General features: G+C 36.4%; 94 protein-coding genes, 2 tRNA genes, 4 rRNA genes and 1 pseudogene (2 of these 101 running past the window's edge). 43 read left to right on the top strand and 58 right to left on the bottom strand.

All coding sequences use genetic code 11. The features are described from left to right. The 3 genes from RHO11_12760 to yciH all read left to right on the top strand — a co-directional run. Positions 1-5, top strand: the 3' portion of a protein-coding gene (locus tag RHO11_12760) for a DNA polymerase III subunit delta' C-terminal domain-containing protein (protein ID WVD61322.1). 1,015 nt of this gene lie to the left of the window's left edge; 5 of the gene's 1,020 nt are visible here — the last part of the coding sequence; its start codon lies off the left edge, out of view; the stop codon is at positions 3-5. A gap of 97 nt (positions 6-102) precedes the next feature. Further along, the gene (gene pyrF, locus RHO11_12755) at positions 103-801 is read left to right on the top strand and encodes an orotidine-5'-phosphate decarboxylase (GenBank protein WVD61321.1); all 699 of its coding nucleotides are present in this window, start codon (positions 103-105) and stop codon (positions 799-801) included. Positions 802-811: 10 nt separating this feature from the next. Continuing rightward, the gene (gene yciH / locus RHO11_12750) at positions 812-1,132 is read left to right on the top strand and encodes a stress response translation initiation inhibitor YciH (GenBank protein ID WVD61320.1); all 321 of its coding nucleotides are present in this window, start codon (positions 812-814) and stop codon (positions 1,130-1,132) included. Between the two features lie 77 nt (positions 1,133-1,209). On the opposite strand, the gene tmaR is transcribed toward yciH, so the two are convergent. The 7 genes from tmaR to RHO11_12715 all read right to left on the bottom strand — a co-directional run bounded on the left by tmaR (position 1,210) and on the right by RHO11_12715 (position 8,928). Continuing rightward, on the bottom strand, positions 1,210-1,530 hold the full coding sequence (tmaR, locus tag RHO11_12745) for a PTS system regulator TmaR (GenBank protein WVD61319.1): 321 nt from the start codon (positions 1,528-1,530) through the stop codon (positions 1,210-1,212). A gap of 114 nt (positions 1,531-1,644) precedes the next feature. Further along, positions 1,645-2,316, bottom strand: a complete 672-nt coding sequence (gene hxpB, locus RHO11_12740; GenBank protein WVD61318.1) for a hexitol phosphatase HxpB — start codon at positions 2,314-2,316, stop codon at positions 1,645-1,647. Positions 2,317-2,644: 328 nt separating this feature from the next. Beyond that, the gene (gene leuD / locus RHO11_12735) at positions 2,645-3,247 is read right to left on the bottom strand and encodes a 3-isopropylmalate dehydratase small subunit (GenBank protein ID WVD61317.1); all 603 of its coding nucleotides are present in this window, start codon (positions 3,245-3,247) and stop codon (positions 2,645-2,647) included. 11 nt (positions 3,248-3,258) lie between these two features. After that, positions 3,259-4,671 (bottom strand): 3-isopropylmalate dehydratase large subunit, encoded by a 1,413-nt coding sequence (gene leuC / locus RHO11_12730; protein WVD61316.1) that lies wholly within the window; start codon positions 4,669-4,671, stop codon positions 3,259-3,261. A gap of 71 nt (positions 4,672-4,742) precedes the next feature. After that, positions 4,743-5,822, bottom strand: coding sequence for a 3-isopropylmalate dehydrogenase (leuB, locus tag RHO11_12725; protein ID WVD61315.1), 1,080 nt, complete (start codon positions 5,820-5,822; stop codon positions 4,743-4,745). Positions 5,823-5,866: 44 nt separating this feature from the next. Then, positions 5,867-7,411 carry a 2-isopropylmalate synthase gene (gene leuA / locus RHO11_12720; protein WVD61314.1) on the bottom strand — a complete coding sequence of 515 codons (1,545 nt, stop codon included), beginning with the start codon at positions 7,409-7,411 and terminating at the stop codon, positions 5,867-5,869. 353 nt (positions 7,412-7,764) lie between these two features. Continuing rightward, complete coding sequence (locus tag RHO11_12715; GenBank protein WVD61313.1) at positions 7,765-8,928, bottom strand: hypothetical protein; 1,164 nt, start codon at positions 8,926-8,928, stop codon at positions 7,765-7,767. A gap of 505 nt (positions 8,929-9,433) precedes the next feature. Here RHO11_12715 and gmk point away from each other — a divergent pair. The 4 genes from gmk to recG all read left to right on the top strand — a co-directional run bounded on the left by gmk (position 9,434) and on the right by recG (position 14,770). After that, positions 9,434-10,105 carry a guanylate kinase gene (gmk, locus tag RHO11_12710; protein WVD61312.1) on the top strand — a complete coding sequence of 224 codons (672 nt, stop codon included), beginning with the start codon at positions 9,434-9,436 and terminating at the stop codon, positions 10,103-10,105. A gap of 137 nt (positions 10,106-10,242) precedes the next feature. Then, positions 10,243-10,533, top strand: coding sequence for a DNA-directed RNA polymerase subunit omega (rpoZ, locus tag RHO11_12705; GenBank protein ID WVD61311.1), 291 nt, complete (start codon positions 10,243-10,245; stop codon positions 10,531-10,533). 22 nt (positions 10,534-10,555) lie between these two features. After that, positions 10,556-12,679: a bifunctional GTP diphosphokinase/guanosine-3',5'-bis pyrophosphate 3'-pyrophosphohydrolase gene (gene spoT, locus RHO11_12700; protein WVD61310.1), complete on the top strand. Its 2,124-nt coding sequence runs from the start codon at positions 10,556-10,558 to the stop codon at positions 12,677-12,679. Positions 12,680-12,682: 3 nt separating this feature from the next. Then, a complete protein-coding gene (recG, locus tag RHO11_12695; protein WVD61309.1) occupies positions 12,683-14,770 on the top strand; it encodes an ATP-dependent DNA helicase RecG in 2,088 nt (695 codons plus the stop codon). A 12-nt stretch (positions 14,771-14,782) separates the two neighbouring features. Here the strand turns inward: recG and RHO11_12690 are convergent, their stop codons facing one another. The 3 genes from RHO11_12690 to RHO11_12680 are packed head-to-tail and all read right to left on the bottom strand — an operon-like array spanning position 14,783 to position 17,454. Then, positions 14,783-15,568, bottom strand: coding sequence for a TIGR03915 family putative DNA repair protein (locus RHO11_12690; protein ID WVD61308.1), 786 nt, complete (start codon positions 15,566-15,568; stop codon positions 14,783-14,785). A gap of 7 nt (positions 15,569-15,575) precedes the next feature. Then, entirely contained in the window at positions 15,576-16,838 is a 1,263-nt protein-coding gene (locus RHO11_12685) for a putative DNA modification/repair radical SAM protein (GenBank protein ID WVD61307.1), read from the bottom strand. A 55-nt stretch (positions 16,839-16,893) separates the two neighbouring features. Further along, complete coding sequence (locus tag RHO11_12680; protein ID WVD61306.1) at positions 16,894-17,454, bottom strand: helix-turn-helix transcriptional regulator; 561 nt, start codon at positions 17,452-17,454, stop codon at positions 16,894-16,896. Positions 17,455-17,934: 480 nt separating this feature from the next. Here RHO11_12680 and RHO11_12675 point away from each other — a divergent pair, with 480 nt between their 5' ends. Beyond that, complete coding sequence (locus RHO11_12675) at positions 17,935-18,375, top strand: YbhB/YbcL family Raf kinase inhibitor-like protein (protein ID WVD62903.1); 441 nt, start codon at positions 17,935-17,937, stop codon at positions 18,373-18,375. Positions 18,376-18,492: 117 nt separating this feature from the next. Here RHO11_12675 and RHO11_12670 read toward each other — a convergent pair whose 3' ends face one another. The 3 genes from RHO11_12670 to pmbA are packed head-to-tail and all read right to left on the bottom strand — an operon-like array spanning position 18,493 to position 22,796. Continuing rightward, entirely contained in the window at positions 18,493-19,695 is a 1,203-nt protein-coding gene (locus tag RHO11_12670) for a CinA family nicotinamide mononucleotide deamidase-related protein (protein ID WVD61305.1), read from the bottom strand. Then, on the bottom strand, positions 19,688-21,409 hold the full coding sequence (locus tag RHO11_12665; protein WVD61304.1) for a SulP family inorganic anion transporter: 1,722 nt from the start codon (positions 21,407-21,409) through the stop codon (positions 19,688-19,690). Before RHO11_12665 ends, RHO11_12670 begins: the two co-directional genes overlap by 8 nt. 19 nt (positions 21,410-21,428) lie before the next feature. After that, positions 21,429-22,796 carry a metalloprotease PmbA gene (gene pmbA / locus RHO11_12660; GenBank protein ID WVD61303.1) on the bottom strand — a complete coding sequence of 456 codons (1,368 nt, stop codon included), beginning with the start codon at positions 22,794-22,796 and terminating at the stop codon, positions 21,429-21,431. Between the two features lie 188 nt (positions 22,797-22,984). Here pmbA and yjgA point away from each other — a divergent pair, with 188 nt between their 5' ends. Then, positions 22,985-23,509 (top strand): ribosome biogenesis factor YjgA, encoded by a 525-nt coding sequence (gene yjgA / locus RHO11_12655; GenBank protein WVD61302.1) that lies wholly within the window; start codon positions 22,985-22,987, stop codon positions 23,507-23,509. A 57-nt stretch (positions 23,510-23,566) separates the two neighbouring features. Continuing rightward, positions 23,567-24,094 carry an inorganic diphosphatase gene (gene ppa / locus RHO11_12650; protein ID WVD61301.1) on the top strand — a complete coding sequence of 176 codons (528 nt, stop codon included), beginning with the start codon at positions 23,567-23,569 and terminating at the stop codon, positions 24,092-24,094. Between the two features lie 64 nt (positions 24,095-24,158). Here the strand turns inward: ppa and fabR are convergent, their stop codons facing one another. The 6 genes from fabR to argC all read right to left on the bottom strand — a co-directional run bounded on the left by fabR (position 24,159) and on the right by argC (position 30,582). Then, entirely contained in the window at positions 24,159-24,815 is a 657-nt protein-coding gene (gene fabR, locus RHO11_12645; protein ID WVD61300.1) for an HTH-type transcriptional repressor FabR, read from the bottom strand. Continuing rightward, complete coding sequence (oxyR, locus tag RHO11_12640; protein ID WVD61299.1) at positions 24,812-25,732, bottom strand: DNA-binding transcriptional regulator OxyR; 921 nt, start codon at positions 25,730-25,732, stop codon at positions 24,812-24,814. The genes fabR and oxyR overlap by 4 nt, the downstream gene beginning before the upstream one ends. 193 nt (positions 25,733-25,925) lie before the next feature. Then, positions 25,926-27,302, bottom strand: a complete 1,377-nt coding sequence (gene argH, locus RHO11_12635; protein WVD61298.1) for an argininosuccinate lyase — start codon at positions 27,300-27,302, stop codon at positions 25,926-25,928. Between the two features lie 103 nt (positions 27,303-27,405). Further along, positions 27,406-28,674 carry an argininosuccinate synthase gene (locus RHO11_12630; GenBank protein ID WVD61297.1) on the bottom strand — a complete coding sequence of 423 codons (1,269 nt, stop codon included), beginning with the start codon at positions 28,672-28,674 and terminating at the stop codon, positions 27,406-27,408. Positions 28,675-28,782: 108 nt separating this feature from the next. After that, positions 28,783-29,556 (bottom strand): acetylglutamate kinase, encoded by a 774-nt coding sequence (gene argB, locus RHO11_12625; GenBank protein ID WVD61296.1) that lies wholly within the window; start codon positions 29,554-29,556, stop codon positions 28,783-28,785. Between the two features lie 15 nt (positions 29,557-29,571). After that, positions 29,572-30,582, bottom strand: a complete 1,011-nt coding sequence (argC, locus tag RHO11_12620; protein ID WVD61295.1) for an N-acetyl-gamma-glutamyl-phosphate reductase — start codon at positions 30,580-30,582, stop codon at positions 29,572-29,574. Positions 30,583-30,974: 392 nt separating this feature from the next. On the opposite strand from argC, the gene RHO11_12615 reads away from it, so the two are divergent. Both RHO11_12615 and RHO11_12610 read left to right on the top strand, forming a co-directional pair. After that, positions 30,975-31,757, top strand: coding sequence for a DeoR/GlpR family DNA-binding transcription regulator (locus tag RHO11_12615; GenBank protein WVD61294.1), 783 nt, complete (start codon positions 30,975-30,977; stop codon positions 31,755-31,757). Then, positions 31,750-33,138, top strand: coding sequence for a M24 family metallopeptidase (locus tag RHO11_12610; protein ID WVD61293.1), 1,389 nt, complete (start codon positions 31,750-31,752; stop codon positions 33,136-33,138). The genes RHO11_12615 and RHO11_12610 overlap by 8 nt, the downstream gene beginning before the upstream one ends. 74 nt (positions 33,139-33,212) lie before the next feature. Here the strand turns inward: RHO11_12610 and RHO11_12605 are convergent, their stop codons facing one another. The 11 genes from RHO11_12605 to RHO11_12555 all read right to left on the bottom strand — a co-directional run bounded on the left by RHO11_12605 (position 33,213) and on the right by RHO11_12555 (position 47,386). After that, positions 33,213-35,609 (bottom strand): membrane-bound PQQ-dependent dehydrogenase, glucose/quinate/shikimate family, encoded by a 2,397-nt coding sequence (locus RHO11_12605; protein ID WVD61292.1) that lies wholly within the window; start codon positions 35,607-35,609, stop codon positions 33,213-33,215. Positions 35,610-36,151: 542 nt separating this feature from the next. Beyond that, positions 36,152-37,057, bottom strand: coding sequence for an EamA family transporter (locus RHO11_12600; GenBank protein WVD61291.1), 906 nt, complete (start codon positions 37,055-37,057; stop codon positions 36,152-36,154). Further along, positions 37,057-37,632, bottom strand: coding sequence for a TetR/AcrR family transcriptional regulator (locus RHO11_12595; protein WVD61290.1), 576 nt, complete (start codon positions 37,630-37,632; stop codon positions 37,057-37,059). The genes RHO11_12600 and RHO11_12595 overlap by 1 nt, the downstream gene beginning before the upstream one ends. A gap of 167 nt (positions 37,633-37,799) precedes the next feature. After that, a complete protein-coding gene (clpB, locus tag RHO11_12590) occupies positions 37,800-40,370 on the bottom strand; it encodes an ATP-dependent chaperone ClpB (GenBank protein WVD61289.1) in 2,571 nt (856 codons plus the stop codon). 284 nt (positions 40,371-40,654) lie between these two features. Next, positions 40,655-41,203, bottom strand: coding sequence for a citrate lyase holo-[acyl-carrier protein] synthase (gene citX, locus RHO11_12585; protein WVD61288.1), 549 nt, complete (start codon positions 41,201-41,203; stop codon positions 40,655-40,657). A gap of 87 nt (positions 41,204-41,290) precedes the next feature. Further along, positions 41,291-42,823, bottom strand: coding sequence for a citrate lyase subunit alpha (citF, locus tag RHO11_12580; protein ID WVD61287.1), 1,533 nt, complete (start codon positions 42,821-42,823; stop codon positions 41,291-41,293). Between the two features lie 13 nt (positions 42,824-42,836). Further along, positions 42,837-43,724, bottom strand: a complete 888-nt coding sequence (gene citE / locus RHO11_12575; protein WVD61286.1) for a citrate (pro-3S)-lyase subunit beta — start codon at positions 43,722-43,724, stop codon at positions 42,837-42,839. Further along, the gene (citD, locus tag RHO11_12570; protein ID WVD61285.1) at positions 43,721-44,011 is read right to left on the bottom strand and encodes a citrate lyase acyl carrier protein; all 291 of its coding nucleotides are present in this window, start codon (positions 44,009-44,011) and stop codon (positions 43,721-43,723) included. The genes citE and citD overlap by 4 nt, the downstream gene beginning before the upstream one ends. Positions 44,012-44,025: 14 nt before the next feature. Then, on the bottom strand, positions 44,026-45,060 hold the full coding sequence (citC, locus tag RHO11_12565) for a [citrate (pro-3S)-lyase] ligase (GenBank protein WVD61284.1): 1,035 nt from the start codon (positions 45,058-45,060) through the stop codon (positions 44,026-44,028). Then, entirely contained in the window at positions 45,053-45,910 is an 858-nt protein-coding gene (locus RHO11_12560; protein ID WVD61283.1) for a fumarylacetoacetate hydrolase family protein, read from the bottom strand. The genes citC and RHO11_12560 overlap by 8 nt, the downstream gene beginning before the upstream one ends. A gap of 99 nt (positions 45,911-46,009) precedes the next feature. Continuing rightward, entirely contained in the window at positions 46,010-47,386 is a 1,377-nt protein-coding gene (locus RHO11_12555; GenBank protein ID WVD61282.1) for a 2-hydroxycarboxylate transporter family protein, read from the bottom strand. Between the two features lie 171 nt (positions 47,387-47,557). Between RHO11_12555 and RHO11_12550 the strand changes: the two genes are divergently transcribed. Together RHO11_12550 and RHO11_12545 are read left to right on the top strand one after the other, a co-directional pair. Continuing rightward, entirely contained in the window at positions 47,558-49,150 is a 1,593-nt protein-coding gene (locus RHO11_12550; GenBank protein WVD61281.1) for a sensor histidine kinase, read from the top strand. A 17-nt stretch (positions 49,151-49,167) separates the two neighbouring features. Continuing rightward, complete coding sequence (locus tag RHO11_12545; GenBank protein WVD61280.1) at positions 49,168-49,902, top strand: response regulator; 735 nt, start codon at positions 49,168-49,170, stop codon at positions 49,900-49,902. Here the strand turns inward: RHO11_12545 and citG are convergent. After that, positions 49,899-50,780: a triphosphoribosyl-dephospho-CoA synthase CitG gene (gene citG, locus RHO11_12540; protein ID WVD61279.1), complete on the bottom strand. Its 882-nt coding sequence runs from the start codon at positions 50,778-50,780 to the stop codon at positions 49,899-49,901. The genes RHO11_12545 and citG overlap by 4 nt on opposite strands. A gap of 251 nt (positions 50,781-51,031) precedes the next feature. Between citG and pagP the strand changes: the two genes are divergently transcribed. After that, positions 51,032-51,604 (top strand): lipid IV(A) palmitoyltransferase PagP, encoded by a 573-nt coding sequence (gene pagP, locus RHO11_12535; protein WVD61278.1) that lies wholly within the window; start codon positions 51,032-51,034, stop codon positions 51,602-51,604. Positions 51,605-51,768: 164 nt separating this feature from the next. Here pagP and RHO11_12530 read toward each other — a convergent pair whose 3' ends face one another. Both RHO11_12530 and RHO11_12525 read right to left on the bottom strand, forming a co-directional pair. Continuing rightward, positions 51,769-53,448 (bottom strand): prophage tail fiber N-terminal domain-containing protein, encoded by a 1,680-nt coding sequence (locus RHO11_12530; GenBank protein ID WVD61277.1) that lies wholly within the window; start codon positions 53,446-53,448, stop codon positions 51,769-51,771. Between the two features lie 75 nt (positions 53,449-53,523). Beyond that, complete coding sequence (locus RHO11_12525; GenBank protein ID WVD61276.1) at positions 53,524-54,939, bottom strand: hypothetical protein; 1,416 nt, start codon at positions 54,937-54,939, stop codon at positions 53,524-53,526. A gap of 89 nt (positions 54,940-55,028) precedes the next feature. Between RHO11_12525 and RHO11_12520 the strand changes: the two genes are divergently transcribed. Together RHO11_12520 and RHO11_12515 are read left to right on the top strand one after the other, a co-directional pair. Next, the gene (locus RHO11_12520) at positions 55,029-55,322 is read left to right on the top strand and encodes a transposase (protein WVD61275.1); all 294 of its coding nucleotides are present in this window, start codon (positions 55,029-55,031) and stop codon (positions 55,320-55,322) included. Beyond that, the gene (locus tag RHO11_12515) at positions 55,319-56,176 is read left to right on the top strand and encodes an IS3 family transposase (GenBank protein ID WVD62902.1); all 858 of its coding nucleotides are present in this window, start codon (positions 55,319-55,321) and stop codon (positions 56,174-56,176) included. Before RHO11_12520 ends, RHO11_12515 begins: the two co-directional genes overlap by 4 nt. On the opposite strand, the gene RHO11_12510 is transcribed toward RHO11_12515, so the two are convergent. Both RHO11_12510 and apbC read right to left on the bottom strand, forming a co-directional pair. Then, entirely contained in the window at positions 56,173-56,556 is a 384-nt protein-coding gene (locus tag RHO11_12510) for a hypothetical protein (GenBank protein WVD61274.1), read from the bottom strand. The genes RHO11_12515 and RHO11_12510 overlap by 4 nt on opposite strands. 641 nt (positions 56,557-57,197) lie before the next feature. Beyond that, positions 57,198-58,283, bottom strand: coding sequence for an iron-sulfur cluster carrier protein ApbC (apbC, locus tag RHO11_12505; protein WVD61273.1), 1,086 nt, complete (start codon positions 58,281-58,283; stop codon positions 57,198-57,200). 183 nt (positions 58,284-58,466) lie between these two features. Here apbC and metG point away from each other — a divergent pair, with 183 nt between their 5' ends. The 3 genes from metG to RHO11_12490 all read left to right on the top strand — a co-directional run bounded on the left by metG (position 58,467) and on the right by RHO11_12490 (position 64,864). Next, the gene (gene metG, locus RHO11_12500; GenBank protein WVD61272.1) at positions 58,467-60,494 is read left to right on the top strand and encodes a methionine--tRNA ligase; all 2,028 of its coding nucleotides are present in this window, start codon (positions 58,467-58,469) and stop codon (positions 60,492-60,494) included. A 184-nt stretch (positions 60,495-60,678) separates the two neighbouring features. Next, complete coding sequence (locus tag RHO11_12495; protein WVD61271.1) at positions 60,679-63,408, top strand: DUF2339 domain-containing protein; 2,730 nt, start codon at positions 60,679-60,681, stop codon at positions 63,406-63,408. An 82-nt stretch (positions 63,409-63,490) separates the two neighbouring features. Further along, positions 63,491-64,864 carry a DUF3999 family protein gene (locus RHO11_12490; protein WVD61270.1) on the top strand — a complete coding sequence of 458 codons (1,374 nt, stop codon included), beginning with the start codon at positions 63,491-63,493 and terminating at the stop codon, positions 64,862-64,864. Between the two features lie 105 nt (positions 64,865-64,969). Here the strand turns inward: RHO11_12490 and RHO11_12485 are convergent, their stop codons facing one another. Next, positions 64,970-66,694 carry a thiamine pyrophosphate-binding protein gene (locus tag RHO11_12485; protein WVD61269.1) on the bottom strand — a complete coding sequence of 575 codons (1,725 nt, stop codon included), beginning with the start codon at positions 66,692-66,694 and terminating at the stop codon, positions 64,970-64,972. Positions 66,695-66,829: 135 nt separating this feature from the next. After that, complete coding sequence (mltA, locus tag RHO11_12480) at positions 66,830-67,945, bottom strand: murein transglycosylase A (protein WVD61268.1); 1,116 nt, start codon at positions 67,943-67,945, stop codon at positions 66,830-66,832. A 188-nt stretch (positions 67,946-68,133) separates the two neighbouring features. On the opposite strand from mltA, the gene cycA reads away from it, so the two are divergent. The 3 genes from cycA to radA all read left to right on the top strand — a co-directional run bounded on the left by cycA (position 68,134) and on the right by radA (position 72,268). After that, complete coding sequence (gene cycA, locus RHO11_12475) at positions 68,134-69,597, top strand: D-serine/D-alanine/glycine transporter (protein ID WVD61267.1); 1,464 nt, start codon at positions 68,134-68,136, stop codon at positions 69,595-69,597. A gap of 284 nt (positions 69,598-69,881) precedes the next feature. Beyond that, on the top strand, positions 69,882-70,859 hold the full coding sequence (gene serB / locus RHO11_12470) for a phosphoserine phosphatase (protein ID WVD61266.1): 978 nt from the start codon (positions 69,882-69,884) through the stop codon (positions 70,857-70,859). Positions 70,860-70,885: 26 nt separating this feature from the next. After that, the gene (gene radA / locus RHO11_12465; GenBank protein ID WVD61265.1) at positions 70,886-72,268 is read left to right on the top strand and encodes a DNA repair protein RadA; all 1,383 of its coding nucleotides are present in this window, start codon (positions 70,886-70,888) and stop codon (positions 72,266-72,268) included. 95 nt (positions 72,269-72,363) lie between these two features. Here the strand turns inward: radA and RHO11_12460 are convergent, their stop codons facing one another. Then, the gene (locus RHO11_12460; GenBank protein WVD61264.1) at positions 72,364-72,810 is read right to left on the bottom strand and encodes a hypothetical protein; all 447 of its coding nucleotides are present in this window, start codon (positions 72,808-72,810) and stop codon (positions 72,364-72,366) included. 148 nt (positions 72,811-72,958) lie between these two features. Here RHO11_12460 and RHO11_12455 point away from each other — a divergent pair, with 148 nt between their 5' ends. Together RHO11_12455 and pepP are read left to right on the top strand one after the other, a co-directional pair. Beyond that, positions 72,959-73,486, top strand: coding sequence for a YecA family protein (locus RHO11_12455; GenBank protein ID WVD61263.1), 528 nt, complete (start codon positions 72,959-72,961; stop codon positions 73,484-73,486). Positions 73,487-73,668: 182 nt separating this feature from the next. After that, a complete protein-coding gene (gene pepP, locus RHO11_12450; GenBank protein ID WVD61262.1) occupies positions 73,669-74,988 on the top strand; it encodes a Xaa-Pro aminopeptidase in 1,320 nt (439 codons plus the stop codon). A gap of 89 nt (positions 74,989-75,077) precedes the next feature. Here pepP and RHO11_12445 read toward each other — a convergent pair whose 3' ends face one another. Next, positions 75,078-75,872, bottom strand: a complete 795-nt coding sequence (locus tag RHO11_12445; GenBank protein WVD61261.1) for a TonB family protein — start codon at positions 75,870-75,872, stop codon at positions 75,078-75,080. 196 nt (positions 75,873-76,068) lie between these two features. Here RHO11_12445 and ispB point away from each other — a divergent pair, with 196 nt between their 5' ends. Both ispB and RHO11_12435 read left to right on the top strand, forming a co-directional pair. Then, entirely contained in the window at positions 76,069-77,040 is a 972-nt protein-coding gene (ispB, locus tag RHO11_12440; protein WVD61260.1) for an octaprenyl diphosphate synthase, read from the top strand. Positions 77,041-77,206: 166 nt separating this feature from the next. After that, a protein-coding gene (locus RHO11_12435; protein WVD61259.1) for an IS3 family transposase occupies positions 77,207-78,321 on the top strand; the annotation gives its coding sequence in 2 pieces (ribosomal slippage) (positions 77,207-77,456 and positions 77,456-78,321; 1,116 coding nt in all). A gap of 258 nt (positions 78,322-78,579) precedes the next feature. Here RHO11_12435 and rrf (RHO11_12430) read toward each other — a convergent pair. The 6 genes from rrf (RHO11_12430) to murI form a co-directional block, all read right to left on the bottom strand. Next, positions 78,580-78,694 (bottom strand): 5S ribosomal RNA (gene rrf, locus RHO11_12430). A gap of 190 nt (positions 78,695-78,884) precedes the next feature. Then, a 5S ribosomal RNA gene (gene rrf / locus RHO11_12425) occupies positions 78,885-78,999 on the bottom strand. Positions 79,000-79,083: 84 nt separating this feature from the next. Then, positions 79,084-81,985, bottom strand: a 23S ribosomal RNA gene (locus RHO11_12420). Positions 81,986-82,202: 217 nt separating this feature from the next. Then, positions 82,203-82,278: transfer RNA gene (locus RHO11_12415), tRNA-Glu, on the bottom strand. A gap of 58 nt (positions 82,279-82,336) precedes the next feature. Next, positions 82,337-83,874 (bottom strand): 16S ribosomal RNA (locus tag RHO11_12410). The 16S, 23S and 5S rRNA genes sit together here with 1 tRNA gene alongside, the layout of an rRNA operon. 394 nt (positions 83,875-84,268) lie before the next feature. Then, on the bottom strand, positions 84,269-85,096 hold the full coding sequence (murI, locus tag RHO11_12405; GenBank protein ID WVD61258.1) for a glutamate racemase: 828 nt from the start codon (positions 85,094-85,096) through the stop codon (positions 84,269-84,271). A gap of 219 nt (positions 85,097-85,315) precedes the next feature. Between murI and metK the strand changes: the two genes are divergently transcribed. The 3 genes from metK to can all read left to right on the top strand — a co-directional run bounded on the left by metK (position 85,316) and on the right by can (position 87,898). Next, on the top strand, positions 85,316-86,470 hold the full coding sequence (metK, locus tag RHO11_12400; protein WVD61257.1) for a methionine adenosyltransferase: 1,155 nt from the start codon (positions 85,316-85,318) through the stop codon (positions 86,468-86,470). Positions 86,471-86,516: 46 nt separating this feature from the next. After that, entirely contained in the window at positions 86,517-87,026 is a 510-nt protein-coding gene (locus RHO11_12395; protein ID WVD61256.1) for a SprT family zinc-dependent metalloprotease, read from the top strand. A gap of 197 nt (positions 87,027-87,223) precedes the next feature. Then, positions 87,224-87,898 carry a carbonate dehydratase gene (can, locus tag RHO11_12390; protein WVD61255.1) on the top strand — a complete coding sequence of 225 codons (675 nt, stop codon included), beginning with the start codon at positions 87,224-87,226 and terminating at the stop codon, positions 87,896-87,898. Positions 87,899-87,982: 84 nt separating this feature from the next. Here can and nrdG read toward each other — a convergent pair whose 3' ends face one another. The 4 genes from nrdG to hemB form a co-directional block, all read right to left on the bottom strand. Next, the gene (gene nrdG, locus RHO11_12385; protein ID WVD61254.1) at positions 87,983-88,453 is read right to left on the bottom strand and encodes an anaerobic ribonucleoside-triphosphate reductase-activating protein; all 471 of its coding nucleotides are present in this window, start codon (positions 88,451-88,453) and stop codon (positions 87,983-87,985) included. A 120-nt stretch (positions 88,454-88,573) separates the two neighbouring features. Then, positions 88,574-90,709 carry an anaerobic ribonucleoside-triphosphate reductase gene (gene nrdD, locus RHO11_12380; protein WVD61253.1) on the bottom strand — a complete coding sequence of 712 codons (2,136 nt, stop codon included), beginning with the start codon at positions 90,707-90,709 and terminating at the stop codon, positions 88,574-88,576. Positions 90,710-90,911: 202 nt separating this feature from the next. Next, positions 90,912-91,931 carry a DUF481 domain-containing protein gene (locus RHO11_12375; GenBank protein ID WVD61252.1) on the bottom strand — a complete coding sequence of 340 codons (1,020 nt, stop codon included), beginning with the start codon at positions 91,929-91,931 and terminating at the stop codon, positions 90,912-90,914. A gap of 161 nt (positions 91,932-92,092) precedes the next feature. Next, positions 92,093-93,103: a porphobilinogen synthase gene (hemB, locus tag RHO11_12370; protein WVD61251.1), complete on the bottom strand. Its 1,011-nt coding sequence runs from the start codon at positions 93,101-93,103 to the stop codon at positions 92,093-92,095. A gap of 231 nt (positions 93,104-93,334) precedes the next feature. On the opposite strand from hemB, the gene rpsU reads away from it, so the two are divergent. The 13 genes and pseudogenes from rpsU to gstA all read left to right on the top strand — a co-directional run bounded on the left by rpsU (position 93,335) and on the right by gstA (position 106,472). Beyond that, positions 93,335-93,550, top strand: a complete 216-nt coding sequence (gene rpsU / locus RHO11_12365) for a 30S ribosomal protein S21 (GenBank protein ID WVD61250.1) — start codon at positions 93,335-93,337, stop codon at positions 93,548-93,550. A gap of 114 nt (positions 93,551-93,664) precedes the next feature. Beyond that, positions 93,665-95,452 carry a DNA primase gene (gene dnaG / locus RHO11_12360; GenBank protein ID WVD61249.1) on the top strand — a complete coding sequence of 596 codons (1,788 nt, stop codon included), beginning with the start codon at positions 93,665-93,667 and terminating at the stop codon, positions 95,450-95,452. Between the two features lie 313 nt (positions 95,453-95,765). Beyond that, positions 95,766-97,604, top strand: a complete 1,839-nt coding sequence (gene rpoD, locus RHO11_12355) for an RNA polymerase sigma factor RpoD (GenBank protein ID WVD61248.1) — start codon at positions 95,766-95,768, stop codon at positions 97,602-97,604. Positions 97,605-97,838: 234 nt separating this feature from the next. Further along, entirely contained in the window at positions 97,839-98,633 is a 795-nt protein-coding gene (locus RHO11_12350; GenBank protein ID WVD61247.1) for a transporter substrate-binding domain-containing protein, read from the top strand. A gap of 21 nt (positions 98,634-98,654) precedes the next feature. Further along, positions 98,655-99,323: an amino acid ABC transporter permease gene (locus tag RHO11_12345; protein ID WVD61246.1), complete on the top strand. Its 669-nt coding sequence runs from the start codon at positions 98,655-98,657 to the stop codon at positions 99,321-99,323. Then, positions 99,323-99,979: an amino acid ABC transporter permease gene (locus RHO11_12340; protein ID WVD62901.1), complete on the top strand. Its 657-nt coding sequence runs from the start codon at positions 99,323-99,325 to the stop codon at positions 99,977-99,979. The genes RHO11_12345 and RHO11_12340 overlap by 1 nt, the downstream gene beginning before the upstream one ends. After that, positions 99,960-100,700 carry an amino acid ABC transporter ATP-binding protein gene (locus RHO11_12335; GenBank protein WVD61245.1) on the top strand — a complete coding sequence of 247 codons (741 nt, stop codon included), beginning with the start codon at positions 99,960-99,962 and terminating at the stop codon, positions 100,698-100,700. The genes RHO11_12340 and RHO11_12335 overlap by 20 nt, the downstream gene beginning before the upstream one ends. A 93-nt stretch (positions 100,701-100,793) precedes the next feature. Next, positions 100,794-101,756 (top strand): bile acid:sodium symporter family protein, encoded by a 963-nt coding sequence (locus RHO11_12330; GenBank protein ID WVD61244.1) that lies wholly within the window; start codon positions 100,794-100,796, stop codon positions 101,754-101,756. 214 nt (positions 101,757-101,970) lie between these two features. Then, complete coding sequence (gene pitA, locus RHO11_12325; GenBank protein WVD61243.1) at positions 101,971-103,473, top strand: inorganic phosphate transporter PitA; 1,503 nt, start codon at positions 101,971-101,973, stop codon at positions 103,471-103,473. A 58-nt stretch (positions 103,474-103,531) separates the two neighbouring features. Beyond that, a complete protein-coding gene (gene uspA, locus RHO11_12320; GenBank protein ID WVD61242.1) occupies positions 103,532-104,005 on the top strand; it encodes a universal stress protein UspA in 474 nt (157 codons plus the stop codon). A 68-nt stretch (positions 104,006-104,073) separates the two neighbouring features. Further along, positions 104,074-104,478 (top strand): transposase, encoded by a 405-nt coding sequence (locus tag RHO11_12315; protein WVD61241.1) that lies wholly within the window; start codon positions 104,074-104,076, stop codon positions 104,476-104,478. A gap of 55 nt (positions 104,479-104,533) precedes the next feature. After that, positions 104,534-105,609 (top strand): annotated as a pseudogene (locus tag RHO11_12310) (IS3 family transposase). 257 nt (positions 105,610-105,866) lie between these two features. Then, positions 105,867-106,472, top strand: a complete 606-nt coding sequence (gene gstA / locus RHO11_12305) for a glutathione transferase GstA (GenBank protein ID WVD61240.1) — start codon at positions 105,867-105,869, stop codon at positions 106,470-106,472. Positions 106,473-106,501: 29 nt separating this feature from the next. On the opposite strand, the gene RHO11_12300 is transcribed toward gstA, so the two are convergent. From RHO11_12300 to argF, 9 genes are all read right to left on the bottom strand, one after another. Beyond that, a complete protein-coding gene (locus RHO11_12300; GenBank protein WVD61239.1) occupies positions 106,502-107,371 on the bottom strand; it encodes an EamA family transporter in 870 nt (289 codons plus the stop codon). A gap of 4 nt (positions 107,372-107,375) precedes the next feature. After that, on the bottom strand, positions 107,376-108,293 hold the full coding sequence (truB, locus tag RHO11_12295) for a tRNA pseudouridine(55) synthase TruB (GenBank protein WVD61238.1): 918 nt from the start codon (positions 108,291-108,293) through the stop codon (positions 107,376-107,378). Positions 108,294-108,636: 343 nt separating this feature from the next. After that, positions 108,637-109,014 carry a 30S ribosome-binding factor RbfA gene (gene rbfA / locus RHO11_12290; protein WVD61237.1) on the bottom strand — a complete coding sequence of 126 codons (378 nt, stop codon included), beginning with the start codon at positions 109,012-109,014 and terminating at the stop codon, positions 108,637-108,639. Positions 109,015-109,095: 81 nt separating this feature from the next. Then, positions 109,096-111,759, bottom strand: coding sequence for a translation initiation factor IF-2 (gene infB / locus RHO11_12285; GenBank protein WVD61236.1), 2,664 nt, complete (start codon positions 111,757-111,759; stop codon positions 109,096-109,098). A gap of 25 nt (positions 111,760-111,784) precedes the next feature. Next, a complete protein-coding gene (gene nusA, locus RHO11_12280; protein WVD61235.1) occupies positions 111,785-113,266 on the bottom strand; it encodes a transcription termination factor NusA in 1,482 nt (493 codons plus the stop codon). 50 nt (positions 113,267-113,316) lie between these two features. Then, positions 113,317-113,772 (bottom strand): ribosome maturation factor RimP, encoded by a 456-nt coding sequence (rimP, locus tag RHO11_12275; GenBank protein WVD61234.1) that lies wholly within the window; start codon positions 113,770-113,772, stop codon positions 113,317-113,319. A gap of 193 nt (positions 113,773-113,965) precedes the next feature. Continuing rightward, positions 113,966-114,042: transfer RNA gene (locus RHO11_12270), tRNA-Met, on the bottom strand. A 181-nt stretch (positions 114,043-114,223) separates the two neighbouring features. Then, entirely contained in the window at positions 114,224-114,739 is a 516-nt protein-coding gene (locus RHO11_12265; GenBank protein WVD61233.1) for a phosphatidylglycerophosphatase A, read from the bottom strand. Further along, on the bottom strand, positions 114,739-115,343 hold the 3' portion of the coding sequence (gene argF, locus RHO11_12260) for an ornithine carbamoyltransferase (protein WVD61232.1). The gene runs 403 nt beyond the window's last position; the window shows 605 of its 1,008 coding nt (coding positions 404-1,008); its start codon lies beyond the right edge, outside the window — the gene reads right to left on this strand; it ends in the stop codon at positions 114,739-114,741. Before argF ends, RHO11_12265 begins: the two co-directional genes overlap by 1 nt.

Raw genomic sequence — 115,343 nt, 5'->3', positions numbered from 1 at the left:
ATTAACTTCAAAATAGCGCCATACTCTTGCTATAATAAGTAGCAAGAGAATTTTATAATTCATGATTACAAATACAATATTTTATACAAGGGAAAGACAACCATGCCATCTCCAATTATTGTTGCAGTAGATTTTGCTGATGTTAAATCAGCATGGAATTTCATTGATCGCATCGAACCAACAGATTGTCGTCTAAAAATAGGTAAAGAATTATTTACTATTGCGGGTCCTGACTTTATTAGACAAATCCACAATAAAGGGTTTGAGATCTTTCTTGATTTGAAATTTCATGATATTCCAAATACAGTAGCAAAAGCAGTTACTGCCGCTGCTGATTTAGGTGTTTGGATGACGAATGTTCATGCTAGTGGTGGCTCGCGTATGATGCAAGCAGCAAAAGATGCCTTATATTCATATGGTAAAGATGCACCTATGTTGATCGCGGTAACAGTATTAACCAGTATGGAAACTCAAGACTTAGCAGAAATAGGTATTAATGTATCACCGTTAGAACAAGCGACAAGACTAGCTGTTTTGGCTAAAAACTGTGGCTTAGATGGTGTTGTCTGTTCGGCAAAAGAAGTACAAAGTTTTAGAACGCGTTTAGGTAGTGATTTCAAACTAGTAACCCCTGGTATACGTCCAGTTGGAACCGATCCTGATGACCAACGTCGAATCATGACACCACAACGTGCGCAAGCTGCGGGATCTGATTATCTAGTGATTGGTCGTCCAATTACACAAGCAGAAAAACCGGAAGTTGCGTTAAAAGAGATCTTATCTACACTTGATTTAAGTTAAGGCTGAGGATATGTCCGATAATCCACTAGTTTACTCAACTGATTCAGGAAGAATTAAACCTGAACAGTCAAAAGTCGTTCGTCCGAAAGGTGATGGTATTGTACGTATCCAAAAGCAAACCGCCGGGCGAAAAGGTAAAGGTGTTTGTGTTATTACCGGCCTTGATTTAGATGATGCTGAACTGGCTAAATTAGCTGCAGAACTAAAAAAACGTTGTGGCTGTGGTGGCAGTATAAAAGAGGATACAATCGAAATCCAAGGCGATAAACGCGATTTACTTAAAGAGATGCTAGAACAAAAAGGCTTTAAAGTAAAATTAGCTGGTGGCTGATTCTATATACCATCACTAGAATTATCGATACAAAAAAACCAAGACGGATGTCTTGGTTTTTTATTAAATAACGAATATTAGTTACTACTCATTACACGCATTTTTGACGATATTTCACGACGCTCTTTTGATATTTCAGCATTTTTGATAATAAAATCATCAACGCGATCTTCATAGTCAAGTTTCATATTAGCGATAATTGCTTGGACTTCATCATAAGTCATATTTGGCTTAATATAATCACTTAAATTTTCAAGCAGTAACACACGTTTTTGATTGTCACGGATTTTCTTCTCATTGTCAGTAATTTCACGTTTCAGTTTATTTAATCGACGAGATAAACGGACATACTCTAATACGTTTTGGAATGAAGGTTTTGTTACTTTTTCCTTTTCCATGAATAACCCCTTATATCAAAATGTTAATATACAAAAAATCCTCGGATATCAATAAGTATATACTAGTTATTGAGTAAAGTAGACAAAATTTAGTAGTGAATAACCATTTTTGTCTTATTTTAAGTGCTCTGGAGTCAATTCAAGTAATGAAGTTAATTGATAATCAGCTAAACACCATTGTGGCAGCTTTCTATCACTAATAGCAGGAATAACAATAGAACTCATTCTTGCCGCCTTTGTCGCAATCATCCCAGGTAATGAGTCTTCGATCGTTATACATTGTAATGGTGATTCACCAATTTTATCCGCAGCACATAAATAAACTGCTGGATGGGGTTTACCATGACTTAATGCTTCAGCAGACACCCGAACATCAAAACAATTAGTAATATTTAAACAATCAGTAATCGCATCAATAACTCGCATTGGTGATGATGAAGCCAAGCCAACTTTTAAACCTAATTCACGACATAATTTTAGCGACTCATGAACACCAGGTAAAATCGGCTTAGCAATAGAAACTTTATCAATAACCACTTCAATAATTTTATTAACCATCACGGATGACGGAATCTTTTTTTGTGGTAGTAATTGGCAATAAAGATCAACTACCTGATCAATTCTAACGCCAGTAGTCGATAAGTCATACTGTTGGTGTAACTGATCATAATCAACATCATAAAATGCTAACGTTTCCTTAACTGACTCTTCCCAGAGTGGTTCTGAATCAAGTAAAACACCATCCATATCAAACAGAACTGCTTTCGTTGCAAATAATTTACTCATGTTATGTTGCCTCAATTGACAATGTATCGCTAGTGAAGGAACTGCTAACATTGGGCTGGTTATTATTCGTTTTTTAATTTATTTTAAATAGCAATTAACGAATTTAATTAGTTAGCAAGCAAATTATACAGTATATTAACCTTACCGTTAAAAGGAATTGTTGATATTTTATATTTTAATTAGTATAGATAAGAATTATCATAAATATATAAAATAAAAAATGAGTTGATGATAAATCTTAACGCGTTATAAGTCTGGATTGATGAGATAGCAATAGATAAAAATAGCCCATAATATGATTTATGGGCTATTTAATTAGCAAGTCTCTTTATGCAAGAAAAGTAGGGATTTTTTTCTCAAAAGCACTGATCGCATCTTCATGCTGTAGTGTTAAGCCGATATTATCTAAACCATTTAACAAACAATGACGCTTAAAGGCATCAATTTTAAATGAATATTTTTTATCACCCGCGATAACCACTTCATTTTCAAGATCAACAGTAAATTCAGTACCTTCATTAGCTTCAACGATTTTAAATAACTCATCAACGTCTTCTTCTGAAAGATTAACTAATAATAATTGATTATTAAATGAGTTATTATAAAAAATATCAGCAAAACTTGAGCCAATAATCGCTTTAAAACCATAATCAGCTAATGCCCAAGGAGCATGTTCTCGAGAGGATCCACAACCAAAATTTTCTCGAGCTAACAAAATGCTCGCCCCTTTATAGCGAGGTTTATTTAAAGTAAATTCTGGATTTGGTTGTTTACCTGCATCATCTAGAAAACGCCATTCGTGAAAAGCGTGTTGTCCAAATCCTGTACGAGTTACTTTTTGTAAAAACTGTTTTGGAATAATTGCATCAGTATCAACATTAGCAGCATCTAAAGGAACTACTAACCCGGTATGTTTAACAAATTTAGCCATGATTATACTCCTTAAAATGGTTGACGAATATCAGTAAAATGACCCGTAATTGCTGCTGCTGCGGCCATTGCTGGACTCACTAAATGTGTTCTAGCATCACGACCTTGACGACCTTCAAAATTACGGTTACTTGTTGATGCACAACGATCGCCAGGCGCTAATTTATCGTCATTCATGGCAAGGCACATTGAACAACCTGGTAAACGCCATTCAAAACCAGCATCAATAAAGATTTTATCTAACCCTTCAGCCTCTGCTTGTGCTTTTACAGGACCTGATCCAGGTACAACTAATGCCTGAACACCAGCTGCAACTTTACGTCCCTTCGTAATTGCGGCTGCGGCACGCAAATCTTCAATTCGAGAATTAGTACATGAACCAATAAATACTTTATTGATTTTGACATCAGTCATTTTAGTACCTGCACTTAATCCCATATAGGTTAATGCTCGCTCTGCTGAATTACGTTCAATAGGATCACTAAAATCAGTAGGATTCGGCACTACACCATCAATTGATGTTACTTGACCTGGATTAGTACCCCAAGTTAATTGCGGAGCAATATCTTTAGCATCTAGTGTAACCACTTTATCAAAGTGTGCGCCATTATCCGTTTTTAGCGTTTGCCAATATTCAACCGCTTTAACAAAATCATCGCCTTTTGGAGCAAATTGACGCCCCTTAATATATTCGAAGGTAACCTCGTCAGGAGCAACAATCCCCGCTTTAGCCCCCATCTCGATAGCCATATTACATAATGTCATACGGCCTTCCATTGAAAGATCTTTTATCGCTTCACCACAAAACTCAACCACATAACCAGTACCACCGGCGCTAGTTGTTTTACCAATAATGGCTAAGATAATATCTTTAGCTGTGATACCGGCGGCAACATGGCCTTTAACTTCAATTTTCATCGTTTTAGCGCGACCTTGTTTTAAGGTTTGCGTTGCCAAAACATGTTCAACTTCAGATGTACCAATACCAAATGCTAATGCACCAAATGCACCATGTGTTGCAGTATGGGAATCACCACAAACAATTGTCATACCAGGTAAAGTCATACCTTGTTCTGGTCCAATAACATGCACAATCCCTCGTAATGGACTTTGAATATCATATAACGAGATACCAAATTCTTTAGTATTTTTAGCTAGTTCAGTTAACTGGATTCTTGCCATTTCACTACATGCACTTAACTCATTACTTTTTGTTGAAGTATTATGATCCATAGTAGCAAAAGTTTTGTGCGGTTGACGAACTTTACGATTCATCGCACGTAAACCATCAAATGCTTGAGGAGATGTAACCTCATGTACTAGATGACGGTCAATATATAAAATCGGAGTCTCATTTGGAGCTTCATAAACGACGTGCGCATCATATAATTTTTGATACAACGTTTTTGGATTTGCTTGTGACATTGCTGTGTCCTTTTTATTATATCGATAAGGATTGAAGAATGAATACCTCAATCCAATCTAAATTAACAATCTTAAATCAAACGACAAATAACATCGCCCATTTCATCGGTAGAAATATGTTTGCCACCACGTGCCAGATCAATAGTACGGTAGCCTTTCTCTAATGCTTTATTGACAGCTTCTTCGATAGCTTTAGCAATATCATCACGCTTAAAGCTATAGCGAACTAATAATGCTAATGACAAAATTTGTGCCGCAGGATTTGCGATATTTTTACCGGCAATATCAGGTGCACTACCACCTGCAGGTTCATATAGACCAAAGCCATCTTCATTTAAACTTGCTGATGGCAACATCCCCATTGAACCGGTGATCATGGCACACTCATCAGATAAAATGTCACCAAATAAATTAGAGCACAATACCACATCAAACTGTGATGGATCTTTAATTAACTGCATCGTAGCATTATCGATATACATATGTTCAAGAGCTACATCAGGATACTCTTTAGCGACTTCGCTTACAACTTCACGCCATAAAATTGATGTTTGTAATACATTAGCTTTATCAATTGAAGTGACTTTTTTACTACGAATTTTAGCTGCTTCAAAGCCCATTCGAGCAATCCGTTCAATTTCAAAACGGTGATAAACTTCAGTATCAAATGCGCGTTCTTGTGCACCACTACCTTCACGGCCTTTTGGTAGACCGAAATAAATACCACCAGTAAGTTCACGCATACATAAGATATCAAAACCACGTTTAGCAATATCTTCACGCAAAGGACAAAGTTCTTCTAATCCTTGATAAAGACTTGCTGGACGCATATTAGCAAATAACTTAAAGTGCTTACGTAATGGTAATAGTGCACCACGTTCTGGCTGAGAATCAGGTGGTAGATTAGTCCACTTAGGGCCACCAACAGAACCAAATAAAATCGCATCTGCTTTTTCACACCCAGCTAATGTCTCTGCAGGTAGTGGGCAACCATGAATATCAATTGCAGCCCCTCCCACATCATATTGACTTGTCGTAATTGATAGCTGATATTTTTCGCGTATAACATCAAGCACTTTATAAGCTTGTTTCATCACTTCTGGACCAATTCCGTCCCCCGGTAATACTGCAATATGATATGACTGTGACATAATTATCCTCAAATTTTATTATCTTATTAATCAGTTCTTGATGCTTAGCTATGTAAACGTTGTTTCTCTTCTGCAACAATCGTTGCACGATAAATATTATTTAATGCATTAATTAGTGCTTTAGCTGAAGCTTCAACAATATCGGTTGCAAGACCAACTCCATGGAATCGACGTCCATTATGTTCAACAACAATATCAACTTGCCCCAAGGCATTTTCACCTTGGCCCTTCGCAGCTAATTGGTATTTAACAATAGAAACAGGCATATTGGTAATACGGTTAATTGCTTGATAAACGGCATCAACAGGACCATTACCAGTCGCAGCATCGGACTTTTTCTCTTTGCCTACTGTTAAACTGACAGATGCTGTAGACACAACCGTCGTACCTGATTGAACATTAAAATAGTCTAAAGAAAAATGCTCTTCATCATTTTTTAATTTATCCATAAAGATCAATGCTTCTAAATCATAATCAAACACTTGACCTTTTTTATCCGCTAAGGCTAAGAATGCTTCATAAATAGTGTCCAAATTATAATCTTCATCACGGTAGCCTAACTCATGTAAACGGTGTTTCACGGCAGCACGACCCGAACGGGAAGTTAAATTTAATTGTATTTGATTTAAGCCAATTGATTCTGGGGTCATAATCTCGTAAGTTTCACGATTTTTTAATACCCCATCTTGATGGATACCCGATGAATGAGCAAATGCATTGCTCCCAACAATCGCTTTATTAGCTGGGATTGGTGTGCTGGTTAATTGACTTACGATTTGACTGGTGCGGTAGATTTCTTGATGATTAATATTGGTATGAACATTTAAAATATTTTGACGAACTTTGATTGCCATAATCACTTCTTCTAAGGCTGTATTCCCGGCTCGTTCCCCTAAGCCATTCATCGCCCCTTCGATTTGGCGAGCGCCCTCTTGTACCGCACTAATTGAGTTAGCAACTGACATCCCTAAGTCATCATGACAATGTACCGAAATAATCGCTTTATCAATATTAGGTACTCGCTCAAATAAAGTCCGAATAATACCACCAAACTGATAAGGAACAGTATAACCGACAGTGTCAGGAATATTAATTGTTCTAGCACCTGCCGCAATTGCCGCTTCAACAATTCGACATAAATTATCAATAGGTGTACGCCCTGCATCTTCACACGAAAACTCAACATCATCAGTATAATTACGAGCACGTTTAACACTATGAACCGCTCTAGCAACAACATCATCAAATGACATTCTTAATTTATCTTGCACATGCAAAGTCGAAGTTGCCATAAAAGTATGAATACGGAATTGTTCAGCCACTTTTAATGCTTCTGCGGCGACATCAATATCTTTATCAACACAACGAGCTAACGCACAAACGCGGCTGTTTTTAATTGTTTTAGCAATTGTTTGTACTGATTCAAAATCACCTGGTGATGAAACCGGGAAACCAACTTCCATCACATCAACTCGCATTCTTTCTAATGCTAATGCTATTTGTAGTTTTTCTTTAACACTTAAACTCGCCTGTAATGCCTGCTCACCATCACGTAATGTGGTATCAAAAATAATGACTTGATTGCTCATCTGTTGTTTCCTTTTATGTTAGGCACTAAATTATTAGTTCAATTGCGGAGCTAAATGCTAAAAAAAAACCCGCAATTTAGTGCGGGTTTCTGTTAATTATAGAGTGAGAGATTAAATCGGTCTACTCCGAACACAGACAATCCGCGCAAAAAGATGCGAGGAGCAGACTGAGGAGGAGGTTCATCGATTTAAACATTAAATTCACTTTATTTATAAAATAATATATGGTGATATTTCTATCAAATATCAAACAAACTGTCAAGCAAGAATTATATATTGCGTTATTTTTATACTAATCATTATGTTAATTTATCTTAACAAAATGTCAAAAATAATATCTTACAAAACCAATTTCACTCTAACTTATTTATTAAAATGAAAAAAATAAAATTAGCGACACCAATAATAACTAAGATACACCAAATGATTAATAATTTTATAGCAATCAATTCAGCGGAAAAAATTAATAAAATAATTGCCGAAAATAGCGAGTAAATAGTAACAATAAAGAAAATTAACGAGAGATTTACACCAATATAATTTAAGAAATTAAACCCTTTTCTAGCAGATAGATTATTTAATTTCGTTAATAGACAAAAAAGAATAAAACTACCAATAATAGTTAATCCAGCCGAGAATAGTGGATTAGCATGAATGAGTGGTTGTAAAAATGTAGGAAAACTAATAGAGAAGCTCAATTTATCACTAAATACTTGAACAAAATTACCCAAAAATAGCTGATTTAAATCATAAAAAAACATAATCTTACTATCGCTATACCACATACCATTTGCCATAATAATCAAAGATACCATAATCGCAGAAATGAAAATACTAAGATTCAACAATCGTTGAGGCTTTCGTTCTATCTCATTCAACAACGACATATCTTCACTTTTCATGATCATCATCGTTTTATGCTTTGTTGTGTACTGAAGTTTATAACTCTTATTGCTATCCATAACAGCATCAGCTACAACAACAACTTCATCATTTGGATATAAAGTATGTTGAATATGATTTTGATTATTGATAATTTTTTCAACACAGTTATCACTCAACATCACAAACTCAATGTTATAAGTATCAACATAAACACGATGTCCATCAGCTGATAAAGTAAAATTCTTACAAACTACTTCACTAGTTACAGGAGGATGTTGCTCCTCACCATGCTCATTGAGATCATAAATTTGATAGCTATAACCAACACATAGACGCTCATCTAATGGTGCCTTTACTGTCTCTTTAGCTTCAACCATCCCTTTGATTTTACAAAACCCCACTTTAAGCCGATCTAAAGGCGTTATAGGCATATCGACCTTTCTCGCATCAGTAATTTTAGCGATCTTATGAATCCAAAGCAGTATCACCAACATAATAACGACAAGAACTAAGGAAAAAGACCATGCCATTGAGAGTAGCAAATAAATAGCAATAAATTTCGTGATACCTAAAATGATACGATACAGTCGATCAATAAAATTAAACTTTGTTTTGTTATTGTTGATTATCATTCAAACTATTCCTTTATATCTTCATATACTAACTCGCTGTTTCTAATATGAAACGCGGTAAAGTCATTTTTTATTTATTTTCTCAAAATCGATCTGATATTAGAAAACTATAGAATAACCGAATATACCAATCATATTTTGAGCACTATTTTAGAGGCTATTTTAACAAACAAACCTATTAACGTATTACGTTTACTAAACAAATATTTGTATAAAAAAATAATCTCTTAACTATTTTTTCATAAAATATTGAAATCACATAATCCGATAACAGAAAATATATAAAAATATTAAATATGTGCAATACTGACTATAACAGATAGTCATTTTGTAAATATTTAGTGATAGGGTAAGTGAATAGTAAAGCAAGGCTGATCAATGGCACCCTCATCTATATAAGCTAACTTATCTTTTGATACATCCTCCAATCTTAGTATAAAACAGAAATAACAGAGCGCTTTATCAATAATTCAGTAAGCTAGCCCTTTTATTTTAATGCAATTTCATGAATAATAACCGCAACGCAATTAATGAAAAAAATGTTATGTATACAGGAACCCTCTTTATCCTTTCGGCACCAAGTGGTGCTGGCAAATCAAGCTTAATAAACGCTTATTTAAAACAGCAAGATCAGCAGCTTGCAAATATATCGATATCTCATACTACGCGCTCACCAAGACCGGGTGAAAAGCATGGTGAACACTATTATTTTGTTGATCATAATGAGTTTGAATTATTAATTAAACAAGACGCTTTTATCGAATATGCCAAAGTTTTTGACCATTACTATGGGACGACCAAAGCAGCAATTAATCAGCACTTAGCTAATGGTATTAATGTTTTTTTAGATATCGATTGGCAAGGCGCAAGACAAGTGAGAGATAAGATGCCAAACGCGAAAAGCATTTTTATCATTCCTCCTTCTCTAGCAGAGCTAGAAAAACGCTTAATTAAGCGAGAACAAGATTCGGCTGAAGTTATCGCTAAACGTATGCAAAAAGCGAAGTCTGAAATATCTCATTATAACGAGTACGACTATTTAATTATCAATGACGATTTTAATTATGCATTAAATTGTTTATCAGCTATTATTAAAGCAGAAACGCTCAATACCAGTAAGCAAATATTAATAAATAAAGATATCTTGGAACAATTTATTGATCAAAATAAGGGTTAATTTGGATTTAATAGCCAAATTAACCGAAGATTTTACTTATACAGTGCAAATAACCGTAGCAATCCCGCGTAAATTTCAGTAAAATTAGCGATTGATTTAAAAAAATTTTCAGTACTTAATAAAAAATGAGGTAAAACATGGCTCGCGTAACGGTTCAAGATGCAGTTGATAAAATTGGTAATCGATTCGATTTAGTATTAGTTGCAGCAAGGCGTGCACATCAATTGCAATCTGAAGGTAAAGCGCCTTTAGTTGCCGAAGAAAACGACAAAGAGACAGTTATTGCATTGCGTGAAATTGAAGAAGGTTTAGTCAATAAAAAAATTCTTGATACCGCTGATTTCCAAGCACGCCAAGAAGAAGACGCTGAAGCTCGTTCAATTCTCCATGAAACAGTTCTTTTTGAAAATACACCATCATACGAATAATCTATAGACAAGCATCATAAGTATGTCAGCTAATATGCAATATTTTGCACCGTTAGAAAAATTAGTAAAACACTACCTTCCGGATAATCAAGTTAAAAAAATTCGGGAGGCTTATGTCTTTGCTTATGATGCCCATGATGGTCAATTTCGCTCTAGTGGTGAACCTTATATCACCCACCCTGTTGCTGTAGCTTGTATACTCGCTGATATGCAGCTTGATTTTGAAGCGATTGCAGCTGCACTACTGCATGATACCATTGAGGATACACCTGTCACCTACCAAGATGTTGTTGATCAATTTGGCGAAGATGTTGCACAGCTAGTGGACGGTGTCTCAAAACTCGACAAACTTAAATTTCGTAATCGACAAGAAGCTCAAGCAGAAAATTTCCGTAAAATGGTTCTAGCGATGGCAAAAGATGTTCGAGTCATTTTAATCAAGCTCGCAGATCGCACACATAATATGCGTACGCTTGACTCGCTAAGACCCGATAAACGTCGCCGAATTGCGAAAGAAACTCTTGAAATTTTTGCCCCGCTTGCGCATCGTCTAGGTATTCATCACATCAAAACAGAGCTTGAAGTACTCGGTTTTACGGCAATGCATCCTAATCGAGCTCATGTACTTGAAAAAGTCGTTGAATCAGCAAGACAGACGCGAAAAGACTTAATTGAACGTATTTTATCTGACATTAAAGAACGCTTAGTTAAAGCTGGAATCAAAGCTAGAGTAGAGGGGATTGAAAAAAATATTTATACCATCTACCAAAAAATGCAACTGCGCGAACAGCGTTTTCGTTCAATTATGGATATTTATATTTTCCGTATTATTGTTGAAGATGTCGATAGCTGCTACCGCGTATTAGGTTTAGTTCATAATCTCTATAAACCACGGCCTAATCGATTTAAAGATCATATCGCTATACCTAAGTTGAACGGTTATCAATCATTACACTCTTCATTAATTGGTCCTCATGGTACACCGGTTGAAGTACAAATTCGTACAATAGACATGGATCAGATGGCTGAAATGGGTGTGGCAGCACACTGGATGTACAAAAAAAATGAAGAGTTTAATAGCACGACAACACAGATAAAAGCACAGCGTTGGATGCAAAACATTCTTGAGTTACAACAGAGTGTCGGTAACTCATTTGAATTTATTGAAAATATAAAATCAGATCTCTTTCCAAAAGAGATTTATGTTTTCACACCAAAAGGGCGTATTGTTGAATTACCAAAAGGTGCAACTCCCGTTGATCTAGCCTATGCGGTACATACCGATATTGGTCATCAATGCATTGGCGCAATTGTTGATCGCAAACCATCGGCACTATCACAACCGCTATCAAGTGGACAAACTGTTGAGATATTGACCTCACCAAATAGTAGACCAAGTGCTGGCTGGCTAAATTTTGTAGTGAGTGCTAAAGCTAGAGCTCGTATTCGCCAAGCACTAAAAAATTTAGAACATACTGATGCCGTTGCTTTAGGCAAACGCTTATTAGAGTGCGCACTTATTGATAGTGGAGGAATAGCAGCAATTCCACAACAAAAAATTGATAAGTTAGTCAGCTTTACTAAATTAAATTCATTTGATGAATTACTTGCTGAAATTGGCCTAGGTAATATTATGAGTCAATTTGTTGTCAAAGGGATTGAACATAGTCATGTTAATAACCATTCATTGGAAATTAATAAAAAGCTAAAAATTACTGGTGATGAAGGATCATTAGTCTCGTTTGCTAAATGTTGTCATCCTATTCCCGAAGATCCGATTATTGGTCGAGTTAGCCCAGAAAAAGGATTGTCGATTCACCACGAATCTTGTCGTAATATAATCGGTTACCAAAATCAGCCAGATAAGTATGTGCCATTAGAATGGGCACCTACACCAGATAAAATGTTTACTGCAGAAGTTTGGATTGATATTACTAATAATGCAGCATCGGCACTAGCCAATATTATCTCAACAATTAATGCTGAATCCGCCAATGTACAGTGGCTTAATACCGAAGAAAAAGATTCCCGAATTTATACTGTCATCTTGCATCTTGAAGTTAAAAATGCAACTCAACTTAACGATATTATCCGTAAAATAAAACACCAACCAGACGTTGTTAACATTATTCGCAACATCAATTAACCTATGCTAAATAAACGATTACTCAGCCACCTAACTATTAGTCATTTGCCGGGGCTAGGGGATGTTTTAGCAAAAAAATTTAATCAGTTGGGTATTTATACCATTCGTGATTTATTGTTACATTTACCCATGCGTTATGAAGACCGCTCAGCATCTAGTGCAATATCTGCATTATCGATCGGTGAACATACGACGATTCAGGGGCAAATTGTCAAAGCTGAAATTATGATGGCAAAAAAGCGTATGCTAATTTGTACCATAAAAGATTCAACAGGTATTGCTAATTTACGTTTTATGAATTTTTATCCAGCCATGAAACAGAGTATGGTTACAGGAAAATGGATTAAAGCTTACGGTGAAGTGAGAAAAGGTAAGATCTATTTTGAAATGATTCATCCACAGATCCAAATCCGTGATAGCGAACAAAGTTTTGACAATATTGAAGGAGAACGCTATACACCAATTTATGCAGCGACCTTTGGTTTAACTCAAAATATGCTACGTAAATTTATTCATTTAGCTTTGGTATTACTTGAGCGAAATCCTTCGGCAGAAGTTATTCCTGCGCAATATATTACTCGTTTTCCCACATTAGAAGATGCGTTAAGAACACTTCATGAGCCGCCTTTAGATATCAATATTACCGAATTAGAAGATGGTAGTCATCCAGCTAAAAAACGTCTCATATTTGAAGAACTACTTGCCTATCATTTGAGTATGCAAATAACTAAATCACATACACAAAAACAACAAGCAACCCCATTACACGTTAATAATCAATATATTACCCCTTTTTTGCAGTCACTCCCCTTTTCACCTACTAATGCTCAACATCGGGTAGTGCATGAAATCTGGCAAGATATGGCCAAAAATATCCCAATGATGCGTTTAGTTCAGGGTGATGTAGGTTCGGGTAAAACCTTAGTCGCGGCTTTAGCTGCGCTTAATGCTCTAGAAAATAATAAACAAGTTGTATTGATGGCACCTACTGAAATTTTAGCAGAACAGCATGCAATTAATTTTACCAACTGGTTAACGCCACTAGGCCTAACAGTTAGTCTTCTTTCTGGAAAACTGACTGCAAAGAAAAAAAGAGAATGTTATGAAGCTCTTGCTGCTGGCGACATTGATATATTAATCGGAACTCATGCCGTATTCGTTGATAAGGTGGAATTTGCTAATTTAGGTTTAGTAATTATTGATGAGCAACACCGCTTTGGCGTTGATCAACGTCTAACGTTATGGGAAAAAGGTATTAAAGATAACTGTTACCCTCATCAACTCATTATGACAGCAACACCTATCCCAAGAACACTTGCCATGACAGTCTATGCTGATCTTGATGTCTCAACAATTGATGAACTTCCCCCTGGGCGAACACCGGTAACTACTGTTGTATTACCCAATACTCGCCGCCATGAAATTATTGAGCGCATAGAACAAGCTTGTCTAACAGGTAAACAAGCCTATTGGGTTTGTACGCTAGTTGAAGAGTCAGAAATATTAGAGGCTCAAGCTGCTGAGGTTGCTTTTGCCGAATTACAAGAACTATTACCGACAATCACTGTTGGATTAATTCATGGCAAAATGAAACCATCCCAAAAGCAAGAAGTAATGCAATCTTTTAAAAAAGGGGAAATTCAATTACTAATTGCAACAACCGTGATAGAAGTAGGTGTAGATGTACCTAATGCCAGTTTAATGGTAATTGAAAATGCAGAACGATTAGGTTTATCACAACTGCATCAGTTACGTGGCAGGGTTGGTCGAGGTAGCGCGGCATCACACTGTGTATTAATGTATCAAATGCCATTAAGCCGAGTGACTAAAGAGCGTTTAAATGTCATGCGTGATAGTAATGATGGCTTTGTTATTGCCCAAAAAGATTTAGAAATTAGAGGCAGTGGCGAAATATTAGGGACCCGCCAAGTTGGTATTGCAAACTTTAAGATTGTTGATTTAATTCGCGATCAACACCTAATCAGTACTATTCAGCAAGCATCAAACTATCTGCTTAGTGATGATCCGCAATCAGCTTATGCTATTGTTAATAGCTGGTTACCTGATCGAAGTAAATATATTAATGCCTAATACATCACGTCATTAAGGATCTTCATGCCAGGTTTCTGGTAAGTTTTTCCAAAAACGCACAGGCATAGATTTTTTCTGTAATTTAGGATTTACCCGCTCTTTAATTGTTGTTGCCTGACAATAGCGATGCCACATTTTTTGAAAACGTCGCTCATCCTCATTCAAGTAATTATCGTTAATTTGTCCATTTATCATAAAATCATCATGTTCATCCAGATGAATGATCTGTACATGTTTTAAATCATAAAAATATCCATACTGCCTAACTGAGTCAAAAAGAACCCATTTTTGATCAGCAAAACGATCCTTAAAAAAGTCCAACACAAATGGTAATATGTTATATCTTGGTTCGACCGATGCAAAATAGATTTTTTCACCCTGATTATTGATAGCATTAAAACGGACAAACATCATTAAATAGTGTCTTTCATGAGCAACTTTTTTTGCAAGATTTCTTATTGCCAAAATATCCGGATCGGCAAAGTTATGACTAATATCATGCTTCACTTTAAAGACTTTAACTAAATAATTAAAAATTAATATAGCTCGTTCTGGCTGTTGTGAAAACCAAACATAACTAATCTGATTAAGCGCGATTGATGGTAATCGTTTCGTCATTGCCTGACTGACGCGATTAAATTTTTCGTCAGTAGTCTGAACATAAAATTCTTCGGTACAAAATAATGGTAATATATCACTTGAAGTGAGTATATGTTGCGGCCATTTTTTAAGATTAAAAGCATCAAATACAGCCGATAACACTCCTTCAAACGTATCATCATAACGGAAAACAATCATTTTATGCTCACTCGAGTCCTATCGATAATTGTTGCGGTACAGCCATAATAGGCAGAGATGGTTCTTTAAGTGACAAACGAATATACTCTGGTGATGAATTTTGTAATTTAAATGATTGCATCTCATGACAAATAATAAAAAATTGTGCACGCTTGAGGACAACACCAATACGTTTTAATGCAGCTAAATTGAGTCGACCATGTTGTCGCGCAGAAACAATTAGCTTTGCTGAACGAACACCAATCCCAGGCACTCGTAAGATTTGTGCATAACTGGCACGATTAATATCAATCGGAAAATAGTGTGGATTACGAATCGCCCAACTAAGCTTTGGATCCATATCCAAATCTAATGTTTGATGTTGATCATTGACGATCTCATTGACATCAAATTTATAAAAACGTAGTAACCAATCTGCTTGGTAGAGCCTATTTTCTCGAATCCTAGGTACATCTTTAACCACCGGTAAACGTTTATCATAGCCATTAACGGGAATAAACCCAGAATAATAGACTCGCTTCATACTAGGCCGTTTATAGAGTTTAGCTGTAAGCTGTAAAATTTGCTGATCAGTTTCATCCGTTGCTCCTACAATTAGTTGTGTACTCTGCCCTGCTGCGGAAAACTTAGGGGCATGTCTAAATTTACTACGCTCCTCTTTATTTTCCAGCAAGTGCTGCTGGATATGGCGCATGGGTAAAAAGATACTTTGATGATCTTTCTCTGGTGCTAAACGTTTTAAATTATCTTCAGTAGGAATTTCTAGATTAACACTTAATCGATCAGCATATAATCCAGCTTGATACACCAACTCACGACTTGCTCCTGGAATTGCTTTCATATGGATATAACCATTAAAATTATGCACAGTACGTAAATCTTTAATAACCCTAAGCATTCTTTCCATGGTATGGTCAGCATTTTTAATAATCCCGGAGCTTAAAAAAAGCCCTTCAATATAGTTACGACGATAAAATTCAATTGTTAGTTCTGCTAACTCTTTAGGTGAAAATGCAGCACGGCGAATATCATTACTACGGCGATTAATACAGTAAGCACAATCATATAAGCAGAAATTAGTCAGCATAATTTTTAGCAATGAAACGCAGCGACCATCTGCAGTAAAAGTATGACAGATCCCCCAACCATGGGCACTACCAATTCCCCCTTGTTGATTTTTACGAGTCGTACCACTCGATGCACATGACACATCATATTTCGCTGATTCGGCAAGGATCTCCAATTTTTTGATTGTACTATCTTTAATCATATAAATCCCAATACAACTGTGTATAAACACAGTATATAAAATATTATGCTGAAAGTCACTGCTTAGAAAACATTTTTGTTTTTCTTAGCTCTCTGGGGGTTAAACCAAAACGTTGCTTAAAATTTTCAGTAAATCGCGAATGCGTTTGGTAACCACATAATTCGACAATATGCTGTATTGATTTTTTAGTTGTTTGCAGTAAATGGAGCCCATAGCCTAATTGTGCATTACGCTTTATAGCACTAATCGATTGATTTTCATCTCGTAACTTTCTACGCAAAGTAGATTCACTCATAAATAGTGCCTGACAAATTTGTTGCACTGTTAAATTCTGAAATCTATTTTGTATAAACATGTGATGTATTTTACTACTTAAAGAAGACTGATGACCTAAAGCAGCAATATTTTTATAACCAAGGTAATTAAGTAGTAGTAAAATTTCACGTCGTCTATGCGCTAATATATGTTCTGGCGCCCATGCTGATATGGTGACTAATTGTTCTAATGCATTTTGTAACTCGGCACCAACATATCCCCGAGTATAAGCTATACCGTTGATTTTAGCAGCGAGAAGATCGATGAAATCATGATGTTCAAACTCAAGAATAAATGCCATATATCCATTTTGTTGAAAAATATTTCTAACAGTCGTCAATTTATGGTCGGCTAAAAAAATGAATTCTCCACTATGACAGGTGATAGTCTCTTCTGAACGAATTTCTTTATATCCGTTAACAATAAAAATAAGCAGTGGCTTGATAAATTCAATATTTTTTAAATGCTGTTCACTATTGGCAGAGTAAAGATAAAACGGTAACTATTTATCTTGCAATAACATCTGTTGAGTAATTTGAATAAAGGAATTAACCATATTAATTATTGACCGAATAGTGCTAATAAATGATTGTTTGCGGACAGTATGACATAAGCCAATTAAATATAATACTTGCTCTATTTTACGAAGGTTTAATTAAGGAGTAGTAATATGAAAATGTATAAAATAATCTTTGCTTCAATGCTGTTAATCTCACCCGTATTTGCTTATTCATTAGTATTAACTAGCAACGATATTGCATAAGGTAAAGGTTTTTCTACCCTGCATGAATTTAACGGTTTTGGTTGTCACGGTGAAAATCGGTCGCCAATGTTAGCTTGGCAAGATATCCCCGCTGGCACTGAATATTTTGCCATTACCGTCTATGATCCTGATGCTCCAACTGGAAGTGGTTGGTGGCACTGGCAAATAATCAATATTCCTAAAGATGTGCTACAGATCGCACAAGATGCAGGTAATTCAGATCAAAGCCAACAACCAAAAGGTGCAATACAAATACGTAATGATTATGGTATCTATGGCTTTGGCGGAGCTTGCCCACCAGTAGGTGATGGTAAACACCGTTATCAATTTACGGTATATGCATTACCCAATAAATTAGATATATCAAAAGATACTTCAGCGGCGATGGTTGGGTTTATGTTAAAGGCTAATGCCATCGCATCTAGTACTATTGAAGCATTGTATGGACGCAATCAATAAATCACAATTATTCGAGAATGGGGAAGTAGAATACTTCCCGTTTAAAAAATAACTACCTTTAATCTAAACAGATTTTTATACTAGATTAATACATTCCATCAAAATTATAACGAAATATTAATTAATAGTAATATCCTCATCAAGCACATCTAACCAAATATTTGGGGCTATTAATGGTTGTTTAGTTAAATAGCGTCTTAAGGCATCTAAGCCAATAGCTGAAAAAATTTCTTGTTCAGTCTGCTTAGTATGCCGCCGACTATTATATTTCAGCTTATAACAGAAGATCTTTTGAGACGTCATTAAACATAAATGGAAGATATCTTCACTAAAATCACCTAAAAATAGTATCAAAGCATTAGGATATTGGCTCTGTAAATTTTTAGCGGCTTCACGGATATTAGAATTTTGACTTAACACTTCTGATTTTATGACAGGTGCATTATTATCATATAACTGATAAGCCATTAATCCTGCCGTTTTCTGTTCTAAAATAATAAGTTGTTGTGATTGCTGTTGAGCAAGCTCACTCACAACTCCGGCTAAACCTATTGTTCCTTCATACACAAGATTATCTTTAACAATCGCTTTTAACTGAGTCCAGATCTGATCCATCTGAGGTCGCATAGATTCATCTGCTGTCAATTTTAATTCAATAATCGGCATAGCAGAGCGATAACCAACACTAATGTTAGCAGGAATCGCAAGTTTGCTATCAATTTCAGTTGCGAGATCACTTTCACTACGACCTATCGTTGTCAATCGATAACAGAGTGGTTTAATAATTTGTGGATACTGATTTTTTATGTCGGGCAAAATTTGTGACTTAACCATCTCTTTAAATTCAGAAGGTACTCCAGGAGTAAAATAGATCACACAATCATTGATCACCATCCTAAAGCCACATGCAGTTCCAACAGGATTATCTATAATTGTGGCACTTTTCGGTAGCATGGCCTGTTTAATATTAGCAGGAGACATCTCTTTTCCCCGACTGATAAAGTAGTTTTCCATCACGGATAACCACTCTTGATGTAAAACCAGCTCCTCATTATTAGCTTTAGCTGCTGCTAAAGCACTTAAATCGTCACTGGTTGGGCCAAGTCCACCATTAATAATAAGGATATCATTTTCTATACTGCGTTTTTGTAGTGCATTAATAAGCTGAACTAAATCATCACCAACAGTAAAACGTGAGGTGATTAGAAAACCTTGTTGAAATAGAAAATCAGCTAACCATGCCGCATTAGTATCAACAATCTGCCCATATAGCACTTCATCACCCGTGCTCACCATTTCAATACGAACTGTGCTATTCATTGATCACCTCTATGTCGGTCATATGTTCTTTACTTTGTACCATTTTTACCGCAAAGTAGAGATCATAAGCAAATTCGATATAATCTTTATCCATATCGATCTTCATATCTTTAAACCAGTGTTTTAACGTTTTACGCCGGCCAGCTAAAATCAATACGGTATTACGTATTTTTAGTGCCCGTACTAACTCTTCAATACCGAGTAAAACACTCACATCTTGATAGGTAAAACAGGGGATAGTATCAACAATAATATAATTAACCTTATCTGGAGATTCATCAACTAACGTTATTAAACGCTTTTTAAAGTAAGCGATATTAAAATAGGTTAACGGTGAGTTGAACCGATACATAATCACATTATCTAATGCCGAAACATTATCACTTAACGAATGAATTCGACCATCATCATCAATACCAAGTAGCTGATCTGTCGGTCTAAATACGCGTCTTAAAAATAGAAATAAACCCAGTAATACCGATAGTGCCATTCCTGGAATAATACCAATCAATAAGACCGCAATTAATGTTAAAAGACTTAAATAAAATGCATCTCGATTTAACTTAAAAAAGCGAATAATACTTTTGATATCAATTAATGACCAAGATGAGTAAATCAGAATAACCCCTAACACAGCAGTAGGAATAAATTGTAGTGGTGATAATAAAAAGAATACGACTAAAGCGATAACACCAGCAGCAATAATCGATACCAGTTGAGTTTTACCTCCACTCACATCGTTAACCGCCGTGCGTGATGATGTACCACTAACCACAAAGCCATTAGATAATCCGGCAACAATATTCGCAATTCCTAGCGCTTTAAACTCGGTATCAGCATCCGTGTCATAATTATTTTTAGCGGCAAAGCTACGCACCGTAATCATCATACTAATAAAACAGATCACAGCAATATTCAATGATGGTACAACTAGTTCACGCATTAATCCCGGATCAAAATTACCCCATGAAGATAATGAAATCATTTCATTACTAAATTGTCCGATAATTTTAACGCCATATTGATCAAAACCAACTAACCATGAACAAAATGTCATTAAAATCACCACAATTAATGGCGCAGGCCAACGAGGACGGAATTTTTTAAGAACAATTAATAGTGTTAATGAGATAAGAGAAATACACATCGTTATGATGTGCATGTCCAATACCTTAAAAGGCATATCGATAATTCGTTCAAATAAATTATCATAGTCATACTTAAAACCACAAATTTTGGCAAACTGATCAACAATAATGGTAATTGAAATACCATTAAGTAACCCAAGCAAAATGGGACGGCTTAATAGATCAGCAAAGGTTCCAAGCCTTAATTTACCGGCAATCAAGCACCAGATACCGATCATTATCGTCATGATAATCACCAGCTGCCATCTTAATACTGGATTATCAAGGGTTAATGGAATAACAACTGCGGCAACTACCGCACAAGTTGCGGTATCAGGACCGACAATCAGTTGCCTTGATGAACCAAATAAAGCATAAGCAACTAAAGGTAAAATTGTTGAATATAATCCAGCTATAGCCCCAACGCCTGTTAAATCTGCATAAGCAATCGAAACAGGTAAAGCAACTGCTGCAACAGATAAACCAGCACGAATATCAGAACTTAAATACTCTTTACGATAAGTAAAGAAATTCTCAAGTCCGGGGATCCAACGGAATAATTTTTGAAAAAATAGACTATTTTTCACCTGCTCCATGTTGAACTCACTATTTTCCTGCAATGCTCATACGTTCAATTAAAATTGAACCACATTGAATATTCGTTCTCTGTTCAATATCGCTACCGATAGCGACAATATTTTGATACATATCGACTAAATTACCAGCAATAGTAAATTCATTAATTGGGTATTGAATTTCACCATTTTCGATCCAAAAACCACTCGCACCACGAGAGTAATCACCTGTAATCGAATTAACACCTTGTCCCATCAACGATGTTACCAAAACACCTTTATCCATCATTTTTAATAATTGTTGAAAATCAGCGCTAGCATTATCAGTGTGTAAACGCCAGTTATAAATACCACTGGCATTACCGGTACTTTTTAGTGGTTTCTCTGGTGTTGATAATTTTCTAGCCGAATAACTACTGAGCAGATAAGTTTGTAATACGCCATTAGTAATAATATCTTTGTTAAAGGTAATGATCCCATCACTATCAAAAGGGGTTGAACCAATACCTTTTAATAAATGTGGAAACTCTTTAATTGTTAACCAATTAGGGAAAATTGATTGTCCTAACTTATCAAGTAAAAAAGAGGATTTTTTATAAATAGCTCTACCACTGATCGCTGAAGCTAAATGACCAATTAATCCCGTTGCCACTTCTGGACTAAACAATACAGGAACTTGCATTGTCGCAATTTGTCTTGCACCTAAAATAGCAACCGTTCTTTGTGCTGCTTCTAATCCGACATATTCAGCCGATCGTAATTCACTAATATCACGAGATGAGGAATAAGCATAATTCCGCTCCATATTGCCATTACGTTCACCGATAACACAACACGATAAGGAGTGATTACTGGCACGATACCCTTGCAACATACCTTCACTATTGCCATACACACGAATACCATAACCACTATTGAAATATCCCCCATCACTTGAGGTTATTTCCGCCTGCTGTAACGCGATTTTCTCAGCTTGAGCGGCTAACTTGATTCCTTGATCAACATTGAGTTCACTTGGATAAAACAGATCTAAATCAGGACAAGTAAAAGCCAACTGTGATTTATCACCTAATCCAGAATAAGGATCAGGTGATGTATATTTCATAATCTCAATTGCCATATTAATAGTTTGTTCTATCGCTGCAGGCGAGAGATCATTGGTCGAAGCGGTACCTTTCTTATAATCTTGATAAACAGTAATACCTAATACGCCATCATTATTAAACTCAACATTTTCTGTTTCACCTAACCGAGTACTAACATTGATGCCTGTCGATTTGTTAATGGCAATTTCTACCGTATCTACTCGTTTTTTTGCAATATCAATCGCATTTGCTACAACAGATTCGAGGTATCTTTGCTCTTTAGATGATTCTTCTTTTATTTGTATTGTCTGCATACTTATCCGAATTTACTGTGGGTGTATATAAAATAAAGATTATTTAATATGACATTAAATAAAAATAATGCAAAATATATCAGAGTATCTGATTTAATTTCTGTTATTACGTTTATGATACGTTATAATACCTCAGATTAGTATTTGTCAGCTGCATATTTTTGATAAAATTTATTTAAAGACACTTTATGACACTATTTGAAAACGAAGATAACAATTTACTTGATGAAGATGACGAGATCATCTATGTCAGTAAAAGTGAAATTAAACGCGATGCTGAAGCATTAAAAAAGCTCGGTGTTGAATTAGTTCAACTTAGTAAAAATGAGTTGGAAAAAATCCCACTAGATGATGCTTTAAGCCGAGCGATTGAGCTTGCTCAAAAAATAAAGAAAGAGGGTTATCGACGACAGATCCAATATATTGGTAAATTATTGCGTAGCCGTGATGTAGAGCCAATCACACAAGCACTAGATAAATTAAAAAATCGCCACAATCAACAGATTGCTCTTTTTCACAGAATTGAAAAACTACGTGATGATTTAATTAGCACTGGTGATGCAGAAGCTATTTTAACGCAATATCCACTGGCCGACCGTCAGCAGCTACGAAATTTAGCCAGACTAGCTAAAAAAGAGCAAGAAGAGAACAAACCGAATAAATCTGCTAAGCAGATTTTTCAGTATTTAAAAGAATTGAGCGAAATAGAATAAGCTTTATAATAGATGTACTTTTTAACACAAATTAGACCTAAATTTGAGGAACACTAAATGGGACTTTTAAATGTACCAGCAGGTAAATCACTACCTGACGATATTTATGTTGTAATTGAAATTCCAGCGAACGCTGATCCGATTAAATATGAAGTTGACAAAGAGTCAGGTTCACTTTTTGTTGATCGTTTTATGTCAACAGCAATGTTCTACCCATGTAACTATGGTTATATCAATCACACGTTATCGCTAGATGGTGATCCTGTTGATGTATTAGTACCAACACCATATCCTTTACAACCAGGTTCCGTCATTCGTTGTCGTCCAGTTGGTGTATTAAAAATGACTGATGAATCAGGCCAAGATGCTAAACTTGTTGCGGTACCACATACTAAATTATCTAAAGAGTATGATCACATTAAAGATGTTGGTGATTTACCAGAATTACTTAAAGCACAAATCAAACACTTCTTTGAACATTACAAAGATCTTGAAGCGGGTAAATGGGTTAAAGTTGATGGTTGGGAAAATGCCGACGCTGCACGTCAAGAAATTTTAGAGTCATTTGAACGCGCAAAAAAATAGTTCTAGCCACTTAATAGTAAAGTGCTATCACACAATGTGATGGCATTTTACTTGTTCTAAATCGTTACTCTACGCCTTGTTTCTTTAGCAATTCCCGATGATACATGTAATAAGCACCTCGAGATAGCATACGTAACTGAAATATAAGATTATCGATCAGTTTCTGCTTTTGTTCTACTGCAAAATCTATTGCTTCAGCTCCGGAATTAAACACAATCGTCACCATAGCTTCAGCTTGAGCTTCATTATAACGTTGCGGCATATTATTAGCGTGATCAAGGTAATCGGCAAGCTCTACAATAAAATGCTGTATCTCTCGGGCAATAGCTGAACGAAATTCAGCAGAGGTTCCAGCTCTTTCACGAAGTAATAGTAGAAATATTTTAGGATTATTTTCAATAAATTCAATAAATGTTGTAACAGAGGTTTGAATAACACTACCGCCCTTTTCAATACGTTTACGGGCTTGACGCATTAATTGGCGCAAAATTAAACCACTCTCATCAACCATTGCCAGCCCTAATTCATCCATATCGCGAAAGTGGCGATAAAATGAAGTCGGCGCAATACCTGCTTCTCTGGCAACTTCACGTAAACTCAGACTGGTAAATCCTTGCTCAGCATTTAATTGATTGAAAGCAGCATCAATCAAAGAGCGTCTTGTACGCTCTTTTTGGATGGCTCGAATACCAGATGATTGATAACACTTATTGTTTTTCATGCTGAAAGCATTTTCTTTTTCTTAGCGATAACATCAGGCATATAAGATTGGATCTTTTTAGCTAATTGCTCATAACGTGTACGCAATGGTGATCCAGGGCGGTAGACTAATTCAATCGAACGAATAGGACCAGGATCTGAACAAGGAACATAACAAATATTATCACGCACTTTCTCATTTGGAACCGCAAGTGCTGGGAATAATGTAATTCCACGTCCAGAAGAGATCATACTACGTAATGTTTCTAGACTGGTCGCTTTAAATGTTTTATCTTCTTCAATACCTGCTCTAAAACAGTAGCCCATGGCGTGTTCTCGTAAACAGTGGCCATCTTCTAGCATTAAAAATTTTTCTCCATTTAAAGACGGTAAACTAATAACTTTCTTTTTCGCTAATACGTTATTTGATGGTATAGCTAATGCGAGAGGTTCGTCGAATAATGGAATTTCAATAAATGGGCTGGTTTCTTTAACTTTAGCTAAAATGACACAATCTAAACGTCCCTGCTCAAGATTACTTAACAATACACTCGTTTGAGCTTCGTGTAAGTAGAGTTCCAAATCAGGATACTCATCATTTAATAACGTCACAATATAAGGTAGCAGGTAAGGGGCAAGTGTCGGTATTAGACCAATATGTATTGGCCCTGACATATCTTCGCCCTGCTTAGTCGCCATCTCTTTAAAAATTTGAACATTACGTAAAATTTCTCGTGCTTGTTCAACTAACATTAATCCAGTTTGAGTAAATAAGACTTTTCGACTGGTTCTTTCGAGCAACATAACCCCTAATTCATCTTCTACTTTACGAATCTGTCCACTCAACGTTGGTTGACTGACATTACACGCCTCTGCTGCCCGACGAAAATGACGATGATCTGCTAATGCGATAAAATATTCCAAATCGCGAATATTCATAATATGCTCCCACTGGACCTATTTTTGTAAAAAGAAAGCTCTTCAATGCTTACTAAAGTATAACTTTTTTTTATAACTTCATCATTATATTTATAATTAAATTTTATGTTACATGATTTCGCATAATAAATTAAACATTAATTGTGAATATTTAAAAAAAATTTATAATTACGGTAATATTTTATTCATTAACTCAATTCTTTATACAATTTTTTGCATTGACGATCGCTGCTGAAACCTGCTTAGGAGAGACGCCACCCTTAGCACTACGTTTATTCAAACATGACTCAATTGATAAAATATCATACACATCTTGTTTAATGACTGAGCTGAAAAGTTTGAATTCATCCAGTGTTAACTCTTCTAAAGCTTTTTGTTTAGCAATAGCTGCGACCACAACTTCACCGACAATATGATGAGCTTCTCTAAATGGTACACCTTTAGCAACCAAATAATCTGCAAGTTCAGTTGCATTAGAATAGCCCTGTTTTGCAGCTTCTAAACATCTTGGATAATTGATTTTTATATCTTCGAGAACTAAAGCGGCCATATTTAAACAGTCATGCCATGTATCAAGTGCGTCAAATAGACCTTCTTTATCTTCTTGCATATCTTTGTTATAAGCTAAAGGCAAACCTTTAAAAGTCATCATCGCACCGGTTAATGCACCGATAACGCGTCCTGATTTACCGCGGATTAGCTCTAATGCGTCAGGATTTTTCTTTTGTGGCATCAGTGAAGAACCAGAAGTCACTCGATCAGATAACTCAACAAAATTAGCTTCACCACTATTAAAAATAATGAGATCTTCTGCAAATCGAGACAGATGATTCATACTAATTGATGCAATTGATAATAGCTCCATCACATGGTCACGATCAGAGACTGAATCTAAGCTATTATTCGTTGCACGAGTAAAACCTAAGTTTTTAGCAAGTTCATCACGATCAATTGGATAAGCCGTACCAGCTAATGCCCCTGAGCCTAATGGACTGACATCAAAACGTACTAAAGCATCATGTAAACGACTTTTATCTCTTGTTAGCATTTCAAAATAAGCTAGGCACCAATGGGCAAAAGTCACTGGTTGGGCACGTTGTAAATGTGTATAACCCGGCATCACCGCATCTTGGTATTTTTCAGCCGTATTCACAAGTTGCTGTTGTAAATGAGTAATCGCTGTGATTAATGTCATTACCTCGGTTTTACACCATAATTTAAGATCGGTTGCGACCTGATCATTACGACTACGACCTGTATGCAATTTTTTACCCAAATCTCCAACTTTTTCAATCAGTCTTTGTTCAACCCAACTATGAATATCTTCAGCATCACTTTGTAAAATCTGTTGTGGATCATTTTGTACTGAGATAAGTAGTTCATTTAAGGCTATTTCTAAACGTTTTTGTTCATCAACAGATAATACGCTAACAGTGACTAATGCTTTTGACCAACCAATTGAGCCAACAATATCCTGTTCAGCTAAACGATAATCAAAACGCAATGAATCATTAAAATATTTAAAGCGTTGATCCGCTGCTTGGCTAAAACGCCCGCCCCATAATGCCATAATTACCTCAGTTTAATATTTAATTTGCTTGTTAAAAAATTTAAAGGCGACTTTAACATCGCCTTGATTCACTGTAATGTTTAACTATTTTACAATAGTTAAGTTATTTTTTCTTAGTTGCAGTTTTAGTTGCTGCTTTTTTAGCTGGAGCTTTTTTATTGGCTTCACTATTTAATGCACGAATACGTGATGATAATGAGAACAATCTAATAAATCCACCGGCATGGCTATGATCATAAACATCATCTTCACCAAACGTCGCAAAGTCTTCGTTATATAAGCTATTTGGTGATTTTTTCTGAATTGCGGTTGCATTACCTTTATATAATTTAACCACAACTTCGCCATTCATATCTTCAGCTAACACTTCGGCAGAAGCTTGTAGAGAACGACGATAAGGAGCAAACCAACGTCCATCATAAACCACATACGCCATTTCGAGACCTAATTGTTCACGCCATTTAAAACTATCGCGATCTAGAACCAGTTGTTCAAGACCACGTAATGCCGTCATGATGATAGTACCACCAGGGGTTTCATAACAACCTCGTGATTTAATACCCACTAAACGGTTTTCAATAATATCAACGCGACCAACACCATGTTTAGCCCCGATTTTATTTAATGTAGCAACACAGTTATAAGGTGAAAGTTTTTTACCATTAACAGAAACAACTTCACCTTTTTCAATACCGATTGTAACAAGTTCTGCTTTATTTGGTGCATCTTCAGGAGATACTGTCCATGCCCAACAATCCGCATTCGCTTCATTCCAAGTACTTTCAAGTACCCCACCCTCTGTTGAAATGTGCCATGCATTTTCATCACGGCTATAAATTTTTTCAACAGTTGCCGTAGTTGGAATTTTTCGTTGTTTAAGATAGTCAATTAGCGCTTCACGTGAACGAAGATCCCATTCGCGCCAAGGTGCAATTACTTTTAATTGTGGAGCTAACGCAGTATAAGTCGTTTCAAAACGAACCTGATCATTACCTTTACCCGTTGCGCCGTGACACAAAGAGTCAGCTCCGACTTCTAAGGCATATTCAACTTGTGCTTTAGCAATAATAGGACGAGCCATTGAAGTACCTAAATAATAAGTTCCCTCATAAAGTGCACCAGTTTTAAGAACCGGGTAAACATAGTCTTTGACAAATTCTTCACGTAAATCAACAACACGACAAGCGACTGCACCAGATGCTTTAGCTTTCTTCTCAACGTCGATTAACTCTTTTGGATCTTGACCAACATTAGCAACAAAAGCATAAACTTCACAACCTGCATAATTTTCTTTAAGCCAAGGAATAATTGCTGATGTATCTAAACCACCTGAATAGGCTAAAACGACTTTTTTGATTCCACTTTGTTTCATGTTACGCCCTTTATAAATATATACGTTTAATTAAAAGTAATTCACAAATTAACGCACTCTTAACCAAATAATTGGAAAATTATGCTTAATATACTTGTTCAAAAACCATTAGGCAATTATTCTTGTGCCTGTTGGTATGCCATTAAATAAGTCGACTAATTTTTCACTGTCTTTCCAGCTGGCAATATCAATTGGTCTGTCTAACATTTTAGCCGCTTCAAAAGCTGATTGAACCTTAACAACCATGCCATCAGTAATGACACCTTGAGCAATCAATTCATCAGCTTGTTGCTGTGTAAGCGATTCAATACGTTGTTTATTCTGATCCAATACACCGGCAACATCAGACAATAAAACTAAGTCAGCATAGATCGTTTTAGCAATAGCAACAGCTGCATGGTCAGCATTCACATTCATTGGTTTACCATCTTGAGTAATACCAATTGAACTAATAATCGGTAAATAACCGGCAGTTAACAAGGTATTTAATAATGCAGGGTTCCCTGAAGAGGGTTCACCTACACAGCCAAGTTTTTCAGAAATCTGTTTAACATTAACCGAACCACCATCTGCCAATGATAACCCCACAGAAGGTAGTTGATGTTTAATCGCTTCCGATAGTAGCGTTTTATTCGCACTACCCGCTAGGGCTCCAACAATGATATCAATTTGATCTTCTGGTGTAACTCGCAATCCATCAATACGTACCACTGGCAATGATAGTTTCTTCATCAACTCATCAACCACACAGCCACCACCATGCACAATCACTAATGGTCGTTGAAACTGTTTTTTATAATCATGAATAACGGCAAATAATTTATTTAAGGCATCTTTTGTATCCAGTAAAACACCGCCTAATTTAATCACTAATGGATTCATACGATTTCCTTACCCTTACAGTAACGATGTGGTTTCATCGAAACCAAAACGAATATTCATACATTGTACGGCTTGAGCTGCTGCACCTTTTAATAAATTATCCTCAACTGAGATCATAATTAAATGACGATCTTTCAATTTAAAACCAATATCACAATAAGGTAGACCGACTACTGATTTTAATGCGGGCCAATCTTGTTGATAAACTCGTACTAATGGTTTATGAGCATAATATTTGTTTAATGCAGTTAAAATCGCATCAGCAGTAACCCCTTCATTAACTCGACAGGTGATCGTTGCATGAATACCTTGTTTAAAACTACCTAAATGTGGAGTGAAGATCACTTCTTGACCTAAATGAGTTGCAATTTCAGGTTGATGACGATGAGTGAATAAGCCATAAGCATGCAAACTCACTTCACAAAAATGATTTTTTAATGAGGCTTTACGACCTGCGCCACTCACACCACTCACTGCATTGATAACAGGCCATTGTGTTGAGTCCAGTAACCCCTCTTCAATAAGAGGTTTCAATGGCAACTGAGATGCTGTTGGGTAACAACCAGGTACGGCAATTAATTGCGCTTGTTTAATTTGAGCATCATTCCATTCAGCTAAACCATATACCGCTTTATCAAGCCACTCTTGATGTTGATGACTAAAACCGTAAAATTCAGTATAAAAATCAGCTGAGTTAACCCTAAAAGCGCCCGATAAATCAAAAACGGTACAACCATGCTGTAAAAAATAGGGTGCAATATCATGACTAACTGAATGTTCTGTTGCTAAAAAGACGATATCAATATCATTAATAATTGATGAATAATCTGATGTACCAATCAATGGTAAATCAACTTGGCTTTTTAATTGTGGATGCAAATCGAAATCTGAAATGAGCTTACCAGCATCAGCACTTTTTTCTGAAACGGTTAAACCCGCGATAGTAATATGAGGATGTCGATTGAGATAATACGCAAGTTGCGCACCTGCATAACCACTCGCTCCAACAATTAACGCTTTTAACATAATTATTCCTATTATTTCATGACGATAATTGGATGCTATCATAATAGATTTTATTCACTAACTCAACTTAAAATTGAATTTTTATTCACATAAAGTGAATTTTTATTTAACTTTCATAAATAGCCTATATTGATTTACATTTGACTTAAAAGTTTATTAGGTTAGGGAAATAAAATTAGAAAATTAATATGCAATATTTTTCTATCACGCTTAAAAGAACATAGCATTACCAGTGTTCCCTTCAAAAGCCACACCATTTAACGTTAATGACTAATTAATTTTAAAATCGACAGCCCTCTATAATGCAATATATTGCATTATTTTAAATTTAAAATTGCAAAAAACCGCAATAAAAATTAATATAGAGGAAAAGTTATATTGAGACGACCCTAATGTTAATTGCTGAACGCTTAAATAAAATTAAAAAAATTATTCAAGAGTACAAAAGTATTTCGATAGAAACCCTAGCTTCGATGACGGGAGTATCAAAAGATACCATTCGACGGGATCTGATTAAATTAGAACAAGAGAATAAAATTAAACGTACGCACGGTGGTGCGGTGATCTTAAATCGTGATGCGCTCATTTTTAATTATCAACAGCGATCAATACTTCTCAATCCAGTTAAAGAAAGCATTGCAATGAAAGCCGCTGAAATGATTAAAGACCATGCAAGTATTCTTTTTGATGCATCAACAACAGTAGAAGCCGTGATCCCCTACCTTGCCGATAAACAGATTCTTGCCATTACTAATTCATTAACCAATGCCAATCAGCTTGCCAATAATAAATTAAGTGAAGTGAAATTATTACCCGGTACACTACATAAAGAGCAACTATTTTTATTTGGTAGTGAGACTATTTTAAAACTAGCGGAATATCATGTTGATTATCTACTTCTTGGTATTTTTAGTATTACCGCTGAAGGTATTTTTATTCATACCGAGGAAGAGGGATTAGTTAAAAGGCAAATGATTCGCCAGAGTACAAAAGTCATTGCCCTTACCGATCACACAAAAATTAATAAAACTGGTTTTTTTAAAGTGTGTGATCTTGCTTCTATTGATTACTTAATAACGGATGTGAAACCTGATGAGCAATTTATTCAGGCATTAGCAGAACAGAACGTTAAACTCATCATTACGACAATGCAAAATGAGGCTCATCATGCATAAACCTATTATCCAGCTCCAAAAGACTGTCGCACCAACTTTATTTTCAGATGTAAATTGCGTATTTTTGACTGACGAAACGATGGTCGAACGTAAAAATAAAATCCTAACAAGAATGAATGACGAAGGATTTGATGCCATTATGATTTACACTGATCTTGAGCATGGTAGCAACTTTGAATATTTGACAGGATTTGTTCCCCGCTTTGAAGAAGGATTATTAATTTTAACAAAACAGGGACAAGCAACGCTAATTTTAGGTAATGAAAATCTTAAAATGGCAAACCACTCTCGTCTTGCTGTGACATTAAAACATTGTGCCTACTTTTCTTTACCTAATCAGCCAATGGATAATGCTCAATCACTTGAAGATATCTTTGCTGAAATCGATCTCTGTCGCCTATCAAAAATTGGATTAGTCGGCTGGAAAATGTTTACATCTCCTTCAGCCAATAATCGTCTCTTATTTGATATGCCTTACTTTATTGTTGATGCCGTCAAAAAGAGTATCTCAGCACATACTATCCTTGAAAATGCAGCCGACCTATTTATTAGTGGTAATAAAGGTGCTAGAACAACCAATAATGAGAATGAAATAGCTCATTATGAATACGCGGCAAATTTAGCATCAAACTGTATGATAAATGCCATGAACGCCATTGAACCAGGGATACCTGAAACGGCTTTAGGCTCGCTTTTATCAGCGGAAGGGCAGCGTCATAATGTAGTGACCATTGCAGCATCTGGACAACGATTTGAAAAAGCTAATTTTTTCCCGACAAATAAAAAAGTGGCACGCGGTTTACCACTCTGTTTAACAACCGGTTTTAAAGGGGGGTTATCAAGTCGAACTGGTTTTGTTATTGCCGATGAAAGTGAGCTACCCGAGACACAAAAAGACTATTTAGATCGTGTAGCAAAACCCTATTTTGCAGCAGTAGTTACTTGGTTAGAACAAATTAAAATTGGTATGCTCGGTGGTGACATGTACGATCTAATTGAACATATCCTACCAAAAGAGAAATATGGTTGGCATCTTAATCCCGGTCATCTTACTGCAGAAGAAGAGTGGATGTCCTCCCCCATTTATAAACAATCCTCTGAAACCTTGCAAAGTGGTATGATTTTGCAAATTGATATTATTCCTTCTGTCTCAGGATATACTGGCGTAAGCGCAGAAGAGTGTGTTGCACTCGCTGATAAAGAACTACAAGCTAAAATTGCTGCCTCTTACCCTGAACTATGGCAACGTATTATCAAACGCCGTACCTATATTCAAACAGTATTAAAAATTAAACTAGCAGATGAGGTATTACCCTTATCTAATACTGTTGCATACTTGCGTCCATTTCTACTAGCAAAAGAGTTGTCTTTTACCTGCTAATTAGCAGATAAAACAAAACTTCAAATCTGATTATAAAAAAACCCACTAATCAGTGGGTTTAAATTTAATTATAACTATTTTTTATCAGGTAGAGCATAAGCAATTACATAATCACCTCTTTCTGGTGATTGTCTTGCCCCGCCAGCTGAAATAACAATATATTGTTTACCTGTTTTAGGTGAAATATAAGTCATTGGCGTACCTTGACTACCAACTGGCAAGCGAGCTTTCCAAATCTCTTCACCTGTTGCACTATCAAATGCTCTCAAATAGAAGTCTTGAGTCGCAGCAAAAAATAGTAAGCCTGATTTAGTCGTCATTGGGCCACCAATTGTAGGCATACCAATTGGTATAGGCATGCGCATTGGAATACCAAACATTCCCGTATCCATCACTGTACCTAGTGGTTTTTGCCATACGATTTGTTTAGATTTTAAATCAACAGCAGTCATTGTACCATAAGGTGGTTTTTGGCAAGGAACACCAACAGGAGACATAAATCGAAGTCTCATTGCACCAAATGGAGTCCCTTCTTGTGGAACAATCCCCATCTCAATACCACTTGCATTAGCTGGAATATCCGCTCGAGGGATCATCCAGTTCGTCAAACCAATACGCATGTCATTAACATACATAATATTAGTTTGAGGATCCACCGCAACGCTTCCCCAGTTCATGCCACCTAATGACCCAGGATATTGTAATGTTTTATTCATTCCAGGAGGCGTAAATAAGCCTCTATAATCTGAACCAACAAAATCAATACGGCAAAGCAATTGATCAAATGGTGTTGCTCCCCACATATCGGCTTCAGTTAATGTTTCGTTACCAATAGATGGCATACCAACTGAAACTGGTTGAGTTGGTGAATAATATTCGCCAGGTACATTACCTTGTGGAGCTGGACGTTCTTCAACTTTAGCAAGCGGTTCGCCTGTTGCTCGATCTAGTACAAAAATTTGACCCGATTTCGTCGTTTGAATAAGGGCTTTTTGAACATGACCATTACCATCAGGAATATCATAAAGTAGAGGTTGTGATGGTAAATCATAGTCCCATAAATCATGATGTGCCGTTCTGAATGACCAACGGATCTTACCCGTTTTTCTCTCTAAAGCGACAATTGAAGAGTTAAACTCATCATCATATTGAGTCCGTAGACCACCAAAGAAGTCAGGAGTAGCATTACCCGTTGGAGCATAAATTAAATCAAGTTCAGGATCATACGCCATAGTGGTCCATACATTAACGGTTCCTCGTGTATAGGCTTCCCCTTGAGGAGGCACATTAGTTGTACTAGGATTACCGGGATCCCAAGCCCAAACTAATTTACCAGAATGGACATCAAAAGCACGAATCACACCACTTGGCTCACCCACTGAAAAGTTATCAGCGACTCGACCACCAATCACAATCACATCATTTGCCACTAATGGAGCTGAAGTAATCGTATAGTAACCTGGTGGAATATCCCCCATGTTCTTTTTCAAATCGACGACACCATTGTCACCAAAATCATCACATAATTTACCTGTTTGTGAATCAATTGCCATCAAACGTGCATCTAGCGTATTCATAATAATTCGACTAGAACATGCCGCAGTTTGAGTTTGAGTTGATTCAACGTGATCAGATGTTGATATATTTTGATTAGCGACATCTGTATAGTAAGCAAGACCACGACAACGCTGCCAATTTGGTACAGAGGTTTGTGGATCATATTTCCATTTTTCTGTTCCTTTATCTGCATCAATAGCAATAACAACGTTATTAGCAGTACAAAGATAAACAGTATCATTAATTTGTAATGGTGTATTTTGATCTTCAGCACCAGATCCTGAACTTTCAGGTAAATATCCTGTACGGTAAGTCCAGGCAACTTCAAGTTCATTAATATTATCTTTAGTAATTTGGTCAGCCCCTGAGAAACGCGTTCCCATCGTCGTATTGGCATATTGTTGCCAATCTATCGGAGCATCTTTGTCTGCTAAGGTATTTTTCTGAATTTGGACAGAATTATAAATTGTATTATGTTCTACAAACATCAAACCTAATGATATCAAAAGAAGTATGGCAATAACGCCACCTAATTTATATCCACCTGCCGATTTTTTATGACGTGAGGCGAAAATTAATGATGGATAAGCGAATGCAACCAACATTGCAAATCCGCCAAATACAGCTAGTCTAGAGAATAATGGCCAAAACTGAAGACCTACGTCCATCAATGCCCAAATAATTGTCAATACATAGGCAATTCCATAAATAATCGCACCGATTGGTTTAAATCTAAAAAGTGCAATTGAGGAGATAAACATGGCAAGCCCCATTAAAGCAAAATACCAGCTGCCACCAACCATAATTAATTTAATACCGTTAAAGACTAAAAATATTCCACTGGCCAGTAAAATAAAAGCGACAAGCCAAATGAAATACTTACTAAAACCTGTAGGTTTATTTTGTATACCCATTCTCAAATTCCTTAATTTTAAACATCAACAGACTCGGATTGTGTAAAATTCGTATAATATAGATAAGTACGCGGCATTATCTATTGTCCATATTGCACTGTAAGTGTAAAAAAATCTAATTAAAATAACCCATTAAAGAACTAAATAAAACCTAATACCATAAACCCATCATTGGGTTATTTTCTTCAATTGATAAAATCGATAACAATACTATTTTCCTAAGTTTTTTACTTTATAGAATATTCACACGCGAATAACGCTAAGCGTGCAATAAGACTAAGTATGACTATGAAGTGTTTTGTTATTAATTTTATGATGATAACTCTTTACTACCGAACTTTATGAAGGAAGTACACGATGATAACTATTATCAAAAAGCATTTTACAGCTCTCATTTTCCTCAATGAACATAATAAAGTGTTAATATCGGTTCATTAAAAGTGAAAATCGTTAATAAGATAAAAGATTAATAGGATTATTTTTGTACTATCTTTGATAAGATTCCTGCTCATTCTTTTTAGGGACGGACTTATATGGATAAGCTAAGTATCAACTCTTGAGAGTATTATCAAACATAAAAAGATCAACACCATCCCTAACCAACCAATAAATGTCAATTGTTCCCCAACCAAAAAAATCGCCAATAGTGCAGCAATAACCGGTTCAAATAGCGTCAGTGTAATCGCTTTACTAGCAGAAATTGTTTTTAGTCCATAGCCAAATAGCACATATCCCAAAAACATCGGAATAAGAGCCATATAGCTAAGAACATAAAAATGGCTAGCTGCATCAAAAATATTTGTTCCAGTATAAAAAACGGTAGGCAGTAATAAGAGTGCACCAATACCAAAAATAAGCCCCATCGATGCTTTAGCATCCAAACCATTACCCATCATTTTTTTTGCAGCCCAGGAGTATAAGGAATAGGTTAGGCCAGCAATAACCCCTAGAATAATACCGACTATTTTAAAATATCGATTCGTTTCGGCAATAGAATCAGGATGAGATTCCCCCATCGATAAGAAAATAACGCCAAGGACGCCTAAAATAAAACAAATAAACCAGGTCATAGACAGCGTTTTTTTATCAAAAAACTTTTCTAATAAGGCAGTAAATAATGGTGCAGAACCAATAGAAACAACGGTACCAATGGTAATTCCAGCTAAATACATTGATGAATAGAATGCTAAAGGATAAATCGCGACAGATAACGCGCCGAGCAGCAGATAACGTAAACTACCATTAAGATGATTTAAACCACAAAGAATATTTTTCCGAGCTAGTAAAGCTTGTAATAAACCACCACAACCCATTGCAACAGCGCCGACGGTTAAAGGGCTCAAATCAGGAGCAAAAGAAGCTGCAGTGCCAGTTGTTCCCCAAAGAAAAGCAGCAAGTAACACTGCAATAAAGCCATAAGCCGAATTCATATTGATGGCGGATTTCATTATTTAACTCCTTTTTCAATAATTGACTTGGCGATTGCTTTAGCTACCTGAATTTTAGCACTTGAACACTCTAAGCCGGCTCGCACCATTGATCCTTCTAACAAAAAGGTCAACAATAAAGTTAATTCATAACAGCGTTCATGATTAGGGATTATTGTCGATAAATGTGTTGAGATAATATTTTCGACCTCATCCTTATGCCGTTTTACCGCTAAACGCTCTGGACTACGGGCAGGGAATTCTGCTGCGGCATTAAGTAACCCACATCCTCTAAATCCTTTTTCGTAAGCAAACTCAGCATGATCTTGGTAAGCATCAAATACCGCTAGAATGGCTTCGACTGGCGTCGAGGTATGTATAAGACGTTTTTCATACAACGATAACCACTCTTGATGTCTTTCATAAATATATGAAGAAATAAGTACCGATTTGGTCGCAAAATTATTATATAACGACATTTTTGCCACACCGGCTTTGTCGGTAATAGCGTTAATACCAGTGTTTTGAATGCCATCATTATAGAAAAGCGCTGCTGCCGCAGCTAAAATTTTTTGTTTAGCTGATTGATTGTTCATTATCTCAAATAAGTAGACCGACCTACCTATTATTATGCATAAAGTCTCATCAAAGTACAATATAAAAATAGCATATATAAATAATGATCAAAATAAATGTTAATAAGTCATGCGTTAGATATAAAAAAACCGACCATTAAGGTCGGTTTATTACTACATATGCTATATTATTGTTTAGCAACAATACGGTCATCAGCTAAATCAAGATGAACGGTTTTACCTGGAATAAGCTGACCAGATAAAATCTGTTGCGCTAATGGATTTTCGATCTCTTGTTGGATTGCTCGTTTTAATGGTCTTGCGCCATATAACGGATCGAAACCAACTTTCGCTAACTGATCCAATGCCGCATCGGATATATCCATAGTATAACCTCGTTCTTCAAGACGTTTTTCCACTCTTGCTAATTGGATCTTAGCAATCGCTTTAATATTCTCTTGCGCCAGTGGATGGAATACCACTGTTTCATCAATACGGTTAATAAATTCAGGCCTAAAGTGTTTTGTTACCACTGTCATAACTAATGCTTTCATTTCATCATAAGTTAATGAAACTTGACCTTGAATTAAGTCAGAACCTAAGTTTGAAGTCATAATAATAACGGTATTACGGAAATCAACAGTTCTACCTTGACCATCAGTTAATCGACCATCATCAAGCACCTGTAGTAAAATATTAAACACATCAGGATGCGCTTTTTCCACTTCATCAAGTAAGATCACAGAATAAGGTCTACGTCTTACCGCTTCGGTCAAATAACCTCCCTCTTCATAGCCAACATATCCTGGAGGAGCACCAATCAAACGCGCCACAGAGTGTTTTTCCATAAACTCAGACATATCGATTCGTACCATCGCATCTTCACTATCAAACATAAAGTTTGCAAGCGATTTACAAAGTTCTGTTTTACCGACCCCAGTTGGCCCTAAGAATAAGAATGAGCCAATCGGTTTATTCGGATCAGACAGTCCTGCACGACTACGACGAATCGCATTAGCAACCGCAACAACGGCTTCATTTTGTCCAATAACACGTTGATGTAATGCCTCTTCCATATGCAGTAATTTATCTTTTTCACTCTCAAGCATTCTTGAAACAGGAATACCCGTTGCTTTAGCAAGTACTTCAGCAATTTCATGGTCAGTTACTTTATTACGCAGTAACTTCATGGTTTTACCTTCAAGCTGAGTTGCTGAAGCCAGTTTCTTTTCTAGCTCTGGAATTTTACCGTATTGTAATTCGGACATTTTGTTCAAATCACCGGCACGGCGAGCCTGTTCCATCTCAGTTCGTGCTTTTTCTAAATCGGCTTTAATATTTTGTGTCCCAGAAACAGCAGCCTTTTCAGACTTCCATTCTTCTTCAAGAGATGCGTACTCTTTCTCTTTCTCAGCAAGCTCCTCATTAAGCATTTCAAGACGTTTTTTACTCGCATCATCCGTCTCTTTTTTCAGTGCTTGTTGCTCTAATTTTAACTGAATGATACGACGTTCAAGCCGATCCAATGATTCAGGTTTAGAATCCATTTGCATACGAATACTTGATGCAGCTTCATCAATTAAATCGATCGCTTTATCTGGCAACATACGATCAGAAATATAACGATGCGATAATGTTGCAGCCGCTACAATCGCTGGATCAGTAATCTGTACATGGTGATGCAGTTCATAACGCTCTTTTAATCCACGTAAAATCGCAATCGTATCCTCAACGGTTGGCTCTGCTACATATACCTTTTGGAAACGACGTTCTAACGCAGGATCTTTTTCAATATACTGTCGGTATTCATCTAACGTTGTTGCACCGACGCAGTGTAACTCACCACGCGCTAATGCTGGTTTTAACATATTACCCGCATCCATTGCCCCATCACTTTTACCCGCACCAACCATAGTATGGATTTCGTCAATAAATAAGATAACGTTACCTTCTTCTTTCGCGATATCTTTTAATACCGCTTTTAAACGCTCTTCAAATTCACCACGATATTTAGCCCCCGCAATCAATGCGCCCATATCTAATGATAATACGCGTTTATGACGTAAGCCTTCTGGTACTTCACGGTTGACAATACGCTGTGCAAGTCCTTCAACAATCGCTGTTTTACCAACACCAGGCTCCCCAATAAGTACCGGGTTATTTTTAGTTCGGCGCTGTAATACTTGAATCGTACGACGAATCTCTTCATCACGGCCAATAACGGGGTCAAGTTTACCTTGTTCTGCTCGTTCAGTCAGATCAATAGTATATTTTTTCAACGCATCACGTTGATCTTCTGCATTAGCATCATTCACGTTATCATTCCCCCTAACTTGGTTAACTGCTTGTGTAAATCGTTCTTTAGTAATACCTGATTTTTTCAATATATCAGCTAATGTGCCTTTATCCTCTAAAGCAGCTAAAATAAATAGCTCTGATGAAATATAGCTATCACCGCCTTTTTGAGCTAGTTTATCGCATAAGTTTAATACACGAATAAACTCTTGAGATGGAATGATATCCCCACCCACACCTTGTACCTGTGGTAACTTATCAATAGTCTGAGTCAATTCACGTTGTAATAAACTCAGATTTGCCCCTGCTGAAGATAATAAAGGTTTTACACTACTACCTTCTTGATTAAGCATGGCTGCCAGTACATGAACGGGCTCAATATATTGGTTATCTTTACCTAAAGCCATCGACTGTGCATCAGCCAATGCCTGTTGAAACTTGTTAGTTAATTTATCTAATCTCATCTAAATATCTCCTTGGCAATCATTTTGTTTAACAAAACGATGTTGCTAAACTATTGCATGGTTAATAAATATGTTCGGTTAAAAAAATTTCAAGTATTTGTCAATAATTTTTTTGTAAATAATTTGGTGGGTATTGTGTAATCGACAAGATATAACGAAAAAAAGTATTGAACCATGCGTTACTCGCTTCTTATCTGACAATACGCAACAGCATTTCGTTAAAAAGTTATTGTAAGGTGTCAATATAGTATAAAATAGTCTATATTCAATCTCTAATGAGTAATTTAGTTTGATAAGCTCGCTTGATAAATATTAACTTTGTGTTTAATTGCCTGCATAATTTGATCGGTTGAATGTTGGCGAGAACGCCCACAAACTTTAGCCAAATTTTGACAAACCAAACATTGTCTTGGTTTATGTAAAAAAGTGTTTCGTGATAAGCTCATTTGTGTTGTTGGATCAAGAACATCAATATCCCATAAACGACCTAAAGGGTGAGACTCTTCGATCGTAATACAGTGCTGTTTCAACTCTACGACCTCACAATTGTAAACAATAATGGCTTCATCGCCAGTAATAGCATGATCTTGGTACAAAGCAACTTGCTGTATATTATATTGTTCAAAATAACGCTCAACCATTGCCATCGCCTCAGCAAATAGATATTTTGTGCCACTACTTGCTTTAATCGCACCGGGAATAACTAATGTCAGAGAGATAATCGGTAATTGATATTGCGCCAAATACTGTAATTGTCGCTGCACTCGTCGTTCTTTAGCTACAAGCATCTGTTCTAGAGTAATAGTGACACCATCTTCAAATGATAACTTCATCTTATTGCCCGTTATTTATGTTAATGATAAAGTAACCTGATAATGAGTACCACCATAAACGATGGCACTCAACTTATCATATAATACTCAATCTTTTACTTGGCGTACCACATCAATAATACTACCATCGCGATAACGAACTACACCGACGATTTTATCCAAAAATTGTATCGGCTCCGCGTCACCAACTAATGAAACAGCACGCTCATACAACTGTTCAATCGTGAATATCGGTAATCCAGCTTCTTTTAATCGTAAAGCAATCTCTGGACGATTCGGGTTAACTGCAATACCATGATCGGTGACTAAAACACCGATACTTTCTCCTGGGGTCACAATTGTCGTCACCGTTTTGATCACAGTAGGAATACGACTACGAATTAAAGGGGCTACAACAATGGTTAAATTCGCACCAGCCGCTGTATCGCAATGACCTCCTGAAGCGCCACGCATTACACCATCAGAGCCCGTTAAGACATTGATATTAAAGTTGAGATCAACTTCTAATGCACTCAAAATAACAATATCCAGCTCATCACAACTAGCCCCTTTTGATGCAGGATTAGCATAATAATTGGTAGAAATTTCATGATGCTGTCTATTTTTAGCTAAAGATTGCCCCGCTACCCCATCAAAACTTTGGGTATCGAGTAATTTATGAATTAATCCCTTTTCATGCAAATCAACAATACTGGCAGTGATCCCACCTAAAGCAAAGCTAGCAGTAATATTTTTAGCTCTCATCTTAGTTTCTAAAAAACGTGTTGCCGCAGTTGATGATGCACCAGATCCTGTTTGCATCGAGAATCCATCGACAAAATAGCCAGAATGTTCTATGACATCTGCCGCATAGCGAGCGATCATGAGTTCACGTGGATTACTGGTAATACGCGCAGCGCCAACGCTAATTTTAGTTGGATCACCCACTTCATCCACTTTGATAATATAATCAACCTGATCCTGACGAATGCTCGCAGGACTATTAGGATAAGCAACAATATCTTCCGTTAATAGCACGACATGTTTAGCAAATTGAGCATCAACCATCGCATACCCCAGTGAACCACATTGAGATTTACCAGATACACCGTTAGCATTACCTAGTTCGTCAGCCGTTGATACAGCTAAGAAAGCGATATCAATGTTGATTTCCCCTGACTGAATCAATTTCACGCGTCCACCATGAGAATGGATATGTACTGGTTTTTTCATTAAACCATGAGAAATGGCGTCAGCAAGTTTACCACGCATACCTGAAGTATAAATTTGAGTAATTACGCCTGATTTAATGTGTTCGATCAATGGTGTATTACAAGACAATAATGAACTTGAAGCGAGCGTTAAATCTTTAATACCCATTTTACTGATCGTCTCAACCACATGATTGATGACTTTATCACCTTCACGAAAGGCATGATGGAAAGAGATTGTCATACCATCACGTAATTCACACTTTTTAATCGCTTCCGAAATCGATTGGCAGAGTTTTCGCGTATACTTAGCATGATTATCGGCTAAATAAGGCGTAGTGGTATTTGCCCCAGTGAAGGGTACCATATTAGTTAATTGCGGTTGCTGTACTAATAAATCGTTAATATGGTTTTCAGTAGTTAGAATCATGTTAATTGTCCTATTAAATTTCGCAACGAACGCCAGAACGATTGGCAAGTTCAATAGTAGTGATAGCGCGAGCAATTATCGGTGCATCAATCATCTTGCCATTTAATGACACAACACCTAATCCGGCCTTTTCCCCCTCTTCAGCAGCTTCAACCACGCTTTTCGCATAATCGACCTCGGTTTGGGTTGGTGCATAAGCGTTATGCAATAAATCAATTTGTCGTGGATTAATTAACGATTTACCATTAAAACCAAGCTTTTTAATCAGATTTACCTCTTTTAAAAAGCCCACTTCATCATTAACATTAGAGTAAACAGCATCAAAAGCATCGATTTTTGCCACTCGGGCAGCGTGCAATACTGCACAACGAGCATAAAATAACTCGGTACCATCACCACGTTCAGCTTGCATATCGACTAAATAGTCAAATGCGGCTAAGGCGATACCAATTAGACGGGGAGAAGATTGTGCAATAGAAACGGCATTCACGACTGCTTGTGCAGATTCAATCGCTGCCATTAATTTAGTACTACCAACTGGACGTCCACACTCTTTTTCTATCCGTTCAACTTCCCTTTCGAGTTGATGAATATCTTCGGCACAATTGGTCATTGGTAATCGAACGACTTCAACACCCGCTCTCACAACTGCTTCTAAATCCTGCAAACCAAATGGGGTATCCAAAGCATTAATTCGGACTACAGTTTCAATACCACTTTCTTTATAAATCGGTAGTTGTAATGTTTGCGCAACTAATAATCGAGCTGAATCTTTCTCTTTAATAGAGACAGCATCTTCCAAATCAAACATAATTGAGTCCGGTTTATACACAAATGCTGTAGATAACATCGCAGCATTAGCACCGGGTAAAAACAGCATACTTCTACGTAACTTTTTCATAAAATATGACTCCAATTTAATGTCGACTGTTGTGCACCCCGTAAAACAGCACACTGAACTCTAGCTTTTATTGCACAATCAAGCGCACCTTTATCATCAATAATGATTAAGCCATCAGTCAGTTGTAAATTATTGAGTGTATTTTTAACAACTAATGCAATCTGTCTACCAAACTGTTTATTAACTTCACTATTTATCACAATTTCAAGTCCCTGATGTGGACAGACTTTTACGAGTAAATCACTTGATTCAAGTGTTCCAGCTATAGCTTCTTGTTGTATTTTCATCGTGTTACCTTAAATTAATGACTAAATTGACTAAGATTCTTTTCGAGATACGCCCAAGTCGACATTGGAACCAGTTTCTTAAGTTGGTCATACTGCTGTGTTTTTAATAATTGTCGGATTAAAGAAGCAGAAATAACCACATCACCAGCAACTAGTCGTTCAATTTCGACTAAATTAATCGGTGGTAATTGACTAACACAGGGATCTTTCAACCAGTAACTCATTGATATGTTGTATATATTGGTGATCTCACTAAATGGTTCACTTCCCACAAACCGATGAGTAATATTTAGCGATGGCGCAATGTAATTACGGAAAATAAGCAGATCAATTCCCATGTAAGCGCGATCAACATTGATATGATCTTTCAAAAAATAGGTTGGAAATGTTGCTTTGGATATAATATATTCAGAGCTTGGGTGAATAGTGATATTGTTTATATGAACCGTTCCGTCTTTAACTAATTGCAAGCGTTCTGTAAATGAAAATAACGATGCATTTTCATTTACCACAAACACATGTAACCAATCACACTGCCGGGCTGCATACTCAATAAGGTATAAATGACCATTTGTAAAAGGGTTTGCATTCATAACAATGCTCCCCACTTTGTTACCCTCTTTTTTATATGACTGGAGATGCCGGCAATATTGTCTTATTCCAATTGGCGTATTCTCCATTAAAACAACTAAATCTGTGATTTCAACAATAGAATAAAAACCACACCCCTTAAAATAATCTTTATTTTCAGGTTTAGTGTACAAAAATAGATGAAAGTGACCTTGATCATTAGCATATTTCATCGTATGTTCTAATAAGGTCAAATTGATACTATTGCCTCGATAATCAGGATCAATCGCAACGCATTTAATAATATTATTATCAATACCTGCACAAGCAATAATCTGCTGATCAACTCTGGCAACCATAAAGCGTTTCACCTGTTTATCGAAGTCCAAATCAGCTTGTTTGAGTAATTTTACGATTGCGGGCAAATCACGCTGGCTCTTATCAAGATCAACAATGTCATAATCGGCTAAATTATACATAAGATGGCCTTTTTTCTGACACAATCGTATTACATAAACGGCCTATATGATTAATTTCCACCTCAATTTTATCGCCTTCTTGCATAAATAACGGTGGATTACGCTTTTTCCCTACTCCGCCAGGAGAACCCGTAATGATCACATCTCCTGGAGATAAATAAGTAAACGAGCTAATATACGCGATCAATTCTGGTATGCTATGAATCAGATGACTCACCGTATCACATTGTACTTGTTGACCATTCAAATAAGTGGCAACGGATAATACGGTTGGATCTGGAATCTCGTCCGCCGTTGTTAAGCAAGGACCAAATGCTCCAGTATTTGGCCAATTTTTACCTGCTGTATACCATGTATACTGCCAATCGCGAATTGAACCATCCATATAACAACTATAACCGGCAATATGTTCTAGTGCTTTTTCTTTACTAATATAAGAACCACCCTTACCAATAATAACGGCAAGTTCACCTTCGTAATCCAATTCATTAGACACAAGCGGTTTAATAATGGGTGTCTGATGTCCTGTTTGTGAATCAGCAAAACGAACAAAAATAGTCGGAGCAGTGCTAGTTTCATTAAATTCAGCTCTTTTTTCCGCATAATTCATCCCAACACATAAAATCTTATTTGGATTAGGGATAACGGGTAAAAAAGTAATCTCATTTTCGGTTAAATCAGGTGGACAATTCATATATGTTTTAATCGTTTGCAAGCCATGTTCACTGACGAGTACCGCTTTCAAATCAACAAATTGCTTGCCAACTCGACGGCTTAAATCAATAATACCGTCGTCGGTTAGGATCCCAAAAGCGGGAACGTTGTTTAATAAATAACTAATAAGTTTCATAACTCTTCCTTCATAAAAATCGCAAGTGTAAAATAATGTTTGATCTCTAATAACGTTATAGAAATGGCTTTAACCGTGATTAAAGCCTTGTTCATCCAATTACACTAAAAAATTACCAAGAATTAATAAGGAAACTGAAACATTAATAGCTCCACCAATACGTGTCGCAATTTGAGCAAAAGGCATTAATTCCATACGTTCTGCCGCTGTTAATATCGCTACATCGCCGGTTCCACCTTGGCCACTTTGACAACATGAAATAACCGCCGCATCAATAGGATACATACCTAATTTTTTCGATACAAAAAAACCAGTTGTAACTAAACTAACAACGGTACAAACAATCACAATAAGGTTTGTTAATGTGAATGCCTCAACAATTCTATGCCATGGCGTAATGGCAACACCAACCGCAAATAGAATCGGATAAGTTACTGAAGTTTGGAAAAATTTATAAACGACTTGTGAACCACTTAAGACTTTAGGAGATACCCCAGAGGTCAATTTAACAATAACCGCCGCGAACAGCATCCCTACAGGAGCTGGAATCCCTGTCACTTTATGACCGATCATTCCCACCATATAAAGTAGTGCAGCTAATAGCACACCCGAGGCAAAGGTGGTGACATCCATTTTTGATTCTACTTTTTCTGTTTTTGCCTCTTCTAACTGGTCTTTATCAGAAGGCGGCATTAATCGACCATTGCCGGTTAAATGTGGGTACATTTTACCTAAACGGTTTAAAATACCACCACAGATGATCCCTGTTAATCCTCCTAACATAACAATTGGAAGAACTCGGCCTAATGCATCACCTTGCTCCATACCTAAAATTGCCGCATAACCTATAGATAAAGGAATTGCACCTTCACCTACACCACCAGCCATAATCGGTAATACTAAAAAGAAAAATGTTTCAAAAGGTGTTAGACCTAATAACACGCCCATTCCAACGCCCACTAACATACCGACAATTTCACCACAAGCCATTGGTACAAAAATTCTTAAAAAACCCTGAATTAGCGTTCTGCGATCCATATTCATAATACTGCCGACAATGATGCAGCAAATATAGAGATAGAGAATATGGGTATCTTTATAAAATTTAGTGGTCGCTTCAACAATCGGTGAAGGTAAAATGCCATAATAGACTAGTGCTGAAGGAATAAAGGTAGCACAGATTGCCGCCGCCCCCATTTTCCCTACAATCGGTAACCGTTTACCTATCTCACCACATAAAAAACCAAAAAAGGCACAGGTTACAACCATCACAACAATTTCACTTGGTAACTTCCCAGTGACGATCACCTCAGTAAAAATAAGAATTCCAGCAATAATAAAAAGGGGTAATGGAATGACTCCAATTTTATAATCATCCATTAATTTCCACCAGCCGTAGGGCCAGAATTTAGTTTTGCTCGCCACATCATGATTACTGTCCTTTTCCGTTTTGGGGACAGAAGTTAAATCAGTCATATTTCATCTCCAGTTATGATTATTAAAACTGCCCTAATAATGACAAAAGATGAATCCTAATTTTGTGATATAAATCATGATTTAAACGTGGTTTTTATGGAGTTAAAGGCTCTATGTTTTTTAATGCTATGCTAAACTTTTTCACAATAAAAATTATCAACAGATAGCATAATGCAAATTAAAAAAAATGTGTCATTTACTAATAAATTATTTTTATCCTTGTGTCTATTCTCGATTATTTTTTTACTGCTATTACAAAGTTATATATGGAATGTCACTGAGGCTATTTTGTATAAAAATTTAGGAATTAAAGCCCAAATACAGGCAAAGGAGTTGTCGGTATTACCGACGTTAATTAAATATGTAAAAGAGAAAAATACGGAGGAGATAGCAGAATTAGTCACTTTCATTTTTAAACAGAGCGATGCTAACTACATTGTCATTGGTGATAACCAAGCTCGTCGTTTATTCCATACCGCCAATGGCTCTTTATATAAACCGATGGTAGGTGATGATAATCATGAAGTACTAAATGGCAATAGTATTATTACTATTCGAGAGGGTTCCTTAGGAACCTCACTAAGAGGAAAGGCGCCGATTCTTGACGATAATAAAAATGTGATCGGGATTGTCTCAGTGGGATATATGATTGATGATATCAGCGAGATGCATAAAAAACAGTTTTCACCCTTCATTCTAGTCTGTGTGATCCTGTTCTTCGCTCTATTTCTCTTTTCTTGGTTATTCTCTCGCTCGATTAAAAAACAGATGTTTAATCTAGAACCCAAAGAGATTGCGCTACTATTTAAAAGTCAGAAATCGATTATGGAATCAATCTTTGAAGGAATCATCGCGATTGATTTGGACTATAACATTATCAATATCAATCAATCGGCCAGAAATATGTTATCCCTAAATGTTGAAGATAAACACTTACTTAATCACAATATTTCAAACTTTATCAAATCAATCGATTTGATTTATGGCGTGAATAATCAGATAGAAGATGTTCATGATCATATCTGCTATTTTAACGATATCATTGTCATCGCAAGCCGGATTAGAATCATTATTGATCAAGAGATCCAAGGATGGGTCATTACTTTTCGCAATTATAATGATATTAATTTATTAAGTATGCAATTAACGCAAGTCACACAATATGTCGATAATTTACGAACCTTAAGACATGAACACTTAAACTGGATGGCTACATTATCTGGTTTAATTTATATGAAACGTTATAAAGAAGCCGAGGATTTTATCACTTTACACTCATCAGATAATCAAAAAAATCTCGATTTTATTACTCAACATTTTAAGGTACCTTCAATCTGTGGTCTATTAATTGGTAAATATGCTAAATCTCACGAAATAGGCCTAAAACTGAACTTTGATGCAGCATGCCAATTAAATGCTTTACCGCCTTCCATTACCGAAACGGAGTTTATGTCTATTTTGGGCAATCTACTGGATAATGCTTTTAATGCTTGCTTAAAAAACCCAATCGGCACAAAAACAATTCACCTCTATCTTAGTGATGCCACCGATGAAATTGTATTAGAAATCAGTGATCAAGGCTGTGGTATTGATGCAAATATTCGAGAATCAATATTTGAACCCGGCGTTACCTCACAAAGCCCAAAAGAACATGGTATTGGTTTACATCTGGTTGCGACTTATACCAAAAAAGCGAAAGGTTACATTTTGTTTGATGACAATCAACCCAACGGTGCAATCTTTTCCGTTTTTATACCTAAATAATAAAAAGAGAAATCACTATGAATAAGAAAAACGACCATACGATTGAAGTACTCATCGTTGAAGATGAACCTATTTTAGCCGAATTAAATGCAGAGTTTATTCAACGCGATACCAAAGTTAAAGCATTAGGCATTGCCTCTACTTTAGCTGAAGCGAAGTTAATGGTAGAAAAGTTACAACCCACATTAATTTTACTTGATAATTACCTCCCTGATGGTAGAGGAATTGAGTTATTTGAACATATTATCAATAATAACCTCGCTTGCTATGTCATCTTTATTACTGCCGCTAGCGATATGGAAACCTGCAGCAAAGCGATCCGTTACGGTGCCTTTGACTATTTAATAAAACCGGTCTCCTATCAACGCTTAAAACACTCGTTAGAACGTTTTGAACTGTTTCTTTATCGGCAAAGTATCCAACAACATGTTAACCAACGTAAAATTGACGAATTATTTAACCTACAAACTAAAGATTTTATCGATATTAATCGTCATTCCAAAGGAATTGAAGAGATTACTTTACAAAAAGTCAAAGATCTATTTGCCCAAGTACTCCATCCACTAACTGTTGAAGATGTTGTCAATCAGACAGAAATCAGCAAAACAACCGCTAGACGTTACCTCGAATATTGTGTTCAGATCAAATTACTAACGATTGAAATAAACTATGGCAAGATCGGTCGACCAGAAAGACTCTATAAACGCTTAGATGCGCAGAAATCCGCATCTTATAGCGACAATAAGGATTAATTAAATTGACTTAAAAACCAAGTAATAGCAATTAAATCGGCGGTACCACCAGGACTTAAATTACGTTTGATCAATTGTTGATCCAATTCCAGTAATTTTTGCTTTCCCCCTTGCTGAATCATACCGCCGATAGCAATAATGGATTTAGCTGCATCTTGTACATATTGTAAACCAGCCATTCCACCCCGAGAAACAAGATTAGTGTCATCATTATAAGCTAACAGATATAGCATTGCCTGTAATAAACTTGTCTCCTCGTCGTGACCGGTTATCATCATCTCTTTAAATATCGGTAATGAAATATTTCGAACAGTTAAATAGCCCGACTCTGCTTCGCCTCTCGCACCAGTTAAACGATGTTGTTTAAACAATTTTTCGCCAACAGTCGTCGCTGAGTTGCGCGTTTCAAGCTCTTGTTGAACGAGTCCCTGACAAGCTTTTGCCACTTCATCACAAATGGCTTGATAAGAAAGTGCTATTTGATCATTATCCAGTTTACCAATCGCCGCTAACAATAAACCAAAGGCAAATACGCCACCTTTATGAGTATTAACATTATTGGTAGCTTTAAACATAGACTGCTCACATTGAATACCTAATGGTCGTAAATTAGGTAAAAATTTCCCCGCCACCGTTATAGATTTTCCATACAGATAGAATTGATCCAACCAAGGTGAAATCGCCGAAATACTACGCATAAACGTATTCAAATCCATATCACGGTGGGAACCACAATTATTGATATCAACCAATCCCGGTTTAGGCGATAAACAGACTTCTTTTAATAACGCCATTTGAGCTGCCTTAGCAGCAGCATATTGACATGCATATATATCATCAGAGTCGAAAAAAGTTTGCTGCGCTAAATTATAATTCATAGATTTAATATCACTATTATTTTGACTAGCATAAACGTTCAAAAATATAACAGATAAAGATTGATAAAGACAAGTATTTAGCAATTAAACCAATGACTATTTTAACTCTCCAAATGTGTTCAAAATTAAAATCCAAGATGTAAAAAAATGAAGATCATTAAATAGGTATTAGTTATCTCATAAATATCTTTCAGAAAAGAATACATTGCAATAAAATAGCGAGAATTTGATGACTAATGTGAGTAATACTAATGTTAAAAAAATTGATTCTCTCTTTTGTTGCCTTACCATTTTTTGTATTTGCTAATGAAGGCGCTGAAAGTACCTCAAAAAACGATGAGAATACAGGTATTTGGCAGGGAATTAAAAACACCCTTTCAGAAACGTGGAATTCAGATAAATATGAACTCTATATTCCGGCAAACACTTGGCATAACCGGGCTACCTATGATAGAGATAAGATTGATAGTTATAATGAGAGACCTTGGGGTATCGGGGCTGGCGTTTATCGATTCGATAAAGATGGTGACTGGCATGCGCTATATATTATGGAATTCCAAGATTCACATAATGTGATTGAGCCAATTGGTGGGTATGCTTACCAGACTTACTGGCGACCGGGTAATAGTGATAAATGGCGAATTGGTATTGGTTATACATTAAGCATCACTGCGCGTAAAGATTATAACTGGATTCCGTTTCCTGCACCATTGCCACTATTTTCTATCGAATATGACCGTTTATCTATACAAAGTACTTATGTACCCGGTGTAAAACGTAATACCGGTAATATTTTATTTACTTGGCTTAGGTGGCAATTGTAATCATTTTGGCGTAGTTTGATGAAAAACCACATTAAGCTTGAAGAACAATATAGCGTTTAGTATCAAACTAAACGCTATATTTATTTTGTTATCTTACTGCGCTCAAATTGCAATAATATAACCACTTCATTTATTCATGTTATCCTGTCAAAAAAGGCCTATTTTTATAAATCAGTTTCCTCAACGACTTCGTTAACTGGCATTTCTAAACGTATATCAATCCAACGTTCAGCAGTAATATCAATCGGTTTTCCGGCAATGACTTCACATTGCTCAGTATCAAATTTACGAGTGAACGTTTTAACGGTAATGATATGATTATCATCAGTGGAATACTCGGCAAAAATCTTTTTATTCCCATTCGCATCTTCGGGTAACGTGATATACCACCCTTCTTTGGCAAAGCCCAATGAGCCGTGAATTTCATAATGACCGACATCAATACGCTTAGCTATCACCCCATCCGCTTCACTATTTACTAATCCACAACCCGCAATATTGAAACCTTCAATCTCAGTGAGATTATCATCCCCAAATAATCGACAAATGGGTGAGGCTTTTTTGTAGAAGCCATTTGAATCGATAGTGGAGTTGGCGGTTGTTATTGCTGTATCCCACGTCCAATTACCACCATCAAACACTCCAAATTTAACATTATTAGCATCATAGTTAAATGCGATTGCAGTTTGTTTTGTTGCATTTCTTCTATGTACAATTAAATTACAATTAATAAATGGAGTGTTACCTGTTGTTGCGCCTGTTGCAACAATATAAAATCCTGTATTAAATAAGTTTGATATATTACCTGATATTACGTTAGATGTTATTGATGCACCCAGACCATAATCCCCTTTTTGTAAAATATTATTTTGGGATATATTGGAACTAGTAATAATTTTTTGCCATCTAAAATAATTTGCAGAACTAGGACCGTCAAAAGATAACCCAATATATGAGTCAGTAAAACCATTTTTAGAAAGGTAATAACGTCCATCATAACTGAAATTACCATCTCGTTTACCCAATACCTTAAAGTACCACCATGAATCAACACCATTTATAGAACCTGGAAATGTATCTGTTGGTAAATTTTTTGCATTAACAAATAGAATTGAACCGGTTTCCTTTATTAGTAGATCCTCAATAGAGTTAGGATGGAATGTTGAGGTATTTTTTAATCCTAAACCATAATCACCTTGTTTCATGGCTACTTGATTATTGATCTTGACCGAACTATTTTCAAAATTCCATGTATTATTTTCTTGGATAAATCTTAATCTAGTTTTAGGGAATGTAGAGTCACTTCCAGAAAAACCAATTCCCCCATTATCATTATTTATAAATAATCTCATCGCCTTATTTGAGCTTTCTATCAAGTCAAAATAGGAGTTGTTATTTGTATCAATTAACAGAGGCCCACTCATCGTATCCCCTGTCTTTTTCACCACATTAGCTAATGTAGACGAGGCATCGGTAACTGATTTTTCTGCGGCTTGAGCCGCATCTTGCGCTTTTTGGCGTTCGTCGGTAACTTGTGCTAATAGTGCTGGAGTAATTTCACTTTCATCAAGACTTAATAAAAAATCATTCAATGTTCCGGACTTAGCGTCGCTATAAATTTTAATATCACCAATATAATTTGGTGGACAACCATCAGCAATTAATCTAACAGCATAAAAACCCGGTTGAACATTCATCGAATAATTACCTGCGCCATCAGGACTGCTCGTGGCAGATGTTCGTACTAATACTACTGAGCCATTTTTTTGGGTAATTAACTCAATCTGGCAATCCGGAATAGCGTTACCTAAAGGATCTTCAAGACGACCCGCAATTGTAACCATAATTTTTACTCTCCAATAAATTTACAAATAAAAAAACCGCGATCAACGCGGTCTATATAATTCAGTTTTTATTTTTTAATCGGTTGATATTTCGGGCATTGATAGTCTAAGATCTATCCAACGGCCATCAGGAATATCCATCGGTTCGCCAGCAACAAAGCGACCATTTTCAAAACAGTTTTGATAAGTTCTAACGGTGATGACATTATTCTGATCCGTAGTATATTCAACAAATAGCTTTTTATTGCCGTTAGCATCTTGTGGTGTTTCAATATACCAACCTGATTTTGCAAAACCTAAGCTACCATGCACTTCATAATGCCCTACCGCCAAATATTTGACTTGCGCGCTGCTTGCTTGATCATTAGCAAAACCATCTCCAACTTTTTGTAGGTTATCTTCAATACAAGTATCAATAGCCGTTTGGCTAGTAGGATTCACTAATCTCACAATAGGAGAGGCTTTTTTATAAAATCCATTGACGTCAATGGTAGAGTTACCTGTGGTGATCACTTCACTCCATTTCATCTCACTTCCAATATAATATTGTCCAATCCATTTTTTCGGACTTTTTACCTGATTTTCAATAACCTCATAATGAGCAACCTTCCCATTACTTCTAGCAGTCACGGTTAACGTTGAATTAGTAGAATCAGGGGGACAGTTTGTTGTTGGTGATGTAGTCTTCGCACCCCAAGCTTGATAAAATCCAGTGTTATTAGTAAGTGATTTAAAATCATTTAAAGATGGTAATGATATGCTACCAAACCCACCATCTCCTTGCTTAAGTGTAACTTCAGATGTAGCGTAAGTAATGTTATCTGGTTCACTATCTTGAAGTAGAGGTTCATTAACTATATCTATTATTGAATTACTTGATTCTCCAGATATTTTAGCGATCCCCACACTCGCTGTATAAGGCCCAGTTTTCATCCATAATTTGAATTTATTATCTACAGTTTTTTCAATACCATACTTAGTATTAGAACGATCACTTTGCACTAAATTAGTTATTTTTAAATTACCGCCATTGCGAGTACTAAATGACACGATATCTGTTTGTTGAATACTTCCACCATAATCACCAGAACCCGAAACAAGTAACGTTATATTTCCAGGATTACTACCTGCTATACGGCCCTCTGCTAATAAAATATATTTAATAACATTAAGGATATTTCCAACATTTTTTTTAATGTACGTTTCGTTCTTATTGGGAAGTTTCATATTATTTTCATAAACTCCCCCTAATGCATTTATCGTTCCACTTCTCGTATTAATAACTACCGTATTATTGGTGTTCTTAGTCCCCGATGAATATAATGGAGCAAAACCTACTCCATTCCATGAAACCAGAGTCATATTGGCTGTAGTACCTAATTCAGCTTTATCACTACCATTAAAAATCCCCCAACGATAATTTTGAGATAAAACGGCTTCACTTAATGGTGTTGCCGAGGCAAAATTGGGAGCAGATCTGATGTCTGCCAACGGAACTATATCTGCTGAAATACATCCTGTAATCGTTGATGTGCTCCTAGTTTAGTGGAGACTTTTTAGTAACAAAAAAGGAGTCTCAAATGAGTAAAAAATACGATCCCCAATTTAAACAAGAAGCGATCAATTTAGCCCTAAATAGCGAACAAACTTATCGACAAACAGCCAATGATTTAGGTATAAATTACAAAACATTTTGTAATTGGATGTACCAAACGATGAATAAACCAACCCATCAAGCGATAAAATCAAATAAAAAACCAGACTATCACGAACTTGAGCGTCAAAATAAAGCGATGAAAAAAGAGCTTGAGCTACGTAAAAAGGAGATCGATATCCTAAAAAAGGCCGCTCAGTACTTTGCGAGCCTGAAATAGCAAGGTACGAATTTATTAAAAAGCAAAACACGCTATCTAAGCGTCGTTTATTTCATCTATTTGACGTGTCAAGTAGTGGTTACTATGCCTATTTAAAGCGATTACCGTCTCAGAGAACAGTGTTTAATCAGCAGCTTGACAAAAAGATTGAAACACTATTTGAAGATCATCGGCATCTCTATGGTTATCGGCGTTTACATGTCGAACTTTTGGAGGAAGGCTATTGTTTATCACGTGAACGAGTTCGTCGACGAATGCACAAGCTTCACCTTAAAGCAAAACAACGCAAAAAGTATAAACAAACAACGCACAGTAACCACAACAAACCGGTCGCTGAAAATATTTTAGATAGGCACTTTACCATGGACACACCTAATCAAGCTTGGGTATGCGATATAACTTATATTAAAGTGAACGGACAGTGGTTATACCTCGCGATTGTACTTGATCTCTACTCTCGTAAAATCATAGGCTGGGCGATGGATACGCATATGGAAAGCTCGCTAGTTTGTCAAGCCTTAACTATGGCTTTGCTTCATCGGGGCTATCCAAGTAAAGTGATTGTTCATAGTGACCGTGGTGGCCAGTATTGTTCCGATGATTACCAAGCTATATTAACGGCTTATGGCTTAACGTGTAGTATGAGTCGCAAAGGTAACTGTTGGGATAATGCGGTGGCTGAAAGCTTTTTCCATACCTTAAAAACAGAATGGATTTACCGACACAAACTAGAAAATATGGCACAAGCTAAATCGATGATCTTGTGGTACATTGAGGTTTACTATAACCGAGTAAGAAAACATTCATATTTAAACTATTTATCACCTGTTCAATTTGAAGAAAAAATGATTTAATAATTTGAAAATAACTCTCCACTAAAATGTGGGCAGATCACCATTGAATGCGTCTCATCAATGGAGGATTTTTCCATAATTTGTACTTTACGATTTACATCTTGTACTGAATCATCAAGATTAATATCATCTTGTAAAAAGGCGGTCGTTAATCTTTTTGGTGAAGAAGCGATTAAATCAATTTTAAAATCGCTAAAACCACGATAACCAAGTTTATTACATAAACGTAAAATCGTACTGGTACTAACGTGGTTAATTTCAGCTAATGCTTGAATACTGATATTTTTTAGTTCTTGTGTATGAGCAAGAATATACTCTGCAACATCTAACTCTTTAGCAGAGAGATCCTTCTTAACTTCCCTAAGCTTCAAATGAATCACACTTTCACCTTTGTATATCTTTTTATACCACATGTGTTAATAACTTTATCATAGTTGATGATGATACAAAAATCAAAATTACACGGTTTTATGTTTTTTCACAAAAAATGCGTTTTTAAAATTATATTTTATGGAAAAAAATATGTACACTTTATTTCCACAATAAATATGTTATTATTGACGAATAATATGTTTATCATATTATTTTTCCTTTCTTATTCCTTATTATTTTGCCCAATATTTAGTTGGGCTTTTTTTATTTAATCGTCAGTACAGCTTACTTCTGCGGAATTATTTATCCTAATTGATATCTAAAAAGTTCGAGAAAGAGTCAAAATATGAATATACTTACGGTAATATCTACATTTTTAACCATTATAGATACAAAAAATACTGCGTAATTAAGGTTTATATCGTAATAAAATGACTTGAGGTAGAACTATAACTTGTGACTTTTTAATAAACGTGGTCAACCATTAAAAGTAAACAATCATTTTATTAATTAAGCCCCAATACACATGCTTGAAAGAGATAATGTCAGCTGATGTTTCGTTATAATCTTGCTGTAATATATAAATATAGTATAAAAATGTTACTCTGTTTTACTGAGTAACATTTTTAATGTCATGAATGATAAAAATTTAAAGTGCTTTAAATGAGATATCAGGCAAAATGACTTTACCTTGGAAATAAAGTTCTGCGGCAACACGATCCGCTAATTCACAATAAATTTGACTAAATGGACTATCGACTTGGCTCACAACCGTCGGTTTACCACTATCAAGATCTTGTCGCAGCGACCGATGTAAAGGGATCTGTGCTAACAATTTTGTGTGATACTGTGTTGCTAACTGCTTCGCGCCACCTTCTCCAAAAATAGCCTCATGATGCCCACAATTTTCACAAATGTGATAGCTCATATTTTCAATAATTCCCAGTGTTGGAATATTCACTTTATTAAACATCGTGATACCTTTTTTAGCATCAATCAAGGCAATATCCTGTGGTGTCGTGACAATGACACTTCCTGTTACGGGTATGCTTTGAGCCAGAGTTAACTGGATATCGCCCGTGCCAGGAGGCATATCAATCACAAGATAATCTAAATCAGGCCATAATGTATCTTGTAACATTTGTAACAGGGCCTTACTGGCCATCGGTCCACGCCATACCATGGCATTATCTTGTTCAACCAGATAACCAATAGAGTTGGTGGCAAGCCCATAAGCCATAATGGGGGTCATATGTTTATTATCTGGCGTAAGTGGATGCTCATGCTGCGTACCTAACATTGTTGGTACAGAGGGACCATAAATATCAGCATCAAGTAATCCAACTTTTGCCCCCTCTTTATGTAAAGCTAATGCAAGATTAACAGCCGTCGATGATTTACCAACCCCACCTTTACCTGAACTGACTACAATAATATTTTTGACATTATTAATTGCATGCTGTTCATTAGCTCGTTTCAACGTAGCAATATCATATTCAATTGCCCAATTAATACTTTTAGCCTGGGTTTCTTTAAGCAATTTGCCACTTACTTGCTGCTGCAATTGTAGATAAGCAGATTCCCATACAAAAGGCATCACTAATTTAATAGATAAAACATCACTCTCTAACTCACATTTTTTGAGTGCATCAAGTTCAATTAAATTTTTATACAATGTTGGGTGAGTAAACTCAGATAATATAGATTTAACAATAGATAAATCCTGCACAGCCATTTTATATAACCTTGGAGACGAAATAATTTAGGTTAAATTATGGCACAAATCTGGCGATAATCCTATGTTTGATGTAGTATTTAACGTTTAATCAATAAAATTTTCCTTGCGCGGCTATTTACCAAGGAATAATATCGACAGCTGTAATTAATCTTATTAGATAATAAAACAAAAGGTAAAAAAATGACGAATAAACGCAGAATATTGGTAACATGCGCCCTTCCTTACGCAAATGGCTCAATTCACTTAGGCCACATGCTTGAACATATTCAAGCTGACGTTTGGGTACGTTATCAGCGAATGCGTGGTCATGAAATATACTTTATTTGTGCCGATGATGCCCATGGTACGCCAATCATGCTAAAAGCTCAGCAAATGGGAATTACACCAGAAGAGCTTATCGCGAAGGTAAAACAAGAGCATCAACGCGATTTTGCTGGCTTTAATATTAGTTTCGATAATTATCACTCAACTCATAGCCCTGAAAATCGTCAATTATCTGAACTCATTTATACAAGATTAAAAACGAATGGTTATATTAAGACTAAAATTATTTCACAGCTCTATGATCCTGAAAAAGAGATGTTTTTACCCGATCGTTTTGTTAAAGGTACTTGCCCTGTATGTAAAGCACCAGACCAATATGGTGATAACTGTGAAGTGTGTAGCGCAACCTATAATCCGATTGATTTAATTAATCCTAAATCAGTCATCTCTGGCGCCACACCTATTATTAAAGAATCAGAGCACTATTTCTTTGATTTACCAGAATTTAAGACAATGCTACAGGAGTGGATCCGTTCAGGTACTTTACAAGAACAGGTCGCGAATAAAATGCAAGAGTGGTTTGAATCCGGTTTACAACCTTGGGATATCAGCCGAGATGCCCCTTATTTTGGTTTTGAAATTCCAAATGCACCTGGTAAGTATTTCTATGTTTGGCTTGATGCGCCAATTGGTTATATGGGTTCATTTAAGAACTATTGCGATCGAATGGGAAATATCAATTTTGACGATTTTTGGAAAAAAGAGTCAACCACTGAATTATACCATTTTATAGGTAAAGATATCGTTTACTTCCATAGTTTATTCTGGCCTGCAATGCTTGATGGTAGTGAGCACCGTAAACCAAATAATATTTTTGTACACGGTTATGTCACTGTTGATGGCGCCAAGATGTCGAAATCACGTGGCACCTTTATTCAAGCAGATACGTATCTAAAACATCTCGATCCGGATTGTTTACGTTATTATTATGCAGCAAAATCATCCGCAACTATTGATGATATTGATTTAAGCCTCGAAGATTTTGTCCAACGTGTGAATAGCGATATTGTTAATAAATTAGTCAACTTAGCCTCCCGCTGTGCTGGTTTTATTAATAAGCGATTTGATGGTCAGTTATCTAGTCATATTGAAGATCAGCCATTATATGATCACTTTACTCAGAAAGCAGAAGTGATTGCTACTTATTTTGAAGCTCGTGAATTAGGTAAAGCAATTCGAGAAATTATGACGCTTGCAGATGAAGCCAATAAATATATTGATGAAAAAGCACCTTGGGTTGTTGCAAAACAAGAAGGACAAGATCAGCTATTACAAGATATCTGTTCAATGGGAATTAATCTATTTAAAGTATTAATGACCTATTTAAAACCTGTTGTACCAAATTTAGCACAACGTAGTGAAGAGTTTTTAAATACATCATTACAATGGAATTCACTCGCGTTACCATTAACTAATCATACCGTGAATAAGTTTAAAGCCCTATTTACACGTATTGAAATGAATAACATCGATAAAGTAATTGAGGAAACTAAAACACTATTAGCACCAGCTGTTGTAGCTTCTAATACTGATGTCGTACCGTTCGAAGAGACGATTAATTTTGATGATTTTGCTAAAATAGATCTACGCGTTGCTCTTATTAAAGATGCGCAATTTGTTGATGGATCAGATAAACTGCTACAACTCACTTTAGACATCGACAGCGAAATACGTAATGTATTTTCTGGTATTCGTAGTGCATATCCCGATCCACAAGCATTAGTTGGTAGACTAACCGTTATGGTAGCTAATTTAGCTCCGCGTAAAATGCGTTTTGGTATTTCACAAGGTATGGTACTTTGTGCTAGTGGTAAAGATGATAAAAGTGGTTTATATCTTTTATCTCCAGATAGCGGCGCGACACCAGGTATGAAAATTAGCTAAAAATAGACTATTTTTCAGTTTAAATTAAGATAATATCGTCCTATTAAAATCTAAACTAGGCATCTGAAAATAAGATGCTTAGTTTAAATCAAAATATCTATTTTTTGTCATTCGTCATCCTATTCCAAAATAATTCATTTACTGTCATACTAAGCAAGCCTAATAAATAATAAAAGAGAAAAATATGGCAGGAATAATTCTTCTTATTGCCCTTGTTGTATTTGTTATTGCTTGGATTGCTTTTGCCAATTTACAAGCTCGCGTTACCGGGTTACAACTACAAATTCAAGCCTTAAAAAAGCGTATTGATACGCTCTCCCCGTTGCAAAATAGTGAAACGGTGAAAAATCAGTCAACACAGACAGCTGTCGAATCCGTTGCCCACGTTCAACACGATATAGCTAAGCAACAAAATGCAATGGCGCCCAGTGTTATACAACCCACTTTAGCACCGCAAACACCTATTTCATCAGCTGAACTTGTTACTCAAACGACGCCTAAAGTGATCCCTAACATCATATCAACAAAGACTCAACAATATACTGAACAAAAACAGATTGATAAAAATAGCTTGAGTTATCGTTTCACTCAATGGCTAATCAAAGGTAATCCCGTCGCGAAAGTTGCCATCATTATTCTATTCTTTGGTCTATCTTATTTATTAAAATACAGTATTGATCATGGTTTATTATCACCAGAAATAAGAATATTAGGCTCATTATGCTTAGGACTAGTCTTATTAACCATTGGTTGGCGTCTACGCAAGAAAAAAGAGCTGTATGCCTTAATTTTACAAGGTGGTGCGATTGGCGTTCTCTACTTTACCTTATTTGCGGCGTTTAAACTCTACGCTTTAGTACCGATGTTACTGACATTTGCCCTGCTCGTCATTGTTTGTTCGACAAGCGTGATGTTCGCCGTGTTACAACGAGCGATTAGTTTAGCGATTATTGCTTGTGTTGGTGGCTATTTAGCACCGATTTTATTATCAACGGGTAGTGGCAACCATATTGCTTTATTTAGCTACTATTTACTTATTTCTTGCGCAATTTTAGTTATTAGTTTTTGGCAATCTTGGCGGGTATTAAATCTTATCGGTTTTATATTTACCTATGTCGTTGCGCTCCTTTGGGGAATGAGTAATTTTAAAGCCGAGTTTTATTTAGAGTGCCAGATATTTATCATCGCTAATATGTTAATTTATGGTGTTCTAGCGGTGTTGCTTTCAGTACGTAATACAACCAAAGAACCTAATCAAAATGCTTTCGATCTATTTTTATTACTTTCAGTGCCACTGCTCGCATTTTGTTTGCAATATTCGATTACCGTACAGTTTGATTATGCTCCGGCGTTTTCGGCACTCGGTTTTGGATTATTCTACCTCGTCGGCGCCTTCATCACGCTACGTCGCTGGAAAAACCAAGCTAAACAACTGGCATTATATGGACTGGCAATCGGACTAGGGTTTACTACACTTGCGGTTCCTCTTGCCTTAACGGCCCAAAGTACCGCATTAGTTTGGTTACTCGAGGGAACGGCAATCAGCTATGTAACATTATCGCAAAAACAGTATCGTTTTAGCTGGGCCGGTGTCATTATCGTCTTATTAGGAACAATAAGTTCGAGCGTTGCAGCAAACGATTCATTTAGCAATAGTAGCTTTATTCTATTGTATGGAGTAACTAGCGCCATACTGCTATTTAATGCCTGTTTATGGCACTATTATCGAGCCCTACACTCTAGCTCAGAGCCACTAAAAATACTATTTATTATTCTAGCTGCATTAGCTTGGTCAGTATGGATTATTGGTAGTATTGAACGTTTATCAACATCATCCAATTATATTGTTCAGCCTATTATCGCGTGTTATGTAGCTGCGGTATGGTTGTGGTTTATGATTGGGCGAAAAATAGAATGGTCGGTAATGCGTTATGCAGTAATCGCTCTATGGCCAGTATTATTCCTATCTCTAGCTAATAATATGCTATTTTATATCCATGATTACTACGCTGGATTATGGGGTCTTAGTTGGTTGTTCGCATTCTTGAGTGGCTATATTTATCTCTATCTGGATCGAGATAATTTAGCAAAATGTAATACGATGCTCGTTTCAACATTACATATTAGCTTACTGTGGATAGTATTAGCTTGGTTATACTATAATATCAGCTGGTTATTATCATTTTTACCTTGGGGCTTTGAAGTCGTCAAAGCATCAATATTAATGATATTTACCTGTATCGTCATATTAGTCTGCTTTGTATTAAAGCAATATCGTCGATATCCATTACAAATGTATCAAAAACAGTATTGGTTAATTGGTCTGTTACCCGTTGCACTCTATTTATTGTTCTCACTTATTACAGGTTTATATAGCAGCGGACAAATCGTCTACTGGACATATATTCCATTTATCAATCCACTTGAAGAGAGTGCAGGTTTTACATTAATGATGTTAGCTGTCTGGTTACATCAGGTAAGTAAATTACTTGTTGTACAAAATAGAGTCCAGACAAATATTATTACACCGTCATTATTAATATCTTTATTTATAATAAGTCTAATATTTTTATGGGGTAATAGTATTATTCTACGAACGATAAGCCAATTATTAGATTTGTCGTGGTCATTTTATGTCTTATGGCACAACAATATTGTACAAGTCGTATTATCATTAGTCTGGACATTAAGCGCCTTAATTCTTATTGTGATAGCTCACCGCTATGTATTACGTAATCTGTGGTTTGTGGGTGCAATATTACAAGTAATAGTGGTGCTTAAACTCGTATTCGTTGATAGTGTCGAACTTGATGGTTTAATGAGAGCATTTGTATTTATTGGCGTCGCGTTACTTATGTTAGTAATTGGTTACTTAGCACCAATTCCACCTAGAGCAAAACACGAAACACCATAAATATAAAATTAAGTAATAAAGAACAAGTAACAAGCAGTGCGCTGTAAGCAGTGCTTAGGATGTCAAAGATTAGGATAAGAATATGATAATTAACAAATATACGACCGTATGTTTATCATTAATGATAAGTTTTAATGCACTATCAGCAGAAGTTGACTCAACAAACAATTATGCATTCGGGGCTGAGTTGAATCTAACTGATACAGAAAGTATGTTTAGTCGAGTCGAGTTAGATAAACAGATCTACACCCAAACTCAATCACCAAAATTGGATGACTTACGCGTTTTTAATCGCAATGGTCAAACAGTACCATTTTCTTTAATTAATGTTTATAACAAAAAACAGAATAAACAGCAATTTGATATGGTAATGTATCCCCTTGAGTTAGATAATCGAAGTAATAACTCAACTAGTAATAATTATTCAATCGCAATTGATGGGCAGAAAGTTAATATTAATCTGGATAAATCAGACCATGACTCAAATGGGTATACTCGCTCTTACCTATTACAAGTTCCTAATGATATAAAAGTAACGCAGCCCATTGCCAATATTAAACTCTCTTTTGCCGACCAAGCTGAAAATTGGCAAGCAACGGCAGATATAGCATATAGTTCAGATTTAAGATATTGGAATAATACTGTAAGTGATGTTCCTATCATGCGATTAACAAATAACGATAATAGTCAATTATCGCTATTGGATATTTCTTTCCCCTCTTATTCCAATACTAAAAATCGTAATTGGTTAATTACTCTATATTCACAAAAACCAATTCCTGAACTTAATAACGTCACCGCCTCAACAGATGAAGCGACGCGAAATAATACATTATATGGAATTGATTTTTCGTTGGATAGTTCAGACTTACAAAATGCAATCTATACGCTACCTTCACCGCAACCAGTGAAAACGATGACTATCGAATTAAATAATTCTCGTAGCGTACTTCCTGTAAGTATTTTTTATAAAACCGATAATAAAGATCAAAATTGGGTTAAATTAGAAGATCGTATTCTTCGCAAAACTGACTATAACGATGAACCAACTCGTATTGAATTTGATGGTACACTTATTGCTGCAGTAAAATTAACAACAATTAATAGCTATTTTGATCAACCACCTAAGTTAATCGCTTATCGTAATAAAGTCGACTTAGTATTTAATAGTGCCAATAATGCACCGTTTATTCTAGCATGGGGATCTGCGCAATCGAAGGCGGTAGCATTACCAAGTTCAACATTACTATCAGCAACGGATTCGCCAGATTCATTACCGTTAGCTTTTATTGGTGATCCCGTTAAATTAGCCGGCGAGAAAGCGCTAATCACTGCTGAGAAAACACAATCATCTGGCTTTCCACAATGGATTATTTGGTTGGGTTTAATTATTGGAGCTGCTGTACTGGTAGCACTTGCATTAAAACTATTGAAAGAGATAAAGAAACAGAACTAAGTTTCTTTATTAGTGAATAAATTAGTTCCTATAACAAGACAATCACATCCATCATATAATCGATAACTCGTATAAAATTACATGAGTTATCGATTATGATTGGTCTTATTTTTTAATAAAATTATCTTTAATTAAATCAATAAAATCATGTCCCTTACCTTCTAAGGTTGCTTTAGCACTATACAATGCCATGCCTTTAACCTCATCAATACCAACAGCTGGTGGCATAATTAACTCATTAGAACTAGTATGAACGTCTAATAACGCTGGGCCATTATGTGCTAAAAACTCTTGAACAGCTTGCTCTAATTCATCAGCATTAGTGACTTTTCGTCCATAGAATCCAATACTTTCAGCCAATTTAGCTAAGTCTGGGTTACTTAAATCAGTGTAACGCTCAACTAATCCCTCACCTTTTTGTTCTAATTCAACAAAATTAAGTGATCGGTTGTTTAATACTGCAATTTTTATTGGCAATTTTTCCTGTACAGCAGTAAGTAAATCGCCTAATAACATCGATAAACCACCGTCACCAGAGATAGAGATAACTTGTCTTGTTGGATAGGCCTTTTGTAATCCTAGAGCTTGTGGCATTGCATTGGCCATTGAGCCATGTTTTAAGCTACTTAACGTACGACGTTTACCATTAACATGAATATGTCTAGATAACCATACCATTGCAGAACCGACATCAGCAGTAAAAATAGCATCTTCAGACGCATATCGATCAAGTAAATCGACTAAATATTGAGGATGAATTAACGAATCCGATGAAGCGACGAGTTTTTTATCCAATTTAGCAACAGCTTTGCGATATAACTCAACATATTTATCCAAAAATAGCGTATCTTGTCGAGGCATTAATAATGGAATTAAAGCTTGTAAAGTGGACTTCACATCAGCAACTAAACCAAAATTAACTGGATGACGTAAACCAATACGGGTCGCATCATGATCAACTTGAATCACTGTAGCATTATCTGGATAAAATTGTGACCAAGCAAACCCACAACCAAGTAACAACAAAGTATCACATGACTTGATCATATCAAAGCCACCTTTGGTACCAAACATCCCCGTCATTCCGACATTATAGGGATTATCGTACTCAATAAAATCTTTCGCTCTTGAAGTATGAGCAATAGGTGCTTTCAAAATTTCAGCTAACTGAATTAATTCATCATGAGCATACCGACAACCAATTCCAGCATAAATACCGATATTGCTCCCCTTCTCTAACAATATGGCTAACTGCTTTAATTCGTTCAAATTAGGAGATAAAGATGATTGAGATTGTTGAGGTTGATAAGTAACAACGTCCTCAATTTCAGCTTTACTCACATCAACCGGTAAAATAATCACGGCAACACCGCGCTGATTAATTGCAGCCTGAGCCGCTTCAGTAAATACTCGGCGAGCATTTTTCGGATTAATTAATTGTTGGCAAAAGACTGAACAACTTTTATAAACACTGACAAAATCGACTTCTTGCGGGAAATCAGAACCTAAGGTATCCGTCGCTAATTGACTCGCAATTAATACTACGGGAGCACCATTGCGCTGTGCTTCATAAATACCATTAATAAAATGTAAACTACCAGGACCACAAGATCCAGCACAGACCGTTAAACGATCTGACACGAAGGCTTCTGCGCCAGCCGCGAATGCTCCCGCTTCCTCATGCCGTACATGGATCCATTCCATATCACTATTATGAATAGCTTCGGTAACATAATTTAATGTATCACCAACAACACCATAGCAGTGTTTAGCACCAGCTTCTGATAAAACATCAATCAAAATATCTGCAACTCGTTTCTTTGTAGTCATATCCTATCCCCTGATAACCCTTTTAGCTCATGAATAAATAGTAATAACCATTTAATCCTATTATTATCAGTTACGCAATAGTCAGCTTACTACTTATTACAATTTATTAAATAGCTAAAATTAAAAAATATTTAATTACTTCAATGGTGAAGATAAATAACTATTAGGGGGTGGTGTAATTAACCACACTCGACCATAATGGTTATAGTAACCAGCTTGATGCCCGGCTTCATCACCAATTCCTTGGTAAATATCAAGGTGTTGCCCTTTGATTGCACCACCAATATCTAGCGCGATCATCAATCGTAGCTCTCGTTGTCCATCGTAAATACCGTTTTCATCCAACAAAGGAACATCAACCAACATGACTGAACCAGCAGGAATAATAGATTGATCAGAAGCAACAGAGGCTTTAGCAATTAATGGAATTCCAGTTGATCCGACTACCTTAGCGTTATATTGTGGTTTAAAAAAAACAGCAGAGGCATTTTGTTGTAATAAGTTAATGATCGTCGCTTCATCTTGCTTATCTGCCCAAGCTTTAATTGCTTGCATTGAGATTTTATCGCGATCTATTTCACCTTTTTCAATAAGTAATCGACCAATACTTTGGTAAGGATGACCATTTTTACCGCTATAACCTAAAAATACTAACGGTTCACCATTTTCAAAATCAATATAACCACTGCCTTGAACCTCCATAATGAAGTTATCCATTAACGAGCGAGTATAAGCAATCTCTAGTTGCTGATTGCTCAACGCTCCGTTATAAATATCCTGTCTTGTAGGTAGTTTTCCTCGCCAATGTTCAGGTTTAGCATAAAGAGGATAACGAAATTGCTCATCGGCTTGATGTCTGGCTTGAAGTACTGGCGTATAGTACCCAGTAAGATGGACATTTCCCCAATTATCTTGCCCTGCGAGCTGATAACTACTTAAACCGACCTTATTAAATTCGTTAGTTGTAAAATGAGATGCTATCCATTGATTAATAGCTTGATATGTAGCTATATTTTTCTTATATAGCGATGGGGACACCTGTTCGATCATTTTTACTTGCTGCAAATAATCATCAATATTAATCGGAGTACCTAAAGTTGGCTGAGATAAATTTAAAACAGTTGGTAACTGACCATTTAAATATTGTTGACCTTGTTCTGTTGGATAATTTTTACAACTTGTTAACATTGTTATCGCTAATACCCATCCCAAACAGCCAATAATCCGTTTATTGTTGAACTTTTTAATCATTTATTATTCTCGCTAAATTGGTGCAAAAAGACTCAAAACAGTTCATTATAAGCACGTTACTATAATTATTTTTATATCATAAAAATATTTAATGATGATTCCCAATAAAAATATTGATATCACTATATAGAGTCTTTAATATCATGGAGCTGTTTATCATTTAAAATTATTCAAGGGATCAAGATACCATGAATTCAGTTAATAATACTGAGTCTTCACAAGAAAATAAACTGAAACGTAATTTATCTAATAGACATATTCAGTTAATAGCTATTAGCGGTGCAATAGGTACTGGCTTATTTATGGGTTCAGGTAAAACAATTAGTCTTGCTGGCCCCTCTATTATTTTTGTCTATATGATAATTGGTTTTGTTCTATTCTTCGTCATGCGAGCAATGGGCGAAATTTTACTATCCAATCTCAATTATAAATCATTTAGTGATTTTGCTGCCGATTTACTCGGGCCTTGGGCAGGATTTTTTACAGGTTGGACTTATTGGTTCTGCTGGGTTGTGACAGGGATTGCTGATGTTGTAGCCATTGCCGGATATGCCCAACATTGGTGGCCTACTCTGCAAGCCTGGATCCCAATGCTCATTTGTATTGTTGTTCTATTATCGCTCAACTTATTAACAGTTAAAATGTTTGGAGAGACCGAATTCTGGTTTTCAATGATCAAAATTGTCGCGATTTTAGCACTGATTGTTATTGGTATTGTACTAATCGCAACATCCTATCACTCAGAACAGACAAACACATCTGCTGCACTGAGTAATTTATGGCAATATGGTGGCATGTTTCCTAAAGGATTGATGGGCTTTTTTGCTGGCTTCCAAATTGCTATTTTTGCTTTTGTCGGAATTGAGTTAGTCGGTACAACAGCGGCTGAAACTAAAGATCCAACTAAAAATTTACCAAGGGCAATTAATTCCGTTCCTGTGCGTATCATTTTCTTTTATGTTTTTTCGTTAATAATCATTATGAGTGTTACGCCATGGATCTTTATCTCACCTAATAAAAGTCCATTTGTTGAACTATTTACACTAATTGGTTTACCTGCAGCTGCTAGCCTAATTAATTTTGTAGTCTTAACGTCAGCGGCATCATCAGCCAACAGTGGTATTTATTCGACGAGTAGAATGCTATTTGGTTTAGCAAAAAAACACGATGCACCATCTATGTTTGGTCGACTATCAAGTAGAGCCGTTCCTGCTAATGGATTAATGTTTTCATGCATTTGTTTACTTGGTGGCGTAGTATTAATCTATATGGTTCCTGATGTCATGACGGCATTCACGATTGTAACAACCATATCAGCAATTTTATTTATGTTTATTTGGTCGATGATTCTATTATCGTATATAGTTTATCGAACTAAACACTCAGAGAGACATGAGCAATCATTATTTAAAATGCCTGGCGGCACATTTATGTGTATTATTTGCCTAGCTTTTTTTGCTTTTGTTTTAGTCTTATTAAGATTTGAAACAGATACTCTCAATGCACTTATTGCAACGCCAATTTGGTTTTATATCTTAGTTGTTGGTTATATCGCTCGTAAGTTACCACTCACCTATAGAATTATTTTTATTATTTTAGCTATAGTTGCATTAATCTATGTATTTCCTAAATTACCATTTCAATTTGGATAATATCGAATAGAGATATTCTATCAATAACAGGGATATTAAGGACTTAGTTCCTTATATTCCTGCTAACTTTTTAATAACAATATATTCGCGTTCATACTAAAAACTTACCTTTGTTATAATACCCTGAACTTAATGAGTAATTAGCCAATTTTACTACCATTATTTCTGAGTAAAATTACAGCAATTATAACGCTGTCCTAACTAATTATTTGTAACGTCTATTTATCGCTTATGTTATGATAATTCACCTTTGATTCTCGTTTAATAAATAACAAAAGCTCGCTATGGGAAATACATTATATTTTAATGATCTATCAGAAAATATCGACAGTTGGCAAGGATTACCTCTTTCACTTAATGGCTGTGAGGTTGTGCCATTAGATTATAATGCAGGTAAAACTGGTTGGATTATTTACGGTAAAAAGCTAAATAAGACGTTATTATCGCAATTTCAAAGTAAACTCGCTATGCCAATAGTAATCGTATCATCTTGGAAGATTAAGAACTACCAAGTAGTACGTATTGCGGGCGTCATGCCTAAAAAATCCCAAGAGATTGCGAATGAATTAGAAATTGATGTTTCAATTATTGATAATCTACCTTCATTACATTCAGAGGGGTTGTTAATAATGGATATGGACTCGACAGCAATTGAAATTGAATGTATTGATGAAATCGCTAAACGACATGGCTCCGGAGAGTTAGTCTCAAAAATTACCGAGAAAGCAATGCGCGGTGAAATGGACTTTTCAACTAGTCTACGTAAACGCGTTGCAACACTAAAAGGTGCTGATATTACAATTTTAGAATCAATTAGAGATAAATTACCGATTACACAGGGCTTAAGTTTTCTAGTTAGAGAACTGCATAAACGTAAGTGGAAAATAGCCATAGTATCGGGCGGTTTTACCTATTTTGCCGATCATCTAAAAGAGAAATTTAAATTAGCAGAGGTTTATGCTAACCAGCTTGATATAAATAATAGTCAAAGACTAACCGGTAAAATAAAAGGTCAAATTGTTGACGCAAAATTTAAAGCGAAGACACTACAAAATTTGGCTAGCCAATTTAACATCCCAATAGAGCAAACAGTGGCAATTGGTGATGGCGCAAATGATCTAATGATGATTCGTATTGCGGGGCTTGGCGTCTCTTACCATGGCAAACCGAAAGTAGTACAAAAAGCCAAAATTGGGATTAATTATGCCGATTTAACAGGCCTTATTTGTATTTTGTCTGCAAGCCTTGATAGTGAAGGTTAATTGAATTCTGTATTGGAGTAAATATTTTGGCAAAAGCGGCTAAACGAGCGTATGTTTGTAATGATTGTGGAGCTGATTATCCACGCTGGCAAGGGCAATGTAGTGAATGCCATGCATGGAATACGATTACTGAGGTTAGACTCGCAGCAGCGACCAATCGTAACGATCGTTTTACAGGGTATGCTGGTGATACAGGTACAGCAAAAATACAAAAATTATCCGAAATTAGCCTAGAAGAGTTACCGCGCTTTTCAACTAGCTTTTCCGAATTTGATCGTGTCTTGGGTGGTGGTGTTGTACCGGGCAGTGCAATCCTTATCGGCGGTAACCCTGGTGCAGGTAAAAGTACATTGTTATTACAAACAATGTGTCGCCTTTCAACCCAAATAAAAACCTTATATGTCACTGGCGAAGAATCTTTACAACAAGTGGCAATGCGAGCCAACCGATTAGGCTTACCCACTGATCAGATCAATATGCTATCAGAAACAAGCATTGAACAAATTTGTTTGCTTGCCGAAAAAGAGCAGCCTAAATTGATGGTAATAGATTCAATTCAAGTTATGCATATTGCCGATGTACAATCTTCACCAGGAAGTGTAGCTCAAGTACGAGAAACTGCGGCTTATTTGACTAGATTTGCAAAAACTAAAGGCATCGCTATTATTATGGTTGGTCATGTTACAAAAGATGGATCACTAGCGGGACCAAAGGTACTTGAACATTGTATTGACTGTTCTGTATTACTTGATGGTGATGCTGATTCTCGTTTTAGAACCTTACGTAGCCATAAAAATCGCTTTGGAGCAGTCAATGAATTAGGGGTCTTTGCAATGACAGAGCAAGGACTAAAAGAAGTAAGTAATCCCTCCGCAATTTTTTTAAGCCGCGGTGATGAGATGCTACCAGGGAGTTCAGTAATGGTTTTATGGGAAGGAACCCGGCCATTACTCGTCGAAATTCAAGCTCTCGTTGATCACTCAATGTATGGTAATCCACGCCGAGTCACTGTCGGTCTTGAACAAAATAGATTAGCCCTATTACTTGCTGTTTTGCATCGACATGGCGGTTTACAAATGGCCGATCAAGATGTCTTTGTTAATGTAGTGGGCGGCGTTAAAGTGACTGAAACTAGTGCAGATCTGGCTTTAATCTCGGCATTGGTATCGAGTTTTCGTAATCGACCACTACCACAAGATCTAGTTATTTTTGGAGAAATAGGTCTCGGTGGCGAAATTCGACCAGTACCTAGTGGACAAGAGAGAATTTACGAAGCAGCCAAACATGGTTTTAAACGAGCAATTGTACCAATCAGTAATATCCCGAAGAAAAAACCTGTTGATATACAAATCTATGGGGTTAAAAAATTATCAGATGCTCTTGATATTCTAAGTAATTTAGATATCTAATCGCTATTTTTCGGTAACAATTCTGAACTGTAAGAATGCTAAAAGGTCTATAACGAGGTAATCAGTTATACAACCTTTTAGTTTAACTGTAAAAACTAAAATAATTTATAATAAAGTGAACAAAAACAACCTAATAAGCCAGTAACAGCAGTACACATAAAATTAAAAATCACAAATCGCCCATCAACAGCTTGTGTCAAAAATAAAAACAGACCAGCCATTATTACAAAATAAATTGCAATAAGAATCATACCGCCCGTTCTTTTTTTATTACTCACTGGTATCATAAATATCGTTATTTTACTTATAAATAACCACAGTGCAAAAGATTGAATACTTAAAATAAGTACCGCTAAATGACTAAAATTGACTAATAGAACATTAAAAATAAGACCAATACTAAAATTAAAAATAACAGCACTAATAATGATGGTGGGAATGACTAAAAGCCATCTAACCATTTTTGGCCATGTAGCACAAAAACGGTAATCAAGTTCTGGAGTGATAAAAGATTTTTTATCGGAGAGCTCGGTATTCATCATAATTCCTTATTATATTTATTTTTTTAACTAATTTTACAATAAAATGTGCAATCACTAAAATGAATAATCATTCCGTATAATTTAATTATTGTATATACTATTCATCTGGTTAACTATTTCGATCCTACATTCAAGGCCAATATTCTCTATGTATAAAACAATCAATGATGAGTTAAAAAATCAACAAATAGGATTAACTGCGGCTGAATTGCATGGTTTTCTTTCTGGTATATTAGCAGGGGGAAACAGTGATGAAAGTTGGAAAGTATTACTTAATGATATGGTAAATGATGGAAAGCCTATCGCGGATTCATTGTTGACACTTATTTGCAAACTTTATGATCAAATAAAAACCCAATTGAATGATGATAATTTTGAATTTCAACTCTTACTCAATGAACAAGATCTATTTAGCCAAATTAATGATCTCGTTGGTTGGGTTAACCATTTTTTACTTGGTTTAGGACTCGCTCAGCCACAATTGGCTAAAGTTAAAGGTGACGTAGGGGAAGCTATCTATGATCTAAGACAGATCACTCAGTTAGGCTATGATGAAGAAGAAAATCAAGAAGAACTTGCTTTTGCCTTTGAAGAGATCTTAGAGTATGTGCGTATGACTGTGATTCTATGTCATGATGAATTTAGTGAATATCATCAGTCTACAACGGTACACTAGTCTATACTTTTTCTATCTGAAGTCTTAAATGCAGCTTAAACAAGATAAGTCATCCCAATTATATCCGACTTATCTAAAAGCACTTAAGAGCAAAATATTACCAATTCAAAAAGAACGATATTGTACAAAATCATTTACCGTTCATTACAGATGAATATTATTAATTAAAAATAGGTTATAACATGATCAATGAACTTATTTCTCGTCGGCGTAATGTTTTAAATAAAATGGTTGAGAATAGCGTCGCCATTTTTTTTGCTGCACCGGAAGCCGTTAGAAGCAACGATACACATTACCCTTATCGACAAAACAGTGACTTTTGGTACCTTACTGGATTTAATGAAGCTGAAGCAGTATTTGTATTAGTAAAAGAAGCCAATCATGACTATCAAACAATCGTATTTAATCGTACCAAGGATCCATTAGCCGAAACGTGGACAGGGTATCGATTAGGGCAACAAGCTGCATTATCCACTCTCCATGTCGATCAAGCCTATCCTTTTGATCAGATTAGTGAAATTTTGCCAAGCATTGTTACTGGGAAGCAAGCTTTATACCATGCAAGCCAACAATATCGATATGCAGAAAAAATCGTTAATCAGCTAATGTCTACACTAAGGAATGGTTTAAGACAAGGTTTAAATGCTCCAGACACTATTATCGACTGGCGACCCATATTGCATGAAATGCGACTATTTAAGTCTGAATATGAAATATCAATCATGCGTCAGGCTGGTAAAATTACGGCGAAAGGTCATATTCGAGCCATGCAATCCTGTAAACCCGATATGTATGAATATCAACTAGAAGCAGAAATATTACACGAGTTCGCACAACATGGAGCAAGAAATCCATCTTATAATACTATTGTAGGGGGTGGTAATAATGGGTGCATTTTACATTATGAAAATAATGATCAATTACTCAAAGATGGCGATCTCGTTCTGATAGATGCTGGTTGTGAGTTCCAATACTATGCAGGAGATATTACTCGTACCTTCCCTATTAATGGCAAATTTAGTCAAGCCCAAAAAGAAATTTATGATATTGTACTCCAATCACAATACCGAGCGATTGAGCTATTTAAACCTGGTATTTCGATAAAAGAGGTGAATGATCAAGTTATCACTATTATGGTTGAAGGCTTAGTTCGCTTAGGAATAATGCAAGGTGATATTAAACAATTAATTGCAGAAAAAACCTATACTAAGTTTTATATGCACGGACTAGGTCACTGGTTAGGAATCGATGTTCACGATGTTGGTGACTATAAAACACCTAGTAGAGATCGTATTTTAGCCCCCGGTATGGTACTTACAATTGAGCCTGGTCTATACATAAATAAAGATGCAGATGTTCCGGAGCAATATAAAGGCATTGGTATCCGTATTGAAGATAATATTCTCATAACTAAAGATGGTAATGAGATATTAACCAGTGATGTACCTAAAGAACCGCTTGAAATTGAAATGCTGATGAGCCAACTACATAACTATCGCTAATCACTATTTAATTAACTTGCTATTAACTTAATATAAACAATGAATATATTAAGTTAATAATGAGTCCAAAGACTAAGATCTTAATTGCTTTAAGCTTTATCAATATTAATCGATTTATTTCGATTAAACACAATCTTAACAGTAAGATCTTTTGCTTTAATCGGTTGGTACTTCCACTGTTTCATTGCCTGAATAACTGAACGATTAAAAATACTATTCGGCTTAGACTCTAAAATACGGATATTTTCAACATTACCATGGATACCGATATCAAATAACACAATGACATGCCCTTCAATACGCATATCAAGGGCTTTACGTGGATACTCAGGGAACTTGCGATTAATCGCAGTTGGAGTAGCTGCAAACTGGGTATTAGAAGAGATGGTTGGAGCTACTGCAGTCTCTGCAATTTTATCTGTTTTTACTTCTTGTTTAACTTGTGCAACTGAAGATTTTTTTACAGGTGGTGGTGATTTTTGCTCTTTTTCTGGCAATTTTTCAGCGACAACCAACTGAGCATCCTTCACAGGAGCTAACTTTTCAATAACTTCTTTTTCTACAATAATATCAGGGGTAACATCCGGCTTAGTATTATTATCTTGGACAATTTCAGTTACTTCATTATCAACCTCAACTTCGGGTTCTTGCGGACTGTTTAGTTGAGGTGAATCTTCGACAAGTGATTGTTCGGGAGCGGCCATCATTGATAAGTCAATCATAACTGCTTTTATTGAGTTATCACCATCTGCGGCTAATATAGCTCTTTCAGAAAAAAAACTCCCTCCTAATAACAGGCCTAACACACATAAATGCGCTACAGCAGAAATAGGTGTATAAAAATTAGAAGTCTTCTTTTTGGGTTTACAGAGCTTTTCCATCATCAGCTTATATTTAAAAAATTAAGTTATCAACCCCTGTATTTTAAATGAAAATAGTTATCATTTCCAATTTTTTAATTTATATTTTATCTTTTTATTAATAAAATAGTCAGAGTCATCTTGTTGTAAGTGGTGTTTTAACGGATAATAGTAATTTGGATATCTGCTATAAAAGTAGCGAGTTAAAGGTCAAATTTTAATGCAACAAATTATCAATCTAATTAAAGATGATCTACAGAAAGTTAATAATACAATACAAAATCAGTTGTCATCAGATGTTGTTCTAATCAATCAATTGGGTAATTATATTATCAGTAGTGGTGGTAAACGTATCCGACCAATTATTATGCTTCTAGCTGCTAGAGCCTTATCCTACAAAGGTGATAAGCATATTATGGCGGCAGCATTCGTTGAGTTTATTCATACAGCAACACTCTTACATGATGATGTTGTTGATGAATCCGATTTAAGAAGAGGTCGTTCAACTGCTAATGCATTATATGGTAATGCAGCAAGTGTTTTAGTTGGCGATTATATTTATACTCGTTCATTTCAAATGATGGTAAGTATTAATTCATTACCGGTCCTTAAAGTAATGTCTGAAGCCACGAATGTGATAGCAGAAGGCGAAGTACAGCAATTAATTAATTGTAACGATCCGGATATCACTACAGAGCAATATTTGGATGTGATTTATCGTAAAACAGCTAGATTATTTGAAGCAACGTCTCATAGTGCTGCATTGATCAGTGAAACGTCCGAAGAGTTGGAATTAGCCTTACAAAACTACGGTCGCTATTTAGGAACGGCTTTTCAATTAATTGATGACTTACTTGATTACAGCGCTGAAGATGCAGCAATATTAGGTAAGAACCTTGGTGATGACTTAAATGAAGGTAAACCAACTCTTCCTCTATTACATGCAATGAATCACACAAAAAATGCCGAGGATGCGGCGATAATAAGAAAAGCGATTGAAGACGGTAATGGCCGACACCTTTTAAAGAAAGTATTAAACGTAATGAGTGAATGTGGTTCATTAGAGTTTACTTACCAAGCCGCTCAAAAAGAAGCTGAGAAAGCAGCAAAAGTGATTGAAATACTGCCAGATTCTCCTTATAAAGATGCGTTACAAAGACTGACTCTATTAGCTGTAGAACGTAAGCACTAATCCTCGCTCATCAATGATGAATCTCGTTTACCTAAATGATCTATTTTAGAGAGTTTTCTGGTAAATGAGATAATTTATTTTATACATTAATATAATGGTAATCCCCCCTAAAAATAATAGAAGTCAAAAGTAGAATTTTCTCTTACTATAATGTTCGGAGAAAAACATGAAAAAAACAACGTTTACAGACAATCAAATACTCAATATATTAAAACAAGCCGAAAATGGTATTCCCGTACCCGAGTTATGCCCAGAGCATGGAATGGCAAATTCAACATTCTATAAATGGCGAGCCAAATACGGTGGCATGGATACATCGCTAATGGCTAGAATGAAAGAACTAGAAGATGAAAATCGTCGACTCAAAAAAATGTATGCAGAAGAAAGGCTTAAAGCCGAAGTCATACAGGAAGCCATGACAAAAAAGTGGTGAAGGCTTCTGAGCGAAAAATGTTAGCGAAAGAGGTCGTCAAACAAAATAGAATGGCTGTTTCACAAGCATGTCGAACATTTTGTGTGAGTGAAACCTGCTATCGTTATGAGCCGATATTAATAAGCGAAAACCAAATCATTGCTGCTCATTTAATTGAATTAACAGAGCAACAACGAAATTGGGGATTTGGCTTGTGTTTTTTATATTTACGCAATGTAAAAGGTTATACATGGAATCATAAGCGAGTTTATCGCATTTACTGCGAACTATCACTTAACTTACGTATCAAGCCTCATAAGCGTTTAAAAAGAGAAAAGCCAGAGCCTTTAGCGGTTCCTCAAAACATTAACGAATGTTGGTCAATGGATTTTATGCATGACCAGTTAGCCGATGGTAGGTGTTGCCGCTTATTCAATGTCATTGATGATTTTAACCGAGAAGGCTTAACGATTGACGTTGATTTTTCGTTGCCAGCAGAGCGTGTCATTAGGTCATTAAATCAAATTATTGAATGGCGAGGAAAACCAAAATCGATTCGCTGTGATAATGGGCCCGAATATATCAGCCATCTTTTAGCGAGTTGGGCTAAAAAGCACAAAATAACATTATGCTTTATCCAGCCGGGTAATCCTCAGCAAAATGCCTATATTGAACGTTTTAATCGCACGGTTCGTTATGATTGGCTAAGTCATTATATTTACAACGAGATTAGTGAATTACAAGGTAAAGCAACGGATTGGTTATGGACATATAATCATGAAAGACCTAATATGGGAATTGGTGGGATCACACCGATGCAAAAACTTAAATTAATACAACAGCAAAATTCTACGCCTAACTTCCATTAAAAATGGGAGGATTACCTAATCTCTGGCATATCATTAGCTTTTCTATACAATCCTTTTTCACATCTAAAAAATGACTATCCAATGAGTAACTTATTCTATTTCTATAACCAAAAGCGATAATATTAGTTTAACGATAGCTCTATCAATATCAAATTATTTGTAACACTGAAAAAACGTATATTGACTACTACAATAATCTATAACCTGTATTTTATATACAAAAAAACCCGCATTAAGCGGGTTCTACTTGATTAAATAGTCTGACGGTGACCTACTCTCACATGGGGGGACCCCACACTACCATCGGCTTCACGGCGTTTCACTTCTGAGTTCGGCATGGATCAGGTGGTTCCACCACAACATCGCCGTCAGGCATAACTCTGTCTCGCTTCTTTAATAACTATATTAATAACTATAACAAGCGATAATACTTTTTAAATTAACGTTATCTAATCATAACGTTACTAAAATATACAATTAAAATTAGTTAGTATTTCTAACTTAATATTAAATTTTTGGCAACAAAAAACCCGAACGTAGTCGGGTTTCTGTTTTATTTAATAGTCTGGCGGTGACCTACTCTCACATGGGGGGACCCCACACTACCATCGGCTTCACGGCGTTTCACTTCTGAGTTCGGCATGGATCAGGTGGGTCCACCGCAACATCGCCGCCAGACATAACTCTGTCTCGCTTTCTAACAACTAGAACAAGCTTTTTCTCTCAACTCGCGATTTTAAATCCAAAACAACTCTAAGTTGTAAGGTTAAGACTCTCGGTTCATTAGTATCAGTTAGCTCAATGTATCGCTACACTTACACACCTGACCTATCTACGTCCTAGTCTCGAACGGACCTTACAAACATATAGTCTGGGAAAACTCATCTCAAGGCTAGTTTCGTGCTTAGATGCTTTCAGCACTTATCTATTCCGCACGTAGCTACCGGGCAATGCAATTGGCATCACAACCCGAACACCAGCGGTGCGTTCACTTCGGTCCTCTCGTACTAGAAGCAAACCCTCTCAATTTTCCTACGCCCATGGCAGATAGGGACCGAACTGTCTCACGACGTTCTAAACCCAGCTCGCGTACCACTTTAAACGGCGAACAGCCGTACCCTTGGGACCTACTTCAGCCCCAGGATGTGATGAGCCGACATCGAGGTGCCAAACACCGCCGTCGATATGAACTCTTGGGCGGTATCAGCCTGTTATCCCCGGAGTACCTTTTATCCGTTGAGCGATGGCCCTTCCATTCAGAACCACCGGATCACTATGACCTACTTTCGTACCTGCTCGAGCCGTCACTCTCGCAGTCAAGCTAGCTTATGCCATTGCACTAACCTCCTGATGTCCGACCAGGATTAGCTAACCTTCGTGCTCCTCCGTTACTCTTTGGGAGGAGACCGCCCCAGTCAAACTACCCACCAGACAGTGTCCGCAAGCCCGATTCAGGGCCCTACGTTAGAACATCAAACATTAAAGGGTGGTATTTCAAGGTCGACTCCATGCAAACTAGCGTCCACACTTCTTCGTCTCCCACCTATCCTACACATTAAGGCTCAATGTTCACTGTCAAGCTATAGTAAAGGTTCACGGGGTCTTTCCGTCTTGCCACGGGTACACCGCATCTTCACGGCAAATTCAATTTCACTGAGTCTCGGGTGGAGACAGCCTGGCCATCATTACGCCATTCGTGCAGGTCGGAACTTACCCGACAAGGAATTTCGCTACCTTAGGACCGTTATAGTTACGGCCGCCGTTTACTGGGGCTTCGATCAAGAGCTTCTCCTTACGGATAACCCCATCAATTAACCTTCCAGCACCGGGCAGGCGTCACACCGTATACGTCCACTTTCGTGTTTGCACAGTGCTGTGTTTTTATTAAACAGTTGCAGCCAGCTGGTATCTTCGACTGACTTCACCTACGTCCGCGTGGGATTTCAATTACCATCAGCGTGCCTTCTCCCGAAGTTACGGCACCATTTTGCCTAGTTCCTTCACCCGAGTTCTCTCAAGCGCCTGAGTATTCTCTACCTGACCACCTGTGTCGGTTTCGGGTACGATTGCATGTAACCTGAAGCTTAGAGGCTTTTCCTGGAAGCAGGGCATCAATTACTTCAGCACCTTAGTGCCTCGTCATCGCATCTCAGAGTTTTAGTGACCGGATTTGCCTAATCACACCCCTACTTGCTTAACCCGGGCTCCTTGCGGACCTATCCCGGTAAACCTAGCCTTCTCCGTCACCCCATCGCAGTCACATCCAGTACGGGAATATTAACCCGTTTCCCATTAGCTACGCATCTCTGCCTCGCCTTAGGGGTCGACTCACCCTGCCCCGATTAACGTTGGACAGGAACCCTTGGTCTTCCGGCGTGCGGGCTTTTCACCCGCATTATCGTTACTTATGTCAGCATTCGCACTTCTGATACCTCCAGCATCCCTCACAAGACACCTTCTACGGCTTACAGAACGCTCCCCTACCCAATATGTTATTTACACACTGCCGCAGCTTCGGTGCATAGTTTTAGCCCCGTTACATCTTCCGCGCAGGCCGACTCGACTAGTGAGCTATTACGCTTTCTTTAAATGATGGCTGCTTCTAAGCCAACATCCTAGCTGTCTAAGCCTTCCCACTTCGTTTCCCACTTAACTATGACTTTGGGACCTTAGCTGGCGGTCTGGGTTGTTTCCCTCTTCACGACGAACGTTAGCACCCGCCGTGTGTCTCCCATGCTCAACTTGTCAGTATTCGGAGTTTGCATCGGGTTGGTAAGCCGGGATGGCCCCCTAGCCGAAACAGTGCTCTACCCCCAACAGTTATACATGAGGCGCTACCTAAATAGCTTTCGGGGAGAACCAGCTATCTCCCGGTTTGATTGGCCTTTCACCCCCAGCCACAGGTCATCCGCTAATTTTTCAACATTAGTCGGTTCGGTCCTCCAGTTAGTGTTAACCAACCTTCAACCTGCCCATGGCTAGATCACCGGGTTTCGGGTCTATACCCTGCAACTTAACGCCCAGTTAAGACTCGGTTTCCCTTCGGCTCCCCTATTCGGTTAACCTTGCTACAGAATATAAGTCGCTGACCCATTATACAAAAGGTACGCAGTCACACCATAAAGATGCTCCCACTGATTGTACGTACACGGTTTCAGGTTCTATTTCACTCCCCTCGCCGGGGTTCTTTTCGCCTTTCCTTCACAGTACTAGTTCACTATCGGTCAATCAGGAGTATTTAGCCTTGGAGGATGGTCCCCCCATATTCAGACAGGATACCACGTGTCCCGCCCTACTCTTCAAGCTTCCACTTCATGCATATTCATGTACGGGACTATCACCCTCTATCGTGTACCTTTCCAGATACTTCCATTTACACATCAAGCTACCCGCTTTGGGCTCCTCCCATTTCGCTCGCCGCTACTTTGGGAATCTCGGTTGATTTCTTTTCCTCGGGGTACTGAGATGTTTCAGTTCTCCCGGTTCGCCTCATTAATCTATTTTATTCAACTAATGATAGTGCATTATTGCACTGGGTTTCCCCATTCGGACATCGACGGCTATAACGCTCTTTACCAGCTCACCGTCGCTTTTCGCAGATTAACACGTCCTTCTTCGCCTCTGATTGCCTAGGCATCCACCGTGTACGCTTAATTTCTTAACCTTACAACTTACAGTTGTCTTGGCTTTTTCAATTTCGCTTGTTTTTTTCTCTTTCTATTTCAACATCAACGTGAAATCATTCACATCAACGCCTCCATAAAACGAGAACTCGTTTCTTTTCAGCTTGTTCCATTTTGTTAAAGAGCTATATTAATCAATGCACTAATTAGTACACTTATCAATATATTATTCGTTGCATTCAATCATCCGTCTTTAAATGGCGTCCCCTAGGGGATTCGAACCCCTGTTACCGCCGTGAAAGGGCGATGTCCTAGGCCTCTAGACGAAGGGGACTAAATGATCTTTTACAACTTCAAACAAACAATCTATGTGAACACTGTCAGGAACTTCGTAAGGAGGTGATCCAACCGCAGGTTCCCCTACGGTTACCTTGTTACGACTTCACCCCAGTCATGAATCACACCGTGGTAAACGCCCTCCTTTCGGTTAAGCTATCTACTTCTGGTGCAACCCACTCCCATGGTGTGACGGGCGGTGTGTACAAGGCCCGGGAACGTATTCACCGTGACATTCTGATTCACGATTACTAGCGATTCCGACTTCATGGAGTCGAGTTGCAGACTCCAATCCGGACTTAGACGTACTTTAGGAGGTCCGCTCCAGATCGCTCCTTCGCTTCCCTTTGTATACGCCATTGTAGCACGTGTGTAGCCCTGGTCGTAAGGGCCATGATGACTTGACGTCGTCCCCACCTTCCTCCGCTTTATCAACGGCAGTCTCCTTTGAGTTCCCGGCCAAACCGCTGGCAACAAAGGATAAGGGTTGCGCTCGTTGCGGGACTTAACCCAACATTTCACAACACGAGCTGACGACAGCCATGCAGCACCTGTCTCATAGCTCCCGAAGGCACTCTCTCATCTCTGAAAGATTCTATGGATGTCAAGACCAGGTAAGGTTCTTCGCGTTGCATCGAATTAAACCACATGCTCCACCGCTTGTGCGGGCCCCCGTCAATTCATTTGAGTTTTAACCTTGCGGCCGTACTCCCCAGGCGGTCGATTTAACGCGTTAGCTCCGGAGCCCAAGGGACATGCCCCCAAACTCCAAATCGACATCGTTTACAGCGTGGACTACCAGGGTATCTAATCCTGTTTGCTCCCCACGCTTTCGCATCTCAGCGTCAGTATCTGTCCAGAAGGCCGCCTTCGCCACCGGTATTCCTCCACATCTCTACGCATTTCACCGCTACACGTGGAATTCTACCTTCCTCTACAATACTCTAGACGACCAGTTTTAAATGCAATTCCCAAGTTGAGCTCGGGGATTTCACACCTAACTTAATCATCCGCCTACATGCCCTTTACGCCCAGTCATTCCGATTAACGCTCGCACCCTCCGTATTACCGCGGCTGCTGGCACGGAGTTAGCCGGTGCTTCTTCTGTAATTAACGTCAATTACTTGGCCTATTAGACCAAGTACCTTCCTCATCACCGAAAGTACTTTACAACCCTAAGGCCTTCTTCATACACGCGGCATGGCTGCATCAGGGTTCCCCCCATTGTGCAATATTCCCCACTGCTGCCTCCCGTAGGAGTCTGGACCGTGTCTCAGTTCCAGTGTGGCTGGTCATCCTCTCAGACCAGCTAGAGATCGTCGCCTAGGTGAGCCATTACCCCACCTACTAGCTAATCCCATATGGGTTCATCAAATGGCATGTGGCCCGAAAGTCCCACACTTTGGTCTCGCGACATTATACGGTATTAGCAGTCGTTTCCAACTGTTGTCCCATTCCATTCGGCAGATCCCCATACATTACTCACCCGTCCGCCACTCGTCATCAGGTGCAAGCACCCATGTTACCGTTCGACTTGCATGTGTTAAGCCTGCCGCCAGCGTTCAATCTGAGCCATGATCAAACTCTTCAATTTAAAGTTTGATGCTCAATAACTGTTTCTGACATATTCAAATGAATCTTCAGTGTCACTTATTAAGACTTGATTTTTTTAAGTCCGTAGACTTTAATTTCTTTGTCCTAACAGTGCCCACACAGATTGTCTGTTCTTAATTTTTAAAGAGCTGACAGCGTTTCGTTTTGCTGTCTCAAGGGTTGCGTATACTACGCTTTCCTTTTTAATCTGTCAATAACTTTTTTCATCCTTTTTTTCAAATTCTGAAAATCGTTTCAACCGATTCACTAACTTTTCCAACTTAACCAACCGCCTTGCTTTAAGGCTTTGCGTTACGTCAGTGGATGCGCATTATAGACATCTTCTCGTTTAGATCAAGCTAAAAAATGCAATTTTCAACTCAACTGAATAACCTTTAATCACACAAAATACTAATTGATTGATATTTATTGAAATTATATTTAGATAAAATTGGAATGATTTTCTCGACACTTTCATTATATTGCGTGCTACAGACTAAATGATCAGCTTTTTCTGCTGGCTGACTAATATTAGTCAGCTCAAAATTGCACTGTTCTAATAAATTATATACTCGTGTAGCGATAGCATAACCAGAATCTATAAAAGTAGCTAAAGGAAAAGTTTTAGCTAACTCAGGTTTAATAAAAGGATAATGAGTACAACCTAACACAATAGTGTCAGGAATAACATTCAACGTTAACCATGGCTGCATTAATAAAGTAAGCTGTTGCTGATTAACCGCAATACCCTGTAATTTTTGCTCAGCAATCAACGCTAACTCTGATAAACCTAATAATTCTATATTATAGCCTTGAGCGAATTCATTAATTAAATTACGTGTATATTCCCGTTGTACTGTTGCTTTAGTGGCGAGTAAACCTATACATTTATTCTTAGTTACTTTAGTTGCTGGTTTAATCGCAGGTACAACACCGACAATTGGAATTTGCAAAGACTCTCGTAATGAAGGTAAGCAGATAGTACTAGCTGTATTACATGCAATAACAATAATATCGATAGAAAATAGAGAGATTGCTTTATGAATAACGGATTTTACCCGTCCAATCAAATAATCTATTGATTTATCACCATAAGGAAAAGCTTCATTATCAAATAAATAGATATAATTAGCATTTGGTATTTTTTGACGGATTTCGTCATAAACAGATATCCCACCAATACCAGAATCAAATACTAATATATTAGGTGCTCGATTTATCATAACCCCTTCATTACCTGTGACATAATCTTAAAGTGATATGCCATATGCTAGGGTAAATTAAATTTTATGCAAGATGACTAGAAAATATTTTCACGATAATTGAGCTTGCTGAACTAGATTTTTATCAATTTGTTGATTAGAATAGACGTCTAGATGGTAAAACTGCTAAATAGATATGAATCTCAGTTTAACGCTTATTTGAATATAAAGGTATTAATTATGTCAGAATTTCTCTTCACTTCAGAATCTGTTTCTGAAGGACACCCAGATAAAATAGCGGATCAAATCTCCGATGCAGTCCTTGATGCAATTTTAAAACAAGATCCTAAAGCACGAGTTGCTTGTGAAACTTATGTTAAAACAGGTATGGCATTAGTTGGTGGTGAAATTACCACGTCAGCTTGGGTTGATATTGAAGAATTAACTAGACAAACCATTAAAAATATTGGTTATACCAGTTCAGAAATGGGATTCGATGCAAATTCATGTGCGGTACTTAATGCAATTGGTAAACAATCATCGGACATCAACCAAGGTGTTGATAGAAGCGATCCTTTTGCACAAGGTGCAGGAGATCAAGGTATTATGTTTGGTTATGCAACTAATGAAATGCCTAATTTAATGCCAGCAGCTATTACTTATGCTCATGAGTTAATGAAAAAACAAGCTACTGTTAGAAAAAATGGAACACTTCCTTGGTTAAGACCAGATGCTAAAAGCCAAATTACACTTATTTATGAAGATAATAAAATTAAAGGTGTAGATGCCGTTGTGTTATCCACACAACATGCTGAAGATATTAGCCATTCAGCATTACAAGAAGCCATCATGGAAGAGATTATAAAACCAATATTACCCGCAGAATGGTTAACATCTCGTACTAAATATTTTATCAACCCAACGGGTAGATTTGTTATCGGCGGACCAATGGGTGATTGTGGTTTAACAGGTAGAAAAATTATCGTTGATACTTATGGTGGTGCAGCTCATCATGGTGGCGGTGCATTTTCAGGTAAAGATCCATCTAAAGTGGATCGCTCAGCCGCTTATGCAGCAAGATACGTAGCAAAAAATATTGTAGCGGCAGGACTTGCTGATAAATGTGAGTTACAAATATCTTATGCTATTGGTGTTGCAGAACCTACTTCGATTTATGTTAATACTTTTGGTACAGAAAAAGTCTCACATGATAAAATCATTGCATTAGTCAAACAACATTTTGATCTGCGTCCTTATGGCTTAATTCAAATGTTAGATCTAATTCAACCGATCTATCAACAAACAGCGACATATGGTCATTTTGGTCGAGATATTTTCCCTTGGGAAAAAACGGACAAAGCCGAACTATTACGTGATGCAGCCAATCTAAAATAATTAAGACCTTTCTTCACGGAATCTTTCCGTGAAGAAACTTTCTATAATGAATAATTCAAGAGTCCCCATTTTATTACATAACAAAGTGATGAGCTGTTTACGATCACACTTATTAATAGCAAATCAATTCTTTCATTGCACGTTTGATGAACCACAAATCTTCTATCGTCAAAAAGGGAGCATTGCTGGCTGTGCATTATTAAATAAGTGGCAAATTCAGATCAATCTTAATATGCTTTTAGAGAATAGTGATGATTTTATTAATGAAGTCATTCCTCATGAATTAGCACACCTCATTACTTATAAACAATTTGGACGTGTAAAACCGCATGGTAAAGAGTGGCAATCAGTTATGACTCAAGTTTTTCGACTTGACGCGAAACGAACTCACTCCTTTTCATTACCCAAACCTACCCAACAAAATCGCTATCATTATCATTGCCAGTGTCAAGAACATCTATTAACTAAAATAAGACATAATAAAATCCAACATAAACAGATCCAATATTGCTGTAAGCGTTGTGGTGAAGTTTTAAAGCAAATTTCTTCATCATAAAACGCAGCCTATTTATACTTATTGTCCTAGCTATTTTTATACTACAATCATAGTTTACAGCAATAATTTAACGAAAATTTAGGCAAATCTAGCTAAAGATAAGTAATACCGATTCCTTCAATTAAGGATTCAATCTACATTGATATTTAGATTGACAATCAGTAAACTAGATCTCTAATTAATGAAAGAGTCCCATTATGAAAAAGATTTCTGACCTGATTGCACGCAACCATGCGTGGTCTCAAAAAGTTGCTCAAGAAGACCCTGAGTTTTTTAAAGGCCTTGCAATAGCTCAAAACCCTAAGTTTTTATGGATTGGTTGTTCTGATAGTCGAGTTCCGGCCGAAAGATTAGCTGAATTACAACCAGGTGAATTATTTGTACACCGTAATGTAGCCAACCTTGTGATTCATACAGATCTAAACTGTTTATCAGTGGTTCAATATGCTATTGATGTGCTAGGTATTGAAGATATTATCATTTGTGGCCACTTAGATTGCGGTGGAATTCGAGCAGCAGTAGAGAATCCGGATCTTGGTTTAATTAATAACTGGTTACTACATATTAGAGATATTTGGTTCCGCTACAGTTCCTTACTTGGTGAATTCCCTGCCGAAAAAAGAATGGATATTTTGTGTGAATTAAATGTAATTGAACAAGTTTACAACTTAGGACATTCCACTATTTTGCAATCAGCATGGCAGCGTGGACAGAAAGTAAATATCCATGGTTGGGTCTATGGAATTGATAATGGTCGAATTACAGATTTAAAAATTAGCTCGTCAAGTAGAGAAAACTTAGAAATTCACTATCGAGAAGCGATTTCGAATCTACTAAATCAACATGATTTATATGCAGAAAATAAAATCTAATATAAATTATCGAATCTAACTCATATTATGAAAAAACGATAAGAAATATTCTTACAGTATCAAGGCTTAACCTTGTCAGTAAGCTTATTTCTTATGTAACTGATGAACAATTTGATTACTACTACCCCGCCACAGCAGTTTAGGATCAGCTAATTCCTGAATAAACTTACCATCAATAAGTACGTCAATATAGGGTAAAACTGCTTGTTGAGTCACCGTTAACTCAGCTAATTTATATCCGGTCCATAACCAAATATCTTTATTATCACATTCAGTTTTTACCCGTTTTACTAATTTTAAGATCGCAGGTACATTTTGGGGATGTAATGGATCACCACCAGAGAGCGATAATCCCTGACGTCGAATTTCAGGATCTTGTAGATCTTTAATAATCAGATCTTCTAATTCTTGAGTAAAAGGTAAACCTGAATCCAGCGACCACGTACTTTTATTATAACAACCACGGCATTGGTGCACACAACCTGCAACAAATAAAGTACATCTTGTTCCAACACCGTTGACGACATCAACCGGATAATAACGATGATAATTCATAATAATAACCAGCTTTCACAAAATAGTGATAGATATTCTAAAATAGTAGTTAACCCTAAAAAAATATAACCGCTAAAGTTTAGTTTTCTAAAGCGGCATAATTATAAGATAGTTACAATGTTAACCGATTTGTCCGTTATCCAAGTGTTTAACACGGCGCTTAACTTCTTCCTGTTTTCCTGCATTAAATGGTCTTGAATCAGGACTACCCAAATAGCCACAAACTCGTCGGATAACCGATACTTTAGCCGAATCATGATTACCGCAACTAGGACAAGCAAATCCTTTACTGGTACAAGAAAATTCACCAGCATAACCACATTCATAGCATTCATCAATCGGTGTATTAGTACCATAATAAGGTACTCGGCTATAACTATAATCCCATACATCCTCTAATGCTTGAACATTATTAATCATATTAGGATATTCGCCATAACAAATAAATCCACCATTTGCCAGTTCAGGATACGGTTTCTCAAACTCGATTTTTTCATATGGATTAACTTTTTTCTCAACATCCAAATGGAAGCTATTTGTATAGTAACCTTTATCCGTCACCCCAGGAATTACACCAAATTCAGCGGTATCTAAACGACAAAATCTGTCACATAAATTTTCGCTAGGAGTGCTATACAAGCTAAAACCGTATCCAGTCTCTTTTTTCCACTGTTCAACCGCTTCGCGCAACTTAGCGACAATCTCAACGCCTTTTTGACGTAACTCTTCACTATCAAATGGATGGACTTTATTACCAAATAAGGCATTTAATGTTTCATGTAAACCAATATAACCTAAAGAGATTGATGCGCGACCATTTTTAAAAATCTCAGCAACATTATCATCTTCTTTTAACCGTACGCCACAAGCCCCTTCCATATATAAAATTGGAGCGACTCGAGCTTTCACACCTTCAAGTCTAGCAATTCGGGTCATTAGCGCCCTTTTACATAACTCTAAGCGACTAGTCAACAGCTGCCAAAATTTTGCTTCATCACCTTTCGCTTCAATGGCAATACGTGGTAGATTAAGACTAATAACACCAATGTTATTTCTACCATCATGAATTTGTTGACCCTCTTCTTCGTAAACACCCAGAAAACTACGGCATCCCATCGGTGTTTTAAACGAACCAGTCACTTCGACGACCTTATCATAATTTAAAATATCAGGGTACATTCGTTTAGAAGCACACTCTAACGCCAATTGCTTAATATCGTAATTGATATCTCCAGCCTTATGATTAATACCATCTTTGATTGCAAACACTAATTTAGGGAATACCGCTGTTTTATGATTTTTACCCAATCCCTGAATTCGAACTTGCAAAATGGATTGTTGAATTAATCTTGATTCCCAGCTAGTACCTAATCCGAAACCAAAGGTTACAAATGGAGTTTGTCCATTAGCGGTATGTAAAGTATTCACTTCATACTCTAATGATTGAAATGCGTCATAACACTCTTTTGCCGTACGATTTTGAGCATAGTTAGCCGCATCTGGAATATTCCATTCTTCAGCAATTTTTTTATGTTTTTCAAAACTAAGAGTAACAAATTTTGCAAGAATTTCATCAATACGATTAATGGTTGTACCACCATAAATATGGCTGGCAACTTGCGCAATGATTTGTGCTGTTACCGCTGTTGCTGTCGCAATTGATTTTGGAGGCTCAATCTCAGCATTACCCATTTTAAAGCCTTTTGTTAACATGCCATTTAGATCAATTAGCATACAGTTAAACATAGGGAAAAATGGTGAGTAATCAAGATCATGATAATGAATTTGGCCAATATCATGAGCTCGAGAAATCTCTTTCGGTAATAGATATTGCTTAGCATAATGGCGAGCAACAATCCCCGCTAATAAATCTCGTTGAGTTGGGATAACTTTACTATCTTTATTCGCATTCTCATTGAGTATTGCAACATTACTTTGTTCAATCAGTCCTTTGATATCTTGATTTAAACGACTACGCTCTTCTCTGGCACGATCGCGATCATGACGATATTCGATATACTTACGCGCTAATTTTTTATAAGGACCGGCCATTAGTTGATTTTCGACCGAGTTTTGAATCTCGTTAATATCAACAACTTCACGATCAGTCATCTGGTTAGTTACAACTCGAGCTACTGATATACAATAATCAGTATCATTAACATTCGCAGCTACAGCTGCTTTTAAAATAGCATCACGAATTCGGCCTTCATTAAAAGCAGTCTGGCACCCATCACGTTTAAGTACTACTGGCATTATCTATTCCTCGACGGTAAAAACTATATATTGATATTTTTTTGAGATTATACACTATATGCTGTGTTTTTCTACTTGATATATTCAGCGCATTAAATTGATAGGAAAAAGCTTTTTAGTTATTCTAATAAAAAAATAATTACTCAAGATAAATAGAAAAAAGAGCATTGATTAAATGCTCTTTTTTTATGATAGACCGTATTTACCAATTAACACCAACACCGATATTATAGTTGGTGTTACTCGAATCACCATCCTTCGTTGTGCTTTTGTCTCTTGTTAAACTCGTGTTAATGGATAGCCAATCAGTTAAACGATAAGCTAAGCCCGCTGTTGCCGATAAATCTAAATCAACATCATTATTAAAACTTCGACCAATTTCACCGGTTGTAAAAAATTTTAATGACTTCCCTGCAAAAAATTGATAATAATTCCATTTTACAGATCCCAATGGATGTACAGAATCATTGCCATCTCGATAATCAATTTTTTGGTAACTAATTAAACCTGTAAACGATAAAGCAGATAATTCATTTTCCCAAACTTGCCAACCAGGTCCAGTACCGACACTTGTCTTGGTTTTGATATCTTCAATCCAATCATGCTTATACTGTACGTTACCTTGCCAAAAGAAAGATGGTGTAAAAAATCGGTCTACATCATATTGGGTCGTATAGTAATAGTTACTAGTATCCTGATCATCTTTAGCTCTGAATACGGCAGCTTTAACGCCATGTCGCCACAAATCATACTTGGCAGTCATATTACCATTTAATGAATACTGTTCAGACTTAGATGACCCCTTATTATAATAGGCTCCAGCATTAAGAGAGCCATTAACAATGACGTCGCTACCAACCAATGATGACTGTTTATCATTTGTAATAGTAAGATCATCACTAATGGATATCGTTTGAGTTTGATCGCCTTTTACCAAAATAATCTTATTATCCTGAGCCGTTTTAATTGCATCAGCATATTGTGGCTCTGAAAATAGGCCTTGTTTGATTCTTACGGACTCATCAATAGAAAATGTTGCAATTTTACTACTATTGACGGTAATGACACCGCTATATTCAGTTTCAATTAATACTTTATCATCGTCAACAAGCTTAATTTTTCCTGACAAATTATCACCATTTTTTAAGTGAATAGTATCACCCCAACAGAAAAAAGATGTACACAAACTAATAATTGCAGTAGTAAATAGCTTATATTGCATATAATGAACCCCTATATATTGATAATAATAATACCGTATCAAGTTAACTCGAAAGGTTCAAATCTATTTTATCTATGAATTATATAGAGGGATAAAGACCATATCGTACTAATGAGATAAAAATGTGTATCTCTTAAGTAGAAAGAGATACACAAAATAAGTTATTTGGCGGAATTGAGCTGCTGTGCAATCTGTTTAGCGAAATAAGTTAATACGCCATCGGCTCCTGCACGTTTAAAACATAATAATGACTCCATAATAGCCGACTCTTGCAACCAACCATTATTAATCGCAGCCATTAACATCGCATATTCACCAGATACTTGATAAGCAAAGGTTGGTACAGCGAATGTATCTTTTACCTGCCGCAAAATATCGAGATAAGGCATACCAGGTTTTACCATTACCATATCAGCGCCCTCTTGCAGATCTTGATACACTTCTTGCAATGCTTCATTACTATTAGCAGGATCAAGTTGATACGTTTTTTTATTGCCACTCTTAATATTAGATGCAGATCCAACCGCATCTCGGAACGGACCATAAAAACTAGAAGCATATTTTGCTGAATATGCCATTATTTGAGTATTCACAAAATTTTTATTCTCTAGTTCAGTACGAATTGCCCCAATACGCCCATCCATCATATCGCTAGGAGCAATAATATCAACACCAGCTTCAGCTTGCGCCATTGCCTGTTTCATTAATGTTTTAACTGTAATATCATTTTGTACATAACCATTATCATCAATAATACCATCTTGACCATGTACAGTATAAGGATCCAGTGCAACATCAGTTAAAATACCAAGCTCTGGGATCTCTTTTTTTAGTGCTCGCACAGCTCTTACAACTAAACCATTTTCGTTATATGCTTCTTCAGCTAATAATGATTTTTTATTACTTTCTATTGCAGGGAAAAGTGATAACACAGGAATACCTAACTTAGCAACCTGCTCTGCCTCTTTCAATAGAACATCGATACTCATACGATTAACATTAGGCATTGATGCTACTGGTTGTGTAATATTATTACCTTCAACAATAAATACAGGATAAATAAGATCATTTACAGTTAACTGATTTTCCGCAACTAATCGACGACTAAAATCATGTGCACGTAGACGACGCAATCTTCTTTCAGGAAACTGACTGGCAATAATTGGCGACATAAATAATAACTCCTAGTTTTTATCAAACATCTATTTCTCTATACTATTATCGGACTGTAATTGATCATAATCAAATATATTTAGCCAAATAAATAAGCTTATACAATAAATATTATAAAATGCTTTACAAATAGTAGTCATTGGCAGTACAATTCAGCACTAATTTTTTAACGCTAACCATTTTTGATTCTGGTTGGTAAAAATCCAAATTAATTTTGAGGTGAGAGGCACATGCCAGTAATTAAAGTACGTGAAAATGAACCTTTCGATGTTGCATTACGTCGTTTTAAACGTTCTTGTGAAAAAGCAGGAATCTTAGCTGAAGTTCGTAACCGTGAGTTTTATGAAAAACCAACAACTATTCGTAAACGTGCTAAAGCTGCAGCGGTAAAACGTCATGCTAAAAAACTAGAAAGAGAAAATGCGCGTCGTATTCGTTTATACTAATTGTTAGTCGTAAATCAACACCTTATACTACAAATTAGTCCCGATACATAGATAAACCGTACTATATGTACGGTTTATTGTCTTTATAGTATAGATAATTGGATAGAGTCATTTATGAAGCGAATTCCTCAAGACTTTATTGTTGATCTGATTGCTAGAATCAATATCGTTGATATTGTTGGACATCGAATCAAAATAAAAAAGCGAGGAAAGGACTATTGGGGAAATTGCCCATTTCATAATGAAAAAACACCGTCTTTTTCTGTCAGTGAGAAAAAACAGATGTATTACTGTTTTGGTTGCGGTGCAGGAGGTTCGGCGATTGATTTCTTGATGAACTATGACCGTTTATCTTATCCTGAAGCGATTGAAGAGTTAGCAAATCTTCAAGGTATTACGGTACCTCATGTTGAAACATCAACTGAAACGAATCGAACACAAAATCAGATATCAGGTCAGAATATTAGGCGTGATCTATATGGTTTGATGGATAAATTGGCCCAATTTTATCAAGTACAATTATCAACCCCCGAAGCAGAGACAGCAAGAGAGTATCTAACACGTCGTGGACTAGATAAAACGACTATTGAGCACTATAAAATAGGTTATTCGCCGGATAATTGGCATTTAACACTCAATTATATTGCTAAAACACCACAAGATAAAAAGCTCTATGATCAAGCTGGCATGCTTGTCAGTAATGATAATGGCAATCAGTATGACCGTTTTCGTGGTCGGATCATGTTTCCTATCCGCGATCGCCAAGGTAATATTATTGCTTTTGGTGGCAGAACTATCAAAGCGAATGACTCAGCAAAATATATTAACTCACCTGAAACAACGATTTTCCATAAAGGTTATCAACTCTATGGTCTGTATGAAAGTCAGCAGATCAATCGAAACCCAGAAAAACTTGTTGTAGTTGAAGGATATATGGATGTTGTTTCACTTGCGCAGTTTGGCATTAATTATGCTGTTGCTGCATTGGGAACTGCAACCACAGAAGATCATATTAAATTACTATTTAGAGCTACCGATAATATTATATTTTGTTTTGATGGTGATACCGCTGGACGTAGGGCTGCTTGGCGCGCACTAAATGTATTATTACCAACACTTATTGATGGTAAACAGATTAAGTTTGTTTTTCTGCCTGAAGCCGAAGATCCTGATAGTCTTGTCCGTAAAGAAGGTAAAACTCAATTTGAACAGCGCTTAGATAATGGCATAACACTATCACAGTTTTTATTTGATGAATTATTAGTACAGGTTGATTTAAAAACACCTGAAGGTAAAGCAAAACTAAGTTCATTATCACTACCACTAATTGCTCAGATCAAAGCGCAATCTTTTGCGCTGAATTTAAAACAGCAATTAGGGGATTACCTTGGCTTTCTAGATATTACTCAAATAGATAAGCTTTTACAGCAATATGATAGTAACGAGTCAGCAACACCCTCAGTGGATGATAAGATACCGCCAATTAAAATGAAATTGACGACTATGCGTATTTTAATTGGTTTACTCATACAATACCCAGAATTAGCCAAATTAGTACCCGATATCAATAGCTTAAAGCAGGTTAAATTAGCAGGGATTGAGATTTTTATTGAATTACTAAATATTTGTCACGAGCGACCAAATATCATTACAGCGCAAATTTTAGCAGAATATACGGGTAAACCAATTGCTAAACAGCTAAATACCCTAGCTATTTGGGAACACCGATATGCGGAAGACGATATCTCAGCCATTTTTTCTCATACTTTAAAGGAGTTATATGATAATATATTGGCCCAAAGACAAGATGAGTTAATTGCTAAAGATAGAGTCACTAAGCTGACTGAGGCAGAAAAAAAAGAATTAGCGACCCTAATACTTGTTTTATCGAAAAAAGACTAAATATAGATAATAACGCAGCTTAATTGCTGAGAAAAAGAAAAAACCTCAATAAGATATTGAGATGATTATTTCAGTTAACTAGTTTAACAAATAGTCAAGAACTTGCAGTAAGACAATAATTGAACAATATATACTTTTCATAAAATCAATTATGAACATAAGTAGATAAATACAGATATAGCTAATCTAAATTAGCTCATACTATTATATTATAGTAATAATTTATTACTTTAGTTTATTGATATTAAAAAGTATTTAGTCTGAGTAAATAATTTTACTCTATTACTAAACAATAAAAAGTGGATATTTTGATATGGAGCAAAACTCTCAATCACAGCTAAAGCATCTTATTATTCGAGGTAAAGAACTCGGGTATTTAACATATGCTGACGTTAATGATCATTTACCTGAAGAAATTATCGATTCGGATCAAATTGAAGATATCATTCAGATGATAAATGATATGGGGATTCAAGTTCTCGAAGAAGCGCCTGATACCGATGAAATGCTTTTATCAGACAATGTCCCTGATGAAGAAGCCGTTGAAGCTGCAACTGCACTCGTCTTATCTAATGTGGAATCAGAAATTGGTCGTACAACTGATCCTGTGCGCATGTATATGCGTGAAATGGGTGCGGTTGAATTATTAACTCGTGAAGGTGAAATTGATATCGCTAAACGAATTGAAGATGGTATCAACCAAGTACAAACATCTGTTTCAGAATATCCAGAAGCAATTACTTATCTTTTGGAACAGTATAGTCTAGTTGAAAGTGGTACTGTTCGTCTATCAGACTTAATTACTGGTTTCGTCGATCCGAATGCTGAAGAAGGTACTGATGAATTACCTGAAGATTTAGAAAAAGAGTCGAATGATATTGATATCAATGATGATGAAGAAGACGAAGAATCAGAGTCAGAATCAACTGATGATGATACATCAATTGATCCTGAAGTCGCTAGAGAGAAATTTTCAGAGTTAAAAGAACAACATGAAAAAACATCAAATGCGATCAAAAAATACGGTAGAGCACATAAAAATGCACAACAAGAAATAGAAAATCTATCTGAGGTTTTTAAACAATTCCGTTTAGTTAGTAAACAATTTGATATTCTTGTTAACAATATGCGCGAAATGATGGAACGAGTGAGAACTCACGAACGTGTCATCATGAAAATCTGTGTTGAACAAAGTAAGATGCCTAAAAAGCAGTTTATGACTTACTTTACAGGTCATGAAAATAGCATGAGCTGGTTTGAAAAGGCAATAAAATCAAAAGTAGCGTTTGCTGATAAATTAAAAGAGTTTGAAACTGAAATTAAAGAGCAGATTGAACAGCTACAATTTATCGAAACAGAAACTAATCTTTCGATTGAACAGATTAAAGATATCAATCGTCGCATGTCAATTGGTGAAGCTAAAGCAAGACGCGCGAAAAAAGAGATGGTAGAAGCAAACTTACGTTTAGTTATCTCGATTGCCAAAAAATACACTAACCGTGGCCTACAATTCTTAGATCTAATCCAAGAAGGTAATATTGGCCTAATGAAAGCGGTTGATAAATTTGAATATCGTCGTGGTTATAAATTCTCAACTTATGCTACATGGTGGATTCGTCAAGCAATTACACGTTCAATTGCCGACCAAGCTCGTACAATTCGAATCCCTGTACATATGATTGAAACGATTAATAAACTTAATCGTATTTCTCGTCAAATTTTACAAGAAATCGGACGAGAACCAACTCCGGAAGAGTTATCTGAAAAGATGCAAATGCCGGAAGATAAAATTCGTAAAGTGCTAAAAATAGCAAAAGAACCTATTTCAATGGAGACGCCTGTCGGCGATGATGAAGATTCACATCTTGGTGACTTTATTGAAGATACAGCTCTTGAGCAACCACTTGATGCTGCGACCTCTGAAAGTTTACGTGTCGCAACAAGAGATATTTTATCAGGTTTAACACCTCGAGAAGCAAAAGTATTACGTATGCGCTTTGGTATTGATATGAATACAGACCATACTTTGGAAGAAGTTGGTAAACAGTTTGACGTTACTCGTGAACGTATCCGTCAAATAGAAGCCAAAGCATTACGTAAATTACGCCATCCTAGCCGTTCAGATGTATTACGTAGTTTCCTTGATGAATAACCCATCTAATATCCGCTACATAATGTAGCGGATATTGCTTTTATCCATTCCAACTTGCCATCACTGCTTTTTTACAGTGCAATTGATTGTTTGTATTACGCTCTTATAATTTAGAAACGTTATACCATAAAAATCTATCTTATTGTTTATATATAATTTTTTAGTAATTTTATTTTTGGCATATTTGTTGCATTGACTTAATAACTTATTTTTAGTTTTTTAAGGATGATAATTATGGCAATTCGTAAATACTTCTTTTTGATTATTTCAATTTTTACCCTTTATACTACAACTTGCTATGCTGAACTCGATGATATTCTAAAACGAGGGGCATTGAAAGTTGCTATACCTACCGATTATCCACCATTTGGCTTTGTTGGTAAAGATCTACAAGCTCAAGGCTATGATATTGACGTAGCTAAATATTTAGCTAAACAGCTAAATGTAAAAATTGTATTAGTTCCCGTGACATCGGCAAATCGCATTCCGTATCTACAAACCCAAAAAGTTGATTTGGTTATTTCAACGCTAGGCAAAACAGCTGAAAGAGAGAATATCATTGATTTTACTATTCCCTATGGCCCCTTTTATCTAGGTATTTTTGGTTCCCCGTCACTATCTGTAAATAACATAGACGATTTAGCAAATAAAACCGTCGGAGTCACTCGAGGTGGAATAGAAGACATCATACTCTCTGAAATTGCACCTGCTCAAACGATAATCAAACGTTACGAAGATAATAATACAACGCTGTCAGCTTATTTAGCAGATCAAGTTGAACTTATTTCAACAGGTAATGTAATTATTTATGCAATTAATAATATGGACAATAGTAAGCCTACTGTTGGTAAAATTACCTTAAAAAACTCACCAAACCATATTGGTCTCCGTAAAAATGAACCGGAATTAAAAGATAAGATCAATGAACTTTTGCAGCAAGCAATTAATGACGGAACCCTCAACGAATATTCACAAAAATGGTTAGGGATGCCTTTTACTACAGATCAGCAAACGATGTCATTATATTAATCATTATTTCAGGAATAAATTATGAATTACTCATTCCAGTTTAGCCCTTTAATCCCGTATATTCCCAATTTTCTATCGGGGTTATTGTTAACAATTCAGCTAACTATAATTACCACCATATTTGGAATTATCGTCGGTATAGCTGGTGCAGCTATTAGGACTAGTCAACATAAAATATTAAGTTCAGTATGGTCAGCTTACGTTGAATTGATCCGCAATACTCCGTTTATTGTGCAACTCTTTTTCATTTTTTTTGGTTTACCTAACTTAGGAATCAAAATGACTGAAATTGAATCGGCAATGATCGCGATGATAATTAATCTTGGTGCTTATAATACCGAAATAATTAGATCAGGGATTAAATCAATTCAATGGGGACAATGGGAAGCAGCTCGAGTGCTAGGTTTTTCCAAATTTAAAACGTTTATGTTGATTATTTTACCCCCAGCGATAAAAAAAATTTATCCAGCACTAACAAGTCAATGCATTCTTGTGATGTTAGGTTCTTCGGTTATATCTCAAATTTCAGTCGAAGAACTCACTTTTGAAGCTAACTATATTCAATCTCGAACATTTTTAAGCTTTGAAATATATCTAATCACAGCTCTCATTTATTTATTACTCTCGATTTTGATGAGAAAACTGCTAACCAAAATTGGCTACTATTTTTTTAAAGGTGAAACGATATGATGATCACTTTTACTAATTGGGATATCATTCGTAATCTGCTATTCGCCCTGCAATGGACATTACTACTCTCATTTATTGCCTTTATTGGTGGCTCTTTAGTCACGATCCTACTTACGACGATACGTATTATGAAAATAAGATGGTTAAAAACATTGATCAATTCTTATTGTGCTTTATTTCAGGGCATTCCACTATTAATGCAGTTATTTTTAAGCTTTTTCGGATTAGGTTTACTGGGTATTGATGTTGAACCCATATTCGCAGCTAGTTTTGCCCTAACACTATATACTAGCGCTTATCTCATTGATATTTGGAGCGGGAGCATTAATGCAATTGATAAAGGCCAATGGGAAGCTTCTCGTTGCCTTGGTTTAAACTTTTCAAGAACATTAATAGCTGTGATTCTACCTCAAGCTACTCGAATTGCTCTAGCCCCAACAGTTGGTTTTATCGTACAAGTCATAAAAAGCACTTCACTAGCATCAATTATAGGTTTTGTTGAATTAACTAGAGCCGGAACCTTACTTAATAATGTGACTTATGAATCTTTTAAAGTATTCAGTTTTGTTGCTATTGGTTATTTTATTATCTGTTATCCAATATCCTGTTATAGTCAATATTTGGAGAAAAAACTCAATGCCAATTATCACCGTTAATCAAATCGAAAAATACTATGGTTCAAATCATGTATTAAAAAATATCAATCTTGATATTGATATAGGAGAAGTTGTCTCAATTATTGGGCGTAGTGGTTCTGGAAAGAGTACATTATTACGTTGCTTAAATGGACTTGAAGAGTACCAAGATGGTAGCATCAAGTTAAATGGGATTACAGTCACGCATAAAGCTTCACAAGTCAAAGAACTAAGTCAACTAATCGGCATGGTTTTTCAACATTTTAACTTATTTCCACATATGACGGCCTTAGAAAATGTTATGTTAGCACCGAAGCATGTTTTAGGCCTGAATAAAAAAGAGAGCCAAGAACTGGCAGCACATATGTTAGAAAAAGTAGGCTTGTCAGAACGATTACACTATTACCCAACGAATTTATCTGGGGGTCAACAACAGCGAGTAGCAATTGCAAGAGCAATGGCTATGAAGCCAAAAGTGTTATTATGCGATGAAATAACATCTGCCCTCGATCCAGAACTAGTCGGTGAAGTGTTAAAAGTTTTAGAACAACTAGCTCTAGAAGGTATGACCCTTATTTTAGTAACTCATGAGATGAATTTTGCAAAGGATGTTGGTAATCGCGTTATATTTATGAATCAAGGAACTATATGGGAACAAGGTAAAAGTGATACCTTTTTTTCATCGCCTAATACACCAGAGCTAAAACAATTTATTGCATCAGTTAAAGGATTAAATCACTAGGGGATGTTATAATTATCTGTTAATAAATGAAGGATCTATTATAATAGGTCTTTCATATACCATCTTTTTTGTAATATATTATCCATGAATGTAATGAAAATTTTAAAGGTTGATTCCTTTTTACTTATTTTAATCAGCACTGTTATCATCGCAACAATTCTCCCCTGCTCAGGCAATGCCAAAGTATTTTTTGAATACCTGACAACTTTTGCAATTGGTTTACTGTTTTTTATGCATGGTGCAAAATTATCATTTCAATCAATTATTAATGGTATCCGACACTGGCGATTACATATTACGATTTTTGCCGTCACTTTTGCAGTCTTTCCTATTCTTGGTTTAGGTCTGCAATTTTTTGTACCGACCTTCTTATCTAATGATATTTATTTAGGATTTATTTTCCTTTGTACTTTACCTGCAACCGTTCAATCAGCCATTGCATTTACCTCAATGGCGAGAGGAAATGTTGCTGCAGCTATTTGTAGTGCTTCAGCATCAACTCTACTAGGTGTGTTTGTTACGCCAGTTTTGATTAGCTTGATTATGCATGCCCAGGCAGATGGAGCGATGCATATAGCAGATGCTATTGTATCTATTATGCTCAAGTTAATGCTACCGTTTATTGTCGGTCATTTATCGAGACGTTGGATTGGACGTTGGATTGATGCTCATCGAAAAATGATTAATCGAACAGATAGATTATCTATTTTACTGGTTGTTTATGTCGCTTTTAGTGATGCTGTAATTAATGGTATTTGGCAACAAATTGATATTTTATCATTTGTCTCAATTATCATATTCTCACTTATTCTACTAGGTATTGTCTTACTAATCACCACTTATGGGGCGAGATTACTTGGGTTTAATAAAGAGGATGAGATTACTATTGTTTTTTGTGGTTCGAAGAAAAGCTTAGCAAGTGGCATTCCAATGGCCAGCGTGATATTCCCAGTTTCGATAATGGGTATTATTGTCTTACCATTAATGATTTTTCATCAAATACAATTAATGATTTGTGCCGTGTTAGCTAGCCGCTATGCCAAAAGAAAGGACTAGCATAATAGTATATTTTAAAAGATATACTTATTTTATTTCCCTATTTTTCGTTATAATATTGCTGTAGAGTGTTATTATAGCGAAAAACAATAGTAATAATGGGTTAAAACAGGCGTAACCAGAAGAAATATCCCTAAAATAACAAAAATTACTTTGCTGATAGGCTTTTCTTTAGGATAATAACGCCGTTTGATTAACTATATAAAGAGCCGATATGTTCCATCTATTTTCTGATTTAGAGACTTCGACACTTATTTTCCTTGGTTTAGCACTTCTATTTGTTCTATTTTATGAAGCAATCAACGGATTTCATGATACAGCAAATGCTGTTGCCACTGTTATTTATACCAAAGCCTTAAAAGAAAAATTAGCCGTTTTAATGGCTGGTATTTTTAATTTTCTAGGTGTTCTACTCGGTGGATTAAGTGTTGCATATGCAATTGTCCATTTATTACCCACAGATCTACTATTAAATGTAAGTTCAAATTACGGATTGGCGATGGTTTTCTCAATCCTATTAGCTGCCATTATTTGGAATTTAGGTACATGGTACCTTGGAATTCCAGCATCTAGTTCACATACTTTAATTGGTTCCATTATTGGTGTAGCGCTCGCTAATGCATTTATTACCGATACATCAATTGTCGATGCGTTAAATATTCCTAAGATGGTGCAAATCTTATTATCACTGATCATTTCACCGGCTGTTGGTCTAATCTTAGCTGGCCTGATGATTTTCATTCTTAGAAAAGTCTGGCGCAGAAAAAAGAACGGGAAAAAACGTGAACGCATTTTCATGACACCAGAACAACGTGAAAAACTGTATGGCAAAAAGAAACCACCGTTTTGGATTCGAATTATGCTAATTGTTTCAGCGGCAGGTGTTAGTTTCTCACATGGCGCGAATGATGGGCAAAAAGGTATTGGACTTTTAATGCTAGTACTAATTGGTGTTGCACCAGCTGGTTTTATTGTTAACATGAATGCATCAACTTATGAAATTACAAATACCAGAGATGCTATAAACAATATTGATGATTATTTTAAAACACACCAAATCACATTAGATCAAGTTATTGGTAAACAAACACCTGTCAATCCAAATGGCCCAGCAGGAGAATTAGAAAAGTATCACTGTGACTACTCTCGTTCGTTTACAACTATCGCCATTGCACAATCCCTTTTTCATAATATTGATGACTATGATTCTTTAACTGTTAATCAACGCTCTCAAGCGAGACGAATTCTACTATGTTTATCAGATACTGTTGCTCATGTAGCGAAACAACCTGAAGTATCTAGCAATGATAAACGTTATTTAAATTCATTAAAAAATAATTTATTAGAAACTGTTGAGTATGCTCCGATCTGGATTATTATTTCAGTTGCAACAGCACTTGCTGTCGGTACAATGATTGGATGGAGACGTGTCGCTATTACTATCGGTGAAAAAATTGGTAAAAAAGGAATGACTTATGCACAAGGTGTTTCTGCACAAGTAACCACCGCTTTATCAATTGGTATTGCAAGTTATACAGGTATGCCCGTATCAACAACACAAGTCTTATCATCATCAGTTGCTGGTACGATGATAGTTGATGGTGGTGGAGTACAAAGTAAAACCATCAAAAGTATTGCTTTAACATGGATTTTAACACTTCCTATTTCAATATTGTTATCTGCATCACTTTTTTGGCTTGCTCAAAGCTTAATTTAGTAGTAAATATATAGTATTGGAATTTGACTTAGATAGTTTTAAGAAAGAGGAGAAAATTATGGCTTACAAACATATTTTAGTAGCAGTAGATTTATCACCAGAAAGTGATGTGCTTGTAGAAAAAGCGGTTTCTATGGCAAAGCCATACAATGCACAAGTTTCATTAATTCATGTAGGTATTAACTATTCCGATCTTTATACTGGCTTAGTTGATATTAATATGAATGATATGAAAGATCGTATCACTGAAGATGCTCATATCGCATTAAATAAATTAGCAGATAATTCAGGATATACTATTGCACATACTCTTTCAGGCAATGGTGAATTTGGTCAAGTTTTGATCGAAGCTATACACGAATATAGTGTTGATCTTGTTGTCTGTGGTCATCACCAAGATTTTTGGAGTAAATTAATGTCTTCTGCTCGTCAGTTAATTAATAATACTCATGTGGATACTTTAATTGTTCCACTTAAAGATGATGATGATGATGCTACTGATGCTCCAAATATTACCGATGGTAAAGAATAATCTAAAAAACCGGTTTAAAATTGAAGTGACCCCCAATAGTTGGACAACCAATTACAGGGGGTCTTTTTATGTCAAAATACAGTCGAGATTTAAAAATTATCATTGCTAATGAATTCTTAGCAGGAGAATCGTCCGAAACACTTTCAAAAAGGTATGCTATTTCTTCTCGCCAAATAAGGTATTGGTCGCAGGTAGTGGCGATTCATGGTGATAAATCCTTTCAATCAACAGCCCATTTACGTCACGCACAAGCCAGATTACAGGCCCTAAAATTAATGTGGACAAATGATTGGTCTCTCGGGCACACCAGTGCTATGCTTAATTTAGCCTCTCCTGGGCTTTTATTCGTTTGGCTTGATAGATATCGTGAAAAAGGATTCAGCGGGCTTGAGTATCAATCTAGAGGAAAACCATCCATGAAACCATCACGTATTGTATCGACTCATTGTAATGATGATGTAAATATCCCCTAAAATAATACAGCATACTCGTAGAATTTCTTTTAAAATAAACCAAAGGAGTTTTACAATGAGCAAACGCATGACAGAGAGCCAAATAGTCGCTATTTTGAAAAAAGCCGAAGCAGGCATACCGGTTAAAGATATTTGCCGTGAATATGGAATAGGGAATTCAACATTTTATAAATGGCGAGAAAAATACGGAGGAATGGAAGCGTCCGATATCTATCGCTTAAAAGTGCTTGAAGATGAAAATCGCCGACTTAAACAGATGTATGCTGAGTTGAGTCTCAAATCCTTGATGCAAGAAGATATTATAAAAAAGCTTTAGTACCTGTAACAGAAAGAAAAGTTTGGGCTCAAGAGTTGCAGGTAAAGTATCAGGTCAGCGTGGTTAAAAGTTGTGATGTCTCAAGTATTAGCCGCACGGCTTACTATTATGAACCTAAACTTAGCGATGACGATGAAATCATTCAGGAATTAAATCGGTTAACCGAGCGGCATCATCGTTGGGGATTTCCTAAGTGTTTTAACCGACTTCGTAAGCTAGGTTATCACTGGAACCATAAACGTGTTTACCGTGTTTATACGGAACTAAAATTGAATATGCGCCGCAAAAGTAAAAAAAGATTACCAAATAGATGCCCCAAACCGTTAGCACCTTCTGATGCATTAGGTAAGTCTTGGTCGGTCGATTTTATGAGTGATAGCTTGCATAATAAAGTTCGATTTCGTACATTTAATGTGATTGATGATTTTAATAGAGAAGTACTCGGGATCGATATTGCAACGAGCATGCCGTCTTTACGGGTAATACGTTATCTAGATAGGCTTGCTCAGTGGTATGGTTATCCGGAGAAAATACGGACTGATAACGGTAGTGAATTTACCTCGGATGTTTTTGTCAACAGGGCAAAAGCTCATGGGATTATAATTGACTACATTAAACCGGGTTGTCCATACCTAAATGGGTACATAGAACGATTTAACCGGACTTACCGTGAAGATATACTCGATAGCTATATTTTTCGTAATTTAAATGAGGTGAAACAAATGACGGTTGATTGGATTGAACAATATAATCGAGAAAGACCACATGAATCACTGAATAATATGACGCCATATGAATATCGAAATGTTGCATAAATTATTCTACGAGATCACTGTGTTACAAATGGAGTATTTACACCTAGTTATCTTATAGTACCTTGCCGAAAAAATAATTTAATACCATAAAAGAAACAAACTCAATACTGTATTGCTTGAGATTAACAAACATAAGATTAATCTAATTTAATCACTGTAAAATAAACTTGATTTTAAATGTGCTAGACAGAAAGTAGTAGTTGCTTTTTATATCCAAAAGCGTGATGATAAAATATAAACAACCAATAAGGGGTAATATGATGAGACTTTATTATAGTCCTGGTGCATGTTCATTAACACAACATATTCTGCTTTGTATGTCAGGTATGGAATTTTCTGTTGAACGAGTGGATTTAAAAACAAAACAAACAGAACATAAACGTGATTTTAGAGAAGTGAATCCTCATGGGCAAGTGCCAACCCTTGAGCTAGATAATCATACTATCTTAACGGAAAATATTGCTATAGCACAATACATTGCTGATAAAACGCCTAGTGCAAATTTAATTGCACCAGTTGGTCATGATGATAGATATCAAACGTTATCTTGGCTTAGCTATGTCGCAACTGAACTGCACAAAGCATATGGTCCAATTTTTAAATCATCAGTACAAGCGGAAAAAGATGCGGCGATTAAAGTATTGGAAGATAAGTTTCAAGCTCTTGATGCCCGTTTAAAAGATCGTAAATTTATTGCAACAGAAAGTTTTACGATTGCCGATGCCTATCTTTATGTTGTTTTACGTTGGCGTAAAATAATTCCTAATTTACCAAGTTATCCAGCAATAGATAGCTTTATGCAGCGTGTAGAAAGTTTACCCGCGGTACAACAAGCGTTAAAGCAAGAAGGATTAATGGCATAAAAATAAAAAGGGCTAAATGCCCTTTTTTATCACGATGATTTTAATGATGTTATTTTAGGTTTATGGGTAATAGATAAAACTGTACCAATAGATGAAATGATAATTAGCATAATAGATAGCCATTGTTTAACAGATAACATCTCTTGCAAAAAGATCAATCCTGATAATGCCCCCAATACAGGCGATAAACTCATTAAGGTACTAAACGTCGAAGCAGGAATTTTAGGTAAAGCTATCATATCTAATGCATAGGGAATTGCCGAAGCAAGTAATGCAACGAGAAAAGCTAATGGCAGAACATCAAGAGAAAACATCACTTCACCACTTTGCCATACCCCGATAGGAAAGATAAAACAAGATACAATGACCGAACCTAATGCAACACTTGATGGTCCTTGTAACTGCCCTGCTTTACGTCCAAAAATAATATACATAGCCCAACATGCTCCAGCACATAGCGCTAATAAGATCCCGACAACATCTAAATCAGTATGGGCTTCCGTAATTGGTAATAGCATCACTAAACCAATAATAGCAATACCTAGCCAGATAAAATCAATCTTTTTACGGGTAGCACACATTGCCACCATAATCGGTCCCGTTAACTCAATAGCAACGGCAATCCCAATAGGAATACGTTCAATCGAGCTATAAAAGGATAGATTCATAATTCCCAATGCAAAGCCGTATAATATAATGTATTTCCAAGCCTGCTTAGTAATCGGTTTACGCCAAGGCTTAAAAATTAATAACAGCATAATTGATGAGAACACCAAACGCCATGCAGCCATGCCTGATGGACCTAATGTTGAAAAAAGATGTTTAGCAAGGGATGAGCTACCTTGTACAGATGCCATTGAAATAAGAATAATTAGTATAGGCCAAAAACGCTGTAACATATTTTTAACTCTCAGTCTGGATTAAACGTTTAGGTGATAAAATCATATTATTTAGCTCACCAACACCAATAAATTGCTCTTGTTGGTAAATTCGTACTAAATTTGTTAGTAAACATGAATTATCATAATTACTGATAGTAAGACTTCTACCGAGTAGAATATCTCGGCCTTGTTCAGTTGTAAGAACAATTTTTGGATAATCTTGTACTGGGCTATCAATAGGCATAAGAAATGACTCTAAATGATCAATATTTTCAAGATGATCTTGCAAATAAGATAATGGAACCATTTTATCCGCTGGATAATTTGAAACCTGTAAACGGCGTAGATATATTACATGAGCCCCACAACCCAATACTTCACCAAGATCATCAATGATAGTTCGAATATAGGTTCCTTTTGAACAATGAATCTCAAGCTCTAATTCATTATTGTCAAAACGAATAAAACGATTTTCATATACAGTAATAGGACGAGCTTCTCGTTCTATGGTGATCCCTTCTCTCGCATATTCATAAAGCGGACGACCTTGATGCTTCAATGCAGAAAACATCGTCGGGATTTGCATAATATCACCAATAAAATGCCCCAATGCTTGTTGAATATCTGTTAAGTTAATAGTAATAGCCCGTTCTTCAATGATCTGGCCATCAGCATCAGAAGTATCTGTTCTTTGCCCTAATCGTGCAATAACACGATAACGTTTATCTGAATCTAACAAATATTGTGAAAATTTAGTCGATTCACCAAAACAGATTGGTAACATGCCTGTAGCAAGAGGATCTAATGCTCCAGTATGACCCGCTTTCTGTGCATTAAAAATACGTTTTACTTTTTGTAGTACATCATTTGACGTCATGCCTTGTGGTTTATCTAATAATAAAACACCTTGAATATCACGACCTTTACGTTTTCTAGCCATCAATTAATTAGCCTAAATACTTCGAATAAACTGTGCAATGTTATACCTTAAAATACAATTTTTTCAAACCTTTGTTGATAATAAATCGAAATATTATTTTTACTTAGCAAGTTTAGATTTATTTATTCATGGCAAATAGTAATTATAAATATTCAATTATCAAAAAAATCCATTCATCTTATTTCGGAATTATTTTCTGAATCCAAATTCAATTTGCACCTAAAAACAGGGTTAAATTATCATCAGGAGTAATATTTTTGGTTAGTTTATGGGGTGTATTTTATATAGCAGGATAAAAATGAAGATATAGCCACACAATGGCTATATCTAGAGATACAATTAATTAATCTTTATGACGGATTTCATCGTTATGAATAACTTCACTAACAAGGTTAGACATACGCATACCTTCTACTAAAGACTCATCATAAACAAACTTTAATTCAGGGATAATTCGTAATTTCATTGCTTTACCAACTAATGAACGAATATAACCTGTCGCATCATTTAAAACTTTTAGCCCCATAGTAACAGCATCAGGATCTTTATCATTTAAAAAGGTGACAAAAACCTTAGCATAAGAGAGATCTCGAGACATCTCTACTTCAGAAACAGTCACCATACCTAAACGTGGATCTTTAATCTCACGTTGTAATATAATTGCAATCTCTTTTTGTAGTTCGTGACCAACTCGTTGGGGACGACCAAATGACTTCGCCATATTAAATCCTCTCTTTGATATGTTAACCTTTGCTTAGCATCAATAATATCAATGGCACAACAAAGGCTAATCATCAATTACTTAAATGGTACGTTTAATTTCAATAGTTTCGAATACTTCGATCATATCGCCGACACGTACATCATTATAGTTACGTACGCCAATACCACATTCCATACCATTACGAACTTCATTGACATCATCTTTGAAACGACGTAATGATTCAAGTTCACCTTCGTAAATAACAACGTTATCACGTAGAACACGAATCTTATTATGACGTTTCACAACACCTTCAGTAACCATACAACCAGCAATCGCACCAAATTTTGGTGATTTAAATACATCACGTACTTCTGCTAAGCCGATAATTTCTTGTTTATATTCAGGTGCAAGCATACCGCTCATCGCCATTTTGACTTCATCGATTAAGTCATAAATAACTGAATAGTAACGTAAGTCGAGATTCTCAGACTCAATAACCTTACGCGCAGAAGCATCAGCACGTACGTTAAAACCAAGAATAATCGCATTAGATGCCGCAGCTAAAGATGCATCAGTTTCAGTGATACCACCAACACCAGAACCAATAATTTTAACTTTAACTTCATCAGTTGAAAGCTTAAGTAACGCATCGGAAATCGCTTCAACAGAACCCTGTACATCAGCTTTTAATACGATATTAAGCTCTGAAACATCACCCTCTGTCATGTTAGTAAACATATTTTCAAGTTTTGCTTTCTGCTGACGAGCTAGTTTCACATCACGGAATTTACCTTGGCGATATAATGCAACTTCACGAGCTTTTTTCTCATCTCGCACAACCGTTGCTTCATCACCAGCTGATGGAACACCAGATAAACCTAAAATTTCAACAGGAATTGATGGACCCGCTTCCGAAACATCTTTACCTAATTCATTACGCATTGCACGAATTCGGCCATATTCAAAGCCACAAAGAACAATATCACCTTTACGTAAGGTTCCTGATTGAACTAGTACTGTTGCAACTGGGCCGCGTCCTTTATCTAAGAAAGACTCAATAACAACACCGCTTGCCATACCAGTATCAAAACCAGTTAGTTCTAATACTTCAGCTTGTAGTAAAATCGCTTCAAGTAGTTCATCAATACCAGTACCGGCTTTAGCTGATACATGAACAAATTGTGAATCTCCACCCCAATCTTCTGACATAATGCCATATTGTGCTAATTCACCTTTTACGCGTTCAGGATCCGCTTCTGGCTTATCAATTTTGTTCACTGCAACCACAACGGGCACATTAGCTGCTTTAGCATGCTGAATAGCCTCAATTGTTTGTGGCATAACACCATCATCAGCAGCAACAACTAAGACTACGATATCTGTCGCTTTTGCACCACGAGCACGCATCGAGGTAAATGCCGCATGTCCTGGAGTATCTAAAAATGTAATTGCACCATTTGGCGTTTTAACATGATATGCACCGATGTGCTGAGTAATACCGCCAGCCTCACCCGAAGCAACCTTCGCTTTACGAATATAATCAAGCAAAGAGGTTTTACCATGGTCAACATGTCCCATAATAGTCACAACTGGAGCTCTAGAAACTTTTTCAGCACCGGTATCACGATCACTCATTAGAGACTCTTCGAGTTCATTTTCACGACGTAATACAACTTTATGTCCCATTTCTTCAGCAACTAGCTGTGCAGTCTCTTGATCAATAACCTGATTAATCGTTGCCATTGCACCCATTTTCATCATCGTTTTGATAACTTCAGAGCCTTTAACCGCCATTTTATTTGCTAATTCAGCAACGGTAACCGTTTCACCAATGACTACGTCACGGTTAACAGCTTGTGCTGGTTTAGTAAAACTTTGCTGAATAGAACTTTTACCTTTTTTCTTATGACCACTACGTGTAATAGCTCGAGCTTCTTCTCTCTCAGCTTTACTTTCCGAGAGTTTACTACCTTTTTTCTGTTTACTTACTTTGCTGCCGCGACCGCGTTCACGTCCACTTTCAACTTCACGATCGTTATCATCCTCAGCGGCTCTAGCATAAACTGAAGTTGTCAAATGATAATCTTCATCTTCAGTACCTCGCTCTTGAGCATTCGCTGTATCATTATATTGTTCAGCAAGCTTACGAGCTTCTTCAGCCATGCGTTTTGCCTCTTCTTCAAGTTTACGACGATTTTCCTCTTCAACTTTACGTTTGAGTTCATTCGCCTCAGCCTCAAGTCTTACCTTTTCTTCAGCAGCCTTTTTAGCTTTAGGATCTAAAGAGACATCTTTCTCTGCATTAGCTTTAGCTAGTGCAGCTTGTTTCAAATTATCTTCTTGTTCTTTCTCTTTACGCTTTTTCTCATCAGCTTCAAGTTTTGCTTTTGTTTCAGCTTCTAATCTCGCTTTTTCTTCCTGAGCTTTTTTCTCTGCTTCTAAACGAGCTTGTTCTTGCTCTGCAGCAATCACTGCAGGATCTTGCTTAACAAAAGTACGTTTTTTTCGCACTTCTACCTTCACTTCTTTACTTTTACCCCCAGAACTTGGTACGTTCAGTGTTGAGTGAGTTTTACGCTGTAAAGTCAACTTAGTCGGCCCTTTTTGCGGATTCAAATGTGCAAGTAGCGTTTCTTTCTCATTTTGAGTAACAGTATCTGATGCTTTTTTTGACATACCCGCATCAGCAAACTGTTGCAACAGGGTCTCCACTGGTGTATTAATTTCTTGTGCCAGGGTTTCTATTGATACTTTGGTCATGTGTTACTGTCCCTTCCTGTTACGTTTAATTGTCATTCGCAAACCAACAAATATTTCGAGCTTTCATAATTAGCTCGCCCGCTTGCTCGCTAGTTAAACCTTCAATATCAGCTAAATCATCAGTGCCTTGCTCTGCAAGATCTTCAAGAGTAATAATATCTAGTGCCGCTAATTTATAAGCTAACTCTTGGGTCATTCCTGACAAACCTAATAAATCTTCTGCCGGTTGTTTGTTATTGCTATTCGCTAGTGCTAATGTGGTTAATGCATTTTTAGCTCTAGTACGCAATACTTCAACTAAATCTTCATCAAGCTCTTCGATTTCCAACAACTCATCGACAGGCACATAAGCTAACTCTTCTAGTCCAGTAAATCCTTCTTCAACGAGCAATTTTGCAAGATCTTCATCAATATCAAGATTTTTCATAAAACTTTTTATTGCAGAAAAAGATTCCGCATGATGTTTTTCTTGTAGCTCATCTGTTGTCATTACATTTAATGTCCAACCGGTTAATTGCGAAGCTAAGCGAATATTTTGCCCATTACGGCCAATGGCTTGAGGCAGATTATCCTGATGTACTGCAATATCCATCGTGTGTCGATCTTCATCAACAACAATAGATACAACATCCGCTGGAGCCATTGCATTGATCACATATTGTGCGGCGTTATCATCCCATAATACAATGTCAATTCGTTCACCACCAAATTCGTTCGAAACAGCTTGAACACGAGCGCCTCTCATTCCGACACAAGCACCAACGGGATCAATTCGACGATCGTTACTTTTTACTGCAATTTTAGCTCTTGAACCAGGATCACGAGCCACACCTTTGACATCGATCATCTCTTCAGCAATTTCTGGCACTTCAATACGGAATAGCTCTTCCATCATTTTTGGATTAGAACGACTAACATATAATTGTGCTGGTTTATTATCGTTTTCAACAATATATAAAATACCGCGAACACGATCGCCAATACGGAAATTTTCACGAGGAAGCATATCATCTCGAGCCATCATCGCATCGGCATTACTACCTAAATCTAAAATAACGCTATCACGATTAGTTTTCTTAACAATACCTGTTACGATTTCGCCAATACGGTGACGGAACATATCAATAATCATCGCTCTTTCAGCTTCACGTACTTTTTGTACGATAACTTGTTTAGCGGTTTGTGTCGTGATACGGTCAAAAGCAATCGACTCAATTTGTTCCTCAACAAAATCACCTAATTTTTTGCTAGGATCTTCATACTGTGCTGCATCTAAAGTAATTTCGCGAAAAGGTTGCGTAACTTCATCAACAACTAACCAACGACGAAACGTATCATAATCACCTGTTTTATGATCAATTTTCACGACGACATCGATATCTTGTCCATTCTTTTTCTTTTTAGTTGCAGTTGCTAATGCAGTTTCTAAAGCTTCAAAAATCTTATCTCTTGATAATGCTTTTTCATTAGAGACGGCTTCTACAACCGCTAAAATTTCTTTATTCATCCTGAGTTACCTACTTATCTATTTTTTAAATTTGATCTAACAAATTTAGACTAAAATTTAGGAACAATATTAGCTTTTTGGATATTGCTTAAAGCAAATACTTCATCTTTACCGTCTACATCTAACGTAATCATTTCATTATCATCAGCCGCTTTTATCGTTCCTTTCCAATTTCGACGATTAGCAATGGCAATACGTAATGAAATTGTAATCTCTTCCCCCATAAAACGACGATAGTGTTCTAAGGTAAATAATGGTCTATCCATTCCAGGTGAAGAGACTTCTAAGTTATATGCTGTTGTAATTGGATCTTCTACATCAAGCACAGCACTCACTTGACGACTTACATCAGCACAATCATCAACAGTAATACCATTTTCACTATCAATATAAACCCTTAATACAGGATTGCGACTTCTAACGTATTCAACTCCAACCAGCTCAAATCCGAGAGCCATAGTAGGTCCTTGAATAATATCCACTAATCGCTGCTCTAAACTAGCCAAATAAACCTCCATCAGGTATTTTACAAAATAAAAAAGGGCATATAGCCCAACTTATTAATTTAATCCATTAAACAAAGTGTACTTCTATTAGACATAAAAAAACCCCGACACGCGAGGCTACATTTAAAATCCTGTAATGAAGCCACTTAACTGAATCAACTATAGATATATAAACAAAAATAGAAAATTCAAGTGGTTGCGGGGGCTGGATTTGAACCAACGACCTTCGGGTTATGAGCCCGACGAGCTACCAAGCTGCTCCACCCCGCGTCTGATTGGTATAATTATACACTTTTCAGCTAAAATAGCAAGATGAATTTTGCCCTTTAACGTTAACCTGCAACTCTATTCATAAGAGAAAAATCATTTATTTACATCTTTACTTTACATATGAACGAATAACTAAAATTTCAAGAAAATCGTTAAAATATAAAAATAGCTATAAGTGACTTTATCCTATTATTAAGGACAATAAATAAACGACTAAAGAAGAAAAAATTGCCGCAATAACGTCATCAATCATAATCCCAAATCCACCAGATACCTTCTGATCGAACCAACGGATTGGCCAAGGCTTAATAATATCAAAAACTCGAAATGCAAGAAATGCAATAATAAGCCATAATAGGGTTACTTGAGGAATAAAGAATAAGGTAATCCACATACCGACAAACTCATCCCAAACAATATGACCACTATCATGAGTATTCGTATCATCAGAAGTTTTTTGACATAAAAAACACCCGAAGACAAAAGCAACGATGATTAACACCCAATATAATACAGGTGTTAAACTACAAAATAATAACCAAATAGGAATCGCTATTAACGATCCCATTGTACCTGGCATAAATGATGACATTCCACTACCCAATCCAACCGCTAAAAAATGGATCGGATTGGTTAAACGAACTTTTTGTTTAAATAGTGATTCAGTATTGGCACTTTTTTTTTGTGTTTTTTTCATTAATCTTTACTTAAAGTTGCAACCATAACGGCTTTAATTGTATGTAAGCGATTCTCAGCTTCATCAAATACAATGCTATGTTGAGATTCAAAAACCTCATCGGTAACTTCTAAACCATCTGTTAAACCATATTGTGCAGCCATTTTTTTACCAACAGCCGTATTCATATCATGAAACGCGGGTAAACAGTGCATAAATTTAACATTTGGATTCTGTGTTAATTTAATCACATTTTGATTTATTTGATAAGGCGTTAATAATTTTACTCGTTCATCCCAAACTTCTTTTGGCTCACCCATCGAGACCCACACATCAGTATACAAGAAATCGACACCTTTAACACCCTCAGCGACATCTTCAGTTAAAATAATCTTAGCGCCCGTTTTAACTGCAATATCTTGACACTTTTGAACCAGCTCTGATTCAGGTTGGCAAGCTTTCGGTGCAACAAGTCTAATTTCCATTCCCATCAATGCAGCACCTTCCATTAACGAGTTACCCATATTATTGCGAGCGTCACCTAAATAAGCGAACTTAACACTACTTAGTTCTCTTGAACCAATATGCTCTTTCATAGTCATAAAATCAGCGAGTATTTGAGTTG

The sequence above is a fragment of the Orbaceae bacterium BiB genome, from assembly GCA_036251205.1.
Classification (GTDB): domain Bacteria; phylum Pseudomonadota; class Gammaproteobacteria; order Enterobacterales; family Orbaceae; genus Orbus; species Orbus mooreae.
Note: the sequence above shows the minus strand (reverse complement) of the source record. Positions and strands in the feature narration are given on the sequence as shown.

Coding starts and splice junctions, on each gene's coding strand:
- spoT (WVD61310.1), top strand. CDS start 10,556: ATGTCAGCTAATATGCAATATTTTGCACCGTTAGAAAAATTAGTAAAA.
- RHO11_12335 (WVD61245.1), top strand. CDS start 99,960: ATGCCAATTATCACCGTTAATCAAATCGAAAAATACTATGGTTCAAAT.
- RHO11_12490 (WVD61270.1), top strand. CDS start 63,491: ATGATAATTAACAAATATACGACCGTATGTTTATCATTAATGATAAGT.
- truB (WVD61238.1), bottom strand. CDS start 108,293: ATGGCTAGAAAACGTAAAGGTCGTGATATTCAAGGTGTTTTATTATTA.
- serB (WVD61266.1), top strand. CDS start 69,882: ATGGGAAATACATTATATTTTAATGATCTATCAGAAAATATCGACAGT.
- RHO11_12630 (WVD61297.1), bottom strand. CDS start 28,674: ATGAAACAAAGTGGAATCAAAAAAGTCGTTTTAGCCTATTCAGGTGGT.
- leuA (WVD61314.1), bottom strand. CDS start 7,411: ATGAGCAATCAAGTCATTATTTTTGATACCACATTACGTGATGGTGAG.
- citG (WVD61279.1), bottom strand. CDS start 50,780: ATGAATTATAATTTAGCGCAGCAAACTTTTTTCGACTCTGATGATATA.
- leuD (WVD61317.1), bottom strand. CDS start 3,247: ATGGCTAAATTTGTTAAACATACCGGGTTAGTAGTTCCTTTAGATGCT.
- pitA (WVD61243.1), top strand. CDS start 101,971: ATGTTCCATCTATTTTCTGATTTAGAGACTTCGACACTTATTTTCCTT.
- cycA (WVD61267.1), top strand. CDS start 68,134: ATGAATTCAGTTAATAATACTGAGTCTTCACAAGAAAATAAACTGAAA.
- ispB (WVD61260.1), top strand. CDS start 76,069: ATGCAACAAATTATCAATCTAATTAAAGATGATCTACAGAAAGTTAAT.
- pmbA (WVD61303.1), bottom strand. CDS start 22,796: ATGCAGACAATACAAATAAAAGAAGAATCATCTAAAGAGCAAAGATAC.
- metK (WVD61257.1), top strand. CDS start 85,316: ATGTCAGAATTTCTCTTCACTTCAGAATCTGTTTCTGAAGGACACCCA.
- RHO11_12455 (WVD61263.1), top strand. CDS start 72,959: ATGTATAAAACAATCAATGATGAGTTAAAAAATCAACAAATAGGATTA.
- RHO11_12615 (WVD61294.1), top strand. CDS start 30,975: ATGTTAATTGCTGAACGCTTAAATAAAATTAAAAAAATTATTCAAGAG.
- rpoD (WVD61248.1), top strand. CDS start 95,766: ATGGAGCAAAACTCTCAATCACAGCTAAAGCATCTTATTATTCGAGGT.
- gmk (WVD61312.1), top strand. CDS start 9,434: ATGAATAATAACCGCAACGCAATTAATGAAAAAAATGTTATGTATACA.
- RHO11_12715 (WVD61313.1), bottom strand. CDS start 8,928: ATGATAATCAACAATAACAAAACAAAGTTTAATTTTATTGATCGACTG.
- citE (WVD61286.1), bottom strand. CDS start 43,724: ATGAAAAAGTTACGTAGAAGTATGCTGTTTTTACCCGGTGCTAATGCT.
- hxpB (WVD61318.1), bottom strand. CDS start 2,316: ATGAGTAAATTATTTGCAACGAAAGCAGTTCTGTTTGATATGGATGGT.
- pyrF (WVD61321.1), top strand. CDS start 103: ATGCCATCTCCAATTATTGTTGCAGTAGATTTTGCTGATGTTAAATCA.
- clpB (WVD61289.1), bottom strand. CDS start 40,370: ATGAGATTAGATAAATTAACTAACAAGTTTCAACAGGCATTGGCTGAT.
- RHO11_12485 (WVD61269.1), bottom strand. CDS start 66,694: ATGACTACAAAGAAACGAGTTGCAGATATTTTGATTGATGTTTTATCA.
- uspA (WVD61242.1), top strand. CDS start 103,532: ATGGCTTACAAACATATTTTAGTAGCAGTAGATTTATCACCAGAAAGT.
- fabR (WVD61300.1), bottom strand. CDS start 24,815: ATGAAAAACAATAAGTGTTATCAATCATCTGGTATTCGAGCCATCCAA.
- RHO11_12460 (WVD61264.1), bottom strand. CDS start 72,810: ATGATGAATACCGAGCTCTCCGATAAAAAATCTTTTATCACTCCAGAA.
- RHO11_12550 (WVD61281.1), top strand. CDS start 47,558: ATGCAAATTAAAAAAAATGTGTCATTTACTAATAAATTATTTTTATCC.
- pepP (WVD61262.1), top strand. CDS start 73,669: ATGATCAATGAACTTATTTCTCGTCGGCGTAATGTTTTAAATAAAATG.
- mltA (WVD61268.1), bottom strand. CDS start 67,945: ATGATTAAAAAGTTCAACAATAAACGGATTATTGGCTGTTTGGGATGG.
- RHO11_12555 (WVD61282.1), bottom strand. CDS start 47,386: ATGACTGATTTAACTTCTGTCCCCAAAACGGAAAAGGACAGTAATCAT.
- rbfA (WVD61237.1), bottom strand. CDS start 109,014: ATGGCGAAGTCATTTGGTCGTCCCCAACGAGTTGGTCACGAACTACAA.
- RHO11_12605 (WVD61292.1), bottom strand. CDS start 35,609: ATGGGTATACAAAATAAACCTACAGGTTTTAGTAAGTATTTCATTTGG.
- RHO11_12340 (WVD62901.1), top strand. CDS start 99,323: ATGATCACTTTTACTAATTGGGATATCATTCGTAATCTGCTATTCGCC.
- apbC (WVD61273.1), bottom strand. CDS start 58,283: ATGGCTGTGCAGGATTTATCTATTGTTAAATCTATATTATCTGAGTTT.
- dnaG (WVD61249.1), top strand. CDS start 93,665: ATGAAGCGAATTCCTCAAGACTTTATTGTTGATCTGATTGCTAGAATC.
- RHO11_12395 (WVD61256.1), top strand. CDS start 86,517: ATGAATAATTCAAGAGTCCCCATTTTATTACATAACAAAGTGATGAGC.
- RHO11_12495 (WVD61271.1), top strand. CDS start 60,679: ATGGCAGGAATAATTCTTCTTATTGCCCTTGTTGTATTTGTTATTGCT.
- RHO11_12445 (WVD61261.1), bottom strand. CDS start 75,872: ATGATGGAAAAGCTCTGTAAACCCAAAAAGAAGACTTCTAATTTTTAT.
- RHO11_12680 (WVD61306.1), bottom strand. CDS start 17,454: ATGGCATTTATTCTTGAGTTTGAACATCATGATTTCATCGATCTTCTC.
- RHO11_12670 (WVD61305.1), bottom strand. CDS start 19,695: ATGAATAGCACAGTTCGTATTGAAATGGTGAGCACGGGTGATGAAGTG.
- recG (WVD61309.1), top strand. CDS start 12,683: ATGCTAAATAAACGATTACTCAGCCACCTAACTATTAGTCATTTGCCG.
- nusA (WVD61235.1), bottom strand. CDS start 113,266: ATGAATAAAGAAATTTTAGCGGTTGTAGAAGCCGTCTCTAATGAAAAA.
- citF (WVD61287.1), bottom strand. CDS start 42,823: ATGATTCTAACTACTGAAAACCATATTAACGATTTATTAGTACAGCAA.
- RHO11_12300 (WVD61239.1), bottom strand. CDS start 107,371: ATGTTACAGCGTTTTTGGCCTATACTAATTATTCTTATTTCAATGGCA.
- RHO11_12600 (WVD61291.1), bottom strand. CDS start 37,057: ATGAAATCCGCCATCAATATGAATTCGGCTTATGGCTTTATTGCAGTG.
- ppa (WVD61301.1), top strand. CDS start 23,567: ATGGGACTTTTAAATGTACCAGCAGGTAAATCACTACCTGACGATATT.
- RHO11_12330 (WVD61244.1), top strand. CDS start 100,794: ATGAAAATTTTAAAGGTTGATTCCTTTTTACTTATTTTAATCAGCACT.
- oxyR (WVD61299.1), bottom strand. CDS start 25,732: ATGAATATTCGCGATTTGGAATATTTTATCGCATTAGCAGATCATCGT.
- argB (WVD61296.1), bottom strand. CDS start 29,556: ATGAATCCATTAGTGATTAAATTAGGCGGTGTTTTACTGGATACAAAA.
- leuB (WVD61315.1), bottom strand. CDS start 5,822: ATGTCACAGTCATATCATATTGCAGTATTACCGGGGGACGGAATTGGT.
- hemB (WVD61251.1), bottom strand. CDS start 93,103: ATGTCGCCAATTATTGCCAGTCAGTTTCCTGAAAGAAGATTGCGTCGT.
- citX (WVD61288.1), bottom strand. CDS start 41,203: ATGAAGTTATCATTTGAAGATGGTGTCACTATTACTCTAGAACAGATG.
- RHO11_12315 (WVD61241.1), top strand. CDS start 104,074: ATGTCAAAATACAGTCGAGATTTAAAAATTATCATTGCTAATGAATTC.
- gstA (WVD61240.1), top strand. CDS start 105,867: ATGATGAGACTTTATTATAGTCCTGGTGCATGTTCATTAACACAACAT.
- RHO11_12595 (WVD61290.1), bottom strand. CDS start 37,632: ATGAACAATCAATCAGCTAAACAAAAAATTTTAGCTGCGGCAGCAGCG.
- nrdD (WVD61253.1), bottom strand. CDS start 90,709: ATGCCAGTAGTACTTAAACGTGATGGGTGCCAGACTGCTTTTAATGAA.
- metG (WVD61272.1), top strand. CDS start 58,467: ATGACGAATAAACGCAGAATATTGGTAACATGCGCCCTTCCTTACGCA.
- murI (WVD61258.1), bottom strand. CDS start 85,096: ATGATAAATCGAGCACCTAATATATTAGTATTTGATTCTGGTATTGGT.
- can (WVD61255.1), top strand. CDS start 87,224: ATGAAAAAGATTTCTGACCTGATTGCACGCAACCATGCGTGGTCTCAA.
- yjgA (WVD61302.1), top strand. CDS start 22,985: ATGACACTATTTGAAAACGAAGATAACAATTTACTTGATGAAGATGAC.
- RHO11_12375 (WVD61252.1), bottom strand. CDS start 91,931: ATGCAATATAAGCTATTTACTACTGCAATTATTAGTTTGTGTACATCT.
- RHO11_12610 (WVD61293.1), top strand. CDS start 31,750: ATGCATAAACCTATTATCCAGCTCCAAAAGACTGTCGCACCAACTTTA.
- RHO11_12690 (WVD61308.1), bottom strand. CDS start 15,568: ATGATTGTTTTCCGTTATGATGATACGTTTGAAGGAGTGTTATCGGCT.
- RHO11_12685 (WVD61307.1), bottom strand. CDS start 16,838: ATGATTAAAGATAGTACAATCAAAAAATTGGAGATCCTTGCCGAATCA.
- argC (WVD61295.1), bottom strand. CDS start 30,582: ATGTTAAAAGCGTTAATTGTTGGAGCGAGTGGTTATGCAGGTGCGCAA.
- citD (WVD61285.1), bottom strand. CDS start 44,011: ATGAAAATACAACAAGAAGCTATAGCTGGAACACTTGAATCAAGTGAT.
- yciH (WVD61320.1), top strand. CDS start 812: ATGTCCGATAATCCACTAGTTTACTCAACTGATTCAGGAAGAATTAAA.
- RHO11_12545 (WVD61280.1), top strand. CDS start 49,168: ATGAATAAGAAAAACGACCATACGATTGAAGTACTCATCGTTGAAGAT.
- RHO11_12520 (WVD61275.1), top strand. CDS start 55,029: ATGAGTAAAAAATACGATCCCCAATTTAAACAAGAAGCGATCAATTTA.
- rpoZ (WVD61311.1), top strand. CDS start 10,243: ATGGCTCGCGTAACGGTTCAAGATGCAGTTGATAAAATTGGTAATCGA.
- leuC (WVD61316.1), bottom strand. CDS start 4,671: ATGTCACAAGCAAATCCAAAAACGTTGTATCAAAAATTATATGATGCG.
- RHO11_12345 (WVD61246.1), top strand. CDS start 98,655: ATGAATTACTCATTCCAGTTTAGCCCTTTAATCCCGTATATTCCCAAT.
- infB (WVD61236.1), bottom strand. CDS start 111,759: ATGACCAAAGTATCAATAGAAACCCTGGCACAAGAAATTAATACACCA.
- RHO11_12265 (WVD61233.1), bottom strand. CDS start 114,739: ATGAAAAAAACACAAAAAAAAAGTGCCAATACTGAATCACTATTTAAA.
- argH (WVD61298.1), bottom strand. CDS start 27,302: ATGGCATTATGGGGCGGGCGTTTTAGCCAAGCAGCGGATCAACGCTTT.
- citC (WVD61284.1), bottom strand. CDS start 45,060: ATGTATAATTTAGCCGATTATGACATTGTTGATCTTGATAAGAGCCAG.
- tmaR (WVD61319.1), bottom strand. CDS start 1,530: ATGGAAAAGGAAAAAGTAACAAAACCTTCATTCCAAAACGTATTAGAG.
- nrdG (WVD61254.1), bottom strand. CDS start 88,453: ATGAATTATCATCGTTATTATCCGGTTGATGTCGTCAACGGTGTTGGA.
- RHO11_12350 (WVD61247.1), top strand. CDS start 97,839: ATGGCAATTCGTAAATACTTCTTTTTGATTATTTCAATTTTTACCCTT.
- RHO11_12530 (WVD61277.1), bottom strand. CDS start 53,448: ATGGTTACAATTGCGGGTCGTCTTGAAGATCCTTTAGGTAACGCTATT.
- pagP (WVD61278.1), top strand. CDS start 51,032: ATGTTAAAAAAATTGATTCTCTCTTTTGTTGCCTTACCATTTTTTGTA.
- RHO11_12560 (WVD61283.1), bottom strand. CDS start 45,910: ATGAAACTTATTAGTTATTTATTAAACAACGTTCCCGCTTTTGGGATC.
- rpsU (WVD61250.1), top strand. CDS start 93,335: ATGCCAGTAATTAAAGTACGTGAAAATGAACCTTTCGATGTTGCATTA.